At 72.1% G+C, this 115,343-nt stretch carries 103 protein-coding genes, 4 tRNA genes and 1 pseudogene (2 of these 108 running past the window's edge); 58 read left to right on the forward strand and 50 right to left on the reverse strand.

The features are described from left to right. Window positions 1-219: the end of a hypothetical protein gene (locus tag DQ244_RS00540; RefSeq protein ID WP_113809547.1), read on the forward strand. Its footprint begins 615 nt before the window's first position; the window shows 219 of its 834 coding nt (coding positions 616-834); the start codon falls outside the window, past its left edge; its stop codon occupies window positions 217-219. Window positions 220-303: 84 nt separating this feature from the next. Continuing rightward, window positions 304-1,338: a GGDEF domain-containing protein gene (locus DQ244_RS00545; protein WP_233491082.1), complete on the forward strand. Its 1,035-nt coding sequence runs from the start codon at window positions 304-306 to the stop codon at window positions 1,336-1,338. Between the two features lies 1 nt (window position 1,339). Here the strand turns inward: DQ244_RS00545 and DQ244_RS00550 are convergent, their stop codons facing one another. From DQ244_RS00550 to DQ244_RS00565, 4 genes are read right to left on the reverse strand one after another with little or no spacing between them, the layout of a single operon-like run. Continuing rightward, entirely contained in the window at window positions 1,340-2,455 is a 1,116-nt protein-coding gene (locus tag DQ244_RS00550; RefSeq protein WP_113809548.1) for an NAD(P)/FAD-dependent oxidoreductase, read from the reverse strand. 27 nt (window positions 2,456-2,482) lie between these two features. Then, window positions 2,483-3,418, reverse strand: a complete 936-nt coding sequence (locus DQ244_RS00555) for an alpha/beta fold hydrolase (protein WP_113809549.1) — start codon at window positions 3,416-3,418, stop codon at window positions 2,483-2,485. 52 nt (window positions 3,419-3,470) lie between these two features. After that, complete coding sequence (locus tag DQ244_RS00560; RefSeq protein WP_113809550.1) at window positions 3,471-4,043, reverse strand: TIGR00730 family Rossman fold protein; 573 nt, start codon at window positions 4,041-4,043, stop codon at window positions 3,471-3,473. Between the two features lie 3 nt (window positions 4,044-4,046). Further along, window positions 4,047-4,505 carry a MaoC family dehydratase gene (locus DQ244_RS00565; protein WP_233491083.1) on the reverse strand — a complete coding sequence of 153 codons (459 nt, stop codon included), beginning with the start codon at window positions 4,503-4,505 and terminating at the stop codon, window positions 4,047-4,049. 138 nt (window positions 4,506-4,643) lie between these two features. Here DQ244_RS00565 and DQ244_RS00570 point away from each other — a divergent pair, with 138 nt between their 5' ends. From DQ244_RS00570 to DQ244_RS00590, 5 genes are all read left to right on the forward strand, one after another. Then, window positions 4,644-5,126: an NUDIX domain-containing protein gene (locus tag DQ244_RS00570; RefSeq protein WP_113809551.1), complete on the forward strand. Its 483-nt coding sequence runs from the start codon at window positions 4,644-4,646 to the stop codon at window positions 5,124-5,126. 212 nt (window positions 5,127-5,338) lie between these two features. Then, window positions 5,339-5,923 carry a hypothetical protein gene (locus tag DQ244_RS00575; protein WP_113809552.1) on the forward strand — a complete coding sequence of 195 codons (585 nt, stop codon included), beginning with the start codon at window positions 5,339-5,341 and terminating at the stop codon, window positions 5,921-5,923. A gap of 43 nt (window positions 5,924-5,966) precedes the next feature. Then, window positions 5,967-6,857, forward strand: coding sequence for a 1,4-dihydroxy-2-naphthoyl-CoA synthase (locus tag DQ244_RS00580; RefSeq protein ID WP_113809553.1), 891 nt, complete (start codon window positions 5,967-5,969; stop codon window positions 6,855-6,857). 42 nt (window positions 6,858-6,899) lie between these two features. Then, a complete protein-coding gene (locus DQ244_RS00585) occupies window positions 6,900-7,232 on the forward strand; it encodes a hypothetical protein (protein ID WP_113809554.1) in 333 nt (110 codons plus the stop codon). Window positions 7,233-7,333: 101 nt separating this feature from the next. Beyond that, on the forward strand, window positions 7,334-7,924 hold the full coding sequence (locus DQ244_RS00590) for a TetR-like C-terminal domain-containing protein (protein ID WP_113809555.1): 591 nt from the start codon (window positions 7,334-7,336) through the stop codon (window positions 7,922-7,924). Between the two features lie 9 nt (window positions 7,925-7,933). Here the strand turns inward: DQ244_RS00590 and DQ244_RS00595 are convergent, their stop codons facing one another. Then, the gene (locus tag DQ244_RS00595) at window positions 7,934-8,650 is read right to left on the reverse strand and encodes a TetR/AcrR family transcriptional regulator (RefSeq protein ID WP_158544427.1); all 717 of its coding nucleotides are present in this window, start codon (window positions 8,648-8,650) and stop codon (window positions 7,934-7,936) included. Between the two features lie 159 nt (window positions 8,651-8,809). On the opposite strand from DQ244_RS00595, the gene DQ244_RS00600 reads away from it, so the two are divergent. Further along, window positions 8,810-9,925, forward strand: a complete 1,116-nt coding sequence (locus DQ244_RS00600; protein WP_113809557.1) for an NDMA-dependent alcohol dehydrogenase — start codon at window positions 8,810-8,812, stop codon at window positions 9,923-9,925. Between the two features lie 68 nt (window positions 9,926-9,993). Next, window positions 9,994-10,662, forward strand: a complete 669-nt coding sequence (locus tag DQ244_RS00605) for an HAD family hydrolase (RefSeq protein WP_113809558.1) — start codon at window positions 9,994-9,996, stop codon at window positions 10,660-10,662. A gap of 4 nt (window positions 10,663-10,666) precedes the next feature. Here DQ244_RS00605 and DQ244_RS00610 read toward each other — a convergent pair whose 3' ends face one another. The 4 genes from DQ244_RS00610 to DQ244_RS00625 all read right to left on the reverse strand — a co-directional run bounded on the left by DQ244_RS00610 (window position 10,667) and on the right by DQ244_RS00625 (window position 17,065). After that, window positions 10,667-11,491, reverse strand: coding sequence for a glycerophosphodiester phosphodiesterase family protein (locus DQ244_RS00610; RefSeq protein ID WP_113809559.1), 825 nt, complete (start codon window positions 11,489-11,491; stop codon window positions 10,667-10,669). 70 nt (window positions 11,492-11,561) lie between these two features. Further along, complete coding sequence (locus DQ244_RS00615; RefSeq protein WP_113809560.1) at window positions 11,562-12,527, reverse strand: glucosyl-3-phosphoglycerate synthase; 966 nt, start codon at window positions 12,525-12,527, stop codon at window positions 11,562-11,564. An 84-nt stretch (window positions 12,528-12,611) separates the two neighbouring features. Next, window positions 12,612-15,173, reverse strand: coding sequence for a diguanylate cyclase domain-containing protein (locus tag DQ244_RS00620; protein ID WP_113809561.1), 2,562 nt, complete (start codon window positions 15,171-15,173; stop codon window positions 12,612-12,614). Continuing rightward, window positions 15,170-17,065: a bifunctional diguanylate cyclase/phosphodiesterase gene (locus tag DQ244_RS00625; protein WP_113809562.1), complete on the reverse strand. Its 1,896-nt coding sequence runs from the start codon at window positions 17,063-17,065 to the stop codon at window positions 15,170-15,172. The genes DQ244_RS00620 and DQ244_RS00625 overlap by 4 nt, the downstream gene beginning before the upstream one ends. A gap of 158 nt (window positions 17,066-17,223) precedes the next feature. Here DQ244_RS00625 and DQ244_RS00630 point away from each other — a divergent pair, with 158 nt between their 5' ends. The 4 genes and pseudogenes from DQ244_RS00630 to nrfD all read left to right on the forward strand — a co-directional run bounded on the left by DQ244_RS00630 (window position 17,224) and on the right by nrfD (window position 23,012). Beyond that, window positions 17,224-17,487 (forward strand): hypothetical protein, encoded by a 264-nt coding sequence (locus tag DQ244_RS00630; protein WP_147251431.1) that lies wholly within the window; start codon window positions 17,224-17,226, stop codon window positions 17,485-17,487. Between the two features lie 87 nt (window positions 17,488-17,574). Beyond that, window positions 17,575-20,874: pseudogene (gene fdh / locus DQ244_RS00640) on the forward strand (formate dehydrogenase). 25 nt (window positions 20,875-20,899) lie between these two features. Beyond that, entirely contained in the window at window positions 20,900-21,967 is a 1,068-nt protein-coding gene (locus DQ244_RS00645; protein ID WP_113809565.1) for a 4Fe-4S dicluster domain-containing protein, read from the forward strand. A gap of 1 nt (window position 21,968) precedes the next feature. Continuing rightward, window positions 21,969-23,012: an NrfD/PsrC family molybdoenzyme membrane anchor subunit gene (gene nrfD, locus DQ244_RS00650; protein WP_113809566.1), complete on the forward strand. Its 1,044-nt coding sequence runs from the start codon at window positions 21,969-21,971 to the stop codon at window positions 23,010-23,012. Between the two features lie 38 nt (window positions 23,013-23,050). On the opposite strand, the gene DQ244_RS00655 is transcribed toward nrfD, so the two are convergent. The 9 genes from DQ244_RS00655 to DQ244_RS00695 all read right to left on the reverse strand — a co-directional run bounded on the left by DQ244_RS00655 (window position 23,051) and on the right by DQ244_RS00695 (window position 34,567). Beyond that, complete coding sequence (locus DQ244_RS00655) at window positions 23,051-23,845, reverse strand: hypothetical protein (RefSeq protein ID WP_113809567.1); 795 nt, start codon at window positions 23,843-23,845, stop codon at window positions 23,051-23,053. Window positions 23,846-24,230: 385 nt separating this feature from the next. Continuing rightward, on the reverse strand, window positions 24,231-24,704 hold the full coding sequence (locus tag DQ244_RS00660; protein WP_113809568.1) for a DapH/DapD/GlmU-related protein: 474 nt from the start codon (window positions 24,702-24,704) through the stop codon (window positions 24,231-24,233). Between the two features lie 100 nt (window positions 24,705-24,804). Continuing rightward, on the reverse strand, window positions 24,805-26,085 hold the full coding sequence (locus DQ244_RS00665; RefSeq protein WP_147251432.1) for an O-antigen ligase family protein: 1,281 nt from the start codon (window positions 26,083-26,085) through the stop codon (window positions 24,805-24,807). Window positions 26,086-26,195: 110 nt separating this feature from the next. Next, window positions 26,196-26,954, reverse strand: a complete 759-nt coding sequence (locus DQ244_RS00670) for a hypothetical protein (protein ID WP_113809570.1) — start codon at window positions 26,952-26,954, stop codon at window positions 26,196-26,198. A 1,477-nt stretch (window positions 26,955-28,431) separates the two neighbouring features. Next, entirely contained in the window at window positions 28,432-29,685 is a 1,254-nt protein-coding gene (locus tag DQ244_RS00675; protein WP_113809571.1) for a polysaccharide pyruvyl transferase family protein, read from the reverse strand. After that, window positions 29,673-30,887, reverse strand: coding sequence for a glycosyltransferase family 4 protein (locus DQ244_RS00680; protein ID WP_113809572.1), 1,215 nt, complete (start codon window positions 30,885-30,887; stop codon window positions 29,673-29,675). Before DQ244_RS00680 ends, DQ244_RS00675 begins: the two co-directional genes overlap by 13 nt. Continuing rightward, window positions 30,884-32,353 (reverse strand): lipopolysaccharide biosynthesis protein, encoded by a 1,470-nt coding sequence (locus tag DQ244_RS00685; protein ID WP_158544428.1) that lies wholly within the window; start codon window positions 32,351-32,353, stop codon window positions 30,884-30,886. The genes DQ244_RS00680 and DQ244_RS00685 overlap by 4 nt, the downstream gene beginning before the upstream one ends. A 13-nt stretch (window positions 32,354-32,366) precedes the next feature. Further along, complete coding sequence (locus tag DQ244_RS00690; protein WP_158544429.1) at window positions 32,367-33,170, reverse strand: glycosyltransferase; 804 nt, start codon at window positions 33,168-33,170, stop codon at window positions 32,367-32,369. A 458-nt stretch (window positions 33,171-33,628) separates the two neighbouring features. Continuing rightward, the gene (locus tag DQ244_RS00695) at window positions 33,629-34,567 is read right to left on the reverse strand and encodes a glycosyltransferase (protein ID WP_158544430.1); all 939 of its coding nucleotides are present in this window, start codon (window positions 34,565-34,567) and stop codon (window positions 33,629-33,631) included. Window positions 34,568-34,734: 167 nt separating this feature from the next. Here DQ244_RS00695 and DQ244_RS00700 point away from each other — a divergent pair, with 167 nt between their 5' ends. The 8 genes from DQ244_RS00700 to DQ244_RS19245 all read left to right on the forward strand — a co-directional run bounded on the left by DQ244_RS00700 (window position 34,735) and on the right by DQ244_RS19245 (window position 41,649). Beyond that, window positions 34,735-35,583, forward strand: a complete 849-nt coding sequence (locus DQ244_RS00700) for a glycosyltransferase family 2 protein (RefSeq protein ID WP_158544431.1) — start codon at window positions 34,735-34,737, stop codon at window positions 35,581-35,583. Further along, window positions 35,580-36,536 carry a glycosyltransferase family 2 protein gene (locus DQ244_RS00705; protein ID WP_147251434.1) on the forward strand — a complete coding sequence of 319 codons (957 nt, stop codon included), beginning with the start codon at window positions 35,580-35,582 and terminating at the stop codon, window positions 36,534-36,536. Before DQ244_RS00700 ends, DQ244_RS00705 begins: the two co-directional genes overlap by 4 nt. A gap of 123 nt (window positions 36,537-36,659) precedes the next feature. Beyond that, window positions 36,660-37,868 (forward strand): nucleotidyltransferase family protein, encoded by a 1,209-nt coding sequence (locus DQ244_RS00710; protein ID WP_113809577.1) that lies wholly within the window; start codon window positions 36,660-36,662, stop codon window positions 37,866-37,868. 98 nt (window positions 37,869-37,966) lie between these two features. Further along, window positions 37,967-38,680 carry a hypothetical protein gene (locus tag DQ244_RS00715; protein WP_113809578.1) on the forward strand — a complete coding sequence of 238 codons (714 nt, stop codon included), beginning with the start codon at window positions 37,967-37,969 and terminating at the stop codon, window positions 38,678-38,680. Beyond that, window positions 38,673-38,951, forward strand: coding sequence for a PqqD family protein (locus tag DQ244_RS00720; RefSeq protein ID WP_233491084.1), 279 nt, complete (start codon window positions 38,673-38,675; stop codon window positions 38,949-38,951). The genes DQ244_RS00715 and DQ244_RS00720 overlap by 8 nt, the downstream gene beginning before the upstream one ends. 104 nt (window positions 38,952-39,055) lie before the next feature. Beyond that, window positions 39,056-39,376, forward strand: a complete 321-nt coding sequence (locus tag DQ244_RS00725) for a lasso peptide biosynthesis B2 protein (protein ID WP_233491204.1) — start codon at window positions 39,056-39,058, stop codon at window positions 39,374-39,376. After that, entirely contained in the window at window positions 39,304-40,551 is a 1,248-nt protein-coding gene (locus DQ244_RS00730; protein WP_113809580.1) for an asparagine synthase-related protein, read from the forward strand. The genes DQ244_RS00725 and DQ244_RS00730 overlap by 73 nt, the downstream gene beginning before the upstream one ends. A 927-nt stretch (window positions 40,552-41,478) precedes the next feature. Beyond that, window positions 41,479-41,649, forward strand: coding sequence for a hypothetical protein (locus DQ244_RS19245; RefSeq protein ID WP_158544435.1), 171 nt, complete (start codon window positions 41,479-41,481; stop codon window positions 41,647-41,649). 70 nt (window positions 41,650-41,719) lie between these two features. On the opposite strand, the gene DQ244_RS00740 is transcribed toward DQ244_RS19245, so the two are convergent. Together DQ244_RS00740 and DQ244_RS00745 are read right to left on the reverse strand one after the other, a co-directional pair. Beyond that, on the reverse strand, window positions 41,720-42,334 hold the full coding sequence (locus DQ244_RS00740) for a response regulator transcription factor (RefSeq protein WP_158544436.1): 615 nt from the start codon (window positions 42,332-42,334) through the stop codon (window positions 41,720-41,722). A gap of 50 nt (window positions 42,335-42,384) precedes the next feature. Next, window positions 42,385-42,945: a response regulator transcription factor gene (locus tag DQ244_RS00745; protein ID WP_113809583.1), complete on the reverse strand. Its 561-nt coding sequence runs from the start codon at window positions 42,943-42,945 to the stop codon at window positions 42,385-42,387. A gap of 109 nt (window positions 42,946-43,054) precedes the next feature. On the opposite strand from DQ244_RS00745, the gene DQ244_RS00750 reads away from it, so the two are divergent. Then, window positions 43,055-44,773 (forward strand): ABC transporter ATP-binding protein, encoded by a 1,719-nt coding sequence (locus DQ244_RS00750; RefSeq protein ID WP_233491085.1) that lies wholly within the window; start codon window positions 43,055-43,057, stop codon window positions 44,771-44,773. A gap of 320 nt (window positions 44,774-45,093) precedes the next feature. Further along, window positions 45,094-46,476: a sugar transferase gene (locus DQ244_RS00755; RefSeq protein WP_233491086.1), complete on the forward strand. Its 1,383-nt coding sequence runs from the start codon at window positions 45,094-45,096 to the stop codon at window positions 46,474-46,476. Here DQ244_RS00755 and DQ244_RS20025 read toward each other — a convergent pair. The 3 genes from DQ244_RS20025 to DQ244_RS00765 form a co-directional block, all read right to left on the reverse strand. Next, complete coding sequence (locus tag DQ244_RS20025; protein WP_255411575.1) at window positions 46,470-46,595, reverse strand: hypothetical protein; 126 nt, start codon at window positions 46,593-46,595, stop codon at window positions 46,470-46,472. The genes DQ244_RS00755 and DQ244_RS20025 overlap by 7 nt on opposite strands. A 116-nt stretch (window positions 46,596-46,711) precedes the next feature. Continuing rightward, window positions 46,712-47,668 (reverse strand): LCP family protein, encoded by a 957-nt coding sequence (locus DQ244_RS00760; protein ID WP_233491087.1) that lies wholly within the window; start codon window positions 47,666-47,668, stop codon window positions 46,712-46,714. Window positions 47,669-48,011: 343 nt separating this feature from the next. Then, window positions 48,012-48,212 (reverse strand): hypothetical protein, encoded by a 201-nt coding sequence (locus DQ244_RS00765; RefSeq protein WP_147251435.1) that lies wholly within the window; start codon window positions 48,210-48,212, stop codon window positions 48,012-48,014. A 227-nt stretch (window positions 48,213-48,439) separates the two neighbouring features. Between DQ244_RS00765 and DQ244_RS00770 the strand changes: the two genes are divergently transcribed. From DQ244_RS00770 to DQ244_RS00785, 4 genes are all read left to right on the forward strand, one after another. Then, window positions 48,440-49,759: a UDP-glucose/GDP-mannose dehydrogenase family protein gene (locus tag DQ244_RS00770; RefSeq protein ID WP_113810563.1), complete on the forward strand. Its 1,320-nt coding sequence runs from the start codon at window positions 48,440-48,442 to the stop codon at window positions 49,757-49,759. A gap of 200 nt (window positions 49,760-49,959) precedes the next feature. Beyond that, complete coding sequence (locus tag DQ244_RS00775; RefSeq protein WP_113809588.1) at window positions 49,960-50,637, forward strand: class I SAM-dependent methyltransferase; 678 nt, start codon at window positions 49,960-49,962, stop codon at window positions 50,635-50,637. 221 nt (window positions 50,638-50,858) lie between these two features. Next, window positions 50,859-51,854 (forward strand): dTDP-glucose 4,6-dehydratase, encoded by a 996-nt coding sequence (gene rfbB / locus DQ244_RS00780; protein WP_113809589.1) that lies wholly within the window; start codon window positions 50,859-50,861, stop codon window positions 51,852-51,854. Further along, complete coding sequence (locus tag DQ244_RS00785; RefSeq protein ID WP_158544437.1) at window positions 51,851-52,690, forward strand: NAD(P)-dependent oxidoreductase; 840 nt, start codon at window positions 51,851-51,853, stop codon at window positions 52,688-52,690. The genes rfbB and DQ244_RS00785 overlap by 4 nt, the downstream gene beginning before the upstream one ends. Window positions 52,691-53,031: 341 nt before the next feature. Here DQ244_RS00785 and DQ244_RS00790 read toward each other — a convergent pair whose 3' ends face one another. Next, window positions 53,032-54,159, reverse strand: a complete 1,128-nt coding sequence (locus DQ244_RS00790) for an LCP family protein (RefSeq protein WP_113809591.1) — start codon at window positions 54,157-54,159, stop codon at window positions 53,032-53,034. An 87-nt stretch (window positions 54,160-54,246) separates the two neighbouring features. After that, entirely contained in the window at window positions 54,247-54,459 is a 213-nt protein-coding gene (locus DQ244_RS19165; RefSeq protein WP_147251436.1) for a hypothetical protein, read from the reverse strand. 214 nt (window positions 54,460-54,673) lie between these two features. Between DQ244_RS19165 and DQ244_RS00795 the strand changes: the two genes are divergently transcribed. Continuing rightward, window positions 54,674-55,522, forward strand: a complete 849-nt coding sequence (locus tag DQ244_RS00795) for a hypothetical protein (RefSeq protein ID WP_233491088.1) — start codon at window positions 54,674-54,676, stop codon at window positions 55,520-55,522. Between the two features lie 277 nt (window positions 55,523-55,799). Here the strand turns inward: DQ244_RS00795 and DQ244_RS00800 are convergent, their stop codons facing one another. Further along, on the reverse strand, window positions 55,800-56,915 hold the full coding sequence (locus tag DQ244_RS00800) for an LCP family protein (protein ID WP_233491089.1): 1,116 nt from the start codon (window positions 56,913-56,915) through the stop codon (window positions 55,800-55,802). Window positions 56,916-57,165: 250 nt separating this feature from the next. On the opposite strand from DQ244_RS00800, the gene DQ244_RS00805 reads away from it, so the two are divergent. From DQ244_RS00805 to DQ244_RS00830, 6 genes are all read left to right on the forward strand, one after another. Next, complete coding sequence (locus DQ244_RS00805) at window positions 57,166-58,485, forward strand: UDP-glucose/GDP-mannose dehydrogenase family protein (protein WP_113810564.1); 1,320 nt, start codon at window positions 57,166-57,168, stop codon at window positions 58,483-58,485. 351 nt (window positions 58,486-58,836) lie between these two features. Further along, window positions 58,837-59,811: an NAD-dependent epimerase/dehydratase family protein gene (locus tag DQ244_RS00810; protein ID WP_113809594.1), complete on the forward strand. Its 975-nt coding sequence runs from the start codon at window positions 58,837-58,839 to the stop codon at window positions 59,809-59,811. A gap of 64 nt (window positions 59,812-59,875) precedes the next feature. After that, window positions 59,876-61,390 (forward strand): sugar transferase, encoded by a 1,515-nt coding sequence (locus DQ244_RS00815; RefSeq protein ID WP_113809595.1) that lies wholly within the window; start codon window positions 59,876-59,878, stop codon window positions 61,388-61,390. Window positions 61,391-61,573: 183 nt separating this feature from the next. Next, the gene (locus DQ244_RS00820) at window positions 61,574-62,962 is read left to right on the forward strand and encodes a hypothetical protein (RefSeq protein WP_113809596.1); all 1,389 of its coding nucleotides are present in this window, start codon (window positions 61,574-61,576) and stop codon (window positions 62,960-62,962) included. A gap of 45 nt (window positions 62,963-63,007) precedes the next feature. Then, complete coding sequence (locus tag DQ244_RS00825) at window positions 63,008-64,402, forward strand: O-antigen ligase (protein ID WP_147251437.1); 1,395 nt, start codon at window positions 63,008-63,010, stop codon at window positions 64,400-64,402. Next, on the forward strand, window positions 64,392-65,909 hold the full coding sequence (locus DQ244_RS00830) for a flippase (protein WP_113809598.1): 1,518 nt from the start codon (window positions 64,392-64,394) through the stop codon (window positions 65,907-65,909). The genes DQ244_RS00825 and DQ244_RS00830 overlap by 11 nt, the downstream gene beginning before the upstream one ends. On the opposite strand, the gene DQ244_RS00835 is transcribed toward DQ244_RS00830, so the two are convergent. Continuing rightward, the gene (locus tag DQ244_RS00835) at window positions 65,878-67,059 is read right to left on the reverse strand and encodes a glycosyltransferase (protein ID WP_158544438.1); all 1,182 of its coding nucleotides are present in this window, start codon (window positions 67,057-67,059) and stop codon (window positions 65,878-65,880) included. The two genes, DQ244_RS00830 and DQ244_RS00835, sit on opposite strands and share 32 nt — an antisense overlap. A gap of 178 nt (window positions 67,060-67,237) precedes the next feature. Here DQ244_RS00835 and DQ244_RS00840 point away from each other — a divergent pair, with 178 nt between their 5' ends. Together DQ244_RS00840 and DQ244_RS00845 are read left to right on the forward strand one after the other, a co-directional pair. Continuing rightward, a complete protein-coding gene (locus tag DQ244_RS00840; RefSeq protein ID WP_158544439.1) occupies window positions 67,238-70,537 on the forward strand; it encodes a PKD domain-containing protein in 3,300 nt (1,099 codons plus the stop codon). A 119-nt stretch (window positions 70,538-70,656) separates the two neighbouring features. Continuing rightward, window positions 70,657-73,083 (forward strand): PKD domain-containing protein, encoded by a 2,427-nt coding sequence (locus DQ244_RS00845; RefSeq protein WP_147251440.1) that lies wholly within the window; start codon window positions 70,657-70,659, stop codon window positions 73,081-73,083. 31 nt (window positions 73,084-73,114) lie between these two features. Here DQ244_RS00845 and DQ244_RS00850 read toward each other — a convergent pair whose 3' ends face one another. Further along, window positions 73,115-73,831, reverse strand: a complete 717-nt coding sequence (locus tag DQ244_RS00850; protein WP_113809602.1) for an AAA family ATPase — start codon at window positions 73,829-73,831, stop codon at window positions 73,115-73,117. Then, window positions 73,828-75,270 carry a hypothetical protein gene (locus DQ244_RS00855; RefSeq protein ID WP_113809603.1) on the reverse strand — a complete coding sequence of 481 codons (1,443 nt, stop codon included), beginning with the start codon at window positions 75,268-75,270 and terminating at the stop codon, window positions 73,828-73,830. Before DQ244_RS00855 ends, DQ244_RS00850 begins: the two co-directional genes overlap by 4 nt. A 392-nt stretch (window positions 75,271-75,662) precedes the next feature. Here DQ244_RS00855 and DQ244_RS00860 point away from each other — a divergent pair, with 392 nt between their 5' ends. Together DQ244_RS00860 and DQ244_RS00870 are read left to right on the forward strand one after the other, a co-directional pair. Next, a complete protein-coding gene (locus DQ244_RS00860; protein WP_147251441.1) occupies window positions 75,663-76,691 on the forward strand; it encodes a hypothetical protein in 1,029 nt (342 codons plus the stop codon). A gap of 534 nt (window positions 76,692-77,225) precedes the next feature. After that, window positions 77,226-78,161: a hypothetical protein gene (locus DQ244_RS00870; RefSeq protein ID WP_147251442.1), complete on the forward strand. Its 936-nt coding sequence runs from the start codon at window positions 77,226-77,228 to the stop codon at window positions 78,159-78,161. Window positions 78,162-78,213: 52 nt separating this feature from the next. On the opposite strand, the gene DQ244_RS00875 is transcribed toward DQ244_RS00870, so the two are convergent. Then, on the reverse strand, window positions 78,214-79,263 hold the full coding sequence (locus DQ244_RS00875; protein ID WP_113810565.1) for a PHP domain-containing protein: 1,050 nt from the start codon (window positions 79,261-79,263) through the stop codon (window positions 78,214-78,216). Beyond that, a complete protein-coding gene (locus DQ244_RS00880; RefSeq protein ID WP_113809607.1) occupies window positions 79,260-79,808 on the reverse strand; it encodes a DoxX family protein in 549 nt (182 codons plus the stop codon). The genes DQ244_RS00875 and DQ244_RS00880 overlap by 4 nt, the downstream gene beginning before the upstream one ends. Window positions 79,809-79,938: 130 nt before the next feature. Here DQ244_RS00880 and DQ244_RS00885 point away from each other — a divergent pair, with 130 nt between their 5' ends. Further along, window positions 79,939-80,373 (forward strand): VanZ family protein, encoded by a 435-nt coding sequence (locus DQ244_RS00885; protein ID WP_158544440.1) that lies wholly within the window; start codon window positions 79,939-79,941, stop codon window positions 80,371-80,373. Here DQ244_RS00885 and DQ244_RS00890 read toward each other — a convergent pair. The 3 genes from DQ244_RS00890 to DQ244_RS00900 all read right to left on the reverse strand — a co-directional run bounded on the left by DQ244_RS00890 (window position 80,352) and on the right by DQ244_RS00900 (window position 83,179). Then, window positions 80,352-81,785 (reverse strand): phosphatase PAP2 family protein, encoded by a 1,434-nt coding sequence (locus DQ244_RS00890; protein ID WP_113809609.1) that lies wholly within the window; start codon window positions 81,783-81,785, stop codon window positions 80,352-80,354. The two genes, DQ244_RS00885 and DQ244_RS00890, sit on opposite strands and share 22 nt — an antisense overlap. A gap of 128 nt (window positions 81,786-81,913) precedes the next feature. Beyond that, window positions 81,914-82,534 (reverse strand): hypothetical protein, encoded by a 621-nt coding sequence (locus tag DQ244_RS00895; RefSeq protein ID WP_113809610.1) that lies wholly within the window; start codon window positions 82,532-82,534, stop codon window positions 81,914-81,916. A gap of 114 nt (window positions 82,535-82,648) precedes the next feature. Next, a complete protein-coding gene (locus DQ244_RS00900; RefSeq protein ID WP_113809611.1) occupies window positions 82,649-83,179 on the reverse strand; it encodes a CGNR zinc finger domain-containing protein in 531 nt (176 codons plus the stop codon). Window positions 83,180-83,281: 102 nt separating this feature from the next. On the opposite strand from DQ244_RS00900, the gene DQ244_RS00905 reads away from it, so the two are divergent. From DQ244_RS00905 to DQ244_RS00915, 3 genes are all read left to right on the forward strand, one after another. Next, window positions 83,282-84,481, forward strand: coding sequence for an MFS transporter (locus DQ244_RS00905; protein WP_113809612.1), 1,200 nt, complete (start codon window positions 83,282-83,284; stop codon window positions 84,479-84,481). 149 nt (window positions 84,482-84,630) lie between these two features. Next, window positions 84,631-84,719, forward strand: a tRNA-Ser gene (locus DQ244_RS00910). A 20-nt stretch (window positions 84,720-84,739) separates the two neighbouring features. Beyond that, window positions 84,740-84,812: transfer RNA gene (locus tag DQ244_RS00915), tRNA-Arg, on the forward strand. Between the two features lie 161 nt (window positions 84,813-84,973). Here DQ244_RS00915 and DQ244_RS00920 read toward each other — a convergent pair. The 4 genes from DQ244_RS00920 to DQ244_RS00935 all read right to left on the reverse strand — a co-directional run bounded on the left by DQ244_RS00920 (window position 84,974) and on the right by DQ244_RS00935 (window position 89,852). Then, window positions 84,974-85,402, reverse strand: a complete 429-nt coding sequence (locus DQ244_RS00920; protein ID WP_113809613.1) for a hypothetical protein — start codon at window positions 85,400-85,402, stop codon at window positions 84,974-84,976. A 213-nt stretch (window positions 85,403-85,615) separates the two neighbouring features. Then, window positions 85,616-87,040, reverse strand: a complete 1,425-nt coding sequence (locus DQ244_RS00925; RefSeq protein WP_113809614.1) for an amino acid permease — start codon at window positions 87,038-87,040, stop codon at window positions 85,616-85,618. Window positions 87,041-87,099: 59 nt separating this feature from the next. Then, on the reverse strand, window positions 87,100-88,536 hold the full coding sequence (locus tag DQ244_RS00930; RefSeq protein ID WP_113809615.1) for an NAD(P)/FAD-dependent oxidoreductase: 1,437 nt from the start codon (window positions 88,534-88,536) through the stop codon (window positions 87,100-87,102). 35 nt (window positions 88,537-88,571) lie between these two features. Further along, window positions 88,572-89,852, reverse strand: a complete 1,281-nt coding sequence (locus DQ244_RS00935) for an alpha-hydroxy-acid oxidizing protein (RefSeq protein WP_113809616.1) — start codon at window positions 89,850-89,852, stop codon at window positions 88,572-88,574. 235 nt (window positions 89,853-90,087) lie between these two features. Here DQ244_RS00935 and DQ244_RS00940 point away from each other — a divergent pair, with 235 nt between their 5' ends. The 9 genes from DQ244_RS00940 to DQ244_RS00980 all read left to right on the forward strand — a co-directional run bounded on the left by DQ244_RS00940 (window position 90,088) and on the right by DQ244_RS00980 (window position 99,453). Further along, window positions 90,088-91,131: a hypothetical protein gene (locus DQ244_RS00940; protein ID WP_113809617.1), complete on the forward strand. Its 1,044-nt coding sequence runs from the start codon at window positions 90,088-90,090 to the stop codon at window positions 91,129-91,131. 64 nt (window positions 91,132-91,195) lie between these two features. Then, window positions 91,196-91,696 carry a MarR family winged helix-turn-helix transcriptional regulator gene (locus DQ244_RS00945; protein WP_113809618.1) on the forward strand — a complete coding sequence of 167 codons (501 nt, stop codon included), beginning with the start codon at window positions 91,196-91,198 and terminating at the stop codon, window positions 91,694-91,696. Window positions 91,697-91,792: 96 nt separating this feature from the next. Continuing rightward, entirely contained in the window at window positions 91,793-93,283 is a 1,491-nt protein-coding gene (locus tag DQ244_RS00950; protein ID WP_113809619.1) for an HAD-IIIA family hydrolase, read from the forward strand. Then, window positions 93,280-94,281 carry a glycosyltransferase family 9 protein gene (locus DQ244_RS00955; protein ID WP_113809620.1) on the forward strand — a complete coding sequence of 334 codons (1,002 nt, stop codon included), beginning with the start codon at window positions 93,280-93,282 and terminating at the stop codon, window positions 94,279-94,281. The genes DQ244_RS00950 and DQ244_RS00955 overlap by 4 nt, the downstream gene beginning before the upstream one ends. After that, on the forward strand, window positions 94,278-95,258 hold the full coding sequence (locus tag DQ244_RS00960; protein WP_113809621.1) for a glycosyltransferase: 981 nt from the start codon (window positions 94,278-94,280) through the stop codon (window positions 95,256-95,258). Before DQ244_RS00955 ends, DQ244_RS00960 begins: the two co-directional genes overlap by 4 nt. After that, window positions 95,255-96,469 carry a glycosyltransferase gene (locus DQ244_RS00965; RefSeq protein WP_113809622.1) on the forward strand — a complete coding sequence of 405 codons (1,215 nt, stop codon included), beginning with the start codon at window positions 95,255-95,257 and terminating at the stop codon, window positions 96,467-96,469. Before DQ244_RS00960 ends, DQ244_RS00965 begins: the two co-directional genes overlap by 4 nt. Then, window positions 96,466-97,149 carry an SIS domain-containing protein gene (locus DQ244_RS00970; protein WP_113809623.1) on the forward strand — a complete coding sequence of 228 codons (684 nt, stop codon included), beginning with the start codon at window positions 96,466-96,468 and terminating at the stop codon, window positions 97,147-97,149. The genes DQ244_RS00965 and DQ244_RS00970 overlap by 4 nt, the downstream gene beginning before the upstream one ends. Further along, complete coding sequence (gene rfaE2, locus DQ244_RS00975) at window positions 97,146-98,504, forward strand: D-glycero-beta-D-manno-heptose 1-phosphate adenylyltransferase (protein ID WP_113809624.1); 1,359 nt, start codon at window positions 97,146-97,148, stop codon at window positions 98,502-98,504. Before DQ244_RS00970 ends, rfaE2 begins: the two co-directional genes overlap by 4 nt. 40 nt (window positions 98,505-98,544) lie before the next feature. After that, window positions 98,545-99,453 (forward strand): glycosyltransferase family 9 protein, encoded by a 909-nt coding sequence (locus tag DQ244_RS00980; protein WP_233491090.1) that lies wholly within the window; start codon window positions 98,545-98,547, stop codon window positions 99,451-99,453. Here DQ244_RS00980 and DQ244_RS00985 read toward each other — a convergent pair. The 7 genes from DQ244_RS00985 to DQ244_RS01015 form a co-directional block, all read right to left on the reverse strand. After that, window positions 99,441-101,087: a substrate-binding domain-containing protein gene (locus tag DQ244_RS00985; RefSeq protein ID WP_113809626.1), complete on the reverse strand. Its 1,647-nt coding sequence runs from the start codon at window positions 101,085-101,087 to the stop codon at window positions 99,441-99,443. The two genes, DQ244_RS00980 and DQ244_RS00985, sit on opposite strands and share 13 nt — an antisense overlap. Window positions 101,088-101,218: 131 nt before the next feature. After that, window positions 101,219-102,208, reverse strand: a complete 990-nt coding sequence (locus DQ244_RS00990) for a UDP-glucuronic acid decarboxylase family protein (protein WP_113809627.1) — start codon at window positions 102,206-102,208, stop codon at window positions 101,219-101,221. A gap of 321 nt (window positions 102,209-102,529) precedes the next feature. Next, the gene (locus DQ244_RS00995) at window positions 102,530-103,879 is read right to left on the reverse strand and encodes an ABC transporter substrate-binding protein (RefSeq protein WP_233491091.1); all 1,350 of its coding nucleotides are present in this window, start codon (window positions 103,877-103,879) and stop codon (window positions 102,530-102,532) included. Between the two features lie 92 nt (window positions 103,880-103,971). Further along, the gene (locus DQ244_RS01000; RefSeq protein ID WP_113809629.1) at window positions 103,972-105,150 is read right to left on the reverse strand and encodes a branched-chain amino acid ABC transporter permease; all 1,179 of its coding nucleotides are present in this window, start codon (window positions 105,148-105,150) and stop codon (window positions 103,972-103,974) included. 2 nt (window positions 105,151-105,152) lie between these two features. Continuing rightward, window positions 105,153-106,037 (reverse strand): branched-chain amino acid ABC transporter permease, encoded by an 885-nt coding sequence (locus DQ244_RS01005; protein ID WP_113809630.1) that lies wholly within the window; start codon window positions 106,035-106,037, stop codon window positions 105,153-105,155. Between the two features lie 36 nt (window positions 106,038-106,073). Beyond that, entirely contained in the window at window positions 106,074-106,844 is a 771-nt protein-coding gene (locus tag DQ244_RS01010; RefSeq protein WP_113809631.1) for an ABC transporter ATP-binding protein, read from the reverse strand. After that, entirely contained in the window at window positions 106,837-107,637 is an 801-nt protein-coding gene (locus tag DQ244_RS01015; RefSeq protein ID WP_233491092.1) for an ABC transporter ATP-binding protein, read from the reverse strand. The genes DQ244_RS01010 and DQ244_RS01015 overlap by 8 nt, the downstream gene beginning before the upstream one ends. Before the next feature lie 242 nt (window positions 107,638-107,879). On the opposite strand from DQ244_RS01015, the gene DQ244_RS01020 reads away from it, so the two are divergent. Then, complete coding sequence (locus DQ244_RS01020; protein ID WP_113809633.1) at window positions 107,880-109,097, forward strand: CdaR family transcriptional regulator; 1,218 nt, start codon at window positions 107,880-107,882, stop codon at window positions 109,095-109,097. 16 nt (window positions 109,098-109,113) lie between these two features. On the opposite strand, the gene DQ244_RS01025 is transcribed toward DQ244_RS01020, so the two are convergent. Continuing rightward, window positions 109,114-109,347 carry a DUF2630 family protein gene (locus tag DQ244_RS01025; RefSeq protein WP_113809634.1) on the reverse strand — a complete coding sequence of 78 codons (234 nt, stop codon included), beginning with the start codon at window positions 109,345-109,347 and terminating at the stop codon, window positions 109,114-109,116. A 39-nt stretch (window positions 109,348-109,386) separates the two neighbouring features. Further along, the gene (locus DQ244_RS01030; protein WP_113809635.1) at window positions 109,387-110,307 is read right to left on the reverse strand and encodes a prephenate dehydrogenase/arogenate dehydrogenase family protein; all 921 of its coding nucleotides are present in this window, start codon (window positions 110,305-110,307) and stop codon (window positions 109,387-109,389) included. Window positions 110,308-110,318: 11 nt separating this feature from the next. Between DQ244_RS01030 and DQ244_RS01035 the strand changes: the two genes are divergently transcribed. The 5 genes from DQ244_RS01035 (at window position 110,319) to DQ244_RS01055 (ending at window position 112,768) form a co-directional block, all read left to right on the forward strand. Continuing rightward, the gene (locus DQ244_RS01035; protein ID WP_113809636.1) at window positions 110,319-110,981 is read left to right on the forward strand and encodes an O-methyltransferase; all 663 of its coding nucleotides are present in this window, start codon (window positions 110,319-110,321) and stop codon (window positions 110,979-110,981) included. Continuing rightward, window positions 110,978-111,481, forward strand: coding sequence for a tRNA adenosine deaminase-associated protein (locus tag DQ244_RS01040; protein ID WP_113809637.1), 504 nt, complete (start codon window positions 110,978-110,980; stop codon window positions 111,479-111,481). Before DQ244_RS01035 ends, DQ244_RS01040 begins: the two co-directional genes overlap by 4 nt. Beyond that, on the forward strand, window positions 111,478-112,125 hold the full coding sequence (locus tag DQ244_RS01045) for an HAD-IA family hydrolase (RefSeq protein WP_113809638.1): 648 nt from the start codon (window positions 111,478-111,480) through the stop codon (window positions 112,123-112,125). Before DQ244_RS01040 ends, DQ244_RS01045 begins: the two co-directional genes overlap by 4 nt. Window positions 112,126-112,207: 82 nt before the next feature. Then, window positions 112,208-112,672 carry a nucleoside deaminase gene (locus DQ244_RS01050; RefSeq protein WP_233491093.1) on the forward strand — a complete coding sequence of 155 codons (465 nt, stop codon included), beginning with the start codon at window positions 112,208-112,210 and terminating at the stop codon, window positions 112,670-112,672. Window positions 112,673-112,682: 10 nt separating this feature from the next. Further along, window positions 112,683-112,768 (forward strand) — tRNA-Ser (locus tag DQ244_RS01055). Between the two features lie 78 nt (window positions 112,769-112,846). Here the strand turns inward: DQ244_RS01055 and DQ244_RS20030 are convergent. From DQ244_RS20030 to DQ244_RS01065, 3 genes are all read right to left on the reverse strand, one after another. Continuing rightward, window positions 112,847-112,981, reverse strand: coding sequence for a hypothetical protein (locus DQ244_RS20030; RefSeq protein ID WP_255411576.1), 135 nt, complete (start codon window positions 112,979-112,981; stop codon window positions 112,847-112,849). 137 nt (window positions 112,982-113,118) lie between these two features. Next, a complete protein-coding gene (locus DQ244_RS01060; protein WP_199580092.1) occupies window positions 113,119-114,774 on the reverse strand; it encodes a serine/threonine-protein kinase in 1,656 nt (551 codons plus the stop codon). Window positions 114,775-114,793: 19 nt separating this feature from the next. Further along, a complete protein-coding gene (locus DQ244_RS01065; protein WP_113809639.1) occupies window positions 114,794-115,141 on the reverse strand; it encodes a hypothetical protein in 348 nt (115 codons plus the stop codon). A 162-nt stretch (window positions 115,142-115,303) separates the two neighbouring features. Here DQ244_RS01065 and DQ244_RS01070 point away from each other — a divergent pair. Beyond that, window positions 115,304-115,343, forward strand: a tRNA-Ser gene (locus DQ244_RS01070); it runs 45 nt beyond the window's last position.

Below are 115,343 nucleotides of genomic sequence, written 5' to 3' on the forward strand. Positions count from 1 at the left end.
GGCGGGGTCTGGCTGGCTCCCGACACCAGCAACTGCAGCGTCCTGGTCAGCTGGCGCACGCACTCCCGGATGAGCGCCCAGGGGTCCCGCGGGCCGGAGGCGGAGAGCGCCGTCCTGGAGCTGATGAACGCCACGGTCGCCGACGTGCTCGCCCAGCTCGGCTTCGTGGTGCAGGTGACGGGGCCCGTCGGCTGCTCGATGGTGACGGCGCTGCGCTGACCCGATCGGTCACGACTCGGTCGTGATCTGCGCCGGACCGCTGTTCCGACGTCCGATCCGTGCCGATGGGAGGGGGTGAGGACCATGCACCCGTCGCTGCGAGCGCGCGAGCCGCGCGCCGCCGCGCGCACCGCAGTGATCGTGCTGCTCGTCTGCAGCGCGATGATGGCGCTCGTCGGTGTGCTCGGGCCCAGCGCCGAGGGCGACGCGAGCCGGCCGGTGGTGTGGGCGTGCGTGGTCGGCCTCCTCGTCGTCGCCGGGATCTACTCCCGGGTCCCGCCGCAGCGGCTCGACCGCGCCGGGGGCTTCCTCGGGCTGGCCCTCGTCGGGGTGACGGTGCTCTGCGCGCTGGCCGTGTCGGCGGGCGGCACCTCGACCCGCTCCCAGGCGTTCCTCGTCTTCGTCGTCCTCTACGCGGGGTTCCACCTGCGCACGGCCGGCGCGCTGCTGGTCACGGCCCAGACGGTGGTGGCCGGCGGGATCATGCTGTTCACCAGCTCGAAGGTGGACTCCGCGCTCACCGACTTCGTCTTCTTCGGCACCATGCTGGGCGTCACCGGGATGCTGCTGGCCCGCTCGGCGAACTCCCAGGAGCGGCTCGTCGCGGCGCTCCAGCGGCAGGCCGACGTCGACGCGCTGACCGGGCTGGTCACCCGGCGGGTGCTCGACCAGGCGCTCAGCACGGCCCTGGCCCGCGCCGGCTCCGAGGACGGAACGGCGCTGCTGCTCATGGACGTCGACGAGTTCAAGTCCATCAACGACGTGCACGGGCACCTCGCCGGTGACGACGCCCTGGTCCACCTGGCCCGGATCATCCGGCAGCAGACCCGCGCGGGTGACGCCGTCGTCAGCCGCATGGGCGGGGACGAGATCGCGGTCCTGCTGCAGAGCTGCTCGCGGGAGGACGCCGTGCGCCGCGCCGAGCAGCTCCTGGACGCCGTCCGCGGCGAGCCGCTGGTGCTGCCCGACGGCACGCTCTACGGCCTCTCCATCAGCCTCGGCGTCGCGCACGCCGCGCGCGGGACCGAGGAGCTGCGCACCCTGTACGCCGCGGCCGACGACGCCCTCTACGCCGCCAAGCGCGGGGGGCGCGGCCGGGTCGAGGCCGCGTTCGGCTGAGCTACCGCAGCCGGCGCACCGCCGCGGCCAGCGTGCGCTGGGTGAGCCGGCCGTCGGCCAGCCCCAGCGCGACGACGTCGTCGAACACCCGCTGGTCCTGCCCGGCCCCGCGGACGACGGCGTCCATGAGCACCGGCCACCGGCTCAGCCGCGACGCCGTCGACGAGGAGCGCAGGTGCCGGCCGAGCCGCCGGGCCAGCGCGCGGCGGTAGGCGGCCCCGGCTCCTCCGCCGAGCAGCGCCGCCTGCCCGGCCAGGGCGCCGGAGAGCACCGCGTAGAAGATCCCCTCGCCGGTGAGGGGGTTGATCAGCGACGCCGCATCACCGGCCAGCAGCACCCGCCCGTCGGGCTGACGGGGGACCCCGGTGCTGAGCGGCAGCCGGTGCGCCCGCAGTTCGGCCGGCTCGACCCCGGGCAGCAGCCGGGTCAGGCCCTGGAGCAGGCCGGCGCGGGTGGCGCCGCCCGAGACCAGCTCGCCGTAGCCGACGTTGGCCCGCCCGTCGCCGATCGGGAACGACCACGCGTAGGCCGGCCAGCGCTGCTCGGTGGTGGTGATGACCTGCACGCCCGCCTGGCCCGGCGGCTCGGGCGCGTACCCGCGGATCGCCACCGCGAGCTGGTCGTCCCGGTTGCGCGGCACGCCGAGCGCGCGGCGGACCACCGACTCGGCGCCGTCCGCGCCCACCAGCACCCCTGCGGTGAGGGCGCCGTCGATCTCGACGGCGTCGGGCCGGAAGGTCACGGCACGCACGGTGCGCCGGCGCAGCTCGGCGCCGGCGTCCTGCGCCGCCGTGATCAGCCGGGCATCGAGGACGGCGCGCGGCACGACGTACGAGGGGCGTTCGGTGGCCCGCTCCACGGTGCTCCCGCGGGGCGAGCGCAGCCGCAGCCGCGGAACGGCGGGGTACCCGGCGGTGACGTCGGCGGGATCCACGCCGAGGCCCGCCAGCACGTCGAGCGCGTCGGGCGCGATGCCGTCGCCGCAGACCTTGTCGCGGGGGAAGTCCGCGCGGTCGAGCACCAGCACGCGGGCGCCGGGAGCGGCCTGCCGCACCGCCAGGGCGCACGCCGCCCCGGCCGGCCCACCTCCGACGACGACGACGTCCCAGTGCTCCACGACGGGAACGCTAGGCAGCCGGAGCACTCACTGCCCGACGGGGCGCGGGACGCCGTCCCAGTTCTGGGCCAGCAGGCGCCGCCAGCTGTCCAGGTCGTGCGCCGCGGGCTCGGTCGAGGCGATGAAGTCCAGCAGCACGTCGCAGAAGCGCTCGGGCTCGTCGAGGTGCGGCCAGTGGCCGGCCTCCTCGAACACCTCGACCCGGGCGCTGGGCACCAGCGAGCGCACGGACTCGGCGTGCTGCGAGGGCACGATCGGGTCGCGGGCGCCCCAGACGACGAGCATCGGCACCGAGTCGGCGAGGTAGAGCCGGTCCAGCGCGGTCACCGCCTGGCCGCGCGCGTCCACGACACCTCGCAGGGTGCGCAGGAAGGCGCGCCGGGCCTCGATGTCCTTGAGCGCCAGCAGTGCGTCCACCGCCTGGGCCAGGTCACCGACCCGCCGCCAGCCGGTCACCCGGCCCACCTTCTCCACCGCCTGCAGCCCGGTGCGGAGCGGCCCGGACACCTGGGCGAGCGCGGTGACGACGACCTCGGCGCCGGGCAGCGTCGCGGCGCGCAGACCGGCGGACAGTTCCGGGCCCAGGCCACCGCTGCCGACCAGCGCCAGCCGCTGGCAGCGCTCCGGGAACTGGTAGGCGAACTGCAGGGCGATGCCCCCGCCGAGCGAGTGGCCGACGACCGTCGCGTGCTCGATGTCGAGCACCGAGAGCAGGTCGCGCATGCCGTTGGCGTAGGCGGCCAGGGAGTAGTCGCCGCGGGGCTTGTCCGAGTTGCCGTGGCCGAGCAGGTCCGGCGCGATGACCGTGTGGGTCTCGGCGAGCCGGTCGATCACCTTCGACCAGGTCTGGCAGTTGTTCCCGATGCCGTGCAGCAGCAGCAGCGGTGGGCCCTCGCCCGCCCGGACGAAGGCGCGCTTGTGCCCGTGGACGACTCGGGTCTCGGCGACCTGCGGCGACGGCATCGCCCCAGTCCACCACGTTTCGTGTTGCCGTGGGGTTACATCTACTCCGTCGTCAGGACGACGACGGCGCCTGCCACTTGCGCGGCGGGTGCTCGTAGCCCTCCACGAAGGCCAGCAGACCCGCGGCGTCCGGCACCACGCCGAGGGCGTCGAGCCGGCCCGCGTCGAGGTAGCCGTCGTCGACCATCCGGCGCAGCTGGTCGAGCAGCGGCTGCCAGAACCCGTCGACGTCGAGCAGCACGGTGGGCTTGGCGTGCAGGCCGAGCATCCCCCAGGTCCAGGCCTCGAAGAGCTCCTCGAGCGTGCCGGCGGCCCCGGGCAGGGCGATGAAGACGTCGGCGAGGTCGGCCATCCGCGCCTTGCGCTCGTGCATGGTCTGCACGACGTCCAGGCGGGGCAGCCCCGGGTGCGCGACCTCGTCGTCGACCAGGTGCTGGGGCATGACCCCGATGACCTCGCCGCCGGCCGCGAGCGCGGCGTCGGCGACGACGCCCATCATCCCGACCTTGCCGCCGCCGTAGACGATGCCGACGCCGGCCTCCGCCAGCGCCGTGGCGAAGGCCGCGGCGGCCGCGGCGTGGTCGGGAGGGCCGGCGTGCGACCCGGTGAAGACGGCGACCCGCACGCGTCAGCCGCCGTAGAAGCGGTAGACCGGCGCGGCGATGCAGACCGGCTTGTCGCCGCCCTCGCGCTCGATGACGCAGGAGAAGGTCAGCTGCTTGCCGCCCGTGATCTCCTCGACGGCGGCCAGGCTCGCGGTGAGCCGCACCCGGGCGCCCACCGGCACGGGGGAGGGGAAGCGCACCTTGTTCAGGCCGTAGTTCACGCCCATGACGGCGTCGGTGACCGTGAGCACCTGCGCGAAGAGCGGGACGAGCAGCGACAGGGTCAGGTAGCCGTGGGCGATGGGACCGCCGAAGGGGCTCTCCTTCGTCGCCCGCTCGACGTCGACGTGGATCCACTGGTGGTCGCCGGTGGCGTCGGCGAACAGGTTCACGTGCTCCTGGGCGACGTCGTACCAGTCGCTGGTGCCGAGCTCGGAGCCGATCAGCCCGTCCAGCTCGGCCATGGTCGTCGTGGTGCTCACGTCGTGTCCCTCCCAGGAGCCTGCGATGTGGTCCGCGGACGCTCGGTCTCTGCCCACACACGGGGGCAGAGACCGACTCCGCCGGGAACACCTTGCCGCGCTGGCTGGAACGGCGCGCGACCGGGTTCACTGGGCGGCGTGCTGAGCTCGACCGACGGCTGGACCGTGTGCGCCGCCGGACACCGTCACTGGGGCCGTGCGGGCGCGGCCGGCCTGCTGATCCACCGCGACGGCGTGGACGGCCCCGAGCTGCTCCTGCAGCACCGGGCGCGGTGGTCCCACCACGGCGGCACCTGGGGCACGCCGGGTGGGGCGCTGCACGCGGGGGAGGCGGCGACGGCGGGCGCGCTGCGGGAGGCCGGTGAGGAGCTGGGGCTGACGGCGGCCGATCTGGTGCTGGGCGCGCAGTCGGTCGACGACCACGGCGGCTGGGCCTACACGACGGTGCTGGCGACCCCGGCCCGCCCGTTCGAGGCCGCCGACCTGCGGCTGGACGGCGAGAGCGACGGCGTCGCCTGGGTGCCGAAGGCCCGGCTGGCCGAGGTCGAGCTGCACCCGGGGCTCGCCGCGACGCTGGGACGCCTGTGGCTCCTGATGCGACGCGCCGGATCCGAGGCATGAACGGGCGGTGACCGGGGCACGGCACTCCTGATCTGTCCGTCGGTCTCCGACGGCGCACCACCACGAAGGAGCCGGTCCTGTCCCGCCACGCCGCCACCCCCGCCGGACGCCACGGTTCGACCGTCACCGGCAAGGGACGCCACGAGCGCCGCACCAGCCGCAAAGGGCTGTGGCTGGCGTTCGCCCTGATCTGCGCGGGCCTGCTCGTCGCCGTGCCGGTGGCCCTGATGCTCATCGGCGGCGGCACCGACAGCGCGGACAGCGGCTCCTCGCGGGACTCCGACGGGGTCTTCGCCGGCAACGGCCCGGGCAGCACGCCGCCGAGTGGCCCCGCGGGGCTCACCACGGAGGCGTCGCGCACGCCGGCCCCCGGTGAGACGCCGGTAGACCCGGCCGGCGACGCGCAGCCCGGTTCCGCCGGCGCCGCGGGTGCTGCCGGTGGCGGCGCCGCGGGCGGGGGTGCCGCCGGGGGCGGCACGTCGGGCAACGGCGGCCCGGGGTCGACCGGCGGCGCCGCTCCGGCGAACCCGGGTGGCTCGGGCTGGACCGCCGGTGGCTCCCAGGCCCCCGCGCCCGCCCCGGCCCCTGCCCCCGCTCCGGCCCAGCAGCCGCCGGCGCAGCAGCCGCCTGCCCAGCAGCCCCAGCAGCCGCCGGCGCAGCAGCCGCCCGCCCAGCAGCCACCGCCGAGGACCTGCGGCTGCGACAAGGACCAGGACGGGATCGACGACCTGCTCGACCCGGTCGTCGAGGTCATCCCGAAGGTCACCGAGCCGCTCGGCGGCCTGCTCGGTAAGTGACGCGCCCGCCCGGACCCGCGAGAGCCCGGGCTAGGTTCGGCGCATGACCGCGCGCGACGACGTCTCCGAGATCTTCGACAGCTCCGCCTGGGCGGAGGTCGAGGGCTTCGACTTCGAGGACATCACGTACCACCGCGCCGTCGACGCCGGCGTCGTGCGGATCGCCTTCGACCGCCCGGAGGTGCGCAACGCCTTCCGGCCGCAGACCGTCGACGAGCTGATCACCGCGCTCGAGCACGCCCGCCTGGCCACCGACGTCGGCTGCGTGATCCTCACCGGCAACGGCCCGAGCCCCAGGGACGGCGGCTGGGCGTTCTGCTCCGGCGGCGACCAGCGGGTGCGCGGCAAGTACGGCTACGAGCACGACAAGGGCCGGTCCAGCGGGCGGCTGCACATCCTCGAGGCGCAGCGCCTGATCCGGTTCATGCCCAAGGTCGTGCTCTGCGTCGTCCCCGGCTGGGCCGCCGGCGGCGGGCACAGCCTGCACGTCGTCGCCGATCTCACGCTCGCCAGCGCCGAGCACGCCCGGTTCAAGCAGACCGACGCCGACGTCGGCAGCTTCGACGGCGGCTTCGGCTCGGCCTACCTCGCCCGCCAGGTGGGCCAGAAGTTCGCCCGCGAGATCTTCTTCCTGGGCGACGAGTACACCGCCGCCGACGCGCACGCGATGGGCATGGTGAACCGCGTCGTCCCGCACGCGGACCTCGAGGCGACCGCGCTCGAGTGGGGGAAGAAGATCGTGGCCAAGAGCCCGACCGCCCAGCGGATGCTCAAGTACTCGTTCAACCTGATCGACGACGGCCTGGTGGGCCAGCAGCTGTTCGCCGGCGAGACGACGCGGCTGGCGTACATGGCCGAGGAGGCCGTCGAGGGCCGCGACGCGTTCCTGGAGAAGCGCGATCCCGACTTCTCCCAGTTCCCGTGGCATGTCTGAGGGCCGAAATGGCCATTAAGGCCCTATGACGAGGAGGACGAGATGATCGTCGAGGTGGTGACCGGCGCCGACGAGCGCCCCGAGGCGCGGGTGGTCGACGTCGACGACCTCGGTCGGCTGCACCTGGCGCTGGGCGTGGTCACCGACGAGGAGGCCGCGCAGGCCCTGGAGCGGGCAGGCCTGGGCCGCCTCCAGGACGCCGACACCGCGTTCCTGGACGTCGCCGCGCTGCGGGCCGCCGCCGAGCCCCGCGCGACCGCGCCGGACTGGGTCACGCGGTGGGACGCGATGGTCGCCGCGGCGCGTGCGAAGGGCTGGCTGTCGGCGGACGGATCAGCGCTGCAGGTGCACGTCGAGAGCGCTGCCGGAGCCTGACCGGGGCACGTCGCCGACACGAGTACGACGAAGATCATTGTGGTCACTCCACCGAGCGGCCACTATGTGCGGGTGCAGATGATCCTTGGCGGAGCCGCGTCGTGACCGGGGCCCCCGGCCGGCCGCTGAGCTCCGAGCTGTCGGAGCAGTTGCTCACCGTCGCCGTCGACATCCTGGCCGACGAGGGGTGGGGTCGGCTCAACAGCGACCGGATCGCCGCCCGCGCCCGCGCGGGCAAGGCGGGCATCTACCGCCGCTGGCCCACGATGGCCGCCCTCGCCCGGGCCGCCGTCGGCAGGTTCCGGCTCGTCGTCGTCCCCGAGGACCGCGGTTCCCTGCGGGAGGACCTGCTGGGCCTGCTGGAGCGGTGGACCCTGCCGCTGGACCGCGAGGAGCGGGCGGTCGCCAGCCTCGCGGGGGCGGCCTGCCACGACGAGGAGCTGCGCGCAGGGCTGGACGAGGCCGTGGTGCGCCCGCTCGGGGAGGCCGTGCGCGAGCTGGCCGCCCGGGCCGATGCCCGCGGCGAGGCGCTGCGCCCCGACCGCGAGCGACTGCTGGCCACGGTGCTCGAGGCGTTCTGGTGGCAGCGCTACCGGCTCGCCGAGCCGCTGACGCCGGAGAACCTGGCGCTGGTGGTGGACGAGCTGCTCATGCCGATGGTGCGCGGCGTCGGGGAGCCGGTCGCCGCCTGACCGTGCCGGTCAGCTGGCGCGAGGGGTGCGCCGGTCCGCGGGAGGCAGCGTCACGTCGCCGATCCGGGCCTCGAGCTCGGGGATGGCCGCCACCATGGCGTCGAACAGCCGCTCGGCCAGCTGGCCCAGCGCCTCGCCGATCTCCCGCGGGCAGGCGCCCTGGTGGATGCGGCTCCGCTGGCCGACGATCAGCGAGCGCACGGCCGCCAGCCAGGTCGCGGCGGTGAGCGTCGCGGCGGTCGCGGGGTCGTGCGGAGCGGGAGCGGCGTCGGAGCGGTCGGCGGCGGTCCACGCCTCGTGCAGGGCGGAGGCGAGCAGCCGCTCGCTCTCGTGGACCAGTTCGCGCTCCCGCACCAGCAGCGCCCCCGACGTCTCGATGGTGCCGAGGTAGGTCTGCGCGTCGCTGCCCGCGAGCTCGACGAACCGGCGGCGGACCAGGCCGACGAGGTAGTCGCGCAGCGCGGTCAACGGGGGGACGCCCGGTTCGCGGGATCGGACGGCGTCCGCCGGCCCGTGCACCCACGGCACGCGGCCGTCGAAGAAGAGCTCCTCCTTGGTGGAGAAGTGGTTGAACACCGTCTGGGCGGCGACGTCGGCCCGCCGGGCGATGTCGGTGATCGTGACGGCGTCGAAGCCCTGCTCGGCGAACATCTGCTGCGCCACGCTGCGGACGTGCGCACGCGTCTGCGCCTTCTTCTGCGCTCGCCGGTCCTTCAGGTCACCCACGGTGCCAGCATAACCACGCTGGGTATGCATCTGCGACCTGACCGGCCGGTCGGTACGCCCGTCTGCGGCCCGCGTCCGGGGGCTGCCCGGTCACCAGGCAGCATGTCGTCCCGGTGCGGTGACCGTCGCACCTCCGACCAGCCCTCAGGAGGACCCCCGGTGCTCACCAGAGCCGCCGTGCTGCGCGAGCCGGAGACCGAGTACGAGATCGTCGAGCTCGAGGTCCGCGATCCCGGCCCGGGCGAGGTGCTGGTCGAGATGGCGTACTCCGGCCTGTGCCACTCGGACGAGCACCTGCGGCACTCGAACCCGGGCGGCCGGTACCCGATCGTCGGCGGCCACGAGGGCTCCGGCGTGGTCCAGGCCGTCGGCCCGGGTGTGACCGGCGTGGCGCCGGGCGACCACATCGTCACGAGCTTCCTCCCCGCGTGCGGGCACTGCCGCTTCTGCGCCTCCGGTCGCTCCAACATCTGCGACAAGGGCGCGACGATCGCCACCGGCCTCCTCCCGGGCGGCCGGTACCCGTACCGGCTGGACGGCGAGGAGCTGGGCGGGTTCTGCATGGTCGGGGCGTTCGCCCGCCACACCCTGCTCAGCGAGTTCTCCTGCGTGAAGATCGACCCCTGGCTGCCGCTGGACACCGCCGCCCTAACCGCCTGCAGCGTGCCCACCGGCTGGGGCTCGGCCGTCTACGCCGGCGGCACGCGGCCCGGCGACGTCGTCGTCGTGGTCGGGCTCGGCGGGGTCGGCGTGAACGCGGTGCAGGGCGCGGTGCACGCCGGCGCGATGCACGTGATCGGCGTGGACCCGGTTGCGATGAAGCGGGAGTTCGCCGAGTCGGTGGGCGCCACCCGCACCGTGGTGAGCACCGACGAGGCCGTCGGCCTGGCCCGCGAGCTGTCCCGCGGTACGGGCGCCGACGTCGTCGTCGTGACCGTGGGGAAGATGTCGGCCGAGGTGTACCAGGGCGCGGCGGCCTGCCTGGGCAAGGGCGGCACGCTGGTGCTCACCGCGCTGGGCGACCGGCCCTCGGACGGGTCCGTCACGGTCAACGGCCAGCTCGCCACGGTGTTCGAGCACCGCATCCAGGGCTCGATGTTCGGCTCGTGCAACCCGTTCACCGACATCCCGCGGCTGCTGCGCATGCACGAGGAGGGCCGGCTCGAGCTGGACCGGCTGATCACCCGCCGCTACTCGCTCGACGAGGTCAACCAGGGCTACCGCGACCAGGCGGCCGGCGAGACCGTGCGAGGGCTCCTGGTCCACGCCGACTGAGGGGCCAATATGGCCATATTGGCCCGGGGTGGGGTTGGTGACCGCGTAGCGCGGGGAGTAGGCGGCCCATGAGCTCTCCGCGCATCGCCGTCCTCGACGTCGACGGCACCCTCGTCGACACCAACTACCAGCACGCCCTGGCCTGGTACCGGGCGTTCCGGTCGCTGGGGGAGACCTTCCCGGTGTGGCGGATCCACCGGCTGATCGGCATGGGCGGCGACCAGCTCGTGGCCGCCCTCGGTGGCGACGACGTCGAGGAGCGCATCGGGGAGGAGGCGCGCGAGCGCTGGGTGACCGAGGCCGACCCGCTGATGGAGGAGGTCGCGGTGCTGCCCGGCGCGCGCGAGCTGCTGCTGGCGTTCAAGGAGCGCGGGCACCGGGTCGTGCTGGCCAGCTCCGGCAAGCCGCACCACGTCGACCACGCCCTCGACCTGCTCGACGCCCGCGACATCGCCGAGGCGTGGACCACCAGCGAGGACGTCGAGTCCACCAAGCCGGCGCCGGACCTGCTGCAGGTGGCGCTGAAGAAGCTCGGCGAGCCGATCGACGCGCCGAGCATCCTCGTCGGTGACTCGGTCTACGACGTCGAGGCGGGCAAGAACGCCGGGATGCCGTCGATCGTCGTCCGCTCCGGCGGGTTCGGCGACGACGAGCTGCGCGACGCCGGCGCCCTGGAGATCTTCGACACCCCCGCCGACATCGCCGCCGCGCTGGACCGCCTCGACCTCACCGCCTGAGCCGTCAGCGCCGCCCGAGCCGGCGGAGCACCGCGTCGGGGCGGTCGGTGATGAGCGCGTCGACACCGAGGTCGAGCAGGAAGTCGATGTCCTCGGGCTCGTTCGCCGTCCAGACGTGCATCTCCTTGCCCGCCGCGTGGGTCTGGGCCACGTAGTCGGGGTCGGCGCGCAGCAGCGCCAGCCCCGGGCCGACGGCGCTCATGGATCCGGTCAGCAGCTCGCTGCGGACCGGCCGCAGCCGCTTGCCGATCAGCTGCACGGTCGGCACCCCGGGGGCGAGCGTGCGGGCCCGGCGCACGGCCAGCTGGGAGAAGCTCATGACCCGGAACGCGGGCTTGCCGCCCCACTCGACCGGGGCGTCGCCGTCGAGCAGGCCGTAGCGGCGCAGGCAGCGCACCAGCTCCTGCTCCACCCGGCGGGCGTGCCGGGTCGGGTGCTTGGTCTCGATCGCCAGCCGCACGGTCCCCGGCGTCGCGGTGGCGTACTCGAGCAGCCGCTCGAGGGTGAGCACCTGCCCGTCCTCCACGTCCGGCTCGTCGGCGACGGCGAGGATCTCGTCGTCCTTCCACCTGCTGAACCGGCTGCGGCGGGCGCCGAACTGGAGCTGCTCGAGCTCGGCGAGGCGCAGGGTGGAGACGACGCCGCGGCCGTTGGAGGTGCGGTGCACCTTGCGGTCGTGGACGCAGACGAGCACGCCGTCGCGCGTCATCCGGACGTCGCACTCGACGGCGTCGGCGCCGATGTCGACGGCGTGCCGGTAGGCGGCCAGGGTGTGCTCGGGCGCCTCGGCGGTGGCGCCGCGGTGGGCGACGACCTCGGGGCCGCTCACCGGAGGGCGGGGCGCGGACGGGGGAGCGGCACGGGAGAGATCTTCCCCGCCCCGCTCGGTGAGCGCGCGGCTACCCCGCGAGGCGGGCGCGGTACTCCGGGACGGTGACCATCGGCGGCCGCTCGTCGACGGCGACGTCGCTGGTCCGGGGCACGAAGCCGGTGCCGTCGTGCCGGAACTGGGTGAGCGCGCCGCTGCGCGGGTGCGCGGCGGCCGCCCGTGACAGCACGGTGGCCACGACCTGCCCGGCCATCTCGCCGAGGGCCTCGACGCCCTGCGAGGTGTGCCGGCGGCTGCCGAGGTCGACCTGGGCCAGCGAGGAGAGCCCGCCGGCGCGCAGCAGGTCGATGAGCAGGCCGACCTCCACGCCGTAGGCGGAGACGAACGGCACCCGCTCCAGCGCGGAGCGGCGGCCCGCGTACTCGCCGCCCAGGGGCTGGACGACGCCGGCGAGCTCGGGCCACAGCGCGTTGAGCAGCGGCCGGGCGGTCAGCTCGGTCACCCGGCCACCGCCGGCGGGGACGACCGCGCCGTCGACCTCCAGCGGCCGGGTGTAGCAGCCCTTCACGTACCGCACCTGCGGATCGGTGAGCAGCGGGCGCAGCAGCGCGGGCACGTAGTGGGCCACGTCGCCGAGCAGGTCGGCGTCCAGGAAGACGACGAGGTCGCCGGTGGTGGCGGCCAGCGACTTCCACAGCGCCTCGCCCTTGCCGGGACGGGTGCCGTGCGCGGGCAGCACGTCGGTGGTGGCGACGACGTCGGCACCGGCCGCCCGGGCCACCGCGGCGGTGGCGTCGGTGGAGTCCGAGTCCACGACCACCAGCTCGTCGACGAGCGGCACGCGGTGGACCCAGTGCTCGCGCAGGTCCGCGACGAGCCGGCCGACGGTGGCCTCCTCGTTGCGCGCGGGCAGCACCACGCTCACTCGGTGCCCGCCCCGGCGCTTCGCGCGCAGCAGGGCGCCGGGATCCAGGTCGGCCAGGGAGGTCGCGGTGGTGGTGCGCTCGGCGAACCAGGCTCGGGCGTCGGGTCTCACGGCTCCACTGTCGTCCACCGCGCGGGGAGGCCACCAGTCACCTCCCCCGCTGTTCACCGGTTCGTCACGGCGACGACCCCGGGGTCAGCGCGAGACGGTCGCCCGTCCGGCGGCCAGCTGGACGGCCAGGTCCTCGATGCCGAGGTTGTGGGGGAGCGCGCGGCCGTGCAGGAGATCGATGCCGGCGGCGACGGCGCCGTCGCGCTGCTCGTCGGTGGCGATGCCGCCGGCGACGGAGACCAGGCCCACCGCGGCGCTGGTGCGGGCGATGGACGCCAGCACGGTCAGCGCCCGGCCGGTGTCGTCGCGGGTGGCCAGGGTCGCCAGCTCCACCCGGAGCATGTCCAGCGGCACGCGCGCCAGCAGCGCCCAGATGCTGTGGCCCATGCCGTAGCCGTCCAGGCACAGCCGCACGCCGGTGCGCCGCACGGCCTCGAGCTCGGGGACGAGCGCCGCCGAGGAGGTCACCAGGGTCTCCTCGGTGAAGGAGAGCACCAGCCGCGACGCCGGGAGGCCGGCGTCCTGCAGCGCCGAGGCGACTTCGCAGGCGAGCCCCTCGGCCGGGAAAGCGCCCGGCGGCAGGCTGACCGCCAGGTCGAGCGACTCGTCGTCGAGCGTGGCCACCTGCGCGCACGCCTCCCGCAGCAGCCAGCGGTGCAGCGCCGCCGTCTGCCCGTACCGCTCCGCGGCGGTCCACAGCTCCAGACCCCGGGAGGTGCCGCGCACGGGGTGCTCGTACACCGGGGTGGCGTGCACCAGGTCGATGCGGCCGTCGGGGGCGCAGGCGACGTCGAGGCGGATGCTCGTCGTCCCCTCGACCTGCGCGGCCTCGAGGGTGATCTCCCCCGAGCTGAGCGGGTCGTCGTCCTGCGCGACGCGCACGCAGCCCTTGCCGGCGCGCTTGGCCTCGCGCAGCGCGGCGTCGGCGGCGCGGAAGGCGGCCTGCCCGCTGCGGGGGGTGAGGACGGCGACGCCGACGCTGGCGCCGACGGCGAACGTCTGCCCGTCGGCGCGGAAGGGGTGCGCCATGACGTCGACGATGCGGGCGGCCACGTCCTCGCCGTCGGCCAGGGAGCCGTTGAGCAGGACGGCGAACTCGTCGCCGCCGAGGCGGGCGATCAGGTCGTCGTCGCGGACGACGGTGCGGAGCCGGCGGGTGACCTCGACCAGCAGCTGGTCCCCGGCCTCGTGGCCGGAGAGGTCGTTGACCGCCTTGAAGCCGTCGAGGTCGAGCACCAGCAGGGCCCGCGGCTGCTCGGAGGCGGCGCCCAGCTCGGCGAAGAGCTGGATGCGGTTGGGCACCCCGGTGAGGTGGTCGGTGTAGGCCATGCGCTCGAGCTCACGCTCGCGCAGGCGGCGGGTGGTGACGTCGCGCAGGTACAGGACGCGGCGGGCGCCGCCGGGGCGCTCGGAGGTGGAGACCTCCAGCTCGCGGGGTGCCGCGCCCTCGACCGGCACGCGGAAGTGCCGCGCGGCGTCGCCGCCGGCGCGCACGACCTCGCGGTCCTCGGGGAGCAGGAGCTCGAGCAGCGAGACCTCGCGGTCGGTCCGCCCGTCGATGCCCAGCAGGTCGCGGGCGGCGGGGGAGGTGAAGAGCAGGTGGAACTTCTCGTCGATGATCGCGATGCCGTCGGAGCTGGACTCCACGAGCTCGCGGAAGTCCTCCTCGCTGCGCACCAGGTCCTCGGTGACGCGGCTGTCCTCGCGGATGCGCAGCACCAGGCGCACGGCCATGAGCACGAGGACGACGGCGATGCCGAGCTCGGCGCCGGTGCTGACCGGCTCGCCCTGCAGGACGCCGATGACGAGCGCCGTCGGCACGCCCAGCACGGCGGCCGCGACGAGCGCGAGGCCCACCGGGCTGACCTGCGGGGCGGCGTCGCGGGCGGTGTGCCCGACGGCCCGCAGCGGGGCGCGGTAGGTGGCGAGGCTGGCCGCGAGCAGGGCGGCGGCGACGGCGCCGTCGGAGACCGCGGTCCACGTCCAGGACGGCGCGACGATGGCCATGGCCTCGGCCCCCGCGGCGCAGGCCTGCAGCGAGACGCCCACGAGCAGCGTGGTGGCCGCGCGGCGCATCGCCGCCGTCGACACGGTGCACATCACGCCGGCGCCACCGAGCATCAGCGCCGCGTAGGCGCCGTAGGTGAGCACCAGCGAGCGCAGGTCCTCCGGCGCGTTCGCCGGGCTGACCAGCGGAGTGCGCAGCACCTCGGTGACCACGAGGATCGAGGCGACGACGACCGCGCCGTCGACGGCGAGGGCGCTCCACCGGGTGCGGATGACGCGGCGGGCGAGGAGCGCGCAGGTGATCAGCGGCGAGGTGGCGCCGGCCAGCAGGATCACGTCGTCGGCGCCGAAGCCGTCGAACTCCGGGCCGGGGAAGGAGCCGGCGAGGAACTGGGCGACGGCGAAGGCGAACGCGCCGATGGTGGGCGGCCACCACGGCCGGGCCGCGGTGCGGTCCATGGACACCAGCCGCCGCAGCATCAGCACGCCGCAGCTGGTGGCGACCGAGCCGAGGACGAGCTCGTCCCACTGCATGCCGGTGCCGTCGGGCGCGCTGAACGGCACCGCGGCGGTCAGGCCGGCGATGCCGAGGAGGACGGTCCAGCGGAGCTGCACGGGGAGCTCGCGGAGCCAGCTCACGCAGGCACCTCCGGAGCGGCCCCCAGTTCGGGAACGGTCCGCCACACGCCGGCGGCGAGCTGCTCGGCCTCCAGCGGGCGGGAGAAGGCATAGCCCTGCACGAAGCGGTGGCCCATGTCGCTGAGCAGCGTGAGCACGGCGGGGGTGGCGACGCCCTCGACGATGACCGGCAGGCCCAGGCTGGTGCCCAGCTGCAGGATCGCGCGGCACAGCGCCCGGCGCTGCGGGTCGGTCTCGACGTCGGCGAGGAAGTGCTGGTCCATCTTGAGCAGGTCGACGGGCATCCCGACGAGGTAGGCGAGCGACGACCAGCCGGTGCCGAAGTCGTCGACGGCGATGCGCACGCCGAGACCGCGCAGGGCCTCGAGGTCGGCGGCGACGTGCTCGTCGAGCAGCATCGACTCGGTGATCTCGACGATCAGCCGGGAGGCGGGCAGGCCGCTGCTCTCCAGGGCGGCGACGACGTCGGAGACCAGCTCGCCGCTGCGGACCTGGCGGGCGGAGACGTTGACGGCGACGGACAGCTCGTCGTCGGTGGTGCGGGCGACGGTCTCGCAGGCCTCGGAGAGCACCCAGCGACCGAGCTCGGTGATCAGCGGGGACTCCTCGGCCAGCGGCACGAACTCCTGGGGGGAGACGTCGCCGAGCTCGGGGTGCCGCCAGCGCAGCAGCGCCTCCACCGACACGGTGCGGTGCAGGACGACGTCGACCACGGGCTGGAAGGCCAGCCGTAGCTCGCCGCGGGCCAGCGCGCCGGCGAGGTCGACGGCGAGGGTGCTGCGGCGGTCCTGGGCGTTGCGCTGGGCGTCGTCGTAGCGGTGCACGGAGCCCACGCCGGCGGTGCGGGCGCTGTAGAGGGCGAGGTCGGCGCGGCGCAGGGTCTCGCCGGGGTCGACGTTGGCCGCCAGGCCGATGACGCCCGCGGTGGCGCTGAGCGGGCCGGCCGGGGTGGCCACGTAGCCGAGCGTGGTGATCAGGCGGGTGGCGACGACCTCGGCGTCGGAGACGGTGCCGTCGACGAGGACGACGAAGTCGCCGTTCTTGCCGCGGGCCAGCCAGTCCTCGCCGCGCAGCTCGCGGGCCAGCCGCGCGGTGAGCACGCGGAGCACGGTCTCCTCGGTGCCGGGGCGCGAGGTGACCGAGGGCAGGTCGTCGATGGAGAGCAGGACGAGGGCGACCGGGGAGGTGGCCACGTGGCGCTGGACGGTGGCCAGCCGGCGGCTGAGCGCCGTGCGGTTGGGCAGGCCGGTGACGGGGTCGGTGAGCGAGAGCTCGAGCAGCTCGGGGTCGGTGCCCCGGCCGCGGGAGGTGACGTCGCGGCAGTAGAGGACCAGCGCGCCGACGTCGGGGTCGGTGCGCAGGTCGCGGACGGTCGCCTGCACGAGGCGCCACTGCCCGTCGGCGGTGCGCACCCGGGCGGTGCGGACGGCGAACTCGCCGTTCTCGCCGCGGGAGGTGGCGGTGCCGAAGAGGTTGCCGCGGTCGTCGGGGTGGATGGCCGGCTCGAGCGGCCGGCCGATCAGGTCGTCGGGCTCGCGGCCCAGCAGCGGGGCGATGCCCGGGGAGGCGAAGGTGACGCGCAGCCGGTCGTCGAGGATGACGACGGGGTCGACGCTGCTCCGCACGAGCGTGCGGAACGCGGCCTGGCTGGCGCGCAGGTCGGAGCTCAGCCGGTGCTGGCGGCGGCAGACGGCGGTGAGGGCCGCGGTGATCGGCACCAGGCAGAGCAGCGCGACGAGCGCCCGGAGCAGGGGGTGGCCGGGCAGGACGGCGGGGACGACGGCGGTCAGCGCGATCCCGAACGACAGGACGGCGAGGAGCCCGGTGCGCCCTCGTGCGGGCGGAGCCGGGACTGCAGCCGCTGGCTGCCCCAGGTCGGGCGCGGTCGTCACCTGGTGGTTGTCGGGAGGTACGGGCCGTTGCTGCAGCCGCCGTTATGGATCCGTCACCCGGATGGGTGGCGGACCGGCACCGCCCGACAGAGGGGGCGCTCCCGCGGGCTGCGCGACGTTGAGTCGCGGATCGCGTGGCCCCGGAGCAGGATCTCGCCATGCCCTCGACGCAGAGGCCCGACCGCATCCCGGCCCCCCGGGAGGGATCGTCCGACCGCCGACGGCGGGTCGCCCTGCTGCTGGAGACCGCCGACGTGCTCGCCGAGCGGGCCCGGCGCAGCTCGGACGCCGCGCAGGCGGCGGTGCTGGCGCGCCGGTCGGCCCAGCGGCGCGCGCAGGCCGTCCGGCTGGCCGCCTCCGAGTCGGTGCCGCAGCCGCGACGGCTGGGTGGGGCGTGGCCCGGACGCCTCGCGCCGTCCTGATCGGCCGCCCGAGCAACCCGGTTGTGGGCGATCAGGACACGCACGACGCCACCCGCCGCGCCACCGCGACGATCGAGTGGCAGAGTGCTGGGGGTGAAGACCTGGCTCGATAGCTGGCCGGTGTACCGCCAGCTCACCGGCTCGGACCCGCTGGGGCGCGGCAAGGCCGCCCGCAGCAAGGGCACCGAGGCCACCGTGTCGCGCACCGCGACCGCTGATCGCGTCGTCAAGAGCGTCTGCCCCTTCTGCGCCGTGGGCTGCGGCCAGAACGTGTACGTCCAGGACGAGAAGATCACGCAGATCGAGGGCGACCCCGATTCGCCGATCAGCCGCGGCCGGCTCTGCCCCAAGGGCAGCGCCAGCAAGCAGCTGGTCACCAGCCCCACCCGTGTCACCACGGTCAAGTACCGCCGTCCCTTCGGGACGGACTGGGAGGACCTGGACCTCGACACGGCGATGGAGATGATCGCCGACCGCGTGCTGGAAGCCCGTCGCAAGGGGTGGCAGCAGGTCGACGGCGGCAAGCGGGTCAACCGCACCATGGGGCTCGCCAGCCTCGGAGGGGCCACCCTCGACAACGAGGAGAACTACCTCATGAAGAAGCTGTACAGCGCCCTGGGCGCTGTACAGATCGAGAACCAAGCACGCATATAGCACTCTGCGACGGTGCCCGGTCTGGGTGCCTCGTTCGGTCGTGGCGGTGCCACGAACTTCCTGGAAGACCTCGCGAACTCCGACTGCATCGTCATAGAGGGTTCGAACATGGCCGAGTGCCACCCGGTGGGCTTCCAGTGGGTCGGTGAGGCCAAGGCGCGCGGCGCCAAGATCATCCACATCGATCCGCGCTTCACGCGGACCAGCGCGATCGCCGACCTGCACGTGCCGCTGCGCATGGGCACCGACATCGCGTTCCTCGGCGGCCTGATCAACTACGTGCTGAGCAACGACCTGTACTTCAAGGAGTACGTCGCGGCCTACACCAACGCCGCCGCCCTGGTCAGCGAGGAGTTCGTCGACTCCGAGGACCTCGACGGCCTGTTCTCCGGCTTCGACGCGGAGAACCGCGTGTACGACCAGAAGAGCTGGCAGTACCAGCCGGAGGAGCCGCCGAACTCGGGCTCGGACGACCCGGGCGAGGCCGCCGAGCAGGAGCGCACCGACCAGCACCCGGACGTCAAGCACTCCGACCGGGCGCAGGCGGCCGGGAGCGGCGGGCCGACGATCGCCTCGAAGCCCAAGCGCGACGACACCCTGCAGCACCCCCGCTCGGTGTTCCAGATCCTCAAGCGGCACTACGCCCGCTACACGCCGGAGATGGTGGCCGAGGTCTGCGGCATCGAGCCCGCGGTCTTCGAGCAGGTCGCGAAGTGGGTCACGAGCAACAGCAACCGCGACCGGACGACGGCGTGGGTGTACTCCGTGGGCTGGACGCAGCACAGCGTGGGCGCGCAGTACATCCGCACCTGCTCGATCCTGCAGACGCTGCTGGGCAACATCGGCCGCCCCGGCGGCGGGATCCTCGCGCTGCGCGGGCACGCCAGCATCCAGGGCTCGACCGACATCCCGACGCTGTTCAACCTGCTGCCCGGCTACCTGCCGATGCCGCACGCGCGCCAGCACGGCACGCTCGAGGAGTACGTCGCCGACGCCGCCGGCAAGGCCGGGTTCTGGGGCAACAAGCGGGCGTACATGACGAGCCTGCTCAAGGCCTGGTGGGGCGAGCACGCGACGCCCGAGAACGACTACTGCTTCGACTACCTGCCCAAGATCAACGGCGACCACAGCTCCTACCGCACGATCGCCGACATGATCGAGGGCAAGGTCTCGGGCTACTTCCTGGTCGGTGAGAACCCGACCGTGGGGCACCCGAACGGCCGGATGAACCGGTTCGGCCTGGCCAACCTCGACTGGCTGGTGGTCCGCGACCTGCAGATGATCGAGTCGGCGACCTTCTGGAAGGAGTCGCCGGAGATCGAGACCGGCGAGCTCGCGCCGGAGACGATCGCCACCGAGGTCTTCTTCATGCCCGCGGCCACGCACGTGGAGAAGGAAGGCACCTTCACCCAGACCCAGCGGGTGCTGCAGTGGCGGCACAAGGCGGTCGAGCCGCCGAACGACGCCCGCAGCGACCTGTGGTTCTACTACCACCTCGGCCGGATCCTGCGGGAGCGGCTGAAGGACTCCACCGACCCGCGGGACCGCCCGCTGCTCCAGCTCACCTGGGACTACCCGGTGGAGGGCGAGACCGCCGACCCCAGCGCCGACGCCGTGCTGCGCGAGATCAACGGCTTCGGTCCGGACGGCGAGTTGCTGAACTCCTACATGCAGATGAAGGACGACGGCTCGACCAGCGGCGGGTGCTGGATCTACTGCGGTGTCTACGCCGACGGCGTGAACCAGGCCGACCGCCGCAAGCCGGGCAAGGAGCAGGGACCCGTCGCCTCGGAGTGGGGCTGGGCCTGGCCGCTCAACCGCCGGATGCTCTACAACCGCGCGTCGGCCGACCCCGACGGCAAGCCGTGGAGCGAGCGCAAGAAGTACGTGTGGTGGGACGAGGCCGCCGGTGAGTGGACCGGCCTGGACATCCCGGACTTCGAGAAGAACAAGCGCCCGGACTACGTGCCGCCCGACGGCGCCAAGGCGCAGGCCGCGCTGGCCGGCAGCGACCCGTTCGTCATGCAGGGCGACGGCAAGGCGTGGCTGTTCGCGCCCGGGGGCGTGGTCGACGGGCCGCTGCCGACGCACTACGAGCCGGTCGAGTCCGTCGTCGAGAACGCCCTGTACAAGCAGCAGGCGAACCCGACGGTGGAGCGCATCCCCGGCCCGTGGAACCGGGAGAACCCCTCGATGAGCGAGGTCTTCCCGTTCCAGGTGACCACCTACCGGCTGACCGAGCACCACACCGCCGGCGGGATGAGCCGCACGCTGCCCTACCTCGCCGAGCTCCAGCCGGAGTTCTTCGTCGAGGTGAGCCCGGAGCTGGCCGAGCTGCGGGGGCTGACCAACGGCGAGTTCGCCACCCTGGTCAGCGCTCGGACGGCGATCGAGGCGAAGGTGCTGGTCACCGAGCGGATGCGGCCCATCCGGCTGCGCAACGGGCAGGTCGTGCACCAGATCGGCATGCCCTACCACTGGTCCTACGCCGGCATCTCCACCGGGGACTCGGCCAACGACCTGCTGGGCATCTCGCTCGACCCGAACACCCACATCCAGGAGGACAAGGTCAGCACCGCCGACATCGTGGCCGGCCGCCGGCCGCGCGGGCCGGGGCTGATCGACTTCGTGGAGGAGTACCGCCGCCGGGCCGGGGTGGAGTCCGGGAGGGTCGGCAAGAACGGCCGCGACCCGGTCGCCGCCGACGCCGGAGAGGGCTCGACCATCACATGACGCACCAGATGAGGAGGGCCGCCGCGTGACCTCGGTCAGCTCCGCCAGCCCGGGCCTCCGTGGCCTCCGCGACGTCAAGAACCGGCTCTTCGGGCCGCTGCCCGACGTCGCGCAGGAGGCCGGGTACGAGCCCGACCACCCCAAGCGGGTCGGCTTCTTCACCGACACCTCGGTCTGCATCGGCTGCAAGGCCTGCGAGGTGGCCTGCAAGGAGTGGAACACGCTCCCGATGGACGACTCGCACGGCCAGCGGGACGCCCTGGGCCTGTCGGGCATGTCCTACGACAACACCGGGCAGCTCGGCGCCAACTCGTGGCGGCACGTGGCGTTCATCGAGCAGTCCCGCGCCGTGGACCTGCCGATGCCGACCTTCGGCCGCCCCGGCGACGACCGGCACGACCACGGCCCCTCGCCCGCGAACGCCGGCGACCCGATCAGCCTGGCCAACGCGCAGCAGAGCGTGCTCAACGCCGAGGCGCTCTCGGAGTTCGACCCGCAGACCGGCCAGACGGGCGCGGACAAGCAGATCCGCTGGCTGATGAGCTCCGACGTGTGCAAGCACTGCACGCACGCCGGTTGCCTCGACGTGTGCCCCACCGGTGCGCTGTTCCGCAGCGAGTTCGGAACCGTCGTCGTGCAGGGCGACATCTGCAACGGCTGCGGCTACTGCGTCGCGGCCTGCCCCTACGGCGTCATCGACCAGCGCAAGGACGACGGCCGGGTCTTCAAGTGCACGATGTGCTACGACCGGCTGACCGACGGCCTGCAGCCGGCGTGCGCCACCGCGTGCCCGACGACGTCGATCCAGTTCGGCGACCTCGACGAGCTGCAGGCGCGGGCCGACGCCCGCCTGGCGACGCTCAAGGCGCAGGGCGTGGAGACCGCGCGGCTGTACGGGCGCGATGAGAACGACGGCGTCGGCGGCGACGGGGCCTTCTTCCTGCTGCTCGACGAGCCGGAGGTCTACGGCCTGCCGCCGGACCCGATCGTGACCACCCGGGACCTGCCGGCGATGTGGAAGGCGGCCGGCAAGGCTGCGGTGATGATGATCGGGGTCGCGGCCACCGCCGTCCTCGGTTCGCGGAGGCGCTGACATGACCGGCGGGATCACCAGCCCGGATGCGGGGTGGCGCCAGGCCGACCGCGGCCCTTCGACGCAGCACTCGACCAAGAAGCGCCGCAAGCGCGGCGGCGGTCGGGGTCGCGGCGAGGTCGCGATGGTCGACGACGTCGAGTTCACCTCGTACTACGGCCGGCAGATCGTCAAGACGCCGGTGTGGAAGTCGCCGGACGTGCCGCTCTACCTGTTCCTGGGCGGCGCGGCCGGGTCCTCGTCGATCCTCGCGGCCATCGCCGACCTGACCGACCGGCCGAAGCTGACCAGGGTGGGCCGCTACACCGCGGGCGTCGGCTCGATGCTCTCGGTGGTCGCCCTGGTGCACGACCTCGGCCGCCCGGAGCGGTTCCTGCACATGCTGCGGGTGTTCAAGCTGACGTCCCCGCTGTCGGTGGGCACCTACATCCTGTCGCCGTTCAGCGCGGCGGCCGGAGCGACGGCGGCCGTGGAGCTGCTGGGCTGGTTCCCCCGGCTCAAGCGCTTCGGGGGAGTGGTGTCGGCGATCTTCGGCGGACCGCTGGCCACCTACACCGGCGTGCTGCTGGCCAACACCGCCGTGCCGTCGTGGCACGCGGCCTACAAGCAGCTGCCCTACGTCTTCGGTGGCTCCGCGATGGCGGCCGGCGGCGGCATCTCGATGATCTTCGTGCCGGTCGACGAGGCCGGGCCGGCCCGCAAGATGGCCGTCGCCGGAGCGGCGATCGAGCTCGCCGTCGTGCACAAGGTGGAGCACGACCACGGCATCCTCAGCGAGCCGTTCCACGAGGGCCGGCCGGGGAAGCTCATGCAGGCGGCGAAGACGGCGACCGCCGCGGGCGCCGGACTCACCGTCCTGGCCGGGCGCACCCGCATCGGCGCCATTGCGTCAGGAACGCTTCTCGCCGCGGGATCGCTGCTCACCCGCTTCGGCGTCTTCGAGGCCGGCATCGCCAGCACCAAGGATCCGAAGTACGTCGTCGTCCCGCAGCGCGAGCGGCTCGAGGCCGGCACGAACGAGCACGCCTCCACGGTCACCCGCTGACCGGTCCGGCGCCTGCGGGCGCCGGACCGGCGGGTCGGTCAGATGAGTGCGCTGTCGACTCTCTGCTGCCAGGCGAGCTCGTCGATGACAGCGCGCTTCTCGACGTCGTCGAAGCGCACCTTCTTCCAGCGGCCCTCCGAGGCTGATGCACCGTAGGCGCCGCTGCGGTGCCACTCGCCCTTGCGGGTCAGGAACCACGACCGACCGTGGTAGTCGGCACCCTCGAATGCCCAGCCGGCGAGCTTGCCCATCCCGGCGCGCCGCTTCTCGACCTCGCGGGCGTAGGGGAGCAGGTAGAGGCAGGTGTCGGTGAACTCGGCGGCGTTCAGGCCGCGCAGGACGTGCACCGCGGAGCGGACCTCCTGCTCGGTGCGCTTCTCGTCGCGGGCGTAGAGGATCCAGACGGCGTCTTCGGCGGCCAGGTCGAGCAGCTCGGTGCGCTGCCGGTGGCGCTCGGCCTCGGCGGCGGCCTTCTCCTCCGCGCGGCGGCGCTCCTCGGCGAGGGCGGCGGCGCGGGAGCGCATGCGGGCGTTGGCCAGGTCGCGGTCGCAGACCCGCCAGCCCTGCCAGAGGGCGGAGTGGTCAGCGCAGACGGCGCGGGTGCACTCGGTGCACTCGCCGATGGCCGGGTCGCCGCAGCGGCAGAGCGCGGCCTCGTCGTCGGCACGGGTCTGGATGTAGATGGTGCTGCAGCGCTTCGTCTCGGCCGGCTCTGCCGTCGGAACGGCCGGTCCGCCGACGAGTTCGCCGACACGGACGACGGCGTCGCAGCGCCAGTAACCGGGAAGGATCTGCGTGCGTGCGTCCGTCGCCCCGCAGGTGGGACAAGGCATGGCCGAAGGGTAGGAGCGGAGCGGCGCGGCCCGATCGATGCCGTGGAACGTGTCGCTAACGCCGCAGCACGTGCGCCACAGGCGTCACGCCCGTTGTGCAGATGTCGCCTCCGCGGCGGTCGAGGGCCAGACTCTGGAAGTACTGGTTGGCGGCCAAGAGTCCGCTCGCTGCCAGACGATGTGGAATCCTAGCCGCCATGGAGCAGGAGCAGGATCGCGGCCAGTCATCAGCGCTGAGGTCCGGCGGCTGGACCTTCGCTACCTGGGCCTACCTTTCCGCGATAGCCGTAGTAGCCATAACGGTATACGTCTTCGTTCTCCCCTGAGCTGTCATCGGCTCGGGTTCAGCGGTGAGAGCTCACCCTTCTGCGGAATGTAGCTGACGTTAGCCGCGGTAGATGCCGGAAGCTTTCAGCTTCAAAGTCGTAGCATCGGCTCCTCGAAGTCTTCCGTAGTGGACCACGTCGATCTCGCTTTGAATTATGGTGGCGGGATTTCCTGCCACGATTGTTCTCGGCGGCACGTCCTTAGTCACCACGGCGCCTGCGCCCACGATACTGTTGTTCCCGACCCTTACGCCGGGAAGAATGAGGCTGCGCGCGCCGATAAAGCAGTTGGCTCCCACGACCGTATTCAGGTAGAGCCCACGCGTGCGATCGTGAGCGAGCACTACGGCGCCAAAGGCGATGTACGAGTACTCGCCGATGTGCACGCCGGCCGGATGAGTCTTGTCCAAGTGCGCCTTGAGCGACACGATCGCCGTGGGATGTACATGCATGCCCCATATTTGATTATGAGCGAATCGGCGCAGGAGCATGATGCTGCGTCGTAGAAACTCAAGTCTGTGAAGGGTGAGCACCTAGCTTGTCCTCTCAATTGCGCGGGGTGCGAGTTAAGTGTCGCGCCAGGGACACGTCGGGCTTCGGTCGACTAACCCATCGGCTGGCGAGAGCTGCGCTTCATCGAAGTCCTCTCGTCATCTCGGCCGCGCCTCGTACGCGGCTGAACTGTGTAGGGGCAGTGCTGCCATCGGCGTCGATCGTCCGCCGAAGCGCGGCTACCAAACCCAGGAGTAGGAAGAAGAGGCCGGCGAACGTCGGAAAGGTCAGTGAGTCGAAAGTGAACGAAGCGAGGAGGGCCACGGCTGCGGTAGCGGCCATGGCTTGACCCAGATGTACGTCGAATTCGTCCCTGCCCAGCTTCCGCACCTGGCGCCCCAGGCCGAACATCCCTGTGAACAGGGCACACAATGCAATGGTCCCGATCACTCCCAGTTCCAAGAGGGAGACTAGAAGTTGGTTGTCGAGTACGCGGTAGATCTCCGGAACGAATGTCCCCGGGCCTCGGCCGAACCACGGCCTGTCCCAGAAGTACATGGCCACCGCCTCATAGTCTTCGCGGCGGCCAGCGATACTGGGATCGTTGTCAAAGTTCAGGAAGCTCGACCGAATCGTCCCCAGTACGCCGGGATTCACTAGGCGGAAGGCGGCGAGACCCACGACTGCTACGACCGCTGCCCGGCGAAGCACACGGCCCCGCCAGATGGAAGCGAGGACGAGGAGGCCGACAACCAAACCCAGGAAGCCTGCACGTGAGATGGAGAAGGGGATCGCACTGGCGACGAGCGCAAGTAGCACCCATCGGCGTCTAGCCGACGCTTTAGACCTGGCGAAAAGTGCTCGGTGAAGGGCGAGGGGCAGCACCATGGCGAGGACTACGCCGAACTCGATGTAGTGCTGCTGCGTACCGTAAACTCTGCTGAAACCCGGGCCGCCACGTTGGCCGAGGCCGACGAGTTGAAGGTTGTACTGCAGGCCCGGGAGGCGCAGGTACGGCACAAGGTCGAGGCCGTAGAACTGCAGTACGCCTAGCGCCGCGCTGAAGCCGGCGAGCAGGGTGACGGCCTTGACGACCTTGTACACCTCCGCGCGATGGCGCAAACCGTCGGCGGCGACGAGCGCGACGCCGAGCCACGAGCCAAGGCTCAGCAGGAAGCGATCCGTGCTTCGCGCCTCAAGAGGAAGTAAGCCGCGATCGAAGCCCAGCGCGTATGCCAGGAACAGCACGAGGGTGAAGACGAGCAGAAGCGCGTGTACGGGTTGTGTGCGTGGCCTGCTGAGGCCCGGCGCCAGACGCCAGAAGATCCACCAGGCGAGCAAGCCCAGGCCAGCGATGACCGCTGGTCGGCCGGCTCCACCCAAGCCGGTGACGACGAGTCGCGCAGGCAGAAGGAAGAGCAAGCAGAGGTAGACGATTAGCAGATTTGATGCCGTGAGGCGTGGGGGACGCCTCAGAGCATGACGCGCTTGGGAGCGGTACCTCTCCAGCGTTGACAGCGGAACCACAAATCTTAGTTGGCAGGGGTGAAGCCGGGTGGCTGTCCGACGCCCACGACCTGCTCTCCTGCGCGAGGTCCGTCGTCCGCACCATCAGGCGTTTCCGTGAGTTGGCTGCCCGACTCGCGGGCGCCGTGAGCGCCGCCGTATCCACGACCCCCACGCCGTGCTGCAGAAATGAGCAGGGCATCCACCAAGAACGTGATGCCGGCGCTCGCGACGATGCCCACCCCCAACGCAACCACGAACGCACGAAGCTTGGAATTGTCGACGGCTGCAACGGACGGGGGCGACAATGTCTGCGTTAGCAACTTCTGCGAGGGTGGGAATGGTCCCTGCTGCCTGTCCAGCTCGGACCCCAACTCGGCTATGACCGCGTTCGCGGTGTTCACGGCCTCATTCAAGTCCTTGGATTCCACGGCGATGCGAAGGATGGGCTGCCGCTCCGAAGCGATGATCGAGTAGGCCGCCAGCTCGCTCGGCTCGCTGACGCGCTCCTGAAACTCTGGCGCGTTCGCGATGATCGTTAGGGCTTGTGTTGTGATCAGCGTCGAGCTGTTGAAGCCGAGCAGGGGATTGACCGACGACGTCTCAGTTCCTGTCGCGGCGTCCACCCGTGCGCTGGGAGGCAAGACGATCACGGCGGCTGTCACGGTATATCCCGGAGAAACGCCCGCGCGGACGACGAAGGAGCCAGCGAGGGTCAGCAACAGCAGCGGGACTGCGACGTACCACCGGCGCACGAACGGCCGGAGCGTGTCGGGCAGGTTCATCCTCGTCCTCTGGTCGGCGCCGAACGACTGCCCGGAGCGGAAGCGGGATCATGCTACGACGCCGTCGCGCCACCAGGTAAGCGCTCCGTCGATTAGTGAGCCCAGACAGCCCGAAGGTATGAAGAGGTGGGCCTAGGACTTATCAAATCGAAGTAGGCCTTCGACGGGTTCAGGAGAGTCGGTTCCACCGACCAGGCTCCGTTGAGGACGCGGGCCCCCGGGCGGGGAGCCGGAATCTGCGTCGCGGTCACGGACGACCAGGTCGAGGGGTACACGGTCCCGGCGAAGATGCTGTCTCGCGCGGCCATGCCGAGCGGGGCACCCGACCCGTTGATCGCTTGGTTGAGTTGGGGTGCCCCAGCACCCACCGGGAGCGGATACCGGGTGGCTGCTGAGGTCTTCGGTCCCACCAAGAGGCAGTGCTCCAAGACCGTAGGGGCAGCGTCTAGCGGCAGGTGCGGTGCGTAAGCGTCCGGAAGCCCCCCCACCTGCAGCGCGCAGTTGTTTGAACCCCATATTGCAGAGTCGACGAAGGCGAAGCCGTAGTAGATTCCGGCTCCGTACAGCTGGCATGTGTCCAGATGGGCCGTGCTGCCTCGCGGCCGCCATCGCGGCCCCGTGTAGCAGCCCACGATCCGGCAGTTCCGGAGCCAGCCATTGCCATCGGCTGGGCCGCCACTCTCCTTGGTATAGCCGCTCCCTAGTCCGGTCGCGTCGGCCGTGCTCACGTGGGGGGCGTCCACGACCACTTCATAGAGGTCGCAGGCCTCTGTGACACTCCCTGGCCCTCTGGCCAGGCCGTAGATTATCCAGCCCCTCAGCGTGGACCAACAAACCGCTGACCCGGTACATGCGGACAACGTCAGCTCGTCAGCTAGCAATTGGGCGAAGCAGACACGCTGTACAGCCTCGATCTTCGCGGACCCCTCGATGCGCACGGAGCCGTATCCGTCACGCGGCACTACGAGTACGCGCTGTTCCCAGCTCGCTGACCCGACGTCCTTCAGGACCGGGCGTCCGCGGCCTCCGCCTCCGAGGCCGATCAGCTGTCCCGGCGCTAGGCGGATGCGGACGCCGTTCGCTGCATCGGCTGGTGTGATGGACTTCAAAGCCTGAGTGAGAGCCGCCCATGAGCATTCGACGTCGATCTGCCGACCGACTGCGTCGTTGAGCCACGGTGTGTCCTGCGGCCAGTGGGTGCCGTTCGGACCGAACGACGGTGTCGCGTTCGGGCGTGGGCGACCGAAAGATGCCTGCGCCGGCCAGTCCGCCTGATCCGACGCTGGCGTCGGGAGCATCGGCGAAATGCTCGTGTCGCTGCCTGCAAGCGCGACGGAGAGTGCGGCGGTTGCCCCGCCCAAGAGGAAGCCACGCCTCGTCGGCATGTGTGTACTTGGCAGCAGGCCGCGTGACGCTTCGTCTGTCGGTGGCCTGCGCTCCCACATGAGTCCCCCTGGCTGGCGCGCCCTGATCAGGGCTATTCGCTGGGTCGGCGCCGCGCGCTGGCGACGACATGCTGGCCGAGTTCGTTGGCGCGCGGGCGCAAGTTCGCAACGGCATCCGCCACCAACCCGCGCGCCCGAGCGGTGTCGTCGAGCACGGAGGCGAGGCTGCGACGCAGATTACATCCGGTGACGGCGTCGATCTCGTGCACGAGACTCGACATGCCGAGGCGGCTGAAGAGTTCCTGGGTCTTGAATTCGTAAGCGACGGCCACGACCGGGGTGCCCGCGTTCAAGGCGAGGATGGCTGCGTGCATGCGGGTGGCCAGTACGACGTCGAACTCGGCGAACCGCCGCTGCAGCCTTTCAGGAGGGATGTGCTCACGGATCACCGTGACACGCTCTCGCACATCGCTGCCGAGCCCCGCCGCGATGTGGGCTGCGATCGCCGAATCGTCCGTCCAGTATCCAGGAACCCCCTGGCAGGTCGAGATGAACGTGACCTCAGCGTTGTGTTCCTTGACCAACCATGTAACGGCGTCCCGGACGGCCTCCTCGTACTTCTGCTGCCCAGCTCGGCTACCAAGCCGTTGATACTTCGTCCACGACCGCACCGAAACGGCGACGCGAGGCGGCTTCGCGGACACCGTCGGCCGGAGGACGGGTTCACCTGACGCGAAGACCACGTCGGGAAGAACGTGCACGTGATCGCAGCGGGCGTCGATGGCGCGAAGGTTCTGCAGCGACTTTTCGTCACGCAGCAAGACTGCTGAGGCTTCAGCGGTGATGGCCCGCATGGCGGCGGCATGAGCATCGACCGCGAACGGGCCGAGGCTCTGTGTCCCGAGGACGAGAGGTTTCCCCATCAAGAGGGCCGTTCGCATGAGCGCCAACTTCGGTCCAAGGGGGTAGTGCTCCACCAAGGACGTCCCGCCCGTGTACAACACCACGTCGGCCTCGGCGATCAGCTGGAGAATCTCCTCCGACGGAAGTGGGAAGACCGGCTCCGACGTTGGCTGGGCCTGCGACACGGTCAGGCGGCGCAGCTTCCGCAAGGCGCGCACCACTAACGGCGGGGTGTTCCGCTCGGCGGAGGGGGATGGCGCGGCCGAGCCCACGACCCTGTCGGCCTGAGGCACTGCGGTACGCGTCAGCGCTGGGTGGGAGTCCACCACATCGACGTAGACCGCCTCAGGTGCGGCAGCTTCCCGGATGGAGTCGACTTCGGCCCTCAGGATGGCCGCATCCCCCCCATTACCCGACACCGCACCGATTATCAGGATCCGCATGGGCCAGACTTTCTGTCGTCGACATCGAGACCGAACACTCGCAGCATGCCGGTTACGGTGTGGTCAAGGGTGTACTGCTGCATCGTCCGCTGTCTGGCCGCCGCCCCCATCTCATGCGCGCGTTCCTGGTTCAGCAAGGCGGCGAGAAGTGCCTCTGCGAGCAGTCCGGGCTCATCCCTGGGCACGACCCAGCCGACGCCGGTAAGCGTCTCCGGAATCCCGGCTACGTCCGTCGACACCACCGGGCGCGCCCGCGCCATGGCCTCCCTGATTACAACAGGCAGCGCATCGCTGCGGCCCTCGTCGTCGACAGTGCAGGCCAGGCAGAAGACCGCGCAGTGATCTAGTTTCTCTAGCACAGCGTCGTTCGTCATCGCGCCCAAGAACTCGATGTGGCCTGAGTCGATGAGCGCGCTTGCCTTCCGCTCGAGGCCCTCGCGCAACTCCCCGTCGCCGATTATCTGCAGCCGGCAGTTAGGCAGGACTTCGACGACGTGCGCCATGGCTTCAATGAGAAGGTGGAACCCCTTCTTGGGCACTAAACGCCCGACAGACAAGATCGTCCGCTCGGTCAGTGCGGGGGAGGGGGGCTCGGGGACGTCCACCCCGCAGGGAATGACCGAGATCGGCACATTGGACGATAGAAGGCTCCGAATGACCTTGACGTTGAATTCGCATACCGTCACCAGGTGGTCGAAATGGTTCAGGACGCGACCGACATCGTAGGCAGGGGTGTAGATGTCGTCCGCGTGCAGCGTGATGGATGCGCGGGTGTCGAGCAGTGCTGCGGCGTACGCCGTCGGGGCGGCTGCCGCCCACCCGAAGTGGCTGTGGACGGCGACCACGCTGCGATCCTCGGCCATAGTCCTCAGGGGCGGCAGCAGCCTCAGGAAAAGCTTCAAGCCGAGCCCCCGAACGATGATCGAGCGTCGGAGCACCCGAGCGAGCCTCACGGGATGGTGTCCCACCCACCAGAGAAGGTTGCAGAGCAGTGGGAGGACGCCTGGCTGCTCCAGTTCTTGCGCCTGTGAATTCGAGGCGTCTAGTCGGACGCTGCCGGTTTTAAATGTGAGCACGCGCACGTTCACCCCCCGCGCGCGCAGCCCTTCTATCTCGTTCCGCACGAAGGTCTGGGACAGGACGGGATACTCGGCCAGCAGGTAGACGACAGTGGGTCCACAGTGGCCAGCACTTGCAATCATGTGGCGCTCCGTCCCCGCACTCGGCGGATGAAGGGTCGCTCAAGCAGCAGGAGCGCCACCGCATAGGTCGATGCGCCGGCGACCACTTGGGCAAGAAGTGTCATGGGCGCTGCCATGAAGGCCGAGGCGTGGCCCGCAATCCATGCGACCCCAGCAGCAGCGATTGAGGCAGCGGCGCCACCAGCAAGACTGCGCAAAAATGTGACAAGCGGGACCGCGGCACATCTGAGCGCCGGCAGGACCACGATCCAAACGGTAAGCCAGCTCTTGATGGCTATAGCGGCAGCTACCGCGACCACCCCGAAAGGCACCGCGACCCCCACCGCCAGCACAGTGAGAAGGCTGGAGATCACCCCGAGCTTGAACTGTAGTGCGGTTCGGCCGGTCGCCTGGAACAGGGGTCCGGCGCTCTGGCCAAGCAGTTGGCAAGGAACAGAGAGAGCCAGTAGCGAGAGGATCGGAGCGACGGGCAGCCATCGAGCCCCGAAGAGCGTCTCCACGAGAGGACCTGCAGCAACGCAAACCCCCAGACCTAACGGTGCGCCTACGATCCACGAAGCCTTTGTGCTGACCAACCACGCCTCGCCAAGTCGGCGTGCGTCGGACTGCAGGCGGGCGAGAGCGGGAAACATGACCGTGGAGATGGTGGTGCTCACCTGGGACAAGGGGAGAAGCATTGCATTATAGGCGCGACTGTAAAAGCCCAGCGCAGTAGTCCCGATAAACTTCCCTACCAATAAATTGTCCGCATTGCGGGACCAGTAGTTGACCGCGTTGAAGCCGATGAGTCCTCGGCTGTATCGCCAGATCTCCCTCGTCATACCGAGGGTGGGCCAGCCCGTCGGGCGCATTGGACTGAGCATCCAATAGGCGACCGTTGTGGTAGCAGTACCGACCAACGTTCCGGAAACTAGCGCCCAGGGTCCGAGGCCAGCTGCGGCCAGGGATATGGCGGACGCGGCGTTTGCTACGCCTCCCAGAACCTCGGCCACGCCGACCCTGGCGAAATTCATCTTTCGGCGCAGCACGGCCCCGTGCACGACGCCGAGCGACAACGCCATGGACAAGCCAGCGACGGGTAGGAGTTGGGCCAGATCAGGCGCCTCGAGGACGATGGCTGCAAGAGGGGAAATTGCCCAAATGGCCAGGGCCCCCACGCAGCCCAGCAATGCGTTCAGCCAGAACGCAGACGTGAGGTATTCGCGGTCAGGTTCAGGTCGCTGAATCACGGCCGCAGCGATACCGAACTCGGCGAACAAGGTAGCAAAGCCTGTAATGGTCGCCGCGAGAGCGACGAGCCCGAAGTCGGAGGGCGCGAGCAGCCTTGCGAGCGCGATCGACGTGCCCAGCTGGAGGATCTGAAGAGCTATGCGCCACAACGCGGTCCAGGCCAGTCCTCTTCGGATGGCCCTCCCCGTCGTCGCATGCCGGTGGGCGGTTGCTTGCCCAGCCGGCAAGGCGCTCACGTCCGTATCCGGATCAGTCATGGCTGAGCGCCAGATCCAGAAGTGCGTCGCAACGCTGGGCCCAGCTGTTCTCGTCGATGAAGCGCTGCCGTTCGTCCTCATCGAGCGGTCCGCGCGCCAGCGCGTGGGCGGAGTTTTGACCGAACTGTTCGACGGAACTCAGGACGATCGAGGGGTGGATGTGGCGAATAGGCGGAAGGTCGGTAGCGACGACGGGTCGGCCGGCGGCTAGGTACTCGTAAACCTTGAGCGGCGACATGGCTTCCGTGAGTGCGGAGACGACGTGAGGGACGAGGCAGACGTCGGCCGCCATGACGGTCGCTGCCAAGCGGGTCTGGTCCATCGACGGGAGCATGTGGACGTTCGACAAGGTTGTAGCCAGTCGACGGCCCGTGTCGTCGCCTTCGGGTCCGACGAGCAAGATGCTGCCGAAGTGGGGAGCAGCGTTGGCGAGTGCTGTCGCGGACAAACGCTCATCGACGGTCCCGGTGTACACGCCGATCGGACGCAAAAAGGCCTCGAGGGGGTCCTGGGCCGGTGGGGGACCGCCCCAGACTTGGGGGTCCACGCCGTTGGGGACTACTCGGGATGGCCCCCGGGGGGAGATGCGATCGATGATCTGCTGGCTTACGGCCGCAACGCGGAGTCCGCGATCGCTGATGGAATCGTAGGCTGCCTGGTATACCTCCGCGAACGCCGAGTGGCCGTGGTGCGCCGACCAGTCATCACGCCCCACGTAGGTAACTGAGCGAAATCCGCCGTGGTCGCCGAAGGCGGCATGCAATGGGTTGTAGGTCAGGAGCGCTGGCGCTTGCATGCCGGCACGAAGTGCCTCGCGGGTGAGTCGGCGACCGTAAGCGCGGTAGGAGACGCGAAGGGAGTCGAGTCGAGGCGGGTCGGATCTGCGCAATCTCATCGGTCGGACGAGCCGCGCGGTGTCGTTGGTGGGGAAGGGCGCGCTTCTCCGTCCGAGGGTCCTCCGTCCCGCGGCTCGCGGAAGACTTCTCCAGGGATTGGCCACGAGCACTCGACGAAGTCGGCCCGAGCTGAGTGCATGTCGAATGAGGCGGTCCGGAGGGCGCACATGCTCGCGCCGGACAATGTCGTCCCAGGTCTCGAAGCTCAAGGCGATCACCAGGTCCGACGCAGCAGGGGCGGGTCCCTGGTCAGTAGCCGGATGGTTCTTCACCACGAGGTGCCTTCCTTAGGAGGGATGATGCTCAACCCGTGACCGTTGGTCGATGCGTGCTGCCATGTCAAGTGGGCGTGGAGTTCTCATCTTGGCTCCAGGTGAGGCGGCGTCTGGATGCGCCACGTCGAAACTTCTTGCACATCCAGCCACGTCAACGCCGGCACCTCGCGGTGGATCGCTAGATTGCGCCCATGTAACTCACGCGCGATTTGGCTTTGGTGGTCATCGACGTGCTCGTCAAATGAGGACCGGCGAGGCACCAGAATCGGCCGCCGACCGGCATTGAGCGCTCCTAGAGCACTACCAATCCCGGCGTGCGCGACGACCGCATCAGCCTCTGCCATCGCCGCGTGGAGTTCGTGCTGAGGCATCGATGGGCGGCCGGTGATAGGAAGCCCAGCGATATCGGTGACACCTGTTTGCCAGAGCACGTCGACATCGGGCGGGATGATCGTCACTAATCGCTCAAGTAGGCGACGAAAGCCGTACTTCTCGATGGTGCCTAGTGTGACGACGACGGAACGGATCGGTTGCGGGGTCAGCGCCTCTTCCATGTGTGCCACGAAGTCATCGAAGACTGAGACGCTCAACCCCCACGGCGCCCGTGCCCAGGATCGGTACTGCGCCGAGAGCTGGATGCCGGGGACCTTCTCGAGGAGCTTCCCGGTCTGGGAAGGGCCGTCGCTTCGGGCGGCGCTTTCGATGTAATGGGCCTTCTTGCCCATGGCTCTTGCCACGGGCAAGAAGGAAAGCGCTATCCCTGACCCAGTGCTGATCACAGTGTCAACGCGGTACTTGCGGAGGATGCTGAGCGCCCGGGAGGCGTTCGCCACCACCGTTCGGTAATCCCGGGGAGCGGTGTATGGGACGTACTCGACGATCTCTTCGGCCAGCATCGAGCGGCTCTGCGGTGAGTCGAAGGTGGCCCATACGACAGGGGTGCCCGGTTCAACCAGCCGGGGCCTCAGTTGGTAGAGCTGCGCGAGGTGTCCACCGGTCGCGGCGACGAGCAATGTGGTCACGGAAAAGCTCCTGGCCTGCTGAGGGGGTGGCCCCACCCTAGGTGATGGGCAAGGTGGCTCCGCCGCGGCGGCGGAACCTTCACAGCACCAGGTGGCACACCCTGTGCCCATCGGTTCTGCGAGCCCGGTCCACGCTCGCCCGTGGAGCGCCATGGTCGAATGTGGCCGTGTCCACGGCCCGCACTCCTACGGCGTCGGTATTGATTCCGGCGCACCAAGAAGAATCCGTGATCGGCCGATGTCTCGACGGGCTGCTCACCGGTGCGAGACCTGGTGAGTTCGAAGTCGTCGTCGTAGCGAACGGCTGCACGGACGGGACCGGCCGTGTGGTGAAGGGCTATGGCGCGGAGGTGCGGCTGATCGAGCTCGAAGCAGGGTCGAAGACAGCTGCACTCAACGCCGGCGACGAGGTGCTGCGCACCTTTCCGCGCGTATACCTCGACGCCGACGTTGTGGTCACGGCGGAGTCGTTGCGAGCAGTCGCCGCCTGCCTCGATTCCGAACACCCGTTGATCGCGACGCCCGTCCGGGATCTTCAGTTGGAGCACTCGACGGTTCCTGTCGCGTGGTTCCTGCGGACGTGGGAGGCGCTGCAGCGGGCGCGCCAGGAAACAATCGGCACCGGGGTGTACGCGCTGAACGAGGCAGGGCGCGGCCGTTTCGACACCTTTCCCGACGTTGTAGGCGATGATCGATTCGTCCACGGTCTCTTTCAGGCGAGGGAGAGGCGCGCGGTGACGCCTTCAGTGAAGGTCTGGCCGCCTGCCACCCTGCGCGAGTTGATCGGAGTCCGTACCCGAGTCGTCGTCGGCAACATGACTGCGGGAGCACGGGTGAGACAGGCGTCGGAGCGGCCCTCCCCCTACGAGCAGGTTGGTTCGCTGCTTCGCGATCCGCTCGCCGTGAGCGGTCTGCCGCTGTACCTGGCTGTGACGCTTCTGGTTCGGTGGCGCGCTCGTCAGCGGGTTCGGAGGGGGGACCTGTCGTGGTCTCGCGCGCAGAGGAGGGCAGCATGACGCTGGATGTCTCGGTCTTGATCGTGACGTACAACAGCGATCGGTACATCGCTGACTGCTTGACCTCTCTCGCGACCGCCCTCAAGGGAGTCGATGCCGAGATCCTCGTGTATGACAACGCGTCGAATGATGACACGCTGCGGACGGTCGCCGATTTCCCGGGTGTGAGAGTCATCGCCGGAGATGCGAATATTGGATTCGCGGCGGCATGCAACAGGTTGGCTGCCCAGAGCCATGGCCGGTACCTCTGGTTCCTCAACCCTGACACGCGTGTGCGCGCGGAAGCGGTCAGGGAACTGCTCAAGGCTGCTGATCACTTCCCGAGCGCGAAGTTGTACGGCGCCAGAACCGTTGCCCCGGACGGCCGGACGGTGATGGGTAGCGCCCAGGGGGAGATGACCTTGTGGTCGTTGACCTGTTTCGCCACGGGGGTGTCGACAGTCTTCCCCGGCCGACGGTGGGCCGACCCAGAGAGCATTCCAGGCTGGGATCGAGCGACCACCCGTCACGTCCCGATGCTCAGCGGGGGTGCGCTTATGGTCAGCCGCGCCGCCTGGGACCGGCTCGGCGGCTTCGACGAGCGCTACTTCATGTACGCAGAGGATGCCGATCTCTGCGCTCGGGCACGGAGGCTGAGATACGCCCCGTTGTTCGTGGCACCGGCAATCGTGGAGCACGAGGTGGGGGGGTCGTCTTCGGCAGGCGGAAAAGTCGTGCTTCTCCACAGGGGGAAAGTCACGTACGCGCGTGCCCTGTGGTCGCCCCTGCGGGCAGCCTTGGGTGTCCGCCTGCTGCTCGTTGGAGTGGCTCTGCGTGCCTATGCCTCACGCCTTGGGGTGTTTCCCGACCGTCCGGGCCGTTCCGCCGGTCACGCTTGGGCGGAAGCGTGGAATCGTCGTCGCGAGTGGCGGCACGGGTGGGAGGGCGAGAAGGCGCTCCGGCGTGCCCCGTGACTTAGCATCACGCCTCCGCTTCGGGGTGCAGAGCAGCGGGAGGGTCGTGACCGTGAGAGGCGTTGCGTCAAGGTTCCATGCCATCCGCCCCGGAGTGGCGCGGCTGCGCTCGGATGGCCGCTGATGACGGCCCAATATGGCCCGCACGACACGCCCCCTCGGCGAGGAGATGCGCGTGCCTTCGAGTCGGTGCTGGTCGCGTGCGTTCGTGAGCACGACTGGGGGCAGCCACCGCCGGACGCGGTGCGTCTTTTGCTGGGGTTGGACCAGCGCCGCTTGGTTGCATTAGCGGAACGACACCGAGTCGTCTCAGCTGTCTTGCTCAGTGCCGGAGATGCGCTGCTTCCGCCGATCCGTCAACGTCTTCGACTCCTGAGTCGGGCAGACCACCTGAGGACCTTGCAGGTCGAGAACGAATGCCGGCACCTCGCTTCAGCGCTCGAGAGCACCGCATGGCTCGTCGTGAAAGGTCCGGCACTGGCGCGTGGTTATTACCGCCGCGCAGAGCTGCGGAGCTACGGGGACCTGGATGTTCTCGTCCGGCCGCAGGACTTTTCCGAGGCGGTGGCACGGCTGGAGGGTGCCGGCTACACACTCCTGGACCGGAACTGGCTCCTCCTGAGACGCCGGATGTCCGGCGAGCTCCATGTCATGTCGCCGCGAGGAGTTTTGGTGGATCTGCACTGGGATCTCACCAATGATGCCGCCACGCGGAAGAGTTACGCGATGTCGGCGCAGGCGTTCTTCGAACGCGCCGAACGGTTGACCATCGCTGGGATCGAGGCTCTCGTCCTCGATCCGCTCGACACGGTGGTGCACACCGCCGTGCATGCGGCGCGCTCCGGCGGAGATCGCCTGGTCTGGCTCAAAGATCTCGAGCAGTTGATCCTCTCGGGACGCTTCACCTGGCCGGATCTGGCCAAGCGAAGCGCTGAGCTCCACGCTCAGCTCGCGGTGTCCGTGATGTTGCACCGCATGCGCGCGGTGCTGGGAACGGAGAACATCACGGATGCTGACCTTCACCTCCTAGGTGGGTCCCGGCCCTGGCTAGCGGTCGGACGGTTGGTCGACCGCCTCTCTCCGATCCTCCGAGCAGGGGCCGATGGCTCCCTGGCTCGGATCTTCGCCCGCTCCACTCGATCCGACAGCGGGGCTGCCGCTGTGGAGCTGGGGCGACGGATCGTCGCGCGTGCACGTCGCGGAACCTGGCCACAGGAGGACCACACCTGGGATCCCGCGCATCCGGACTCCCCGCTCTACGAATCGGGAGGCCGGGAAGGAAGAGTTGCCTTCCTGGCGGCGGTCAGCGCGATTCAAGGTGAACGGAGGTGAGGCCGCCGGCGTGGCTCGCCCTATACCTCTGGGGAGAAAAGCGGATCGAGCGACTCGTCCGAGTTCTGCCTGGTGCTTGGAGTGGCCTGTGGTTGGGCGTGCTCACGACGCCGCAGCTGTCCCGGCTCGACGAGGCGTACTACCGGGGCGAAGACATGTACCGCAGTGCGGCCTACAACCGGCGCGGACTCTTCGACTGGGAAGCCCGCATCGTCGAGAGCCACGTCCGTCCCCGGAGTCGCATCGCTGTTCTGGGGGCCGGGGGTGGCCGGGAAGTGCTGGCCCTGCTCGCTCTCGGCCATGATGCCTGGGGGTTCGAGCCATACCACGCGCTGGCTGCGGTGGGCTCCGATCTGACCGCGGCAGACGGGTACGGGCGGCGTGTGGCCGTGATGGCGCGGGATGGATGGGCATGCGAGAGGGACTCGTTCGACGCCGTGGTCTTCGGGTGGGGCGCGTACATGCTTCTGCCGTCGAGGCAGGACCGGGTCGAGCGGCTACGCGAGGCGGCTGCGGCAACGGGCCGTCCGGGCGTGATCGTGACGTCCTTCTTCACGATGCCCCTCGACCGACGGCAGCTCCACGTCACATTCCGGGTGGCCCGGCGCCTTCGCCAACTGCTTGGTCGGCCCGCGCCGCTCCTCGGAGACGCCCTCGTCCCGAACTTCGCGCATCACTTCACACGTTCTCAGATCGTTGAAGAGCTCGTAGAGGCGGAGCTCGAATTGGTCGAGTGGGGCACCGCCCCTGGTGGATACGGTTGGGCGGTCGCCCGTAGGGCGGGCGCGGCAGAGGGAGCAGCTGGTGAATGAAACAAAGGGCGAGTCCATCCGGCTGCGTCCGGGCGCGGTGACGTGGCACGAGGCTGACGGTGAGGTCATCGCGCTCGACCTCCGGTCTTCTGAGTATCTCGGGGTGAATCCGGCCGGTGCGGCGCTCTGGCAGCGGCTTGCCGAAGGCGCGACAGAGGATGACCTCGTGGAGGTTCTCACCGAGACCTACGGCATCGACCCGGGGCGCGCCAGAACCGACGTGCGGGCGTTCCTGCAGGAGGCTCGAACACGGGGGCTGCTCGAGGAATGACGGTGTACGCGTATCCGTCCCGGTTGCACAGCCCGGATGAACTGCGGGCCTACCGGCGGGAGCAGCTCGTAAGCCGCTACAACCCCGCGTGCGCGCGGGCGGCCATGTGGGCGTGGACCAACGTCCGCCGGGCCTCTCGCGCGCTGGCTCGGGACGGGATCCAGGCGACAATCCCGCCGCCGCCGGCTCTCCCCGCGGGAGCTCGTCGGGGAGTCGAGGCGGTGCTTCGCAGGGCCTCGCCCACATGCTTGGAACGGTCCCTCGTCCTGCAGACTTGGCTTGCGGCCCACGGGGTGCCTTGCGAGATCATCATCGGCGTCGCGAAGGAAGGCGCCGAGGTCAAAGCACACGCATGGCTGGACATCGAGGCCGGCGATCACGTCGCCCGCAAGTACACCGAACTGCACCGCCTGGCGCCTCGGTGAGCACGGCCGTGCGGCCCTGGCGTCCGTGGCAGCTGTCCGGGTTGGAGCTAGCCTCTGGCTACGCTCTTGGACTTGACGTCACTCAACGCATCCCACGAGCGCGCCTCACCGGGACGACAGCCAGGCAGGCCTTCGAGGAGGTTCTCCTCGAGGCGCTAGCCCAGCCGCCGTGCGTGGTCAGCTTCTCGGGTGGACGCGACTCTTCGGCAGTCCTAGCGGTTGCGGCATCCGTCGCTCGGCGAGAAGGCCTTCCCGCGCCCATCGCAGTGAGCCTGAGATTCGCCGGAGTGGCGACGGCCGAAGAGTCGCGTTGGCAAGAAATGGTCATCGCGCAGGCGGGCATCTCGGATTGGGAGCGTGTCGAGGTGACCACAGAGCTGGACCTTTTGGGTCCGTTGGCGCGCGACCTTGTTCGCCGGCACGGAGTTCTCTGGCCGGCGAACACCATGTTCCACGCGCCGATCGCGGCACTGGCCCGCGGGGGCACCTTGGTCACCGGGTTCGGTGGCGACGAGTTCATGTCCTCTGGGTGGACGTGGGACCGGCTCAACAGGGTGCTGAGCCGTCAGGCGCGACCGCGGCGGGCAGACCTGGTAGAGCTCGCAGGGGCCCTCGGGCCGCGACGCCTCAGAAGGAAGGTGTTGGCGCGGCGCCCGGAACCCAGCGCTCCGAGTCCTTGGCTTCAGCCGCACGCTGAGCAGGCGCTCCAGCGCTCGTGGGAAGACATGCGTGTTGGGGAGCCAGTGCGTTACGACGAGGCGGTCCAGTACTGGGGAGCGTCGCGGTACATCACGAAGACGCTGGAAAGCCTGGAACTGCTTGCGGGTGGGTTCGGGGCGTCGATTAAGCACCCGTTCGCCGACGTCCGGTTCTTCACAGCAGCAGCACGAGAACGAGGTCGAAACTGCCCACGTAGCCGGGCCGAGGCCATGGTGGCGCTCTTCGCTGACGTCCTTCCCGAGCCAACTTTGGTGCGGGTCAGCAAGGCCTCGTTCAATGCGCCCTTTCTGGGACCCGAGACTCGCGAGTTCGCTGCGCAGTGGGACGGGTCCGGTGTGGACCCGTCGCTCGTGAACGTACGGGCGCTGATGAAGATGTGGCGATCCCCGGACCCGGACGCGCGAAGCTACCCGGTGTTCCAAGCAGCCTGGGCGGCAACAGTCGGACCTCAGTAGGTTCCGGCTGCTAGCTCGCTCAGCAAGTCGCGGGTCGAGGCCTCCATCCGAGGCCACTCCCGTGGGCGGCTCCAGACGATGACCGGCACGCCGGCCAGGGCGAAGAAATCGGCTGGCGCGACGGGCGGCAGGGGAACTGCCCGATTGGCGGCGAGCAGCGGGACGCGCATGCGCAGCGGTAGAGCGGTGATGGCTGGTTCGCCCCATGTCGGCAGGATCCAGCCTCTGAGGGGGGCTGGTCCAGCCGGCGGAACAGGGACGCGCCAGCGGGCCCGCCGGCCGACTACGCCCAAGGGCACCCCCAGGCCGAAATGCTGCGCCGCGCCTTCACGGAGGTCGACGATTCCTGGACCGGGGACAACCATCCCTTCCTGCACTACTGCGACGTCGTCTGTGATGATCGGGAGTCCTAGGACGTGCAACTGCGCCATGAGTGAGCTCTTGCCTGCGTTGCGCTCTCCGAGCACCCCCCAAGCTCCTCCGGCGTACTCGAACGCACCCGCGTGTAGGGCCTGCCAGCCCAACCAGCGGGCGGCGACGGCCGCCACTCGGGCCATGTGGGGATGGACAAGATGGTCGTGGGGCAAGGGGGTAGGGCTGGTGAAGCGAGCCGTAAGCGTCGCGCGGTCTACGTGCACATCGCCGAGCGCCTGAGGCAACGGGTAGCTGGTCTGCTCGTCGGTCAGCGTGTCTTGCAGCACGACCGATGCCCCGCGCTGCTGAGTCATCCGTAGAACAGGGGACGAGTCGGCCACCTGTCGAAGTAGTCCTGGCACCTCAACCAGATCGGGTGTGGCAAATCCATAGCACCCCGTCGGCACGTCTCGGCCCTCCGTGTGGGGAGCAAACCCTAGGGGAAGTTGCCCGGTGTGTTTCGGTCGTCAGCAATCTAACGTCACCTCACCTACTAGTAACGGGGAGTGCCCGATGGAGAACTACGAAGCGCCGTCGATCACCACGATCGGTTCTCTGCACGACATGACGCTGCAGATTCCCAAGGCTGGTGGCGCCAACGACGGGGTGAGCTACACCATCCCCGGCGTCGGGACCATCACGCTCGGCGACGACCCGAACGAGAACGGCTACCCGATCAGCTGACTGCACGCTCCGCCGTTGCCGTCGCCTTTTGGCAGGCAACGGCGGAGTGTTCGGCGGGGCAGTGCCCGGATCAAGCGAGCCCCAGCTCGAAGGCCTTCTGTACGGCCTGAGCATGACTGCGGACGCCCAGCTTCGTGAAAATCTTCGAGCGGTGCGTCTCGATGGTCTTCACGGAAAGCCCGAGATCGCGCGCGATGGCCTTCGCCGGTGCCCCAGTCATCATGGCCCGCAGCACCTCCATCTCCTTTGCCGTCAGCTGAGGTTGCTGCTGGCTCCGGGTCGCCCTCCATTGCTCCAGAACGAGCATCGCAACTGCCGGGTGCAGCGTCGCACCACCGGATGCCGCGTCGCGCACGGCGTCCCACAGCTGCTGCGGGCCAGATGCCTCCAACGACAGGAAGCCCGTTGCTCCTCGGAGGAGTAGCTCGGGCAGCAAGGAAACGGATTCCTGACTGCTCACGACCACGACTCGTGCGCTCGCGAGCAGCAGTTGTGGAAGGACGGCCACCAAAGGCGTCCCGCCGATTTCCAAGGCTGACAGCACCACGTGCGGCTGACGGCTGCACATGCTCAGCAGCTTCTCCGCGCTGTCGACGTCCGAGATGGTCGCCGCACCCTCGGCGGACGCCTGCAGCGATGCCCGGAGGGCCGAGCGGACCAGCGGCGATCCACCCGCGACGACCACGGCGAGGCTGTTCTGTGGGCGCGGTGGTCCCTGCCCGGAGGGCGGAGCCGTCATCGACCCCCCTCGGGCTGCGCTCCCCGGCTGACGAGAGCTCCGCTGCCGCGGATCTCGTGAGCGACTCGCACCGCCTCCGGACCGGAGGTTGCGCCCAGTTTCTCCATCGCCCGTCGACGTGCGGTCTCCACCGAGCGCACGGACACACCCAGCCTCTGCGCGGTCTGCGTTGCGGAGAGGCCGGCGGCCGTGGACTCGAGGACTGCGTACTCGTGCGGCGACAGCAGTCGCCGGACCTTCTCTGCCTCGCCGTGTGCCATTTCTCGTGTGCCGGTCGCTGCGTGGACGGCGTTGCAGAGAACGTCCACTTCGCCAAGGTCGTAACTCTCTGCGCTGAAGCGGGGCTGGGTTCCGCCGCCATCCGGCTCGGAGGTAACCCACAGATCCACCTCGAGACGGCGGCCGATCGCTGCCCGCCAGTCGGCGAAGCTGCCCATGACTGCGAGCCGGCTGTCGGCCGAAAGCGCCTTCTGCAACTGGTCTCTGACGATGACCCGTCGGTCCACGACTCCGACCCGGAGCACGGTCGAAACCGCTGATGGGGACTCGGGCCGCATGACGGCAGGCTAGGCGAAAGCCCTATAGTCCCGACCTATGCCGCCCTCCCGAAGTCGGCAATCCGCGGCGAAATTCCCCCTCCTGAGTGCCTTTGCAACTGTCTTCACCGTGGATCGTCGAGGGACGTCAGCCGCAGCACTTCTGACCGTCCTCGGTGCGTTCTCCTCTCTCGGGCTGGTACTGGCCAGCCACCTCGCCCTGACGACGGTGCTCGTCGAGCGAGCTCCGGTAACCGCCCTCGCACTTCCGCTCGCGCTGCTCGCCGTGACCACCGCGGTGTCGGCGGCCGTTCCCGTCCTGCTTTCGCTGCAACAGCGAGTGCTCGGAGAACGCGTCATGCAGGACATCTGGCGGCGCTTGCTGGATGCCTGTGCCTCGGCCGATCTGGTCACGTACGAGTCTCATGCGTTTCTCAACCGGCTGGAGCGGGTTCGCTCCAATGCCCTCAGCCGCCCGGCCGCCGTGGTGTCCGGCCTGCTGGGGCTGGGGGGCAGCGCCATCGGCGTTATCGCCATGGGTGGCGCCTTGGTGGCCATCGCACCGCTGATGCTCCCGGTGCTGCTGCTCGGGGGGATTCCGACAATTCTCCTCGCTCGCCGCACCAGCGCGCTCGAGTTCGGATTCGCCCGCCGTGTGACGGTCCTTGCTCAACGCCGGGGGTATCTGAAACTGCTGCTGAGCCACCGCGCCACTGCCGCCGAGCTGCGTGCTTTCGATGCGACGAGGGAACTCCTGCGGCGGCATGCGCAGGAGGACGATAGATACCTCGGGATGCTGACAGGGCACGTCGTTACACGTCGGCGGTACGCCCTCGCTGGCCTCCTCGCCTCGGCGCTCACTCTGGGAGGCGCACTGGCGGTGGTCGTCTGGCTCACGGCCGCGGGCCGCTTGAGCCTTCCCGACGCGGGCGCTGCTGCCATCGCCGCCCGGATCCTGGGGGGCCAGCTGAGCACGGTGTTCCGCTCGTTCGGCTCGCTCATGGAGGCATCGCCGTTCCTGGTGGATCTCGCGGAGTTCCACCAGGACTACCCGCCGGGCCGCAGCATCGGGCAGCGGCACGACCTGTCGGCTGCACTCCTCGTCGAGGACGTGTCCTTCTCGTACCCGGGGCAGGAGCGGCCGGCGCTGGAGGGAGTGAGCGTCGTCGTGCCCAAGGGGCAGGTCGTGGCGCTCGTCGGCGAGAACGGCTCTGGCAAGACCACGCTCGCCAAAATCATGGCGGGCCTCTACGAGCCGGATTCTGGTCATCTCCTGTGGGACGGGACAGAGCTGAAGGGCGATGACCGGAGAGCGAGCAGCAGCGTCCTCTTCCAGGACTTCCTGAGGTACCAGATGAGCGTCGTGGACAACGTCGCCATCTCCGACACTTCCGTGCCGCTCGACAGGGCCAGGGTCGAGGGCACGGTCGCCCGCATAGGTATCACTGACGCGGTGGAGCGGCTCCCGCACGGCTTCGACACGGTGCTGGGGATCGAGCTGGAGGAAGGCGCCGACCTCTCCGGCGGGCAGTGGCAGCGCCTGGCGCTCGCCCGTGCGCTCTACCGCGACCGCTCGTTGGTCGTGCTCGACGAGCCGAGTGCGGCGCTGGACCCGCGAGCAGAGCACGAATTGTTCGCCGATGTCCGTGGTGTGCTCGACGGGCGCGCGGCGGTGCTCATCTCGCACCGGTACTCGAGCGTGAGGCTGGCGGACCTCATCTACGTGATGCACGCCGGCCGGGTGGTCGAGCGAGGGACGCACCAGGAACTCATGGCTGCCGGCGGTCGCTACGCGGAGCTGTACGTCCTTCAGGCGGAGGCCTACATGACGCCGGAATCGTCACCGTAGAGGCGTCGCCAAGACGCACAGTGTGAAGGCGTGCGGAGTCCGCATGTCTCTCGTCACAGCAGTTGTTGCGGGGGTTCCGTATGCCCTGGTCATGCCTGTACGTTGCGCGTCATTGAACGCTGAAGTTCCGGAGCTGCACACGCTCGGAGCTGCAGGTTCGTGTCACGGGGGCGGCACGGGGGTGCGCTATTTCGATCAGTGAGGTCCGCGAGGGCTCGGTCCGCGGCGACGGGCGGGCGGTCGGCCGCGGGTGGTCCACCTACGCCTCGCGCTTCCGCGGGGAAGGCACGCTGGCGCGGCGGGCCTGGCGGGGGCAGTACGTGCGCCGCATCGCGCTGGGTGACGCGCTCGCCGCGGCCCTGGCCGGGGCCTTCGGCTACCTGGCCCGGTTCGGCTCCGAGCGGAGCGCGAGCGAGAGCATCTACCTGTGGGCGGTCCTGCTCCTCCCGCTGGTCTGGGTGGCCTCGATGCTCGTGGCCCGCAGCTACGAGGAGCGGTTCCTCTGGGTCGGGCCGGACGAGTTCCGGCGCGTCTTCTTCGCCGCCGTGATGCTCCTGGCCGGCGTGGGCACGCTGTCCTGGGCGCTGCAGCTGGAGGTGGCGCGGGGCTTCGTCGTCATCACCCTGCCGCTGGCCACGGTGCTCACCCTCGCCCTGCGGTACGGGAACCGGCAGCGGCTGCACCGCGAGCGTGGTCAGGGTCGCTATCAGCAGACGACGCTGCTGGTCGGCCACCGCAACGCGGTTGCCGCCCTGGACGAGCAGATGGACCGGGAGAAGTACCACGGCTACCGCGTCGTCGGTGTCTGCCTCCCGACCGACCAGCAGAACCCGGGCGCCGACGCGTTCAACGGCCTGCCCGTGCTCGGTGGTCTGACCGAAGTCGCCGACGTCGTGGCCCGCTACGAGGTGGACACCGTCGCCGTCCTGCCCTGCCCCGAGCTCGACGGTCCCGCGCTGCGGCGGCTGGGCTGGGAGCTGGAGAAGACGCGGGCCGAGCTCCTCCTGGCGCCGGCGGTGACCGAGATCGTCGGGCCGCGGGTGCGCATCCGGCCGGTGTGCGGGCTGCCGCTGCTGCACATGGAGCGGCCGGAGCTCAAGGGCGTCCGCCGGCTCACCAAGGTCGCGTTCGACCGGACGGCCGCAGGGCTCGGCGTCCTCTTCCTGCTCCCGGTCCTCCTCGGCCTGGCCCTGGCGATCAAGCTGACGAGCTCCGGCCCGGTCTTCTTCCGGCAGGAGCGGGTGGGCCGCGGCGGCCGCACCTTCTCGATGCTCAAGTTCCGCAGCATGGTCGTCGGCGCCGACCGGATGGTCGACGCGCTGGCGGCGCAGAGCGACGGCAACGAGGTGCTGTTCAAGCACAAGAGCGACCCGCGGGTCACGCGGATCGGCCGGGTCATCCGCCGCTACTCGCTCGACGAGCTGCCGCAGCTGTTCAACGTGCTGCGCGGCGACATGTCCCTCGTCGGCCCGCGTCCCCCGCTGCCCAGCGAGGTGGAGCGGTACGGCTTCGACATGCACCGGCGGTTCCTGGTGAAGCCGGGCCTCACCGGCCTTTGGCAGGTCAGCGGTCGCTCGGACCTGTCCTGGGACGACTCGGTGCGCATCGACGTGCGCTACGTCGAGAACTGGTCGCTGACGTTCGACTTCATGATCCTGTGGAAGACCGTCGGTGCGGTCCTCCGCGGATCTGGCGCCTACTGAAGCTGGCGAACCCGCGGGCGGAAGGTCACGCCTGCGACGAGGACGGTCGCCAGCAGCGCGGCGTGCTCGGTCACCCAGACGTGGAGGGCCAGCCAGGTCGACGCCAGGAGGAAGGACACGCCCGCAGCTTGGTCGCGTCCGCGGTGTCGCGGGTCAGGCTCGCCGGGTCCCGCGCTCATCTGTGACGGGTGAGCCCGGTGGTGCGCCCCGGCTCGACTCCGGTCCCGCCGCCGGCTCAGCGCGGGACGTCCGGGAGGGCGTCCTCGGCGAACTCCTCCGCGTTCTGCCCCAGCGAGTCGCTGCGCAGGTAGGACCACATCCGGTCGGCGGCGGTCCGGTCCAGGTAGACGACGCTGGCGGGACCTTCCATCCCGGTGCCCAGGACGGGCGCCGTGAAGAACTCGATCCGGTCGGGCTGCACCCCGCGCGCGGAGTAGGCGAGCGACAGGAGGTCGCCGTTGCTCAGGGTGTCGTCGACGGACACCGCGCTGGTGACCGCGAGGAGCGCGGCGTCGAGCCGGCCCGGGTCGGTGAACGTGTTGGTGCTGAACAGCTTCCCGAACATCGACTGCAGGTACTGCTGCTGCCGGCGGACGCGGTCGAAGTCGCCTCCGGGCAGGCCGTAGCGCTGACCCAGGTACCAGCGGGCCTGGTCGCCGTTGAGGTGGTTGGTCCCGGCCGGGAACGTGTACGGACCCCATTCCGTCGTCTCGGCGACCACGACGTCGACGCCGCCGAGGTCGTCGGTCACCTGGATGAGCCCTTCGAAGTCGATCGCCACGTAGTGGTCGATGCGCACCTGCGTCAGCTGCTCGACGGTCTGGATCAGCAGCGTCGGGCCGCCGAAGGCGTAGGCGGCGTTGATCTTGTTCATGCCGCGGCCGGGGATGTCGACCCACGAGTCGCGCGGGATGGAGATGACCTGGGCGTGCTGCCTGTCGCCGGATACACGGGCCAGCATGATCGCGTCGGAGCGGCCGCCGGGGTCTTCGCCCTCATCGGCGGACACCCGGCTGTCCGAGCCGACCAGCAGGAACGTCACGGGTTCGGCCGCGGCCGCCTCGGCGGCGGTGGCCGGTGCCGGCCGTGCGTCCTCGTCGAGCCCGGCGAAGACGTCGGGCACGCGGTCGATGTTGCCGCCGTACCGGTCGGCGAGGTACCACAGGCCGCCGCCCACCAGGAGCACGAGCACCAGGAGGAGCGCGCCCAGGGCGTACAGGACCTTCCGGCCGCGGCTGCGATGTGGCGCGGTCTCGACGGGTGGGGTCTCGGAGGGGGTCGCTTCGTCATCGGGAGCGACGACCCGAATGGCGGCGCCCGATGACGGCGATGCGCTCAAGGGCGAGATGTCATCGCCGGCCATGGGGTTCTCCTCGTCCGCTCAGTGGTGCATGCGCCGACGGTACGGAGGGTCGCGGGACCGGGGGAGGCGTCGTCACCCCATGGGGGTGCGGCTACCGGGAGGCATCACAGCAGGTCAGGAGCGTGTGCCCGGCAGTAGCCGGATGCCGTCCGGGAGGACCGGACGGTGCGTGTCAGCTGCTGGGGCGGCGGGGCGACGGCGCAGCGGTTGCCAGCGGCCGCTGCCCGGCCGCTCGCACGTAGGCGTCGACCTCTGCCGTCCAGGTGGCCACGTGCTCGCGCTGGTCCGCCTGACGGATCCCTCGCCCCATGACCACGGCCAGGCCCAGGGCGAGCGCCACCCACACGAGTCCGCTGATGGCCAACCACGTCATGTGCGTTCCCCGGGCGTACGAGTAGTCGTGCGTCACTGGTCGTTCACCCTGTTGCCCACGCGAGGACACCGCAAACGACGGCTTCGCAGCAGATCGCGCTGACAGCGGCGCGTCGCGTGTCACCCCGATGCGGGAGTTGGCACTGGTCCTCGGTCACGCCCAGGCCTTACGGTCGGCTTCGCCAGCGGGGGCGCCGTCCTCGCTGCTGTCCGGAGAACGGAGTGCTCGTGAAGATCTCGGTCATCGGTTGCGGCTACCTCGGCGCGGTCCACGCCGCCTCGATGGCCGAGCTGGGCCACGACGTCGTCGGGATCGACGTCGACCAGCAGAAGATCGAGTCGCTGTCGAACGCCCGCACCCCGTTCTACGAGCCGGACTTCGAGGAGCTGCTGGCCCGGACCCTGGCGTCCGGCCGGCTCCGCTTCTCCTCGGACTTCGCCGACGCGAAGGGCGCGCAGATCCACTTCCTCTGCGTGGGGACCCCGCAGAAGCGCAGCGAGTACGCCGCCGACCTCCGGTACGTCGAGGCCGCCACCGAGTCGCTCGTCGACGTCATCGCACCCGGCGAGCTGGTCGTGGGCAAGTCCACCGTGCCCGTCGGCACGGCGGCCCGCCTGGCCGAGCTCGTGAGCGGCAAGGTCCCCGGTGCGCTGCTGGCGTGGAACCCGGAGTTCCTGCGGGAGGGCTTCGCGGTCCAGGACACCCTGCACCCCGACCGCCTCGTCTACGGCCTCCCGCCGGGGCAGGACGGCGACACCGCCCGCGCGCTCCTCGACGAGGTCTACTCGAGCATCGTCGAGCGCGGCACGCCGAAGGTGGAGAGCGACTACGCCACCGCCGAGATGGTGAAGACCGCGGCAAACTCCTTCCTCGCCACGAAGATCTCCTTCATCAACGCCATGGCCGAGCTCTGCGAGGCCACGGGTGCAGACGTCAAGCTCCTCGCCGATGCCATCGGCTACGACGACCGGATCGGTCGCAAGTTCCTCAACGCCGGGCTCGGCTTCGGTGGCGGCTGCCTCCCCAAGGACATACGTGCCTTCATGGCGCGCGCCGGTGAGCTCGGGGCCGACCAGGCGCTGACGTTCCTGCGCGAGGTCGACAACATCAACATGCGCCGGCGGATCCGCATGGTCGAGCTGGCACGCGAGGTCTGCGACGGCTCGCTGCTCGGCAAGCGGGTCGCCGTCCTCGGCGCGGCCTTCAAGCCCAACAGCGACGACATCCGCGACAGCCCTGCGCTGAACGTCGCCGCGCAGCTCCAGCTGCAGGGCGCGGTCGTGCGGGTCACCGACCCGGCAGCCGTCGAGAACAGCCGGCGGCTCTGGCCCCAGCTCGACTACGCCGACACCGCCGAGGAGGCGGCGCAGGGTGCCGACGCCGTGCTCGTGCTCACCGAGTGGCAGCAGTACCGGGAGCTCGACCCGGTGGCCTTCGGCAAGGTCGTCCGCCAGAAGCGGGTGCTCGACGGGCGCAACGCGCTCAGCCGCACCGCGTGGACCGATGCCGGTTGGAGCTACCGGGCGTTGGGCCGCCGCGCGGGGTGACTTCGCGGCAGGGGTGGTAGTTGGGCCGCCTCAGGTGCGTAGCGGCTGGTCCTGCTACAGCTGCGACGTTGGCTTGCGCAGTTCCCTCCTCGGGCATAAGAAGCGAGCTGCGCACGCTGGGCAAAGAGAGTGAAGAAAGCCTTGCGGATCACGGCTGTCTCGGTGAGGGTGCTCCCGTCTACGAGGTGACGGGGGTTCCGATGCTCGCCAACGTGAAGAGGCGGCTGCTCGCGGCACCGCCCAACACATCCAGGCTGCGGCTGCGTGCTTGGGCGGAAGAAGCTGCCCAGTTGGGGGCCGGGCCGGACTTCCGGGTTCTCGACGCGGGCGCCGGGGACGCGCCCTACCGCGACTTGTTTGCGCACGTTCGTTACGAGACGGCGGACTTCGGCGAGATCGACAAAGAGTATGCGCACTTGGACTACGTGTGCGATCTCGCGTCACTTCCCGTGCCGGACGGCACCTACGACCTCGTGTTCTCCTCCCAGGTCCTCGAGCACATGCCGGACCCGCTCGCGGTGCTGCGTGAGTTCAACCGGGTGCTAAAGGCGGGCGGGGAGGCGTGGCTGTCCGCCCCTCTCTTCTACCAAGAGCATGAGCAGCCGTACGACTTTTTCCGGTACACCCAGTTCGCTTGGCGGCACCTCGCGGAGAAAGCCGGCTTCAAGGTCGTCGACATCGACTGGCTCGAGGGCTATTGGGGGACTCTGGCCTATCAGTTGCAGACGGCCAGCACGGCGATGCGGACAAAAGGGCGGTCAGCTGAGGCGGTCGCGTTCGCCGCTATGGCCCGCGTCTTCGCGCGTCGTGAGCTCGCGGAGCGGGTGACCGACGCAGGGATGTGCAAGAACTACCGGGTGCGACTCGCGAAGCCCTGACGCCGGGCATTTTCCAGCTGGGCGGTTCGGGCAAGGCCGCTGACCACGGGCTCCTTCGTAGTCCCGCCGCAGCTTGCGGCGACTCACCCGGCGGAGGTAGCGCAGGCTCCGATTCATTCGCTGGTTGACTACCGTCGTGACCTGCACGACGACCCGCTGCACCGCGGGAGCCGGCGGGGCGCCGCTCCGGCCGGGGGACACGGCTTAGGAGTCAGCAGACGATGCGCATGCTCGTCACCGGGGGTGCCGGTTTCATCGGCGCCAACTTCGTGCACCAGACGCTGCGCGACCACCCCGAGTTCGAGGTGACCGTCCTCGACGCGCTCACCTACGCCGGCAACGAGGCATCGCTCGCGCCCGTCCGCGACGACGTCGAGTTCGTGCACGGGTCCGTGGCCGACGCCGACGTCGTCGACCGGCTGGTCAGCCGCAGCGACGTCGTCGTCCACTTCGCCGCCGAGAGCCACAACGACAACTCGCTGCGCGACCCCTCGCCCTTCCTGCAGACGAACATCGTCGGCACGTTCACGCTGCTCGAGGCCGTGCGCAAGCACGGCGTGCGCTACCACCACATCTCCACCGACGAGGTGTACGGCGACCTCGAGCTCGACGACCCGGCGAAGTTCACCCCCGAGACGCCGTACAACCCGTCGAGCCCGTACTCCTCGACCAAGGCGGGCTCCGACCTGCTGGTGCGGGCCTGGGTGCGCTCGTTCGGCATCCACGCCACGATCAGCAACTGCTCGAACAACTACGGGCCCTACCAGCACGTCGAGAAGTTCATCCCGCGGCAGATCACCAACGTGCTCTCCGGCCTGCGCCCCAAGCTCTACGGCGCGGGGGAGAACGTGCGCGACTGGATCCACGTCGAGGACCACAACTCCGCCGTGCACGCGATCCTCGACCGTGGCCGCTCCGGCGAGACCTACCTGATCGGTGCCGACGGCGAGAAGAACAACCGCGAGGTGCTCGGGCTCATCCTCGAGCTGACCGGTCAGCCCGCCGACGCGTTCGACTCCGTGACCGACCGGGTCGGGCACGACCTGCGCTACGCCATCGACGCCACCAAGCTGCGCACGGAGCTCGGCTGGACGCCGAGGTACACCGAGTTCCGCGACGGCCTGGCCGCCACGATCGACTGGTACCGCGAGAACGAGGGCTGGTGGCGCCCGCTCAAGGACGGCGTCGAGGCGCAGTACGCGGCCCAGGGGCAGTGAAGGCCGTCATCGTCGGCGCCGGCGGCCAGCTCGGCCGGGCGCTGCAGCGCGAGCTCCCCGACGCCGTCGCGCTCGACCGCGCTGGGCTCGACGTCACCGATCCGGGAGCCGTGCGCGCCTACGACTGGGCCGGTGTCGACGTCGTCCTCAACGCCGCCGCCTGGACCGCGGTTGATGCGGCCGAGCACCCGGCGAATCTCGGTGCGGTGCGCGCGGTCAACGTCGACGCGGTCGGTCATCTGGCCGATGCCGCAGAGAAGTACGGCTTCGCGCTCGTGCACCTCTCCAGCGAGTACGTCTTTGACGGAACCCACGACGGGCCCATCCCGGAGGATCTGCCCCCCTCGCCGCTGAGCGTCTACGGGCGCAGTAAGGCCGACGGCGACACCCGCGCCACGGCGATCGAGCGGCACTGGCTGGTGCGCACCACCTGGGTGGTAGGGGAGGGCGGCAACTTCGTCCGCACGATGGCCGGCCTCGCCGACCGCGGAATCTCGCCGTCGGTCGTCGACGACCAGATCGGTCGGCTCACCCTGGCCTCTGGTCTCGCCGCCGGCATCCGGCACCTGGTGGAGAGGCGAGCGCCGTACGGCACCTACAACCTCACCGGCGGCGGGGAACCGGCGAGCTGGGCCGACGTCGCCGCCGCCGTGTTCAGCGCCCGCGGGCGCTCGGCCGACGACGTGACCCGGGTCAGCACCGACGAGTATTTCGCCGACAAGTCCGGCGTTGCGCCGCGACCGCTCAACAGCGTCCTGGACCTGGCCAAGGTCGAGGCCACCGGCCTCCGCCCGCGCGACTGGCGCGGCGCCCTCCGGGCGTACGTGGCCGGCTGACAGCCAGAGCCCTTCGAGGGCGGTGGTGCGACCAGCTCTGGAAATGAGCGGTCAGCGACATCTTCCCGTCACCACGGCGGCGACTACCTGTACCAGGGTGTCAACACATGGAGACCCGGCGACGGCGCACCGTTGGGACCGGCCAGCCATGCGAGATCTGCGGCGGAACGACGACCTTGGTGGAGTCGCGTGCCGTCCGCCGCGGCGCAGCCTGGCTCAACCTGCGATGGCGCCCCCACACGCGCAGGTACGAGTTGTGCGAAGGCTGCGGTACCCGTCGCGTTCTCGAGCAGTGAGCGCCGCACCGAGCCGATGACGCTGCGGCCCGCCGGCTCGGTGGCCTAGCGGGGGACCTCGGGCAGGGCGTCGTCGGCGAACTCGGCGGCGTTCCTGCCCAGGGAATCGTTGCGGAGGTAGCTCCACATCCGGTCGGCGGCGACGTCGTCGAGGTACACGACGCTGGCCGCCCCCTCCCGGCCGGTCCCGAGCACCGGCGCGGTGAAGAAGTCGATGCTCTCGGGCGTGACGCCGCGCAGCGAGTACGCCAGCTGCACCATGTCGGCGTTGCCCAACCCGTCGTCCACCGCCACCGCGTCGGTCACCGCGCGCAGCGCACCGTCGAGCCGGGTCGGGCTGCTGAACGTGTCGGAGCTGATCAGCTTGCCGAACATGGCCTGCAGGTACTGCTGCTGCCGCTTCACGCGGTCGAAGTCACCACCCGGGAGGTCGTAGCGCTGGGCCAGGTAATAGCGGGCCTGCTCGCCGTCCAGGTGGTTCGTGCCCGCTGTGAACGTGTAGGGGCCGTTCGTCGTCGTCTCGGCCACGACCACGTCGACGCCACCCAGATCGTCGGTCACCTGGATCAGTCCGTCGAAGTCGATGGCCACGTAGTGGTCGATCCGCAGCTGGGTGAGCTGCTCCACGGTCTGGATGAGCAAGGTCGGGCCGCCGAACGCGTACGACGCGTTGATCTTGTTCATGCCGCGACCGGGGATCTCGACCCAGCTGTCCCGGGGGATGGAGATCAGCTGGGCGTTCTGCCGGTCCCCAGTGAAGCGGACGAGCATGATCGCGTCCGACCGGCCACCGGGCAGCTCCCCGGGTTCCGGTGCGGCGCGGGTGTCGGAGCCGACCAGCAGGAACGTGAGCGGCGGATCGCCGGCCTCTTCTGCCGGGGTCGCCGGGGCCGGTCGCGCGTCCTCGTCCAGATCGGCGAAGACGTCACCGACGCGCTCTACGTTGCCGGCGTACCGGTCGACGAGGAAGAGAGCCACGCCCCCCAGGACCAGGGCGAGGGCGAGCACCAGGGTGCCGACCACGATCAGCGTTCGACGCAGCCGATGCCGCTCACGAGGGGCGCCGTCGTCGCTCTCGGCGAGGTCGTCGAACCCCAGGTTGGTGTCGTCGCTCGTGCTGGGGTCGAGGCCGAGCTCAGCGGGGCCCTGCGCGTCTTGATCGTCGGTGTTCATGGGCCCCCCTGCTCTGCTCCGGCAGAAGGGTAGGCGCAGACAGCAGGGTTCGGAGGCTCCGTGCCCCTTGCCGGGCAGGCGGAAGGGTCAGGGGGTGCCGCGCGTCGGGAAGCCGTACGAGTCGGCGGCGGTGAAGGCCTGGGAAGTCAGCGCCGGCAGCGGGTGTTCGTCGACGACGAAGTTCAGCTCAGCGGTGAGCGCGGCGTCCTTGTCGGCGATGCGCACGGCACGGCCGATGACCGCGGCCAGCAGCAGCGCGGCCACTATCCAGCAACCTGCAACCAGCCACAGTGCGCTCATGTGTTCTTCCTACGGGAGGACCAGACCCGCGGAGGGCCGACCGATTCGGCGTGCCTTGCCAAAACGGACGACCACTCCAGTGCGCACGGCTTCTACCCGGGGCAGGAGAGATTGAGACATTCGCGAGTGACTCGTGGGAGGAGGGTGCTCCCGCGACGGGGTCATGTTCCCCGCCCGACCTGCCGATGAACTCCCCGTGTGGTGGCTCTGGGTCGTGGGTGGACTGGTCGCGTGGTTCGTCCTCGCCTTCGGGTTGGCGGTCGTCCTCGGCCGGAGCATCCGGACCGCCGACCTCCGCACCTCGGGATCGACGGACCTGCTGACCACCGCGGACCTCGCCCCTCACCCCGCTCCCGCGCCCGTGCGGCGCCGCGCCGTGCCGCTGCCCCCCATCGGCATCGCGCTCGCTGCGGCAGCCGTCGGTCTGATGACCGTCGGCTACGGCTTCCGGTTGTCCGGGAGCACCGGGCCGCTCGCCCGGGCGCTCTCCATGGACGACCCCTTTTCCCTGCCTCGCTTGTTCGTCGCAGCTCTCTTCGCGGCCGCGGCAGTCGCTGCCGTCGCCGGCGCGGGCACCATGCGCCGCACGTGGTGGCTGGCCGTCGGCGTGGTGGCCGCTGGCATCGCCGCGGTCAAGGCCGGCAGCACCGTGCACGTCGACGCCAAGGTGGCGCTGACCGGAGCGGTCGGTACGCAGGGAGCCGTGCTGATCAGCGTGACGGCGGCTGCCGCCGTCGTCTCCGGGCTGTTCGTCCTCAGTCGCACCGAGCGCCGTGACCGCCGCCGGGTCCTCGGCGCGCTTACCGGGTATGCAGTGGCCTCCGTCGGGCTCTCCGCGCTCAGCTCCGCGGTGCCCGGTGGCTGGGCTGCGACGGCCACCTACCTCGAGGAGTCCGGCGAGGCGCTGGCCGGCGTCGCGTTCCTCCTCGCCGTGCTCGTCGGTGTCGCGCCGCGCCTGGTGCTCCCGGCGGAATGGGCGCTGCGCCGTGCTGCCGACGCCGAGACGCTCGACGTGCGCGAGGCCCTTCCGGGTCGACCCGCCGGGGACGGGCTGCGGGGCTGACGCCCGTTCAGAGGCCGGGGCGCACCACGCCGCACCGGCAGGCGTACAGGCTCGACCCGCTGAACGGGTCGGCGCCGGCGTAGCGGAACCAGTGCACGTGGCGGGCGCCCGCCGCGCGGGGCTGTGACCGTCGCTCCGCACTCGAGGCCTGAACCGCTCCGCTGGGCACGCGCATGGTTGCACTGTGCCATCTCCAGCAGTGGTGGAGAAGGGGCGCCGACGTGAATTCAGCGGTGACGCTTCGCGCCGGGTGTGCCCCTCGCCTGGTCCGACCGGGTCAGCGCGGGACGTCGGGAAGCGCGTCGTCCTCGAACTCCGCGGCGTTCTCGGCCAGTGAGTCGTTCTGCAGGTAGCCCCACATGCGCTCGCACGCGCTGTCGTCCAGGTAGACGACGCTGGCAGCCCCCTCGCGGCCGGTGCCGAGCACCGGGGCCGTGAAGTAGTCGATGTCGTCCGGGGTGACGTTGCGCAGGGAGTAGGCCAGGGACAGCAGGTCCCCGTTGCCCAGGGCGTCGTCGATGCGCACCGCACTGGTCACGGCGAGCAGTGCCGCGTCAAGCCGCTGAGGGTCGGTGAACGTCTCCGCGCTGAAGAGCTTCTCGAACATCGCGCGGAGGTACTGCTGCTGGCGCTTGACCCGGTCGAAGTCCCCGCCCGGCAGGTTCTTGCGCTGCTGGAGGTACTGCCGCACCTGGGCGCCGTCGAGGTGGTTGACGCCTTCCTCGAAGGTGTACCCCTGGTGGGTCGTGGTCTCGGCGACCCGCACGTCGACGCCGCCGAGGTCATCGGTCACCTGGATGAGCCCGTCGAAGTCGATCGCCACGTAGTGGTCGATCCGCACCTGCGTCAGCTGCTCGACCGTCTGGATGAGCAGCGTCGGACCGCCTAACGCATAGCTGGCGTTGATCTTGTTCACGCCGTACCCGGGGATGTCGACCCACGAGTCGCGCGGGATCGAGATCAGCTGGGCGTGCTGACGGTCCGCGGTGAACCGCGCGAGCATGATGGCGTCGGAGCGGCCGTCGGGATCCTCACCCTCGGCCACGTCGGCGCGGGTGTCGGAGCCGACCAGCAGGAAGGTGACCGGGTCATCGCCCGCCTCCTGCACCGGCGTCGCGGGAGCGGGCCGGCTGTCGGCGTCCAGGTCGGCGAAGACGTCCGGGACGCGGTCGATGTTGCCCGCCCACCGGTCGGTCAGGTACCAGAGCCCGCCGCCGACGAGGAGCGCGAGGACGAGCCCGAGGACGCCCAGGCTGATCAGCACCCGGCGCAGGGCCCGGCGTCGTCCTGACGTGCGCGGGGTGTCGGCGCCGTCGGGAGCCTTCCCCTCGGAGGTCTCGTCCTCCGGGGCCGGCGCGGGCAGCAGCGCATCCCGCGCCTGCCCGCTTGTCACGTCGTCCCGCATGCCGAGCCCCCGGATGGCCGATGAAGCGTCGAATGTACGGCCGGGCCTCGGCGGGGAGATCCTGAGTGTCCCCCGGTGGAGTGAGGACCCGGCACCCGGGGCGAGCGGATGCCCCGTCCGGGCGGACTTCCCGCAGCGGCTTGGCCCTTCCTGCTGCCCGCGTTCTAGGGTCGAACTCCACCGGTGCGAGCCGGGCGTCGGCCCCGGAAGCCATCTCGCCGGAAAACTTGGAGTGCGCGTGAAGATCTCGGTCATCGGCTGCGGCTATCTCGGTGCCGTGCATGCGGCGTCGATGGCGGAGCTGGGTCATGACGTCGTGGGCATCGATGTCGATCAGCCGAAGATCGACCTGCTGTCGCAGGCCAAGGCGCCCTTCTACGAGCCCGGCTTCGAGGAGCTGCTGGCGCGGACGCTGGCGACGGGGCGGCTGCGGTTCTCGACCGACTTCGCTGACGCGGCCGGTGCTGCGGTGCACTTCGTGTGCGTGGGGACCCCGCAGAAGCGGGGTGAGTACGCCGCCGACATGCGTTACGTGCAGGGCGCGGTCGAGTCGCTGCTGGACGTCCTCTCGGCCGGTGAGCTCGTGGTCGGCAAGTCCACGGTGCCGGTCGGCACCGCGGCTGGCCTCGCGGAGCTGGTGGAGAGCAAGGTGCCGGGTGCGCTGCTGGCGTGGAACCCCGAGTTCCTGCGCGAGGGGTTCGCGGTGCAGGACACGCTGCACCCCGACCGCCTGGTGTACGGGCTCCCGGCCGGCGCCGACGGCGACACGGCCCGTCGCCTGCTGGACGAGGTGTACGCGACGATCGTCGAGCGCGGCACGCCGAAGGTGGAGAGTGACTACGCGACCGCTGAGATGGTGAAGACGGCGGCCAACTCGTTCCTGGCCACGAAGATCTCGTTCATCAACGCGATGGCGGAGCTGTGCGAGGCCACTGGCGCGGACGTGAAGCTGCTGGCCGACGCGATCGGTTACGACGACCGGATCGGGCGCAAGTTCCTCAACGCCGGGCTCGGCTTCGGTGGCGGCTGCCTGCCCAAGGACATCCGGGCGTTCATGGCCCGCGCCGGCGAGCTGGGTGCCGATCAGGCGCTGACGTTCCTGCGCGAGGTCGACAACATCAACATGCGCCGGCGGATCCGCATGGTCGAGCTGGCCCGCGAGGTCTGCGACGGTTCGCTGCTCGGCAAGCGGGTCGCTGTCCTGGGGGCGGCGTTCAAGCCCGACAGCGACGACATCCGCGACTCCCCGGCGCTGAACGTCGCCGCCCAGTTGCAGCTGCAGGGCGCGGTCGTGCGTGTCACCGACCCGGCGGCGGTGGAGAACAGCCGCCGGCTGTGGCCGCAGCTGGACTACGCCGACACGGCGGAGGAGGCGGCCGAGCGCGCCGACGCCGTGCTCGTCCTGACGGAGTGGAAGCAGTACCGGGAGCTCGACCCGGTGGCGTTCGGCAAGGTCGTCAAGCAGAAGCGGGTGCTCGACGGGCGCAACGCTCTGGACCGCGAGGCCTGGACCGCCGCAGGGTGGGCCTACCGCGCACTCGGCCGCCGCGCCGGCTGACCTCGCTGCTCGCGGGCGCCTGCGCCACACCGTGGCGGAGCACCTGCCCGATCAGCACGCCGGCGGGGAGCGCCACCGTCAACCACACGATCACCAATACCAGCATCCGCGTGACCTCTACCTCTTTCGGTTAGACATGCCGGAGGAACAAGTGCTCACTGTGAGTCTCTGAACAGGTGCACAGGTGGAGCACTCGCCGGACGCGCGTCCGGCGGTAACGCTCGTGGCCACCGCGTCGCAGCAGTTGCGAGGCCTTGTCGACCAAGCCAAGGTTCGACGACCTCGATCAAACCGTGATTACCTACGGTCACATGGCGGGCAACTGGCCCGTGAGCAACGCGGAGGTTAAGAGTGAGGTCCGTCGTCACGGGGGCAGCCGGCTTTGTCGGATCCCACCTGTCCGAGCACCTGCTGGCCCGGGGCGACGAGGTGGTAGGCATCGACTGCTTCACCGACTACTACGACACGGCGATCAAGGAGCGCAACCTCGCTCCCGCCCTCGCGGACGAGCGGTTCACCCTCGTGCGCGGCGACCTGCTGACCGAGCCGCTGATCGAGCTCTTCGATGGGGCCGACGTCGTCTACCACCTCGCCGGGCAGCCCGGCGTCCGCCCGTCCTGGGGCTCGGACTTCAGCACGTACGTGTCGCACAACGTGCTGGCCACCCAGGCGGTCCTGGAGGCGGCGCGCACGGTGGAGCTCAAGAAGCTGGTCTACGCCTCGAGCTCCAGCGTGTACGGCGACGCCGAGTCGTACCCGACGTCGGAGCGGGTGCGCCCGCAGCCGATCTCGCCCTACGGCGTCACCAAGCTCGCCGCCGAGCACCTCTGCGAGCTGTACCGCACGGCCTTCGGCGTGCCGACCGCCTCCCTCCGCTTCTTCACCGTCTACGGCCCCCGGCAGCGCCCCGACATGGCGTTCAGCCGGCTGGTGGCCGCCGGCCTCGAAGGCTCGGTCTTCGAGCTCTACGGCACCGGTGAGCAGACCCGCGACTTCACCTACGTCGGCGACATCGTGCGGGCGCTGCACGATGCGGCGACCTCGGACTTCGTGGGCGTCGCCAACATCGGCGGCGGCAGCCGGACCTCGATGAACGAGGTCGTCGAGATCGTCTCCGACCTCGCCGGTGAACCGGATGTCCGCCGGCTCGCGAAGGTCCGAGGTGACGTGAAGGACACAGCCGCCGACACGCAGGTCGCCCGGGACGGGTTCGGCTACGCGCCGCAGGTCTCGCTGCGGGACGGGTTGGCGCTGATGGTCGAGGCGGCACGGAGCACCGGCGGCGGGGGTGCCGCGACGGCGAGCGGAACGGGGAGCGCGACATGAGTGACCGACGGGGTGCGGGGGCGCCGCGGACGGACCACCAGGGTCCGCGTGACGGCGGACCCCGATGACGGCCGACCTGGGCAGCAGCCGCCCCGGTGCCCGGAGCGAGCTCGACGTCGTGCCCACCGTGTTCTCGGAGAACTTCGCCGTCGACGCCCGGGTGGAGGCCCAGCCCTCGCCCGTGCCGGCCGTCGGTGCGACGGAGCTGCCCCCCGCCACCGAGGAGCGCGCCCGGCGCCGGGTCGAGCGGCTCCGGCGGGCCTTCTGGGTGCCGGCGATGCTGCTGCTCGCCGTGGACGTCGCCGCTTTCGCCGCGGCGACCCTGCTGACCGGCACGGCCCAGCCCAAGGGGCTCGTCCTGCTGCTGCTCGTGGTGGCGCTCTACCAGCACGCCGGGCTCTACCGGTCCCGCCTCACCTTCTCGATCCTGAACGACATGCCGACCCTCGTCGGGCGGGGCATCGCCGCGGGCGCCGTCGTGATGGTGCTCGGCGGCCTGGAGGACGGCCGGGCGGGAACTGCCCGGCTGGGCACCGCGGTGATCTTCGTGGTGCTCTCCGTGCTGGGCCGGGCCCTGGTCTACCACGGGATCCGGGTGGCCCGTCATCGTCACCACCTCCAGCAGCGCACCCTGCTGCTGGGGGCGGGCCAGGTCGCCGGCACCCTCGCCGAGAACCTGCTCGAGCACCCCGAGTACGGCCTGCACCCCGCGGGCTTCGTCGAGGACGACCCGCTGCTGGGCGAGGGCGAGCGCCCGGTGCCGGTGCTGGGCAGGTACGAGGACCTCACCCGCGTCCTCGTCGACCACCAGATCGACATGGTCATCGTCACCTACGGTTCCGTGCGCGATCCCTCCATGGTGAGCCTGCTGCGCGCCTGCGACCGGCTCGACTGCGAGATCTACTTCGTGCCCCGGCTCTACGAGCTGCACGTCGCGACGAAGGACACCGAGGTCCTGTGGGGTGTTCCGCTGATCCGCCTGCGCCGGGCACCCTTCCGCACGCGGGCGTGGACGGGCAAGCGGATCTTCGACGCCGCTGTCTCGGGTCTCGCTCTGCTGCTCGTCTCCCCGGCCATGCTCGTCTGCGCGGCCATGGCCAGGTACGAGACCGGCACGGCGATCTTCCGCCAGCAGCGCATCGGCCTGGACGGGCGTCCCTTCGAGATCCTCAAGTTCTGCTCGCTCCGCCCCGCTGCGGCCACCGAGTCGACCACGAAGTGGAACATCGCCGAGGACGGCCGGGTCGGCCCCTTCGGCAGGTTCCTCCGGCGCTCCTCGCTGGACGAGCTGCCCCAGCTGTGGAACGTGCTGCGCGGCGACATGAGCCTGGTCGGCCCCCGACCTGAGCGGCCGTTCTTCGTGGACGAGTTCGCCCGCCGCTACCCCTGGTACACCGCCCGGCACCGGGTGCCTGCCGGTCTGACCGGCTGGGCCCAGGTCCACGGCCTGCGCGGCGACACCTCGATCGCCGACCGCGCCAAGTTCGACAACTTCTACATCGAGAACTGGTCGATGTGGGGTGACATCAAGATCTTGCTGCGTACCGTGGGCAAGGTGCTGGGCGCAGCGGGTCGGTGACGCCCGTTGTGAGGACGTGATGCCGGTGCTGGTTCCCAGCACCGGCGGGGTCGTGTCCAATCGAGGAACACGGCGCGTGCCCCGCACAGGCTCGGAGACACACGGGCGACACCCCAGGACGGGGCGGAACTTCGACATCCGTGCTGCACCAGCAGCATGGCCTGACGTGACAGGACGACATCGGTGGATCTGACCGAGGCAGCACAGCGCATCTTCAAGTACCACTGGGTCCTCATCCTCGTGACCACCCTCGTCGGACTGAGCATCCCGCTCCTGCTCGCGCAGGCGCAGGAGGACGAGTACCGGGCCAGCGCACGCATCGTCATGGGCTCCACCGACCCCCGCGACGGCGAGGAGGCCACCAGCCAGGCCGACGCGGCGCTGGGTGTGGCCACGAGCCCCGGCGTGGTCGGCGACGCGCTGACCGAGACCGGCGTGCAGCGGGACGCCGACGAGGTCGCCGGGCGGGTGCGGGTCGAGCCCGTCGGCACCTCCGGAGTGCTCGAGCTGGCGGTCACCGACCCCGATCCCGCGGCGTCCGCATCCCTCGCCAACGCGCTGGCCGATGCCATCGTGGAGCGGCGCACCGAGGCCGTCCTCGGTGACACCGAGCGGCTCCTCGCAGCCACCGACGAGCAGATCACCGAGCTCACCGCGACGGTCACCGCGATCCAGGAGGAGGCGGCCGCGGCGGCCCGCCAGGAGAGCCTGGCGATCTCGCGGGGGCTGACCCCCGACTCCACGCTCGACGCGATCGAGCTGCGCAACGACCAGGCGGTCGACCAGCTCAACCGCGCCCAGGACCAGCGCCAGCTGCTGGCGCAGACCCTGGCCGAGACGGTGCGGCCCGAGGTGATCGACCGGGCGCCGGAGCAGGGCAGCCTCGTCGACACCTCCCTCCCGGCCCGGCTCGCCGTGGGCGCTCTCCTAGGGCTCCTGCTCGGGATCGCCATCGCGGCGGCGCTGGAGGCGTGGCGTCCGACGCTGAACGGGCACACCCTGGCCCGTCACTTCGGGGTGCCGCTGCTCGGGCACCTGCCGCGCCTGCCCGGCCGCGGGGCCGGCATCGACGACCCCCGGCTCACCACCTACGTCTCGCTCGCGGCCGACAGGGCAGGGGTGCGGTCCTACGAGCTCGTGCAGGTCGGCCCGGCGACCGACGTCTCGCCCCTGGCCGAGGCGCTCGCCCGCGGCGACGGCGACCACGACGTGCTCCCCGCCGAGGAAGGTGCGTCGAACGGGGCGCTGGTGCTCTCCACCAAGTCCCACGGCGGTGCCGGCGTCATCGTGGTGGCGCCGGAGAAGACCAGGTCCACGTGGCTCGAGGACCTCGAGCGGCACGTGCAGCTGACCCGGCAGCCGGTCATCGGCGTCGTCACCTACCGGAAGCGGGCAGCGGACCGATCCGGCACCGCGGGCCAGGACGTGCCCCGGACGGGGGCGAACGGCGGCGCGAAGGCGAACGGCGGCGCGAAGGGGCGCGGTAGCACGAAGGCGGACGGCGGCGGAACCGGACGTCCCGAGCCGGGCACCAAGCCCGACGCGACGTCCTCCGCCGCCACCGGGTCCTAGGACCGGGTCGTGGCTACGCACCGCGCCGCACGAGGGAAGCGGGGGGTGGATACCGCCGACCAGTGGGAGGGCGGTCAGCCGCCCGGCGGTCGTCGGCCCCTGAGGTCGCCGGACACCGAGCCGGGAACCGGTGTGCTCGCCGTCCTGGGGCTGGCGATCGCCTCGATGCCGCTGGTCGCCCCCAAGGCACCGGGCAACGCGGCACCGATCGATGCGCTCATGGCTCTCGCCCTGCTCGCGGTGTTCGCCTGGGCGCTGCGCAACCGGGTGCTCATCCGGGTCCCCTACGTCGTGCCGATGGCGGGTCTGGTGCTGACCGGCTTGACGGCCGCGCTGATGAGCCTGGCGCCGACCAAGGGCGCCATCGCGGTCGCGCAGGAGATCTTCCTGCTGCTCTGGTGCACCGCCATCGTCGCCGTCTGCCGGACGCCGCGGATCCTGTTCCAGCTCATGCGTGTGTGGGTGCTCAGCGCCACCGCGTGGGCCGCGCTGCTCGTGGCCGCGGTCACCGTGGGGTTCGAGCCCATCGTCGGGGCGACCGAGGGCGGCGGGGCGCGGGCCCGGCTCTTCTTCGACCACCCCAACATGGCCGGCAACTTCTTCATGGTCACGGTCTTCATCGCGGTGGCTGCGGGCTATCCGACCCGGCGCTCCGCGCGCGCCGGCGCCGTCGGCGTCCTCCTGCTGGCGCTGCTCATGACCGGGTCCAACGCCGCACTGCTGTCCCTGCTCGGCGGAGCCCTGGTCGCGCTGTTCCTGCACGTGCGCGCGCGGTCCGGCATGGTCGCGGCGACCGCGACAGCGCTCTGCCTGGCCGGCGGGCTGGCCGCCGGCTGGTTCGTCATCGGTCAGCCGCTGCTGGCAGCGGCCCAGCAGAGCGACAACCCGCTGCTGCGCTACTCGCTGGGCCGTGGTGAGGCCAGCGCCGAGGGGCGCGTGGACCTGTTCGCCTCGCAGTTCGAGCTCTACGAGCGCGGCAACCTGTTCGGCATCGGCCCGGCCGGCACCAAGGAGGCGCTCGGCGCATCGGCCGCCCAGACGGTCAAGGAGGCGCACAACGACTACCTGGCCACGCTCGTGGAGCGCGGCCCCCTGGGCCTGCTGGCGCTGATGGCGCTGGTCGCGGTGATCGCCTACCGGTCCGGGGCCATCACCCGGCGTCCGTTGCCGCCCGGGCTGGCCGCCGCGGTGCCGGTCCCGGCGGCGTTGGTCGGGCTGTGCGCGACCTTCGCCCTCACGGCGGTGACGCACGAGATCCTGCACTACCGGTGGTTCTGGACGACCCTCGGTCTCCTCGCCGCCGTCCACCTCCTGAACAGCCGGGCGCCGGGCGCCTTCGCCGACGACGACGTGATCGAGACGCCGGGACCGTCCACCTCGGGCAGCGGGATCGGCGCCCTCGCACGACGTCCGGCGAGCGCTTTCTCCAGTGCCGGCTGAGCCGACCCCCAGCACCGCTCCCGCCGGTCGGCGAACGCAGGGGCTGGTTTCGAACTCGACCTCCCAGCTGCTGACCTTCGGGTTCCGGGCGATCGCCGGCGTCGGCGTCGTCGTCCTCCTCGCCAGGAGCGGCGGCCCCGAGGACCTCGGCGTCGTGCAGTTCGCCCTGACGCTGACGTCGCTGCTCCCCTTCTTCTACGGCGTCCCGACGCTGCTCGCCCGGGAGGTGGCCCGCCGGCCGGACACGGCGCGCCGGTGGGTCGAGGCGGGCACGCTGCTGTCGCTGGGCTTCGGCACGCTGTTCACGGCTCTGCTCTTCGGCGTGCCCCTGGCGATCGGCGCCTCGCAGGCAACGGTGCTCACCATCGGCATCGCCGGCATCGGCATGGCGTTCGACGGCATCGCCCGGGTGCAGTTCGCGGTGTTCTGGGCCTGGGAGCGGCTCAGCACCGAGACCTGGATCACCGGTCTGCAGGAGGCCGCCTACCTCGGGGGGACGGCAGCCGTGCTGGCCTCGGGTGGCGGACCGGTCGCGGCCACCGTCGTCTTCGCCGCATCGCGCGCCGTGGGCGCTCTGATCAGCTGGGGCGTCGTCGGCGTCCGGCTCGGCGGGCTGCCGGTGCCGCGGGTGGAACGCGGCGCGCTGCGCCCGATCCTGCGGCAGAGCACGCCGTTCGCCCTGTCCGACACCCTGACGCTCACCAACGGCCGGTTCGACGCCGTCCTGCTCGGTCTGCTGGCCGGACCTGCGGCGGTCGGCCTCTACCAGGCCGCCACCAACCTCGTCCTGCACTTCAACGTCATCGCCCGCAGCATCAACCGGGCCGTGTTCCCCCGCATGGGACGGGCCTGGCCCGACCGGCCCGACGAGTTCGGCCGGCTGCGCAACCTCTCGTTGCGCGTGCTGGCCTTCATCGCCCTCCCGGTGACCTGCGCATCACTGCTGCTGGCGCCGCGCACGCTCGACTTCCTGTACGGCCCCGAGTTCGCACCGGCCGTGCTCACCTACCAGCTGCTGATCGCGGTCATCGCGGTGCGCATGATGAGTCACACGTTCAGCCTCTCGCTGACGGCCGCCGACCGGCAGAAGGAGCGCACGGTGGCGGTGGCGACCGCGGCGGTGCTCAACATCGGGCTCAACTTCTACTTCATCCCCCGCTTCTCCTACCTGGGTGCGGCCATCACGACCGTGATCTGCGAGACCGCGCTGCTCGTCGCCTACGCGGTGCTGCTGCGCCGGGTGGCCGGCCGCTCGGAGCTGTTCCGCGCCAACGGGTGGCCGCTGCTGGCTGTCGTCCCGATGGCCGGCGCGATCGTGCTCACCGCCGACCTGCACGTGCTGGTCAGCCTGGCAGCCGGGCTGGCCGCCTACGGCGCGGCGGTGGCCCTGATTGCGGCGCTGCGGGGCGGAGGCGTGAGCAGGAAGCGGCCGGCCCGGGCGCTGGCAGCGCTGGTGCAGCCGGCGCTGCCGCCGGTCAGCGGGGCGCCGACCGGCGGCTCGCGGTGAGCACGCCGGTGAGCACCGACCGGTAGGACGCCTCGATGGCGTCGGGGCTCCAGCTGGACACGTCGGCCACGACGTCCGGCTCCGGCGAACCGCCGAGCCAGTGCTCCACGGCGTCGACAGCCAGGTCCACCCGCCCGTGGGGCACCGGGGTGCCCCGGGCGCCGAGGGCCAGGAGCTCGCGGACGCCTTCGACGTCGAAGGCCACGTAGGGGGTGCCGGCGGCGGCAGCCTGGACCAGCACCTGGGGAAGCCCCTCGGCGTCGCTGAGCAGCAGCACGACGTCGACGGCCCGCAGCGCCTCGTGCACGAGCCGCGGTTCGGACAGGTAACCGGTCAGGACGGCGTGGTCGGACAGGCCCAGCCGGGCCAGCTCGGCGAGCAGTTCGCCGCGCTGCGGCCCGTCGCCGATGACCAGCAGGTCCGGCGGCGTGGCCGTGCGGTCGTGCAGGTCCCGCAGCAGCCGGGCCAGGAGCACCGGGTTCTTCCGCGGCTCGAGGCTGCCCACGTAGCAGATCAGCGGCCGGCCGGGCGCGGTGCCGTGCCGGGCGTCCAGGCGCTCTCGAGCCGCTGCCCGGGAGGACAGCTCACCGGGCAGCGGGACGCCGGAGCGCACGACGTGCAGCCGGTCGCGCGGCACGCCCACCGCGGCGAAGCGGTCGGCGAGATCGGCCCCGACGACGGCATAGGCCGCGGTGCGGGGACCCAGGAGGCGTTCCAGCCGGCGGAACACGGCGTTCTCCACCCGCCCGTAGCCGGGCCCGAAGCTCGCCATCGAGAGCGAGTGGACCGCAGGGGGGCCACCGGCGGCCGCTGCCGCGCGGGCCAGCACCCCTGCTTTCGACTGGTGGGTGACCACCACGGAGTAGGCGTCGCGCCGCAGCTGCCGCCACAGGCCGATGAGCGCCCGGACGTCGTCCACCGGGGACACCCGGCGGACCAGGGCGGGCAGCACGGACACTTTCTCGGCGCCGGTCTGCTCGGCCGCGAGCTCGACGTCGGAGTCGGCCCCGACCAGCAGGTGGTGCCGGAGGTCGGGCGTGGCGCGGACGATGTCGCGCACCCGCCGCTCGGAGCCGCCGCGCTGGTACCGGGTGATCACGTGGAGGGCGATCGGTCGCTGCTCGATCCTGTCGGCCTGTTCGTCGTCCACGCACCGGATCCTCCCTGACGGTGCCCGGCCGAGGAGCAGGCAGGCGAAAAGATCAACCTCCCGGGGTCTTCCGGCTACTCGTAGTGACGATCCGGCCCCGACGATGACTCTGCGTTGACATATCCGTCGGCGGCACGGACGCTGACCCGGATCTGTTGCGCACAACACGGGGATTCTCTTGACGCTTCGCTTCCTGCTCCGCCTCGTCGTCGTCTGCGCGCTCGCGGCAGGAGCGCTGACCGTCCTGCCGACGGCGGCCTCGGCCGCGACGCTCGAGGCGACGGTGGTGGCCGCTCGGGACACCTCGGTCTGGGAGCGTCCCAGCCCCGACCCCTCCGGCATCACCTACGACCCCGTCCGCCGCCAGCTGATCATCAGCGACGGCGAGGTCGACGAGATGGCGCTGTACGCGGGGACGAACCTCTTCCTCTCCAGCCTCGACGGGACGCAGGCCCCCGACTTCCCCGGCGGGACGACGCTCCCGCACTCCAACGAGCCCGCGGGTGTCAGCTACCGGTCCGCCGACGGCACGCTGTTCGTCTCCGACGACGACAAGGACCGGATCTTCTCCTTCGAGCCGGGCGGCGACGGCCGGCACGGCACCGGGGACGACACCGTCACCTCGTTCTCGACCCGGGACGTGATCGGCAACAGCGACCCCGAGGACGTCGCCGTCGACATGGACGTGACCGCCAACGGGCACGTCCTGGTCATCGACGGCACCGACAAGGAGGTCTTCGACTACGGCCCGGGCGACAACGGGGTCTTCGACGGGCTCGCCCCGGACGGCGACGACACGGTCACCTCGTTCGACGTCTCCCGGCACGGTGCCCTGGACCCGGAGGGTCTGGTCTACCAGCCGCAGCGCGGCACCATCCTCGTGCTCGACGACGCGAGCGAGAAGATCTACGAGGTCAACCGGCAGGGTGCGCTGCTCAACGTCGTCGACATCGCACCCGTCGGCGCGCGCAAGACGGCGGGGATGACCCTGGCCCCGGCCAGCGACGGATCCGGACGGCAGAACCTCTACGTCGTCGCCCGCGGGTACGACAACGACTTCGACCCGAACGAGAACGACGGCATGTTCTACGAGCTGGCCGTGGACTTCCCGCCGGTACCGGATGCTCCGCCGAACGCGGCACCCACGGCGGACGCCGGCCCCGACGCGACCGTCATCGCGCAGTCCGACGTGACGCTGCAGGGCTCGGTGAGCGACGACGGCCTGCCCAACCCGCCGGGAGCGACGAGCGCGACCTGGCGCACGATGAGCGGTCCGGCCCAGGCGGCCTTCGCCGACCCCTCCGCGGCGACGACCGCCGTCTCCTTCCCCGAGCCCGGCCTCTACGTGCTCCGCCTGACCGCTGACGACGGCCAGCTGGTCGACTCCGACGAGGTCAGGATCGCCGTCCGGCGCAGCGACGGCTCCGGCGTCTTCGACGTGCCGCTGCGAGCCGGCTCGGACGACGCAGAGGGGCGCTTCCGCCAGACGTTCGTCGACGGCAACGACCTGGAGCTGGTGACCGACGGCACGTCGAACCAGCAGGTCGGCCTGCGCTTCGCCGGCGTCCCGGTGCCGCAGGGCGCCACGGTCACCTCCGCCCACGTCCAGTTCAGCGCCGACGAGGTGACCACCGGCGCGGCGGACCTGCTCGTCCAGGGAGAGGCAGCCGACGACACCGAGGGCTTCACCAGCGACGCGGGCTCCGTGTCGTCCCGTCCGCGCACCGAGGCCTCGGTGGCCTGGCAGCCGGCGCCCTGGTCGACGGTCGGGGCCCGCGGGATCGAAGAGCGCACGCCCGACCTGACCTCGATCGTGCAGCAGATCGTGTCGCGCGAGGGCTGGGCAGAGGGCAACGCGATGACGTTCGTCCTCACCGGTACCGGCACGCGGACCGCCGACGCGTACGAGGGCGGCCCGCAGAACGCGGCCGCCCTGCACGTCGAGTTCGCTGCCCCGCTCCCGGCCAACACGGCGCCGACCGCGTCGGCCGGCCCCGACGTCTCCGTGGAGCGGGATCAGCCGGCGACCCTGGCGGGCACGGTGTCCGACGACGGGCTGCCGTCGGGGTCGACGCTCGCCGCCCGGTGGACCCAGCTGAGCGGTCCGGGCACGGCGACCTTCGCCGACGCGTCGGCGGCCTCGACGACCGCCACCTTCTCGGCGGCGGGCACCTACGTCCTCCGGCTGACGGCCGACGACGGGGAGCTCACCGGCACCGACGACCTGACCGTCGACGTGGTCGAGCCGCCGGTCGTCGCCCCGGTCCCGGTGTCCGGATCGGTGGACGTGCCCGTCCGGGCAGGCGCCGACGACGCGGAGGAGCGGGTGAACGGCAGCGTCTACACCAGCAGCGGTGACCTGAACCTGGCCGTCGACGGCACTCGGACGCAGACGATCGGCATGCGGTTCGCCGGTGTCGAGGTGCCGCGAGGCGCCACGATCACCGCCGCCCACGTCCAGTTCCAGGCCGACGAGGTGGACTCCGGCGCGACGACGCTGCGGATCGCCGGGCAGGCCGCGGACGACGCCGCCGCCTTCACCGCCACTCTGGGGAACATCTCGGCACGCCCCCTGACCGGTGCCCGTGTGGAGTGGGCCCCGGCGGAGTGGACGACGCTCAAGGAGCGGGGCCCGGCTCAGCGGACGCCCGATCTCTCGGCCGTCGTCCAGGAGGTCGTCGACCGCACGGGCTGGTCCGACGGGCAGGCGCTGGCCCTGGTGGTCACCGGCTCGGGAACCCGCACCGCGGAGGCGTACGAAGGCGGCGCGGCCAGGGCCCCGGTGCTGCACATCGAGTTCAGCACGGACGGCACGGAACCCGGGAACGGCGGGGACGGCCCGGGCGACGGGGGTGCGGACCCCGGCACCGGAGGCACGGACCCCGGCACCGGAGGCACGGACCCCGGGAACGGAGGCACGGACCCCGGCACGGACGGCGGGGTCGTGACGCTGAGCGTGCCGGTCACGTCGGGCCTGGACGATGCCGAGGAGCGGGCCGGCGGTGCGGTCGGCACCACCAGCGGTGACCTGAACCTCGCGCTGGACGGCACCCGCCAGCAGACGATCGGCATCCGCTTCGCCGGCGTCGCGGTGCCGGCGGGGGCGACGATCCTCGAGGCCCATGTCCAGTTCCAGGCCGACGAGGCCGATTCCGGAGCGAGCAGCCTGACCGTCGCCGGTCAGGCCGCCGACAGCGCGACGTCGTTCAGCACCACCGCGTTCGACGTCTCGTCGCGACCGAGGACGTCCGCCACGGTCGACTGGTCCCCGGCGCCGTGGCCGACGCTCAAGGAGCGCGGGGTGAACCAGCGGACGCCGGATCTGGCCGCGGTCCTCCAGGAGATCGTGGACCGGCCGGGGTGGGCCGAGGGCAACGCGCTGGCGCTCCTGGTCACCGGCTCGGGCACCCGCACGGCCGAGTCCTTCGAGGGCGGGGCGGCCAAGGCTCCCGTCCTGGTGCTGCGCTACACGATGTGACGTCGGCCGGCGCTGCGCCCACAGATTGACCCGCAGCGTCCGTACGTCGAAGGTGGACGGGTTCCATCATCTTTCGTCGGGGGATCTCCATGGCAACCGCTCTCGTCAGGGGATCGTCAGTGACGATCGGTCGTGTACGAGCACTGCTCGTCACCACGTTCGTCGGGGTCGGTGTGGCAGCGCTGCCGGCTGCCCCCGCCTCGGCCGGGGTCGTCGCTGCGACGCTGGTCAAGCAGACCCCGACCGGCCAGGGCTCGACGTGGGACGCGAAGGGGCACCCCAGCCCGGATCCGTCGGGGATCACCTACAACTCGCGCACGGGTCAGCTGCTCATCAGCGACGGCGAGGTGGAGGAGACCGGACCCGCGTACCCGAACAGCGTGTGGCGCGGCACGAACCTCTTCGTCGCCGACCTCCGGGGGAACCTGGTGACCACGGGCCTGGACACGATGGCCTACACCCCCGAGCCCACGGGTGTCGGGTTCCGTCCCCGTTTCACGGCATCGTCCGGGCACACGTTCCCCGAGCGGCTCTTCGTCTCCGATGACGACCGGCACCGGGTGTTCGAGGTGGCCGCCGGCCCCGACGGCGTCTACGGCAACGGCGACGACACGCAGACGTCCTTCGACGTCGCCTTCCTCGGCCACGGGCCCGAGGCCGACGCAGAGGACGTCGCCGTCGACCTCGAGGCCACGCGCAACGGTCAGCTCCTGATCATCGACGGGCTGAACAAGCGGGTCTTCGTCTACAACCCGGGGCCCGACCGCGTCTTCAACGGCCAGTCGCCGGCCGGGGACGACTACGTCGAACGCGTGGTCGACGTCGGGGCCTACGGCGCCGGCGACCCCGAGGGCATCGCCTTCAACGCCTCCCGGAACACCGTGCTCGTGCTGGACGACACGAGCAACAAGCTCTACGAGCTGGCGCTGAACGGCGCTCTGCTGAACACGGTCACGTTGCCGTTCACGATGAAGAGCGGGGCCGGCCTCGCCCTCGCACCGGCGAGCAACGGCTCGGGTGGGCAGAACGCCTACATCGTCGACCGCGGCGTGGACAACGACTCGAGCCAGACGCTCTTCAACGACGGGCAGCTGTACGAGGTGGCCATCCCGGGGATCCTCTCCGGCGGCACCGCCCCTTCGCCGCCCCCGCCCGGCTCCGGCACCCTCGAGATCCCCGTCCGGGCGCAGGCGGACGACGCCGAGCAGAAGGCCAGCGGCAGCATGACGCTGACCAGCGGCGACCTCAACCTCGGCCAGGATGCGACTGCGCCCATGATCGCCGGGATGCGCTTCGCCGGCGTCGGCGTGCCGAAGGGGTCGACCATCACCAATGCCTGGGTGCAGTTCCAGGCCGACGAGGCGCACTCCGGTGCGACCGATCTGACGGTCCGGGCGCAGACCGCCGGCAACGCGGCCGCCTTCACGACGACGACCGGCGACATCACCTCCCGGCCCCTGACGGCCACCAGCGTCGCTTGGCAGCCGGCGGCCTGGCCGCTCGACGCCCGGAGCACGGCTCAGCGCACGCCGAACCTCGCACCCGTGCTGCAACCGGTCGTCAACGGTGCCGCCTGGGCGAGCGGCAACGCGCTGGTCCTGGTCGTCTCCGGCACCGGCGAGCGGACGGCGGAGTCGTTCGACGGTGGTGCCGCCAAGGCCCCGGTCCTGCACATCGAGTACGGCCCGGCGTCGGGCACCGGCACGGCGAATGCCGCACCGACCGTGAGCGCCGGGCCGGATTCCTCCGTGGTGCGCCCGGGCGCGGCGACGCTCAGCGGGTCGGTGACCGACGACGGCACGCCGTCCGGTTCGACGACGTCGGCGTGGAGCAGGCACAGCGGACCGGGCACCGTGACCTTCGCAGATGCACGCTCGGCGTCGACGACGGCGACGTTTTCCGCGGCGGGCACCTACGTGCTGCGACTGACCGGCAGCGACGGGGCGCTCACCTCCACCGACGACGTGACGGTCACGGTGACCGATCCGACGACACCGCCGCCGCCCTCGTCCGGCGTGCTCGACATCCCGGTCCGCACCAGCGCGGACGACGCGGAGGAGCGCTCGTCGGGGGTGACCCTCGGCAGCGGCGACATGAACCTCGTCGTGGACGGATCGACGATGCAGACGGTCGGGCTGCGCTTCGCCGGGGTGCCCTTGCCGCGAGGCGCGACCATCACCAGGGCGTTCGTGCAGTTCCAGGTGGACGAGGTGTCCACGGCTGCAGCGAGCCTCCGCGTCGCGGGGCAGGCGGCGGACGACGCGGCCTCCTTCACGACCGTCGCCGGGAACATCTCCGGTCGGCCGCGGACGGCGGCGAGCGCGGCGTGGGTTCCCGAGTCGTGGCCGACGGCCGGAGCCCGCACGGCGGCGCAGCGGACGACGGACCTGTCGCCGGTGGTGCAGGAGATCGTGAACCGGGGCGGCTGGGTGAGCGGCAACGCCCTCGCCCTGATCGTGACCGGTACGGGGGAACGCGTCGCCGAGTCCTTCGACGGTGGCGCGGCCAGAGCCCCGGTCCTGCACATCGAGTACCGGCTCGGCTGATCCGGAGGCCCGGCCGCCGGATCAGGCGGCGTCAGGCGCGCGGGGGCGCGGCGATCCGGTCGAGCAGCTCGGTGTAGCCGGTTCCTGCGTCCCCGGCTCCGCTGACGTGCAGGGCCTCGCGCGCGCCCGGGGCCGAGGCGGCCCACCACTGCGCGAGCCGGTCCAGCAGGTCAGCGCCACGCTGCAGCTCGGACAGCTGCTCGCCCGCGGGGAGCTGCTGGGTCCGGCTGTGCCGGGACGGCCGCGCCGCGAGGCGGGCGAAGGCGACTTCGGGCGGGACCTCGACCACCACGAGCAGGTCGGGCGACCGCCAGGCGGCCGGATCCTGCAGCGCGGCGAGCACGGGCCCGACGTCGCCGCGGAGCCCCATCGACCAGAGCGCCTGGACCGGCCCCTCGTCGAGCACGCTGACCTCATCGCGGGGAGCGGACGTGAGCACACCCTGGGCGACGAGCCACTGCACCAGTCGGCCGGCCAGGTCGCCGAGGCCGTGCTGGCCGCGGGCGGCGCCGCGCAGCACCCGCGCCGTCGTGACCGGGGAGCCGACCACGGCCGCCCCCGCGACCGATGCCTTTCGGGCCAGCCTGCGGGCCGTGGGCACCGAGGGCCCGAGGGGCGCCTGCGGCTGCCGGGTGACGATGCCCCGTGCGGCGAGGTCGGCGGTGAGGGCCTGGGCGAGCCGGCTCTTGCCGGCCCCCGGGATGCCGACCAGCTCGACCAGCGTGCCCGACGACCGGCCAGCGGTCACAGGTTGGCCCAGACGGCTTCCCGCGCCTCTGCGAGGACCTCTCCGGCCGGGCGGGAGGCGTCGAGCACCTGCGCCGTGGTGTTGCTCCAGTCGGCCGCGTAGACCTCCGCGGACCGCGGCCGCACGAAATCGGCCGGATCGACGCCCTGCTTGCGCGCGACCGCCGTCTCCGGGTCGACGCGGAGCACGAGCAGCAGGTCGGGGTCGGTGATCGCCGCGTACTGGCGCTGCTCGGCCGCGACGAGGCGCCGGGCCAGGGGGGACAGCCCCTCGATCGGCACCCAGCTGGTGCGCGAGCCGTCCATGAGCGTGACCTGGGCGAGCGGGAAGCGATCGCAGACGACGATGTAGCCCTTGGCCGCCAGGCTGCGGGCACGGCGGTGCTGACGCCGGCGGTCCGACGCGGTGACCAGCTGCCACAGCAGCCAGGCGTTGCCGGGGAACTGGCCCTGGTGCTCCGCGGCCGTGGGGTAGTTCGGCAGCCAGCGGCGCACGAGACCGACCCCGCGGGCCAGGCCCAGCGCCCCCTTCACGGCCATGTTCGTCGCGCTGCGCGGCGGCTTGCCCATGTGCAGCACGCGGCTGTCGAGCGGTCCGTTCAGCCAGTCCGCCAGGTTGTCGACGAGGGTCGACTTGCCCGCCCCGTCACCCCCGACGATGGCGATGACGCGGCCCCCGGCCATCAGGCGCTTGGTGTTGCGCTGACCGAGCGCGTAGTGCCGCACGCCCCACTCGACGCGACGGCGGACCCGCGTGAAGGTGTCCAGAGCCGGTCGGCGGCGCATCAGGTCGGAGGCGCCGGAGACGACGCGGCGACCCGTGACGAGGCGGGTCACCAGGCCCCGCTGCTGGTGGAGCGCCTCGAAGTGCGCCGTCCAGGCGTCCCAGCCGATCTGCGAGAGGTGGTCCTCCACGACGCGACGCAGCTCGGCGGGCTCGGAGCGAGCGTGCAGGTACTCGAGCTCGCGGCGCTCGGTGCCCTTCAGCGGTGCCAGCCCGAACGCGGCGGCGTCCCAGGTGCCGTGTTTCAGCGCCAGGCGCAGGACGAGCACGGCGAGCTCGAACTCCGGCGCGGGCACGGGGAAGAGCGGCCCCTGCGTGCAGGAGGCGAGGTAGGCCGGCTCGATCGGCAGGTGCACGTTCTTGCTGGTGTCGTCGCCGAGGACGAGCTGGGCCTGGGCGTCGACATGCACGAAACGGCCCGTCGCCCGGTCCAGGCCGTAGAAGTGCAGCACTCCCGGCACGAACCGCCGGCGCTGGGGACGCGCCTGCTTGAACCCGCACGCAGCGAGCACCTCGACGAAACGTGTCAGGTGCCGCCGGTCGACCAGCAGGTCGAGGTCGTTGTCTCCGGAGGCGGACAGGTGCAGGACGTCGTTGCTCTTCCAGTGGCAGTAGGACACCCCGGCCTCCTGCAGCCGGGCGCAGAACTCGACCACGAGAGCCAGGGGCGCCGGCAGGGCCTCCTCGGAACCGCTCCACCCGGTGCCGTCCGCTGCCGCAGGTGCGAGTCGTTCTGGTGCCGCCACGTGTGTCCTCTCGCCGGTGCCCCGGTGGTGGGATGATCCCTCGGGCGCGCTCATCGCCGTCCTCGTCCCGGATCTGTTGTCCGAACTCCTGGGCAATCGTGCCCGGTCGAGTATGGCTTGCGCACCGACTGCCACCCGTCGTGGTGACGTGCACGTGCCGACGGACCGATCGAGCCGCTGGCCGGCCGGCCGGACGCGGGTACGCTGGCGCTCACGCGGGCCCGCCGAGGGAAGCTCGACGAGGGTCCGAGCACTGACGTCCGCCTGGGCCGCGATCCCGAGAGGAACAGGTGTCGATGTTCTTGACCCGCGCACGCCGCCGGTTCGGGATGGTGCCGCTGGTCGCGGTGGTCGTGGTCGTCGTCGTGGCGATCGCCGGCGTCGTCTTCTTCGTCGTCCGCGACACGGGGTACGAGGCGGCGGACGAGCGTCCGCCGCCCTGCGACGGCGAGGAGCGGATCGTCACCGCACCCTTTCCGCCAGGCACGCAGCTGGACGAGCAGTGGGAGGAGCAGGACCCACCCGACGACGTGACGTACGACCTGACCGGCGTCACCTCGACGGCCTATCCGGCGACCCGCTCGGTGTTCGAGGTGGGGGACGACTTCCCGGCGATGCGGACCTGCGTGGTCGGCGGCACGGTGGTCGGCGACGTCGACGACGACGAGACCTGGCAGTACTACCACGACGAGTGGAACGCCGGCTGCGTCAAGCTCGAGGCGCGGGACTGGCTGCAGGTGCGCGATCTGCGGTGCGACGGCATCGAGGACGGCATCGTGGTCAAGGAGTCGTCGGACAACGCCAACGAGACCAACATCTACATCTCCGGGACGTACCTGACGGGCGTCCGCGACGACTGCCTGGAGAACGACTACACGATCGGTGGCCTGCTCTACGACAACCTCTGGGAGGAGTGCCACACCGGGATCTCCGAGCGCCCCTGGGGCGACCGGGAGTGGGAAACCCCGGAGGACGAGACGCTGACCCTCGACCGCATGCTCATCGGGCTCTGGGAGACGCCCAACCAGGAGGAGGGCGAGAAGCGGATCGAGGGGCACAACTCGATCTTCAAGTGGTCGGACTCCGGCGGTCGTGTGGTCATCAAGTGCTCGATCTTCAAGCTCGAATCGACGTCGATCAACGGGGTGGACTCGATGGAGATGCCGCCGGGCACGGTCGTCGACGACTCCTCGTGCGAGGACGACCCCTCGACCATCGTCTGGCTGGGTCGCGGCGACTACCCGGGGGAGACCGCCGGGATGCGGGTCACCAAGGACGAGAGCGTCTGGGACGACGCGGTGGCGCAGTGGAAGGCCGACCATGGCTACTGAGCCGTGCCCGGACGGTTCGTCCCGGCTCAGGTGACGATCCCGCCCAGGAAGTGACGGGCGGGGCTCGTGTGACTCGGGGGGCGCTGGACTGCCATGACGACTGGTCATGACACAGCTACAGATGGTTAACATCGCTGTGATAACGATTCGTGACGTCGCACACCAGAAGGTCTCCTCATGCTCCGGCGCACCGGACCTCCCCGCCCCTCCCGCACCGAGACCCTCCGCCCGCACTCGGCCGTCGGCCCCGTCCGCGGTCGGCGCCCGCGAGCGCCCCGTGTGCTCGGCCTGGGAGTGCTCACCCTCGCTGTGACGACCGTCCTCGTGTCCGCGCCGGTGGTGTCCGGTGCCGAGGAGGCGTCTGTGTCGCGGTCGGCGGGCCAGCGGACGTCCTACTCGTCGACCGATGTCTTCGGGTCCTCCGCGACCGGCGCACCGGGAATCCCCGAGGGCGCGGGAACGCCCCAGGCGCTCGCTCCAGCCGTTCCCGCACCGGCGCCGGTCCCCGCGGCGGCCCCGCCGCCCTCGCCATCCGTGCCGTCGGCCTCCACGTCGCAGCCCCCGAGGCCGGTCGCGTCGAACGCGGAGTGCTCCGCGGCCGGTCGCACGATCGACAGGCCGGCGCCTGCGGGATCGGTCCTGGCTACCTCCTGGTCGCAGTCGAGGACCGCCGACGACGTCACCTTCGACCTGACCGGTGTCCTCTCCACGGCCTTTCCCTCGAGCAAGCACCCGTTCGTCACCGGCACGACGGTGGCCGGTGCCCGCACCTGCATCCTCGGTGGTGAGCTCCGCGGGACCATCGACCCGGGCCTGTCGTGGGAGGACTTCCACGACGACTACAACGCGGCCTGCGTGAAGGTCGTCGCGCTCGACTGGCTCCAGATCCACGGGACGCGGTGCGACGGCGTCGAGGACGGGTTCCGCCCGCAGGAGGGCGGGGTGAACCTGAACCGGACCTCGTTCCTGATCTCCGGCACCCACCTGTCGAACGTCGCCGACGACTGCCTGGAGAACGACTACACCCTCGGCGGCGTGGTGCACGACAGCCTGTGGGAGTCCTGCTTCACCGGCATCAGCGAGCGTCCGTCGTCGGCGAACGGGTCGTGGACGTCCCCGGAGGGCGAGACCCTGACCCTGGACCACGTGCTCATCGGGCTGCACGCGATGCCGCACGACAGCGACAAGGGCACCGGCACCAATGCGCTGTTCAAGTGGTCGACGTCGGCGAACGACCTGGTCATCAAGTGCTCGACGTTCTTCGTGCCGGAGCGATCGGTCAACGGGACCGACACCATGGCGGTGCCGGCGGGAACGGTCGTCGACGACTCGGCGTGCCCGGACCGTCCGTCGACGATCGTGTGGCTCGGTGGCGGGGAGTACCCGGCCCCCACCGCCGGGCTCCGCGTGGTCGACGACCGAAAGGTGTGGGACGACGCCGTGGCCGCCTGGAAGGCCGCCCACAGCTGATCCGAGCGGGTGCCGGCCGGGCCTGGGAAGCGGTCGGCACCGGCTCTCCGGCTCAGTCCGCCGTCCAGGCCAGCAGCTCGTCGGCGCTCCTGGTGTTGATGACCCGCTCGACCGGGACGCCGCACTCGATGGCCCGCTCGCAGCCGTTGTGCTGCCAGTCGAGCTGCCCCGGGGCGTGGGCGTCGGTGTCGACGGCGAACTCGCAGCCGAGCTCCACGGCCAGGCTCAGCAGCCGCCGCGGGGGGTCGAGCCGCTCGGGCCGGGAGTTGATCTCCACCGCGGTGCCGCTCTCCACGCAGGCGGTGAACACCGCCTCGGCGTCGAACTCGCTCTCCGGCCGCGGCTTCTGCTTGCCGTTGCGCTGCTTGCGGCCGATCACCAGCCGGCCGGTGCAGTGCCCGAGGACGTCGGTGTGCGGGTTGGCGACGGCGATGAGCATCCGCTCGGTCATCTGGGCCTTGGGCGCGCGCAGCTCGGAGTGCACGCTGGCCACGACGACGTCGAGCCGGCCCAGCAGCTCGTCGGTCTGGTCCAGGCTGCCGTCGGGGTTGATGTCGCACTCGATGCCGGTGAGGATCCGGAACGGCGCGAGCTCGGCGTTCAGCTCGGCCACGACGTCCAGCTGCTTCTCCAGCCGCTGCGGGCTCAGCCCGTTGGCGACGGTCAGCCGCGGGGAGTGGTCGGTGAGCGCCAGGTACTGGTGGCCGATCGCCATCGCGGCCTCGGCCATCTCGCGGATCGGGCTGCCGCCGTCGGACCAGTCGGAGTGCGCGTGCAGGTCGCCCTTGAGCGCGGCCCGGAAGGCGGCGACGTCGTCGGCCGCGGGCAGCTGGTCGGCGTAGGCCTCTTCCAGCGTCGTCAGGTACTCGGGGACCTGGCCCTTGTGCGCCTGGACGATCGCCGTCGCCGTCTTCGGGCCGATGCCCTTGAGGTCCTTGAGCGTGTTCGTGCGGATCTTCAGGTCGAGCTGCGCCTCGTCGAGGCCGTCGACCACCGCCGCGGCGGTGCGGTAGGCACTGACGCGGTAGCTGGCCTCGCGGGCGCGCTCCAGGAGGAAGGCGATCCTCCGGAGCGCGGCCGCGGGCGGGAGCGGAGCGCTCAGCGGGAGGCCTTCTTCAGGCGCTTCTCCGCCTGCTTCTGGGCCTTCGCGGCGCGCTTCTGCGCCTTCTCGAAGTTCTTCTCCGTGGCGTTGGCGGCCTTCACGGCTGCGCGCCGCGCGCGGTAGCCCACCGACGGCTTGCCCTCGGTGTCGACGGCGGCCAGCAGCAGCCCGCCGAGCATGCCCAGGTTCTTCACGAAGTGCGCCGTCTTCTCGAAGGAGACCTTCGGGTCGCTCTCCTCCCAGAACCGGTGACCGGCCAGCGTCGTCGGCACGGTCGAGCCGGCCAGCGCCAGGGAGGTCAGCCGCGGGAACTTGCCGAGGGCGAACAGCGCGCCGGCACCGACCTGCAGCGCGGCGTTGGCCTTGACGTACTGCTCGACGTCCCGGGGCACCTCGACCGGCAGCTGCTTGTCGGCGGTCTCGGCGATCTTCTCCACCACGGGGCGGGCGCCGGGCACGCGGTCCTGCGGCTTCCGGAGCGTGCTGATGCCGCCGTAGATGAAGGGCGTGGCGAGCAGGGGCCGAGCGATCCGGCGGACGAGCATGGTGACCTCTTTCCTCGATGTCACTGGGGAGTCCGGGGTGCACTGCCCGGAAGATCCATCTTGCAATCCCCGGTCCGACGCGCGCCCTGGTTCCGGAGGCGCCCCGGCCGGCGCACTACCGTCGGGCGCCATGAGCCGTCGGGTCGCCGTCGTGGGGCTGGTGGCCTACCTCGCGGTGCTCGCGTCGCTCACCCTGGGCGCCTCGCCCGGCGCGGCCTTCACCGCCGTCGCGCAGCAGGCGCGCACGATCGAGGGCCTGGCGTGGGTGCGCGCCGGCGACGTCGAGCGGACGGCGAACGTGCTCGTGTTCATCCCGCTGGGGTTGCTGCTCTGCTACGCGCTGCCGCGCGTTCCCCGGTTCCTGGTGTGGCTGCTGTGCGTGGGGCTCTCGCTCGCCGTGGAGGCCGCGCAGGTGGCGCTCCCGGGGCGGCGGCCGACGCCGATCGACGTCGTCACCAACTCCACCGGCGCGGCGATCGGGGTGATCCTGGCCTTGCTGCTCGGGGGGATCGGCCGGCTGCGGGCGCGGCGCAGAGAGGGACCTCAGCGGGTGCGGGAGCAGTAGACGGTCAGCGGCTCGCGCTTGCGGAACAGGAATTCGGTGTCCGGCTCGCCCATCTCGCCGTCGTAGGCGACCCGCTCGGCGCCCGACCGCACGACGACCCGCACCTGCTCGGCGGAGAAGTGGCCGTAGCTGCGGGCGTGCTCGCTCACCCCGAGCAGGGTGGCCAGCACGGCGCGGGTGCGCCCGAAGCGCAGGTCGGCGCGCAGGTACTGGACGTCGAGCAGCCCGTCCTCCAGCCGCGGCCGGTACGCCGGTGCCAGCCCGCGCGGGGTGTAGGTGCAGTTGCCCACGAACAGGATCCAGGTGCGCAGCCGCCGGCCGTTCACCTCGAGCTCCACCGGCGTCCCGGTGCGCAGCACCTGCGCGGCGGCCAGGCTCAGCGCCAGCCACTTGCCGAGCTTCCCGGCCATGCGGTCCCGGCGGCGGACCATCTCCGGGTACGCGCCGATGCTCGAGGTGTTGAGGAACGGCGTCCCGTTCACCTCGGCGACGTCGACCTTCACCGCCTCCCCGGCCAGCACGGCCTCGACGGCGTCCTGCGGGGTGGTCAGCCCGGCGTCGCGGGCGAAGTGGTTGAGCGTGCCCGCCGGGATGACGGCCAGCGGCAGGGAGTGCTCCAGTGCCACGGCGGCGGCTGCCGCGACGCTGCCGTCGCCGCCGGCCACGCCGAGCGCCGTGGCTCCCGCGCGCGCCGCCGTCCGCAGGATCTCGTCGACGCCGCGCTCCGCGCTGGTCTCCACCACCTCGGCGCGGGGGAGCAGCCGGCGGATGTCGTCGGCGGGGTCGTAGTCGTCGGGACCCGAGCGCGGGTTGACGGCGACCACGAGCCCGGCGCCGTCGGCGAGCGCCGGGGCGGCGGAGGAGGGGCGCACGCGGGCCGGCTGCGTCGGCCGGCGCGCCCACCAGTGCTGGCTGGCTGCGGCCACCGCACCGCCGACCGCCAGCCCGGCGAGCACGTCACCGGGGTAGTGGACGCCGACGTGCACCCGGGAGTAGCCGACACCCAGGGCGAGCGGGGCCAGGGCCGCCCCGGCGGCGGGGCTCTCCAGCGCCAGACCGGTCACGAAGGCCGCCGCCGAGCTGGAGTGCCCGCTCGGGAAGGAGAGGCTGCCGGGCTCGCGCCGCAGCCGCCGGTGGGTCTGCAGGTTCTCCAGGTCCGGCCGCACCCGGCCGAAGACCCGCTTCAGGACGACGTTGACCACCGCGCTGGAGAAGACCATCGAACCGACGCCCCGCACCGCGCCCCGGCGCAGCTGCCCGCGCCGGGCGCCCAGCACGAGCGCGAGGACGAACCAGAGCTTCCCGTGGTCGGCGAACGAGGAGAGGCGGCGCAGCCAGCGGTCGGCCGGCGTCATCGGCAGGGACCCGACGAAGGAGTGGAGCCGCGCATCGAGGTCCCGGGGAGAGCGCACGGGCCGACGCTAGCGGCGGTCGCGCCGCCGGCGCCTCGCCACCGCGCCCGTCCGCGCGACCAGCCAGGGCCGGATGCAGATCAGGGCGAGGACGAGGACGCCGACGACGACGATGACCAGCGTCTCCATCAGCGGGCGGTGCCGCCGCGCTGCGTGGCCGTCAGGCTGAAGGAGAGCTCGGTCGACAGCTGCTTCATCTTGTTGCCGGCACCCCCGGGCAGGGACGCGGTGAACAGCAGGTGGTCGACCTGCCCGGCGCGGAGGCTGGCGCCGCCCGTCGTCAGGGACCTGTCCGTGACGATCGGCCCGGCGTAGAGGTCGGTCGCCTTCCCCCCGCAGGTGTACGCGCCGGGGCCGGACGCCGTCCACGCCTGGGAGCAGGACCGGAGCGTCAGCTGCAGCCCGTTCACCGGGTCGGTGTCCAGCGGGCTGGAGACGGTGGCCCACGACCGGAACGCGACCGAGGACCAGTCCACCGTGCCGGCGTTGCGCACGAGGAACGGGACGCTCGAGGACTGGCCCGGCTGCAGCGCGCCGATCGCGATGGGGCTGGTGACGGGGTTGTTCACCCCGTCGAGGGCGATGGACAGGACGCCGGACTGGACGCTCTGGTCCACGGGCGTGGTGCTGTCGGTGAAGGCGCCGAGGCTGCCCAGGCCGGCGATGGCGGCGGCGCCGCCCACCGCGGCGAGCGAGGCGATGACCTTGACGGCGAGGCCGCTCCTGACGGACTTCTCCTGGTTCGACAACGCGAGATCCTCTCGATGCTGCCGGAGCCTGTGCACCCGGCGTCATCGCGACACTCGCCCCGCAACCGCACGGACCCCTCCAGCGAACCGCAAGAGCTCCGCAAGACCGCGCTGTCAGGACTTCTGGCGGGCCCGGTAGGCGGCGACTGTCGAGCGGCTGGCGCAGGTGTTGGAGCAGTACCGGCGGCTCGCGTTGCGGGAGGTGTCGACGTAGACGTCGTCGCAGCCCTCGGCCGAGCAGACGCCCAGCCGCTGCCAGCCGTGCTGGACGACGACCTGGGAGAGCCCCATCGCCACCGTCGTCGTCAGCTGCTCGAGCGCCGGTGCGTCGGGCCGTGCGAAGTGCAGGTGCAGGTCGCCGTCGTGGTCGGTCGCGTACGGACGCGGCCGGGCCTGCGCCAGCAGCTCGTTGAGCCGGGTGAGGACGTCGGACTGCGACTCGGCCAGGGCCACGGCGCGCACCAGCAGCGCGGTGTCCGCGGCCCTGCGGGCATCGGATGCGCTCAGCTCGAGCGACGTGCCGGGGGTGAACCACTCGTCGTGCGCCGCCAGGAATCGCGAGACGCCCTCGGCGGGTTCGAGGTCGGCGTTGGCCAGGGCGATGGCCAGCTCGACCGCCGTCGACCCGTAGGTGTCGTAGTCCAATTGACTCGCTACCGTCCAATCCCTACTCTGGGGGCTCGTAGGCGGTCAACGTGCTTTGACCCCCTACCGTTCCCTTTCCTGCAGTGTGAAACGAGTTCCAGCGTGCGTGCCTACCTCACCGTCTGGCGGCTTCCCTCCGCCCCGGTGCTCCTCCTCGCCGGCTTCGCCGGGCGTCTGCCGTCGTCCATGGTGCCGCTGGCGCTGCTGCTCATGGTGCAGCAGCAGACCGGTTCCTACGCCGTCGCGGGGCTCGCGGCGGCGAGCCTGGGCATCGCGTCGGCCGGGATGGCGCCGGTCCTCGGCCGCCTCGCCGACCGGAAGGGCCCGCGCCGGATCCTGCTCACCCAGGCGGCCCTCTACCCGCTGCTGCTCGGGCTGCTCGTCGCCGTCACCCTCGGCGGCGCCCCGGACGTCGCGGTCGTCGCGGCCTCCGCCCTCGCCGGCGCGAGCACGCCGCTGGTGTCGGGCACCGTGCGCGCGCTGTGGTCGCGCACCGACCCGCGCTCCCGGTCCACGGCCTACGCGCTGGACGCCACCGCGACCGAGCTCGTCTTCGTCGCCGGCCCGACGATGGTCGCCACCCTGGCGGTGCTCGCCGAGCCGGCGTGGGCGGTCGCGGTGGCGGGCGTGCTGGGCGTCGTCGGCGCCCTCGGCATCGGGGGCGCTGCCCGGTCGTGGGTGTCCGCACCCGCGCCGTCGACCGGCCTGTTCACCACCGTGCTCGCCCCGGGGATGCCGCGGGTGCTGCTCAGCGGCTCGGCCGTGATGCTCGGCTTCGGGGCGCTCGAGGTGGCCATCCCCGCCTTCGCCGACTCCGCCGGCTCGCCGGGCATCTCCGGCGTGCTGCTGGCGGTCTGGTCGCTCGGCTCGGTGGCCGGCGGCCTGTGGTTCGGCGCCCGCGTGATGAGCGCCTCGCTGCCCCGCCAGTACCGGTGGCTGCTGTTCGGCGTCACCATCGGCCTCGCGCCGCTGGCCTGGGTGTCCAGCCCCTGGGCGCTCGGCGTGCTGCTCTTCCTGGGCGGGACGGCGATCGCGCCGACCCTGACCGTGCAGAACTCGCTGGTCGGCTCGCTGGCGCCGGTGCACGCGACCACCGAGGCCTTCACCTGGCTGTCCACCATCACCGTGGGCGCCTCCGCCGTCGGGGCCGCCCTGGGTGGCGCTCTCATCGAGACCGAGGCGGGGATCCCCGGCGCGCTCGTGCTGGCCTGCCTCGGTGCCGCCGCGGCCGTCGTCGTCACGCTGGTGCCGGGCCGCCGCGCCCCGGCCGCCGCTGTCCCGCGGGAGCCGGTGCCCGCCTGAACCGCACGAACTCGTGGTCATCAGCGGCTGACGGCCACGAGTTCGTGCAGTTCGGCGGCCCGGACCGGCGGACGCAGACCCCGGCTGGGAGGCGCTCGGGGGCGCTGGTAGTCTCTTTTCTCGGCGGTTACGAGGGAACTCGGACCCCGGGAGGCTTCGCCTAGTCCGGTCTATGGCGCCGCACTGCTAATGCGGTTTGGGTTAATCCCCATCCCGGGTTCAAATCCCGGAGCCTCCGCGCGACACAACTGAACACACGCACCCGTAGCTCAACGGATAGAGCATCTGACTACGGATCAGAAGGTTAGGGGTTCGAATCCCTTCGGGTGCACGTCTGGTTGAGACACCGAGCGGCCCCGCACTTCGACGGAAGTGCGGGGCCGCTTCGTGTCTCCGAGCCGCTCTACGAGCGCTGTTCGCGCTCTGCCGGTCCTGCACGGCCCGCAGAGCGCGAGTTCGACCAGCAGAGCGGCGGTGCCCCCGCACGTCCCGTCAGCCCGGCAGGTGGTCCGGCCACCACGGCGGCCGGCCGCCGGGGCAGCTGCCCTCCGGGGTCGGGTAGCCGTCGGGCATCGCGGTGAGCACGAGGAAGACGACCGAGGTGAGGCCCAGGACCACGACCGCGGCCACGACCGCCGCCGCGACGCCGGACCAGCCGTGCCTCCGGAAGGCCGCCCAGAGCCCGACGGACACCGCCACGTCCACGACGAGCAGCACGGTCGCGGCCAGCAGCAGCCAGATCCAGCCTCCGCGCTCCAGTACGTCGCAGGCCGCGGCCGCTGCGGCGCGCGCCCGCACCGGAGCCAGGGTCGCGGCCAGGGCGGCCGCGGCCATGAGCGCGCCGAGCACGATCGAGGGCCATGCCGGGCGGAGGGACGTCGGAGGGCCGGGCCGTGCCGTCCGCTCGGTGCCGGTGGTCATGGTGCTCCTCGTCGTCGCCCGTCCGGGAACGCCGGATGATCACACGGCGAGGCCCCGGAGCGGCCGGTTCGGGCGCGCGGAGGAGGAAGAAGAGGGGCGGGGGGCCGGCTCTGACGGTCTGGCCGCGTTGGTCGGTCTACCCAGCAGTGGGTAGCCACTCGTTCCCGGCTACCCCCGCCCGGCTCCTACTGTGACCCAGGCCACACGTGCGCGTCAAGACGAGGCCGGGGAGTCGCGCCGCAGCGTCGAGTTCTTCCGCGCGTACGTCACGTAGAGCACGGCGGCCAGCGCGAGCCAGCCGGCGAAGAGGGCGAACGTGACGCCGGACAGCCCGGTGATCAGGTAGGCGCAGAAGGCGATGGAGAGCACCGGCACGACCGGGTAGCCCGGCACCCGGAATCCCCGAGGCAGGTCGGGTGCGATGCGCCGCAGCACGATCACGCCCACCGAGACGACGGTGAACGCCACGAGCGTGCCCATGCTGGTCAGGTCGATGAGGAAGTCCAGCGGCACGAACCCGGCCAGGGCGCCGACGAAGAGCGCGACCGCGACCGTGCCGCGCACCGGCGTCCGGCGGCGCTCGTCGACCCTGCTGAAGAACGCCGGCACCATGCCGTCGCGGCTCATCGAGAACAGGATCCGCGTCTGGCCGTACATCGTCACCAGCGTCACGGAGAAGATCGAGACGACGGCGCCCGCGGCCAGCAGGATGGCCGGCCAGCTCGACCCGGTGACGTCCTGCAGGATCACCGCGAGCCCGGCCTCCTGGCCCTCGAAGCCCTCGGCCGGCTGCGCGCCGACCGCGGAGAACGCCACCAGCAGGTAGACGACGGTGACGACGACGAGCGCGCCGATGATCGCCAGCGGCAGGTTGCGGCGGGCGTCCTTGACCTCTTCCCCGGCGGTCGAGACGGCGTCCAGGCCGATGAAGGAGAAGAAGATCGACGACGCCGCCATGCTGATCCCCGCGACGCCCATGGGCGCGAACGGCGTGAAGTTGCCCTGCTCGAACGCCGTGAAGGCGATGACGGCGAACAGCAGCAGCACGGCGATCTTCACGACCACCATGACCACGTTCGCCCGCGCGGACTCCCGCACCCCGCGCACCAGCAGCAGGGCGCACATCAGCACGAGGAACAGCGCCGGCAGGTTGACCAGCCCGCCCGCGCCGGGTGCGGCCGAGAGCGCGTCGGGGATGCGGACGCCGAGGGTGTCGTCGAGCAGCTGGTTCAGGTACTCGCTCCAGCCGACGGCCACCGCCGAGGAGCTCACGCCGTACTCGAGCACCAGGCACCAGCCGACGCCGTAGGCCACGACCTCGCCGAGCGTCGCGTACGCGTAGGTGTAGGAGGAGCCGGCCGCCGGGATCGACGACGCCAGCTCCGCGTAGCAGAGCGCGGTCAGCGCCGCGGTGATCGCGGCCAGCACGAACGAGACGACGACGGCGGGGCCGGCCTCGGGCACCGCGGTGCTCAGCACGAAGAAGATGCCCGTCCCGATGGTCGAGCCGATGCCCAGGCACATGAGCGGGATCAGGCCCATGCGGCGGGCCAGCCCGCTGCCCTGCTCGCTCTCGGCGACGAGCGCCGCCACGGGCTTGCGGCGGAACAGCTGGGCGCGCAGGGATGGTGCGGTCACCGGAGCATCATCCGCGCCGGGGGCGCCCACCCCGGGATCGGGGGCCCGGGCGACCGGGCTCAGCGCCGGACGGCGAGCACCGCCCGGCGGGTCAGCGCGAGCACGGTGAGGACCCGCCGGGCCGCCGGCCCGGCCAGGCGCCGGCGCACGTCGCGGATCGCCGCGTTCCACTGCGGATCGGCGAAGGTCGGATAGGCGTGCATCGCCCCGGCCAGGTCGCCGGTCGTCAGCCCCTGGCTCACCGCGAGGACGAGCTCGGCCAGCGCCTCGCCGGCCCGCGGTCCGACGACGTTGGCCCCCCGCACCCGGTGCCCGCTGTCGACCACGAGGCGGGAGAAGCCGGCGTCGTCCTGGTCGGTGACCGAGCGGTCCGCGCTGCGCAGCGGCCGCTCCACCAGCCGGCGGTCGTCGGCCAGGGCACCGGTGGGTTCGCCCACGGCGGCGATCTCCGGGGAGGTGTAGGTCACGCGGGGGACGGCGGAGAGGTCGACCCGGCGGCGCAGGCCCAGCACGGCGTTGGTCGCGGCCAGGCTGCCGTGCACCCCGGCGACGTGCGTGTAGGGCGGATGGCCGGTGACGTCGCCGGCCGCCCGGATCCGCGGGTTGGTGGTGGTCAGCGTCGCGTCGACGACGACGTTCCCCCGCTCGTCGACGTCCACGCCGGCGGCGCCCAGGCCGAGGCCCTCGGTGCGGGGCCGCCGGCCGACCGTGAGCAGCAGGCGGTCGAACCCGACCGTCGTGCCGTCGGCCAGCACGAGCCGGCCCTCGCCGACCCGGTCCACCGTGGCGCCGGTGCGCACGTCGACCCCGTCGGCCCGGAGCGCGGCCAGGAGGACGTCGGAGGCGGCGGGGTCCTCCCCGGGCAGGATGCGGTCCGCGGACTCCACGAGCGCGACCTCGGTGCCCAGCCGCGCGAAGGCCTGGGCCAGCTCGCAGCCGCTGGCGCCGGCCCCGACCACGGCCAGGCGCGCGGGGAGGGTGCCGAGCTCCCACACCGTCTCGGTGGTGAGCACGTCGACCGACTCCAGCCCGGGGATCCGGGGGATGAACGGCCGGGACCCGGTGGCCACCAGCGCCTGGCGGAAGCGGACGGGCCGGCCGTCGATCTCCGCCGTCCGCGGGCCGGTGAACCGGGCCGTGCCGACGGCGACGGTCACCCCGGCCGCCCGCAGCGCGTCGGGGGAGTCGACGGGCTCGATCGTGGTGATCGCCCGCCGGACGGCGGCCATCACCTCCGCGCCGTCGATCCGGACGCCGTCGACGTGCACGCCGAAGCGCGCGGCCCGCCGGGCCCCGGCCGCCGCGGCGCCCGCGGCCAGCAGCGCCTTGGACGGCGCGCAACCGGTCCACAGGCAGTCGCCCCCGAAGCCGCCGGACTCGACGACCAGCACGCGGGCGCCGAGCCCGGCCGCCGTCTGCGCTCCGATCAGCCCGGCCGTACCGGCACCGACGACCAGCAGGTCCCAGGTGCGTCGGCTGGTGGGTTCCCTCGTCATCGCAGCTCCGGGTCCGTCGGGACGGTCAGGGTCGGTCAGCCCACCCGGCGGAGGATGTCGGGGCTGAGCTGGTCGACGGCGGTGTGCCCGGTCAGGCCCAGCGTCAGGTCGAACTCGCCGACGACGTCCTCGATCACCTGGCGCACGCCCTGCTCGCCGGCCAGCGCGAGCCCCCACGCGAAGGGGCGGCCGAGCAGCACCGCCGTCGCCCCGAGGGCCACAGCGGTGAAGACGTCGGCGCCGCTGCGGACGCCGCTGTCCAGCAGCACCGGCACCCGCCCGGCCACCGCGCCGAGCACGTCGGGGAGCGCATCCAGGGCGGAGATCGAGCGGTCCACCTGGCGGCCGCCGTGGGTGCTGACCACCAGGCCGTCCACGCCGGCGTCGAGCGCCTGGCGGGCGTCGTCGGGGTGCAGGACGCCCTTGAGCAGGATCGGCAGCCGCGTCCTCGACCGCAGCCAGACCAGGTCGTCCCAGCTGATCGAGGGGCGGGAGTAGATCGACAGGAAGGTCTCGACGGCGGCGCGCGGCAGCGGCGAGCGCAGGTTGTCGCGGAACGAGCCGGGCCAGGCCTTCGCCATGGAGACCAGCGCCTTCACGGCGGCGGGAGTGGGCCGGGGCTGCGGCTCCCGCGGGCCGGCCGAGGCCGCCCGCTCCTCGACGAGGCGCCGGAACACCGGGTCGGAGGTGTACTGCGCGATGCCCTTGCCCAGCGCGAAGGGCAGGTGGCCGAGGTCGAGGTCGCGGGGGCGCCAGCCGAGCATCGTGGTGTCGAGGGTGACCACCAGCGCCTCGCAGCCGGCTGCCTCGGCCCGGCCGATCAGGCTCTCGACGAGCTCGTCGGAGGTCGACCAGTAGAGCTGGAACCAGCGGGGCGCGTCGCCCATCGCGGCCGCGCACTCCTCCATGGACCGCGAGCCCTGGTTCGAGAAGACCATCGGCACACCGGTCGCGGCGGCGGCCCGGGCGACGGCGAGGTCGGCCTCGGCGTGCACCAGCTCCAGCGCGCCGACCGGCCCGAGCAGGAGGGGGGCGGGCAGTCGCCTGCCGAAGAGCTCCACGGAGGTGTCGCGGACGCTCGCGTCGCGCAGCACCCGGGGCACCACGGCCCACCTGTCGAAGGCGGCGCGGTTCGCCCGCTGCGTCGCCTCGTCCCCGGCGCCACCGGCCACGTAGGCGTACGCGCGGGCGTCCAGCACCCGCTTGGCCCGCTCCTGCAGCCGCCGGATCCCGACCGGCACCGCGGGGGAGTGGCCGAACACCCCGGCCCGGTACACCTCGTTCTGCCGACGCCGTCCCGCACCCGCTCCGTCCACGCGGTCACCGTAGTGACCGCGATCTCACCGACGTCGCCGGGTGCCGCGCGGTGGTTGGGGAACGGCCGATCCGGGAACGAATTCGCGACACGCCGCACGACACGCGCGTAACGGCGTAGCAACGAAGCGTCACTTCCGGCATCATCTGAAACTCCAGTGCACCGAAACGGGGGATGGGCTGAGCACCAGGTCTGCGCCGACTGCCGAGCCGACGAAGAAGACGTCGGACCGGTTCATGCGCCTCGCCCTCCCCGCCGGCGTCGTGACCGGTCTCCTCGTGGCCGCGATGGCGGCCGCGGTCGCCGTGGCCGGCCCCGCGCTCGCCATCGACGACCCCTCGCGCCCCGACGCCCAGGTGACCCGGGGGCCCAGCTGCCAGCCGGGCGGGATCGTCGTCGAGCTGGTGGCCGGCACCGCGGCCTACACGGTCCGGCTGTCCACCACCCGGCAGCCCGCCGGTGAGGACGAGGTCACCCTCGTCCCGCAGGGCACCGGGCTCCTGCAGACCGGCGACGTCGCCCCCGGCGAGACGATCGACCCGCGGCTGGAGTTCACCGCCCGCGACGGTTCCGGCGTCACCTACGTCGACGAGCTCGAGGACTGGACGCTGACCCGGCCCACGACGGAGGACTGTGAGGCGGTGCGCAACCCGGCGCCGACCCCGCCCTCGACGCCCACCGCCACGGTGGAGCCGACCAGCCCGAGCGCCACGCCGTCCGACGGCGGTTCCACCGGGACCAGCTCGCGGCCGAGCGCGCCCTCGAGCTCCTCGCGCCCGACGACGCCCGGGCCCACCCCGGACGCACCGACGCGTACCTCCGACGCCGCCGGTGCGCCGACGGCGGGCGGTCCTCCCGCCGTCAGCAGCTCGGCCGCGCCCGGCAACGCGGTCATCCCGGGCGGCACCGTGACCCTGAGCGGCGCCGGCTTCCTGCCCGGCGAGCGGGTCGACATCCTGCTGCGCGGCACCGAGACCGTGATCGCCACGGCCACGGCCGGTCCCGACGGCGCGGTGCGCGTCGACGTCCGCATCCCGGACGCCGCCGAGGCCGGCCCCGCCACCCTCGACCTGGTCGGTGCCGACTCCGCGGTCTCCACCGGGGTGGACCTGCAGGTGGCCGCCGCGGACCAGCCGGTCGGTGGTGCCGGCGGCGCCCTCGCCCTGGCCTCCCTCGTGGCCGCGGCCGTGGCTCTCGTCGGCACCGTCGGTGCGCTGGTCTCCGTGATCGGGCGGCAGCACGCGGAGCGGCGCGGCCGGGACTCCCCGCACAGCGCCTGACGACAGCCGCGGGCCGGCGATACGGCCTGGTTTCGGCGTTCCCCGATCCGGGGACCTCGGGCCCGTGCAACGGTCCGAGGACGCGCTCGCGCGCGGTGTCCCGCGGGACGCCGCCACTCTTCCCGGAGCAGCTCCCCGGCCCGCCGAGACGTGGTCGCGCATCGTGCAGGTGCACGACCGGATCACCCGGCGGGTCGACTCGGCGCTCCACCGCCACCACGACCTCTCGCTCACCGGCTTCGAGGCGCTGCGCCGTATCGCCGAGTCGCCGGGGGAGCGGGCCTCCATGGGCGACGTCGCCGAGGCCGTGGGGCTCTCCCGGCCGGGGGTGACCAGCACGATCGGCCGGCTGGTCGCGCAGGGCCTGGTCGTGCGCGAGCGCGGCGAGGGTGACCGGCGCCTGCTGCACGCCCGGCTGACGCCGGCCGGGCGGCAGCGGGTCGAGGACGCCGCCGTCACCCACGACGGCATGGTGGCGCACCTGCTGGCCCTGCTCGGCGACGACGTCGGGGTGGTCACCGACGCCCTCGCGCGCGTCTCCGCGGCCACCCGCGACCGCCACTGAGCCGCCTCCCGCGCCGTTTTCGGGAGGTCGCCCGGACTTCGCCGACACTTCGAGCCCGTAGCGTTTCGGCGGAACCGAACCGGGCACGACGCGATCATGCTCGCGCAGGTGACGGTCGTCGTGCCCACGATCGGGCGCCCGTCGCTCGACGTGCTGCTCGACGCGCTCGCCGCCGCCCCGGGTCCGCGCCCGGCCGAGATCGTCCTGGTCGACGACCGCCCGGCCGGGGAGCCGCTGCGGCCCGAGCGGCCCGGTCTCCCCCCGGTCCGCGTCGTCCGCACCGGCGGCGGTGGCCCGGCCCGCGCCCGCAACCTGGGCTGGCGCACCGCGCGCACCGAGTGGATCGCCTTCCTCGACGACGACGTGGTGACCGACCGCGACTGGTACGCCCGGCTCGAGCAGGACCTGACCGGCCTCGCCCCCGACGTCGCCGGCAGCCAGGGTCGGGTCCGCGTGCCGCTGCCGGAGCACCGGCGCCCCACCGACTGGGAGCGGGGCACGGCGGGGCTGGCCACCTCCAGCTGGATCACCGCCGACCTCGCCTACCGACGCGCCGCCCTGGCCGCGGTGGGCGGGTTCGACGAGCGCTACCCCCGCGCCTTCCGCGAGGACTCCGACCTCGCGCTGCGGGTGATGGACACCGGCGCGCGGCTGGTGCGCGGCGAGCGCTGGATCACCCACCCGGTCCGCCCGGCCGACCGCTGGATCAGCGTCCGCGTGCAGGCCGGCAACGCCGACGACGTCCTGATGCGCCGGCTGCACGGCCCCGCCTGGCGCGAGCGCGCCGACGCCGCGCTCGGCCGCCGTCCGCAGCACACGGCGGTCACCGCCGCCGCGCTGGCCGCCCTCGGTCTGGCGCTCGCGCGGCGTCCGCGTGCCGCGCTGGCCGCCACCGGGCTGTGGGCAGCGGGCACCGCGGAGTTCGCCTGGGCGCGCATCGCCCCCGGCCCGCGGACCGGCACCGAGGTGGCCACCATGGCCATCACCAGCGCGCTCATCCCCCCGCTGGCCACCTGGCACTGGCTGCGCGGGGTCGTCCGGCACGTGGGCGTGCCGCGGTGGCGCGGGCTGCCCGACCTGGTCCTCTTCGACCGCGACGGCACGCTCGTGCACGATTTCCCCTACAACGGCGACCCCGCGTGGGTCCGGCCGGTCGAGGGCGCGAAGGAGGCGCTGGACCGGCTGCGCGCCCGCGGGGTGCGGATCGGCGTGGTCAGCAACCAGTCCGGCGTCGCCCGCGGCCTCATCACGCGGGAGCAGGTCGACGCCTGCATGGCGCGCCTGGCGGAGCTGCTCGGCCCGTTCGACACCGTCCAGGTGTGCCCGCACGGGCCCGAGGACGGCTGCGCCTGCCGCAAGCCCGCGCCCGGGATGGTCAAGGCGGCCTGCGCCGAGCTCGACGTCGACTCCGCCCGCTGCGTCGTGGTGGGTGACATCGGCGCCGACGTGGAGGCGGCCGCGGCGGCGGGCGCGCGCGGGATCCTCGTGCCCACCCCGGTCACCCGCCGCGAGGAGGTCTCGGCCGCGCCGCACGTCGTCGCCACCCTCCCGGCCGCGGTCGACGAGGTGCTGGGCGGGCACTGGTGAGCCGCACGGTGCTCGTCGCCCGGCTGGACAACGCCGGCGACGTGCTCCTCCAGGGGCCGCTGGCGCGGGCCGTGGCGCACGGCGCCGACCGGGTGGTCTTCCTCGCCGGCCCGGCGGGCGCCGCGGCCGCCGAGCTGCTCCCGGGCGTCGACGAGGTCTGGACCTGGGCGTGCCCCTGGATCCTCGGCGACCCGCCACCGGTGGACGCCGGCGACCTCGCCGCGTTCACCGAGCGGGTGCGCTCGCTGGCGCCCGACGAGGCGGTGGTCTCCACGTCGTTTCACCAGTCGCCGCTGCCCCTGGCCCTGCTGCTCCGCGCCGCGGGGGTGCCGCGGATCTCGGCGATCAGCGTCGACTACCCCGGCTCGCTGCTCGACGTGCGGCACCGGGTGGACGACGACCTCCCCGAGCCCGAGCGGGCGCTCTCGCTCGCCCGGGCAGCGGGGTTCGAGCTGCCCGACGGCGACGACGGCCGGCTGGCGGTCCGCCGTCCGCTGTCCGCGGTCGGGCACGAGCCGGGCTACGTGGTGCTGCACCCCGGCGCCTCGGTGCCCGCCCGCGCCTGGCCGGCGGAGCGCTGCGCCGAGGCCGTGGAGGCGCTGGCCGACACCGGGTACCGCGTGCTGGTCACCGGCGGACCCGGCGAGCGGGAGCTCACCGCCGCCGTCGCCGGCACCCGCGGCGTCGACCTCGGCGGGGCCACCTCGCTGGCGGAGATGGCCGCGCTGCTCGACGGCGCCGCGGCCGTGGTCGTCGGCAACACCGGCCCGGCGCACCTCGCCGCCGCCGTCGGGACACCGGTCGTCTCGCTCTTCTCGCCGGTGGTGCCGGCCGCCCGCTGGGCGCCCTACGGCGTGCCGACCGTGCTGCTGGGCGACCAGGCGGCGCCCTGCCGCGACAGCCGGGCCCGCGAGTGCCCGGTGCCCGGCCACCCCTGCCTGACCTCGGTGAGCGCAGCAGACGTCGTCGCGGCGGTGGAGAAGCTGGTGAGCGCGTGAAGGTCCTGGTCTGGCACGTGCACGGGTCGTGGACGACGGCGTTCGTCCAGGGCCGGCACGAGTACCTCGTGCCGGTCGTCGCCGACCGCGGCCCCGACGGGCTGGGGCGGGCCCGCACGTGGGACTGGCCGGCGTCGGTGCGCGAGGTGAGCCCCGAGCAGCTGCGGGCCGAGGACGCCGACGTCGTCGTCCTGCAGCGCCCGCGCGACCTCGAGCTGGTCCGCGAGTGGCTGGGGCGGGAGCCCGGGCGCGACCTGCCCGCCGTCTTCCTCGAGCACAACGCGCCGGGGCTGGAACCGGGTGACGGGCCGGTCCCGCACACCCGGCACCCGTTGGCCGACCGGTCCGACATCCCGATCGCGCACGTCACCTACTTCAACCAGCTCTTCTACGACAACGGCCGGGCGCCGACGACGGTCATCGAGCACGGCATCGTCGACCCGGGGGAGCGCTACACCGGGGAGCTGCCGCACGCCGCCGTCGTCACCAACGAGCCCGTGCGCCGCGGCCGCACCGTGGGCGCCGACCTGCTGCCGGGCCTGGCGCAGGCCGCGCCGGTCGACGTCTTCGGCATGGGCCTGACCGGACTGCACGAGCAGTACGGCCTGGACCCCGCCCGCGTCACGCTGTACGACGACCCGCCGCAGGCCGCCATGCACACCGAGCTCGCCCGCCGCCGGGTGTACGTGCACCCGGTGCGCTGGACCTCGCTCGGGCTGTCGCTGCTGGAGGCCATGCACCTGGGCCTGCCGGTCGTCGGCCTGGCCACCACGGAGGCGGTGGAGGCCGTGCCCGCCGACGCCGGCGTGCTCTCCACCCGGCCCGAACGGCTGTGGGCCGCCGTCCGCGAGTTCGTGCACGACGAGGACGCGGCGAGGCTGGCGGGGAAGGCCGCCCGCGCGGCGGCCCTGGAGCGCTACGGGCTGGGCCGTTTCCTGCGCGACTGGGACGCCCTCCTCGAGGAGGTGATCCGATGAGGATCGACCTGGTCAGCGAGCACGCCAGCCCGCTCGCCGCCATCGGCGGCGTGGACGCCGGCGGGCAGAACGTGCACGTCGCCGCCCTGGCCGCCGGCCTCGCCCACCGCGGGCACGAGGTCACCGTGCACACCCGCCGGGACGACGCGTCGCTGCCGGAGCGGGTCGTGGTGCAGGACGGCTACAACGTCGTCCACGTGACCGCCGGCCCCGCCGAGCCGCTGCCCAAGGACGAGCTGCTCCAGCACATGCCCGCCTTCGCCCGCGTGCTCCGGCACGGCTGGGCCGCCGCGAGGCCGGATGTCGTGCACGCCCACTTCTGGATGAGCGGGCTGGCGGCGGTCGAGGCCTCGGCCAGCCTGCTGCGGCCGGTCCCGGTGCTGCAGACCTTCCATGCGCTGGGTTCGGTGAAGCGGCGCCACCAGGGCGACGCCGACACCTCGCCCGCCGAGCGGATCGACCTCGAGCGCGGGCTGTGCCGCGACGTCAGTCACGTGGTGGCCACCTGCTCCGACGAGGTGTTCGAGCTGCGCCGGCTGGGCCTGACCAGCGACCGCGTCTCGATCGTGCCGTGCGGCGTCGACACCTCGGAGTTCACCCCGCGGGGACCTGTCGCGCCGCGCTCGGACCGGCAGCGGCTGCTGGTGCTCGGCCGGATCGTCGAGCGCAAGGGTCAGGACGACGCGGTGCGCGCCCTGCGGGCGCTTCCCGACGCGGAGCTCGTCGTCGTCGGCGGACCGCCGGAGGCCGAGCTGGACGGCGATCCGGAGATCCGGCGGCTGCGCGCCGTCGCAGCCGAGGCCGGGGTGGCCGACCGGCTGGTGTTCACCGGCGCCGTGGCCCGCGCCGAGGTGCCGGCGTGGATCCGCTCGGCCGACGTCGTGCTCGCGGTGCCCTGGTACGAGCCCTTCGGCATCACCCCGCTGGAGGCCATGGCCTGCGGACGGCCCGTCGTCGCCACCGCCGTCGGCGGGCTGCAGGACTCGGTCGCCGACGGCGTCACCGGCGACCTCGTGCCCCCGCGGGACCCCGCGCGGCTCGGCGAGGTCCTCGCCGCGCTGCTGTCCGACGACGACCGGCGCGCCGCCTACGGCGCCGCCGGCGTGCAGCGGGCCCGCGCCCGCTACCGCTGGAGCCGGGTCGTCGCCGACACCGAGACCGTCTACCGGCAGGTCCTCGCCCGCCGTCGCCCCGTGGAGGTCGCCCGATGAGCATCCCCCCGCACTCCTTCTTCGAGAACGTGGCTGCCTCGGTGCCGGCGCCTGACACGTGCACCCACCTGACCGGTGCCGACCACGTCGCCTCGCTGACCGCCGCCCTCGGCTCCCTCAACGGCCAGCTCGACGCCCTCGACCGCTGGGGGAAGCTGCTGGCCGACGTGCTCTGCTCCGAGTCGCGCGGCCGGCTGCTGGCCGCGGGCAACGGGGGCAGCGCCGCCCAGGCGCAGCACCTCACCGCCGAGCTCGTGGGCCGCTACCGCGCCGACCGGCCGCCGTTCTCCGCGATCTGCCTCACCGCGGAGACGTCCTCGCTCACCGCGATCGCCAACGACTACCCGGCCGACGAGCTGTTCGCCCGGCAGGTCGAGGCGCACGGCCGTCCCGGCGACGTCCTGGTCCTGCTGTCGACGTCGGGCCGCTCGCCCAACGCCGTCGCCGCCGCCCGGCGCGCCCGCGAGTGCGGCATCACCGTGCTGGCGATGACCGGCCCCGCGCCGAACCCGCTGGCCGGCGCCGCCGACGACGCCGTCTGCATCGACTCCCCGTGGACGGCGACGGTGCAGGAGTGCCACCTGGTCGCGCTGCACCTGGTCTGCGCCGCCTTCGACGAGGCGGTGCTCGCCGAGCCCGCGCGGGTGCCGTCCGGGCCGAGGCTCGGGACCGCCCGATGAGGCCGCTGGTCGTCGTCGGCGACGCGTTGCTCGACGTCGACCTCGTGGGGTCGGCCTCGCGCCTGACCCCCGACGCCCCGGTGCCCGTGGTCGAGGACATCGAGCGCCGGGAGCGCCCGGGAGGTGCGGCGCTCGCCGCCGTCATCGCCGCCGCTGCCGGCTCGCGCGAGGTGGTGCTCGTGGCGCCGTTCGACTCCGACGACGACGCCGATCGGCTGCGGTCCCTGCTGGCCGGCCGCGTGCGGGTCATCGAGGTCCCGGCGGCCGGCGGCACCGCGGTCAAGCAGCGGGTGCGGGTGGGCGACCACTCCGTGGCCCGGCTGGACAGCGGCGCCCCGATGGCCCGGCTGGGCGCGCTGCCGGCCGAGGCGGTCACCGCGATCCGTGAGGCCGCGGCGGTGCTCGTGGCCGACTACGGCCGGGGCACGACGGCGGCGGCGGACGTCCGGGCGGCACTGGCGGAGGCCCGCGGGCCGGTGGTCTGGGACCCGCACCCGCGCGGGGCCGACCCGGTGCGCGGCGTCCGGCTGGTCACGCCGAACGCCGCCGAGGCCGCCCGCGTGGTGCCCGACGTGCCGGGCGAGGGGCTGGCCGCGGTCGGGGCGCGGGCGGAGGCGCTCATCGCGCGGTGGGGCGTCGGCGGGGTCGCGGTGACCATGGGCGCCCGCGGCGCGCTCCTCTCCTACGGCTCCGGCGCGCCCATGGTCGTGCCCGCGGTGGCGGTGAGCGGGGGTGACCCGTGCGGCGCCGGCGACTCGTTCGCGGCGTCGGCGGCCCTCGCGCTCGCCGACGGTGCGGTCACCGGCGAGGCGGTCGCGGCCGCCGTCGCCTCCGCCTCGGCGTTCGTCGCGCGCGGGGGCGCCACCTCCTGGGACGCCGTCGACGACGCGCCGGACGCGGTCGCCGAGCCCGGCGCGGACGGCGTGATCGCGCGGGTGCGCGCCGCCGGCGGCACCGTCGTCGCCACCGGGGGTTGCTTCGACCTGCTGCACCCGGGCCACGTCGCGACGCTGCGCGCCGCCCGCGGGCTGGGCGACTGCCTGGTGGTCTGCATCAACTCCGACGACTCGGTCCGCCGGCTCAAGGGGCCCTCGCGGCCGCTGGTCAGCGCGCCGGACCGGGCGCGGGTGCTCGAGGCGCTGGAGTTCGTCGACGCCGTCGTCGTCTTCGACGAGGACACCCCGTCGGCGGTGCTCGAGCGGCTGCGCCCCGACGTGTGGGCCAAGGGCGGCGACTACGCGGGTGCGGACCTGCCCGAGGCCGAGGTGCTGCGGAGCTGGGGCGGGCAGGCCGTCGTGCTGCCCTATCTCGACGGGCACTCGACGACCGCGCTGGTCGAGCGCTCCCGCGTCTAACGTGGGCCGAAATGGCCATTTTGGCCCCCCGCGGGCGGTGGTGCTGCGGCCGCTCGGGCTCGGGGACCTGCTCACCGGCGTGCCCGCGATCCGCGCGGTGCGGGCCGCCGTGCCCGACCACCGGCTGGTGCTCGCCACCACCGAGTCGCTGCGCCCGCTCGCCGAGCTGATCGACGCCGTCGACGAGGTGCTGCCCGCCCGCGAGCTGGAACCCCTGGACTGGACCGGTCCGCCACCCGAGCTCGCGGTCGACCTGCACGGCAAGGGGCCCGCCTCGCACGTCGTCGTGGCCGACCTGGCGCCCGGCCGGCTGCTCACCTTCGACAGCCCCGGCTATCCCGGGCCGACCTGGTACCCCGACGAGCACGAGGTGCGGCGCTGGTGCCGGCTGGTCTCCGAAGGGCTGGGTGTCGCCGCCGACCCCGACGCGCTCGACCTCGCCGTCCCGGGCGTGCCCCCGCCGGTCCGTGACGTCGCCGTCGTCCACCCCGGGGCCGCCTTTCCCGGGCGTCGCTGGCCGCCGGACCGGTTCGCCGCCGTGGCCCGGCACCTCGCCGATGCCGGCCACGACGTGCGGATCACCGGCGGTCCGGCGGAGGTGGAGCTGGCGCGGTCGGTCGCCGCGGCCGCCGGGCTGGGCGAGGACGCGGTGCTCGCCGGCCGGACGACGTCGATGGAGCTCGCCGCCGTGGTCGCCGCGGCGCGTGTGGTGGTCTGCGGCGACACCGGCGTCGCGCACCTGGCCACGGCCTACCGGCGACCCTCGGTGGTGCTGTTCGGGCCGGTGTCGCCGGCGCTGTGGGGGCCGCCGCCGCGCCCCCAGCACGTGGTGCTGTGGCACGGCGACGGCACGGGCGATCCGTGGGGCACCGAGCTCGACCCCGCGCTGGCGAGGATTCCCGTCGCCGAGGTCGTGGCCGCCCTCGACCGGCTGCTTCAGCCGCGCTGACGGAGGGCGTCGAAGAGCACCGTCTGCAGGTCGGCGGGGTCGACGGCGGAGTAGGCCTCGCCACCGGTCGCCTCCGCGATCTGCTCCAGCGCGGCCAGGTCCGCGTCCGGGCCGAGGGCGACCCCGATGACCTTGATCGGCCGCTCGGGGTCGGAGATCTCGGTCAGCCGGCTCAGGAGGTCGCTCAGCGAGAGGCCGTCGCCGTCGTCCTCGTTCGTGCCGTCGGTGAGCACCAGGACGCTGTTGACGGCGGTCGGGTCGTAGTCCTCCCGCGCGGCCTGCACGGCAGCCAGCGTCGTGTCGTACAGCCCTGTGCCGCCGCGGCTCAGCCGCTCCGGGACGGTGTCGAGCTGCGCGTCGAGGATGTCGCGCTGCGACCGGCCCTCGACGTCGGCGTCCAGCTCGCGGGTGGGGACGAGCTCCGTCCAGTCCTGCCCGTCCTCCAGCCGGTAGGCGAACGCCCAGAGCCCCAGGGCGTACTCGCCGGGCACCAGGGAGAGCGTGGCCTTCGCGGCGTCACGGGCCAGCGTGGCACGGGTGCCGTCGCCGACCGGGGCCTCCATGGACGTCGAGACGTCGAAGGCAGCCAGGATGCGCGACGGCGACGCCAGGCTGGACAGCCGCCCGAGCAGCGCCTGCACGGCCGCGGGGTCCAGCGCCAGGGCCGGGGGAGCCTCCTGCCGGATGCCTGCGTCGCCGGCGTTCCCGGGCGCGGAGCCGTCGGCGTCGCGGAATCCGGCCTCCAGGGCGGCGTCGCGGGCGGTGTCCGACGTCAGCCGGTCCACGATCGCCCCGACCGCGGTCGCCGCGTCGCCCGTCGGAGCGCCGATCCGCAGCACCGGGTAGTCCAGCGCCGGACTGCCCTCGGTGGGGTAGACGGCCACGAGCGAGGAGCCCTGGTCCTGCTGGGCCGCGGCGGAGTTGGTGCTGTAGACCTCCTGCTCGCTCACGGGGACGAGGGGGGCGTCCACGCCGCCGCTCCGGCCGGCGTCCAGTCCTTCGGCGGCCGAGGTCGCCGGCCCGCGCTGAGCGGCCAGGACGGCCTGCACGACGGCGTTGTCGGCGTCCTCGCCACCGCCCAGGGCCCCTCGGACGGCCGCCAGCGCCGCCAGACCCTCGGCGCTGGTCGCCAGGTCCGGGACGGCGAGCGGCTGCTCGCCGGCGAGGGCCTGGGCCCAGCCGGGGGCGCCGTCGCTCCAGCCGAGCGCGTCGACCGCGTCCTGGCTGGTGGCCAGCACCACGGGGGAGGAGGCGAAGGACCCCACCGGCTCGAGGGGGGCGCTCCCGGCACGCGCGGCCCACAGGGAGGAGTCGGGCACCCACACGTCGGGCAGCGCGTCGGCCTCGAGCGCGGCCAGGTCACCCACCGTCTGCAGGGGCTGCTGCGCCGTCACCTCCGCGACCGCGCACAGCCCGTCGTCGAGCTCCACCGGCTCGGCCAGCAGGTCCTCGGCGAGCGATCCGAGCTCGGGGGCGACGGTGACCCCGACGGTCTGCCGGGTGTCGCAGGACCCGGAGCCCGACAGGAACCAGGTCACCCCGCCGGCGACCAGCAGGACCGCGACGACGGCGGCGACGACGACGGGCAGGGAGGCCCTGCGACGCGCAGGGGTGGGATCGGCGTGGCGGCCCATGCTCGCTCTCTGGTTCGACTCGGGGGGTGGTGCGGCTCCCCCCGAGCCTGCGCCGACCAGATTAGTTGGACGGGCCCCGCTACCGGTGTGACACCGACCACTCGCCGACGTCGGAGCTGGTCACAGCCGGTTCAGACCGCGAGCGCCCGGCTGGCCGCGCGCTGGGCGGCGAACCACTCCACCGTGCGGCGGAGACCGTCCTCGGAGCGCACCTGCGGCCGCCAGCCGAGCAGCTCCTCGGCGCGCGTGGTGTCGGGGCGGCGGACCTTCGGGTCGTCGACGGGCAGGTCGATGTAGTCGATCGGGGACGACGAGCCGGTGAGCTCCACGATCCACTCGGCGAGCCGCAGCATCGACAGCTCGTCGGGGTTGCCGATGTTGATCGGTCCTGGCTGGTCGGAGAAGGCCATCGCCAGGATGCCCGCGACGGTGTCGTCGACGTAGCAGATGGAGCGGGTCTGGGACCCGTCGCCGGCGACGGTGAGCGGGCGGCCCTCGAGCGCCTGACCCACGAAGGCGGGGATCGCGCGGCCGTCGTCGGCGCGCATCCGCGGGCCGTAGGTGTTGAAGATCCGCACGATGCCGGTGTCGCTGCCCTTCGACGTCCGGTACGCGGTGGTCATGGCCTCGCTGAACCGCTTGGCCTCGTCGTACACGCCCCGGGGACCGACCGGGTTGACGTTGCCCCAGTACTCCTCGGTCTGCGGGTGCTGCAGCGGGTCGCCGTAGACCTCGGAGGTGGAGGCGAGCACGTAGCGGGCGCCCTTCTCGTGGGCGAGGCCCAGGGTGTGCAGGGTGCCCAGGCTGCCCACCTTGAGCGTCTCGATCGGCATCTTCAGGTAGTCGATCGGGCTGGCCGGCGAGGCGAAGTGCAGGACGAGGTCGACCTCGCCCGGGACGTGCACGAAGTCGGTGACGTCGCAGCGGACCAGCCGGAAGCCGGGGTGCTCCATCAGGTGCCGGACGTTCTCGGGTGAGCCGGTGAGGAAGTTGTCGAGGCAGATCACCTCGACCCCGCGCTCCAGCAGCTGCTCGCAGAGGTGGGAGCCGAGGAAGCCGGCGCCACCGGTGACGACCGCGCGGCGGATGGTGCGTGCATCGCGTCCCGGACCGCCGACCATGTCGCTCCCTTCTGGGGTGCGCCCCGCCCGGGCGCCCACGGCGGCGCTCCTACCCGGCTCTCCTGGGCACACACTTCGGCGGTGAAGCGTCGGCACGGCGGCCGGCTCTGCGGGTGCTCCTCGCGCTCTGCCGGTCCTGCCGGGCCACCAGGGCACGAGCAGCACCATCAGAGCGCAGGGGCTCTCGAGGCCTGGGCGGACGACAGCGGGCCGCCGGCTCCCGGAGGAGACCGACGGCCCGCTGCCGAAGGTGCTGGAACGGCTCCCTCGCAGGGTCCCGCCGCGAGCGTGCGAGCGGTGGGGGGCGAGGGAGTCCTTCAATCAGCCCTCGTACGCCTCCTCCTCGGGGATCCCGTTCTCCGGCGGGGTGGTCGCCTCGCCGTCGAACTCGGAGATGTCCTCGCCCAGGTCGGTGATGCGCACCGGCTGGACCTCCTCGGAACCGTTGCCCGAGATCCGCTCGATCGTCATGCCGCTGGTGCCCATGTGGCTCTCCTCGGAGTACCGGAAGGGCGCGAACAGCGGGCCCTCCCAGTCGGCACCGACCTGCTCGATGGCCTCGACCAGACCATCACGGGTCGGGTTCTGGCCGGCGGCCTGCAGGGCCTGGACGGTCGTGTAGGCCATCGCCATGCCGTAGACCCGGTAGTTGGTGAGCTCACCCTCCTGGCCGGACGCGTCCCAGATCTCCTGGAACTGCTGGATCCACGGGTTGTCGGTCATGTCCACCGTGGGCAGGTAGCCCGTGGTCAGCGCGCCGTCGAGCAGGCTGGCGTCGCTCACCGCGCCCTGGGAGAAGCGGCCGAGCAGCGAACCGACCAGGTTCGGGTCCGAACCCACGTTGGAGTAGAACCACTGCGGCTTGTAGCCGAGCTGCAGGGCGGTCAGCTGCGAGAGCGCCGTGTAGCTGGGCACGTTGAAGCCGACGACGAAGTCGGCACCGGCGGCCTGCAGCGCGGCGATCTGCGGGCCCACGTTGGTGTTGCCCGGGGTGTAGCGCTCGGCGGCCACGATCTGGTCGTCGATGTACTCCCGGATGCCGGCCTCGCCGTCCTCGCCGAAGTCGTCGTCCTGGAGGAAGAGCCCGACCTTGGCGTCCGGGAACTCGTTGGCGATGTACTCGCCGATGATCTTCCCCTCGCTCTCGTAGTCGGTCTGCCAGCCGAAGGTGTACGGGTTGGTCTCCGGGTCCTCGCCCCACAGGAGGGAGCCGGACGAGACGAAGAGGTCCGGCACGCCCTCGGCGTTGAGGAAGTCGAGGACGGCGCTGTGGGTCGGCGTGCCGAGGCCGCCGACGATCGCGAAGACCTCGTCCTCGAGCACCAGCTGGTTGACCACCGTGCTGGTGTTCGTCGGGTTGTAGGCGTCGTCGCGGTAGATGTACTCGATCTGGCGGTCGTAGATGCCGCCGTTCTCGTTCACGTAGTCGAAGTACGCCTGGACGCCGGTCGGGATCTCGCTGTAGCCGGGAGCGGCCACGCCGGTGAGCGGGAAGTGCGCACCGAGCTTGATCGAGTCCTCGGTGACGCCGATGTCGGAGGCCTCGTTCTCGCCACCGCCACCGCCACCACCGCCGCCGCCGCCGCTGTCACCGCCGCCACAGGCGGCGATGGTGGAGACGACGGTGGCTGCGGCCAGGACGGACACGAGGCGCCGGGAGGATCTGGACAACAGTTCTCCTCTGATGCTGCCCGGGCGCTGGTGCCCGGGGGTCTGGGTGGGGGTGGAGAGCGGGGGGAGCGGGCCGGAGGATCGGGTCGTCCTCACCCCCCGCTCGAGCCGGCCGCGGCGCGGGCTGCCGCGGCGCGCTTGGCCTTCTGGGTCATCCAGCGCAGCCGGACGGTGCCGACGAAGCCGCCCGGGGCGAAGATCATCGCCACGATGAGCACGACGCCGTAGACGAACGGGGCGAGCTGGGCGGCCTCGGTGTTGTTCAGGCCGAAGTCGATGCCGCGGTCGGTCACCCACGGCGGCAGGAACACCAGCAGCGCCGAGCCCAGCAGCGCGCCGAGCAGGCTGCCGAGGCCGCCGATCACGATCGCGGTGAGCAGCGACAGCGAGAGGACCAGCGTGAACCCGCTGGGCGCGGCGAGCCGGACGACGAGGGCGAGCACGGAACCCGCGAGACCCGCGGCCGCGGCGCTGACGACGAAGGCCAGCACGCGCCAGGCGCCGAGGTTGATGCCGGCCAGCTCGGCGGCGACGTCCTGGTCGCGGATCGCCCGCCAGGTGCGCCCGATCCGGCTACGCACCAGGTTGGCGAGCAGGAAGTAGGTGATCAGCAGGCAGATCGCGCCGACGTAGGCCAGCCACTTCGTGCTCGTCGCGTTGGCGCCGGAGACCAGGCCGATGAAGCTCTCGAAGGATTCCGGGGCGCGAGGCGCGCGCACCCGGAGGCCCTGCTCGCCGCCCAGGAAGTCGTGGAAGTAGATGGCCAGGCCCGGGAGACCGACGGCGAGCGCGAGCGTCGCACCGGCGAGGTAGGGCCCGTGCAGCCGGGCCGCGGCCACGCCCACCAGCGCGCCGACGACGGTGGCCATGACCACCGAGATCAGCAGGATCAGCGGCAGGGGCAGCGCCCCGTCGGGCTCCTGGAGCAGCAGCGCGGTGGTGTAGGCGCCGACCGCCATCAGGGCACCGTGGCCCAGGGAGATCTGGCCGTTCATGCCGGTGAGCACGGTCAGGCCACCGGCGGCGATGGCGTAGAAGCTCAGCGTCGCCAGCTGGGAGTTGGTGAAGGGGTCGGTGATCTCCAGGATCACCACGGCGGCGACGGCGCCCAGGAGCAGCAGCACCAGGTGCCGGAGCAGCGTGGACTGCGGCAGGAGGGTGCGGCCGGTCGTGGCGGCGGCGGACGGGGCGTTCGCCGCCGCGGTGGCGGCGACGGGTGCCTCGTCGGTGACCTGACCGGCGGTGGAGGGGGAGTTCTGCAGATCGCTCATCGTCATGCCCTCCGGGCCGTCGTGCTGCTGAACAGACCGCCGGGCCGCACGAGCAGCACGACCATGAGGATGACCAGGGCGGAGATGGTGACCAGCGCGCTGCCCCGCGGGGCGTAGCCGCTGATGTAGCTCAGCGCCAGGCCGAGGATCAGCCCGCCGACGATGGCGCCGATCGGGGAGTCCAGGCCGCCGATGATCGCGGCGACGAAGCCGAACACGATCAGGCTGTCCATGTAGGCGGGGTAGACGAAGCCACCGCCGGCGATCAGCAGGCCGGAGAGCGAGCCGACGACCGCGGCCAGGCCCCAGCCGAGGGTCAGCATGCCGCCGACCTTCACGCCGAGCAGCCGGGAGACCTCCTGGCTGAAGGCCGAGGCGCGCATCGCCAGCCCGACGCGGGTGAACCGGAACAGCGCCACCAGCAGCAGCATCGTCACGACGACGGCGCCGAAGATGTAGAGGCTGTTCGGGGTGAACGCGACCCGGTTGCCGCCGATTTGGAAGCCCTCGAGCCCGAACGGCGCCGGGAAGGACTGGAACGACGACCCGAAGATGATCGCGATCAGGGCCTGGAGCGCCACGAAGAGACCGAGGGCGACGATGACGGCGTTGAGCTCGTTGCCGCCCTCGACCGGTCGGATGATGACCCGCTCGATGATGGCCCCGAGGACGAAGCCCGAGGCGAGGGAGACGACGAGGGCGAGCCAGTAGGAGTAGCCGGCCTGGATGAGGGCCAGGGCGATGAACGTGGTCGCAGCGGCCATGGAGCCCTGCGCGAAGTTGACGATGCGGGTGGAGCGCCAGATGAGCACCAGGGCCAGCGCGAAAGCCGCGTAGATCAGGCCCTGGGTCAACCCGGTGAGGGTCACGTTCACGAACTGCTGCACGAAGTGTGCCTTCCTTGACCGGAGGGGAGGGCGGGGTCAGAAACCGAGGTAGGCGTGCCGGAGGTCCTCGTCGCCCATCAGCGCGCTCGCTGAATCGGTGACGACCACGCGGCCGAGGTTGAGGACGACGCCGACGTCGGCGACCGACAGGGCGCTGCGGGCGTTCTGCTCGACCAGCAGGACCGAGAGGCCCTCGCTGTCGACCAGCTGGCGCAGCAGCCCGAAGATCTGCGCGACGATCCGCGGCGCGAGACCCAGGGACGGCTCGTCCAGCAGCAGGATGCGCGGCTTGGCCAGCAGGGCCCGGCCGATGACCAGCATCTGCCGCTCACCGCCGGAGAGCGTGTGGGCGTGGTTGTTGCGGCGCTCGGCGATCCGCGGGAAGAGGTCGTAGATCCGGTCGTACTCGGACTTGGCGACCTTGCCGCGGAACAGCGCGCCGACCCGCAGGTTCTCGTCCACGGTCAGCTCGGCGATGACGCCACGGCCCTCGGGGACGTGCGCCATGCCTTTGGCCACCATGGCCTCGACGGGGGCCTTGGTGATGTCGGCGCCGTCGAGCAGGACCCGGCCGGCGACCGGGCGGACCAGGCCGCTGATCGTGCGCAGCAGCGTCGTCTTGCCCGCGCCGTTGGCGCCGAGGACGGCGGTGATGCGCCCGGCCTCGGCCGACAGCGAGACGCCGTCGAGCGCGCGGACCGGTCCGTAGGCCGACGTCAGGCCCTCGACCTCGAGCAGGCGGGTGCCGGTCGCGGTGCCGCCGCCGGTGGTGGCGGAGACCGCCGTGGCGCCGTGTGCCTCAGCCATGGTGGCGTCCTCCGTCCGTGTGGGTCAGCTCCGCCGCGTCGGCCTCGACGTCGACGGCGTCGCCGAGGTAGGCCTCGGTGACCGCGGGGTCGGCCTGCACCTCGGCCGGGGTGCCGGCGGCGATCTGCTTGCCGGAGTCCAGGACGGTGATCCGGTCGCAGACCCGCATGACCAGGTCCATGTGGTGCTCGACCAGCAGCACGCTCATCCGGCCGACGACGGAGCGGATGAGCTCGCCGAGCTCGTGCATCTCGTCCTCGGACAGACCGCTGGCGGGCTCGTCGAGCAGCAGCAGGTCGGGCTCGGCCACGAGCGCGCGGGCCAGGGCGACGCGCTTCTGCACCGGGTACGGGAGGCTGCCCGGGTAGCGGCCGGCGTAGCTCTCGGCGCCGAGCTCAGTGAGGGCCTGCATGGCCCGCTCGCGGAGGCGCTTCTCGTCCTTGTCCGACATCGGCAGCGCCAGCAGGGCCGACAGGAAGCCGGCCTTCGCGTGGCGGTGCGCGCCGACCATCACGTTCTCCAGCACGGTCATGCCGGCGAACAGGCCGACACCCTGGAGCGTGCGGGCGATGCCGAGCGAGGTGAGCTGGCTGGGGCGCAGCCGGGTCAGCTCGCGGTCGCGCCACACGATGCGGCCGGAGGTCGGCCGGACGAGGCCGCAGGCGACGTTGAACAACGTCGTCTTGCCTGCGCCGTTGGGGCCGATGAGCCCGTGCACCTGACCGGGCTCGACGGTGAGCGAGACGTCGGTCAGGGCGAGCACGCCGCCGAAGGCGACGTTGATCCCGGTCATCTCGAGCCGGGCTGTGGGCGCTGTGTCGGTCTTTCGCTGGCTGCCGGTCGGCTGCGCCAAGGGGCCCACTGCTCCTCTGCGTCGGGGAGATCGCCGTTTCCGGAACTACCGGGACGGCGACGATTGGGTCACGAGTACGTCCCGCTGAGACTGCCTGCCCGTGTCAGCGGTCACAATGGGCGCAATGCACAGCGATCGGGCCGCTGTGTTGTGCTGTGCGTCACGAACGGGGAGGTGAGCGCGTGCATCCGTTCCGACCGGAGGTCGCGGCTCGTCTGGCCGAGCTCGCACCCTTGCTGATGTCCGAGCTCGAGGACATGACCGACCGCATGCTCGACGTCCTGCTGCGGAGCGAGCCCGCCTACCGCGAGCTGCTGGTGCCGGAGGAGGAGCTGCGGGCCTCCACCCGCCGCAACCTGGAGCACGGGCTGCAGACGCTGCTCGCGGGCTGGACCGACCACGCCGACGGCACGCGGGCGGGAGCCCGCGCGGTGGGGCGCCGGCGGGCGGCCCAGGGCGTGCCGCTGGAGGCGGTGCTGCGCGCCTACCGGCTGGGCGGCCAGGTCACCTGGGAGGGGCTGCTGTCGGTGTCCCAGCGCAGCCCGCACGGCCACGACGTCCTGCTGCTGGAGGTCGCCGGCTCGGTGTGGCGGACGAACGACGCCGACTGCGCCGCCGTCGCCGAGGGCTACCGGGAGGAGCAGCGGCGGCTGGCCGGCGTGGACGAGGTGGCCCGGCAGCAGGTGTTGGACGGGCTCATCGACGGCCGCGGGGGCGACCCCGCCTTCGTGCGCAGCGCGTCGGAGCTGCTGGCGATGCCGCTCGACGGCCGGCTCATGGCCGTGGTGGCGCTGCCCGGCCCCGACGGCTGCCCGGCCCTGGACGCGCCGACCGACGGGCTGCTCAAGCGCGGGGTGCGGTCGGTGTGGGGCGGTCGCGGCGACGCGCAGGTCGGCTTCGTGGTGCTGGGCGCCGTCCGGCCCGCGGACGTGGTGGCCCTCCTGACCGGGGTGGCCCGCGGTCCCGTCGGCGTCTCGGACGTGGTGGCCGACGCCGCCGGCGCGGGTGCGGCGTACCGCCTGGCCGAGACCGCCGCACGGACCCTGCCGGCGGGGGTGCGGCGCGTGGTGAGCATCGACGAACGGCTCCCCGAGGCGCTGCTGAGCAACTCGCCCGAGATCAGCTCCCGGCTCGTGGGCCAGTCGCTCGGCGGTCTGCTGGAGCTGCCCGAGGACGAGCAGGGCGTCCTGCTGGACACCCTCGAGGCGTTCCTCGCCGCCGACGGGTCGCCGACGCGGGCGGCGGACGCGCTCTACTGCCACCGGAACACCGTCATGCACCGGCTGCGGCGGATCGAGTCGGTGACCGGGCGCAAGCTCACCGACCCGCGGTCGCGCCTGCTGTGGCAGCTGGCGCTGCTCGGCACCGGCCGCCGGCAGCCGACCACGCGGTCGGCGTGACGGCGGCCCGCCGGCGCTACTGCAGGTAGCTCTCCACCTGGGGCTCGGGGCGAGCCTGGGCCTCGTCGGGGTCCTCGCCGTACTGGCGCTTGGCTCGGCGCTGGCGGAGCAGGTCCCAGCACTGGTCGAGGTCGGCCTCGAGCTTGCTCATCCGGGCACGGGTCTCGTCGGTGTGCTCGCTGCTGTCGCGGAGCTTGTGCTCCTCGTCGACCAGCGTGTGGATGCGGGAGAGGATGTCGTTCTCGTCCATGCCCCCGTCCCTGCCCGTCGGCGCGGGCGCGAAACGGACCTAGGCGGGGAGCCAGCCCTCCACGAACGCCGCGAGCCGCCGGTGCACCGCCCCGCCCGCGCGCCCCAGCGCCAGCAGCGCCGAGCGGTCCAGCGGCACCCGCACGGTGCGCCGGTCGGGAGAGCGCCGGGCGACCGCGGAACCCGCGCCCACCAGCTCCGGCCACGGCCGGTCCAGCTGGGCCCGGACCCGGTCGAGGGCCGCGGCAGTCGGTCCGGCGTTGCCCTCGACCATGGCCGTCACGAAGGCGGGGTCGCTGCCCATGACCCGGGTGCCGTCGCGGAAGCTGCCCGCGGCCAGCGCGAGGGCGAGCGGTCCGGCGTCGGCCGCGGCGGCGGCGAGCGCGGCGGCCAGCAGGTGCGGGACGTGGCTGATGGCAGCGACGGCGTCGTCGTGCTCGGCGGCGGTCACCGGCACCACCTCCGCGCCCACCGCCAGCGCCACCTCGGCGACGCGCAGCCAGCGCGGCAGCTCGGTGCCCGGCTCCAGGCACAGCGCCCAGCGGGCGCCGGCGAACAGCCCGGGGTCGGTCGCCTCGTGGCCGGAGCGCTCGGTGCCGCACATCGGGTGCCCGCCCACGAACCGGCCGCCGAACGCCGCGCCCAGCGACTCGACGACCGGCACCTTGACCGAGCCCAGGTCGGTGACGGTGGCGGCCGGGTCGACGGCCAGCCCCTCGAGCGCCGTCGTCATGGCCGGCAGCGGGACGGCGAGGACGACGACGCCGCTGAACTCCCGGGTGATCCGCACCCCGCGCGCGGCCGCGGCCTCGCGCGCGGCGGGATCGACGTCCCAGCCGCTCACCTCGCGGCCCGCGGCGACCAGGGCGGCGGCCAGCGAGCCGCCCAGCTGGCCCAGCCCGACGACGCCCACCGGCGGGGCGGGCATGGTCGGGACCGGGAACGCGGGGGCATCGGCCATGATCAGAGGCTATGACGCCCCGCTCGTTCCTCCTCACCGCCGAGCTGGCGGACTACGTGCAGGCATCCTCGGAACCCGTCGACGCCGTCATGGCCGACCTGATCCGGGAGACCGCCGAGATGGCCGAGCGCGGCGAGGCCTCGCCCACCATGCAGATCGCGCCCGAGCAGGGCGTGCTGATGCGGCTGCTCACCCGCGCGCTGGGCGCCCGGCGGGCCATCGAGATCGGCACGTTCACCGGGTTCTCCGCGCTGTGCATCGCCGAGGGGCTGCCCGAGGACGGGTCGCTGCTCTGCCTGGACCGCAGCGAGGAGTGGACCGCCGTCGCCCGCCGGTACTGGGAGCGGGCGGGCGTGGCCGACCGGATCGAGCTGCGCCTCGGCGACGCGCTGGCCACGCTCCGGGAGCTGCCGGCGGAGGAGACCTTCGACCTGGCCTTCGTCGACGCGGACAAGACCGGCTACGCCGCGTACGTCGAGGAGCTGCACCCGCGGCTGACCGGCAACGGCGTCGTCCTGCTGGACAACACGCTGCGCGGGGGGCAGGTGCTCGATCCCGAGGACGAGTCCGACTCCGCCCTCGCGTCGCTGAACGCGGCGCTGGCCACCGACCCCCGCTGGGAGACCGTGCTGCTGCCGCTGGCCGACGGCCTGACCCTGCTCCGCAAGCGATGACCGACGGGAGCGTCTACGGCCGGTCCGCGTTCGCCGTCCGGGTCGCGCGCGAGGGCGGGCGCTGGCAGGTGCGGTTGCTCGCCCAGGACGCCGGTGACGAGCTGCCGGTGCTGGAGCGGGCACTGGGGGAGCCGGGTGCCGGGGGCTGGCCGCCGCCGTTCGTCCTCGTCCTCGACTCGCGGCTGTACTTCGTGGCGCTGCGGCACGGCCCGGGCGGCATGGTGCGGGCGCTGATCTCCGACGCCACGATGCTGGAGTGGGTGCTCGCCGCCGAGGTGGTCGAGCGCTACGGCATCGGCGTCGACACCGAGGGGGCCTTCGACGACGACGAGACCGGCTGGCCCGGTGGTGACCTCGACCTGTTCGCCGACGACGGCCTGCCCGCCGACGAGCTGCGCCCGATCGTGACCGCCGACGACCTGTGGGCCGACGAGATGGTGGAGCGGATCGCCACCCGGCTCGGGTTCGCCGAGGAGCTCGCCGCGGCGGTGACCGCGTGACCGTCTCCGCCGTCGTCTTCGACCTGGGCGGCGTGATCACCGAGAGCCCGATGACCGCCTTCGCCGCGTACGAGCGCGAGGCCGGGCTGCCGGAGGGGCTGATCAGGCAGCTGAACTCGACCGACCCCGACACGAACGCCTGGGCCCGCTACGAGCGCAACGAGCTCGACGTCGCCGGTTTCTCCGCGGCGTTCGAGGCCGAGGCCGCGGCGCGAGGGCACCGGATCGACGCCGCCCGCGTGCTGGCCGCGCTGCACGGCGACGTCCGCCCGGCGATGGTGGCCGCGGTGCGCCGGCTCCGCGGGGCCGGGCTGCCCCTGGCGGTGCTGTCGAACAACGTCGCGCCGATGGAGCGCACCGGCCGGCTCGGGGAGCTGCTGGAGCTGTTCGACGCGGTGGTGGAGTCCTCGGTCGAGGGCGTGCGCAAGCCCGAGCCGGAGATCTACCGCCGCGCGCTGGAGCGGCTCTCGGACGCCGTGGGCCGGCCGATCGGGGCGGCCGACTGCGCCTACCTGGACGACCTGGGCATCAACCTGAAGCCGGCGCGGGCGCTGGGGTTCTCGACGATCAAGGTCGTCGACCCCGCGGTGGCGCTGGCCGAGCTGTCCGAGCTGGTCGGCTTCCCCCTGGACGCTGCGTCGTGACCCCGGGGATGCCTCTGTTCCTCGGGCAGTCGGGCTCTGCCCACCACGGTGGGCAGAGCCCGACTGGCCGAGGGAGCACCTGGTGACCGCCGACCTGGGCGCCGTGATGGGGCGGGCGCTGGAGCTGGCGGCCGCGGCCGAGGAGTGGGGGGACACCCCGATCGGCGCCGTCGTCCTCGGCCCGGACGGCACGGTGCTGGCCGAGGCCGCCAACGAGCGGGAGAAGCGCGGCGACCCGACCGCGCACGCCGAGGTGCTCGCGCTGCGAGCGGCAGCGCAGGTGCACGGCGACGGCTGGCGGCTGTCCGGCTGCACGCTCGTCGTCACCCTCGAGCCCTGCACGATGTGCGCCGGCGCGAGCGTCCTGTCGCGGGTGGACGCCGTGGTCTACGGCGCCGACGACCCGAAGGCGGGGGCCGCCGGATCGCTCTGGGACGTCGTCCGCGACCGCCGGCTCAACCACCGGCCACAGGTCACCGGGGGCATCCGGGCCGAGGAGTGCGGCGCGCTGCTACGTGCCTTCTTCCGGCGTCAACGGGGCCTGTAGTCTCTTCGGCGGTGGCGTGTCCGAGCGGCCGAAGGAGCACGCCTCGAAAGCGTGTGAGGGCAACCCCCTCCGTGGGTTCAAATCCCACCGCCACCGCTCGTGGACGGCGACGTCCGTCAGGTCAGCGACCTGGTGGACGTCGCCGTTCCTGCATCCGGGGCCGAGCGCGTCCGGCTACCGGTCGGCGGACGACGTGCGGGTGATGCCGGCGTTCTCGGTCGTGATCTCCCCGAGGCTGCCGAAGGCCATCAGGCCGGCAGCGGCGGCGATCGTCGCCAGCGAGGCGAGGAGCTTCCGGGCCGTGGTCACGCCGTGCATCCTCCCCGCCGCCGTCACGGTGAGTAGTGCGCCCTGCGGGCCACCGCCCGGCCGGGTGAGGGCGTTCACCCGGTCGTGCCGACGCCCGTCACGATCCGTGCGCGGTCCGGCCTGCACCGCGGGCCCGGTCAGGGGTCGAGTTCGCTGTCCAGGATCAGCTGGCCGTCCCGCTCGATGACCGTGAACGCGCGGACCGCGGACTCCACCTCGCCGTTGGTGTAGGTCCACTCGAGCCGGCCGGTGGCCCGGGTCTGCCCGTCGGTCGCCTGCACCTCGCTGAGCGTCACGCCGGAGAACTGGTTCCAGTACTCGATGTAGTTCTCGCGGCTGATGTTCGCGCGCAGCGTCGGCCCGGTGCGGTCGTACGCGGCGGCCGGATCCGCGATGACCTGCTGGTGGTAGTCCTCGAGGAACGCGGTGATGTTGGCCGCGCTGAGCGGGTCGCCGGCGGGTTCCTCGACGACCTCCGACGTCGTGGGCTCGGTCTCCTCCGTCGGCGCCTCGGGCTCCGTCGTCGGGGGCTCGGACTCGCTGGTGGGCGCGGGCTCGGAGCTGGACGGCGACGGGTCGGCGGAGCTCTCGTCCGGGTCGTCGGGGGAGAGGTTGAGCAGCAGCACCAGCAGACCGGCGAGCAGCGCCACGCCGAGGACGGCGGCGACCAGCGGCCACCGCCGTCGGCGGCGCGGTCCGGCCGCCTCGGCAGCCGGTCCGGTCGTCGTGGGCGGCGGGGCAGCCACGACCGGCGGGGTCCCCTTCGCGGGTGCCGTGGCGGGAACGGGCGTGCGCGCGGCCGGCGGGATGGGGGTCGGCTCCTCCGCGGCAGCCGGAGCCGGAGTGCTCTCGACGGCGACGGCGGGGAAGACGGCGGTGCCCGGGCGCCCCGGGGAGGTGGCGACGTCGGTGCGGGCCAGCAGCACCGTGGTCGTGTCCCCGTCCCGCCCGGCCGCCAGTTTCGCCAGCTGGTCGCGCACCTCGGTCATGCTGGGGCGCTCGGCTGGATCGGCGGCCAGCATGCGCATCAGCGGCGCGGTGAGCGACCCGGCCCGCTGCGGCGGGTTGACCTGCCCGCCGGCCACGCGGTGCAGCATGCCCAGCGCGTTGTCGTCCGTGCCGAAGGGCGGCGCGCCCTCCAGGCAGGTGTAGAGCGTGGCGCCGAGGGAGAAGACGTCGCTGGCCTCGGTCATCTCGCGCCCCTGCGCCACCTCGGGCGCGAGGTAGGCGGGGGTGCCGGTGATCTGGCCGGTCTGGGTGAGCGTGACGTCGCCGCGGGCGTGCGAGATGCCGAAGTCGGTGATCTTGACCAGCCCGGCGATCCGGCCGCCCTGGCCGATGAGGATGTTCCCGGGCTTCACGTCGCGGTGCACGATGCCGGCGGCGTGCGTGGCGGCCAGCGCGTCGGCGACCTGGGCGCCGATCTGCGCCACCTGGTCCACCCGCAGGAGCCCGTCCTCGGTGAGTACCGCCGACAGGCTGCGGGAGGGCAGGTACTCCATGACCAGCCACGGCGCGCCGCTCTCCACGGCGACGTCGTAGACCGAGATGGCGTGCGGGTGGCTGAGCCGGGCGGCGATCCGGCCCTCGCGCAGGGCGCGCTGCCGCTGCTCGTCGATCTGCCGCTCGTCGGCTCCCAGGGGGGAGAGCACCTGCTTGATCGCCACCTGGCGGCCCAGCAGCTCGTCGCGGGCGAGCCACACCGCGCCCATCCCGCCGCCACCGATCTGCGACTCGAGCCGGTAGCGACCGGCGATGAGGCGACCGGGAGCGGTGACGACAGGACGGGTCATCGACGGGGGACGGCCGCGCTCAGACGGTGGAGGGCACGCCGTACCGGCGCGCGTACTCCTCCTGCGCGCCGGCGGGGAGGGCGTCGTAGAGGTCGCCGAGCTCGGTGTGCACGCCCGGGTCGAGGTCGTCGAAGATGCGCTCCCAGGTGGGTGCCTCGTCGTAGCTGCGGGTCAGCAGCAGCTCCCACGCCTGCGCCTGCCGGTCGCGCTTGCTGCGCTCGGCGACGAACTCGGACAGGTAGCGGTCCTTCGCGGCCGTCTTCTCCTCAGCCGTGGCGCCGGCCGGGAGCTCTCCGGCGTCGCCGCCCTTGAGCACACCGACGATCGCCTCGACGACGTCCGGTCGTACCTCGCTGTGCTCGCTCATGGTCTGCCTCCTCGTCGGTGCCCCGCAGTTCAGGAGCCTTCCCCAGTGGCCACCCGGCGAACCGCCCTGCGGTGCAGGATGCCGCACGGGGCGCCGCTCGGCCTCTCCGGTGGTGTCCCGGCGGATCGGCGGAAGGCGCCCGGTACGATCCTCGCCGTACCTGGAGGATTCGCCTAGTGGCCTATGGCGCTCGCTTGGAAAG

It is taken from the genome of Blastococcus sp. TBT05-19 (assembly GCF_003319095.1).
Classification (GTDB): domain Bacteria; phylum Actinomycetota; class Actinomycetes; order Mycobacteriales; family Geodermatophilaceae; genus Blastococcus.

What these genes read in the sequence shown, in the direction of transcription:
- DQ244_RS00545 (WP_233491082.1), top strand. Translation starts at nt 304, where the DNA reads ATGCACCCGTCGCTGCGAGCGCGCGAGCCGCGCGCCGCCGCGCGCACC.
- DQ244_RS00555 (WP_113809549.1), bottom strand. Translation starts at nt 3,418, where the DNA reads ATGCCGTCGCCGCAGGTCGCCGAGACCCGAGTCGTCCACGGGCACAAG.
- DQ244_RS00580 (WP_113809553.1), top strand. Translation starts at nt 5,967, where the DNA reads ATGACCGCGCGCGACGACGTCTCCGAGATCTTCGACAGCTCCGCCTGG.
- DQ244_RS00585 (WP_113809554.1), top strand. Translation starts at nt 6,900, where the DNA reads ATGATCGTCGAGGTGGTGACCGGCGCCGACGAGCGCCCCGAGGCGCGG.
- DQ244_RS00605 (WP_113809558.1), top strand. Translation starts at nt 9,994, where the DNA reads ATGAGCTCTCCGCGCATCGCCGTCCTCGACGTCGACGGCACCCTCGTC.
- DQ244_RS00630 (WP_147251431.1), top strand. Translation starts at nt 17,224, where the DNA reads ATGCCCTCGACGCAGAGGCCCGACCGCATCCCGGCCCCCCGGGAGGGA.
- nrfD (WP_113809566.1), top strand. Translation starts at nt 21,969, where the DNA reads ATGACCGGCGGGATCACCAGCCCGGATGCGGGGTGGCGCCAGGCCGAC.
- DQ244_RS00655 (WP_113809567.1), bottom strand. Translation starts at nt 23,845, where the DNA reads ATGCCTTGTCCCACCTGCGGGGCGACGGACGCACGCACGCAGATCCTT.
- DQ244_RS00670 (WP_113809570.1), bottom strand. Translation starts at nt 26,954, where the DNA reads ATGAACCTGCCCGACACGCTCCGGCCGTTCGTGCGCCGGTGGTACGTC.
- DQ244_RS00675 (WP_113809571.1), bottom strand. Translation starts at nt 29,685, where the DNA reads ATGCGGATCCTGATAATCGGTGCGGTGTCGGGTAATGGGGGGGATGCG.
- DQ244_RS00680 (WP_113809572.1), bottom strand. Translation starts at nt 30,887, where the DNA reads ATGATTGCAAGTGCTGGCCACTGTGGACCCACTGTCGTCTACCTGCTG.
- DQ244_RS00690 (WP_158544429.1), bottom strand. Translation starts at nt 33,170, where the DNA reads ATGCAAGCGCCAGCGCTCCTGACCTACAACCCATTGCATGCCGCCTTC.
- DQ244_RS00705 (WP_147251434.1), top strand. Translation starts at nt 35,580, where the DNA reads ATGACGCTGGATGTCTCGGTCTTGATCGTGACGTACAACAGCGATCGG.
- DQ244_RS00710 (WP_113809577.1), top strand. Translation starts at nt 36,660, where the DNA reads ATGACGGCCCAATATGGCCCGCACGACACGCCCCCTCGGCGAGGAGAT.
- DQ244_RS00725 (WP_233491204.1), top strand. Translation starts at nt 39,056, where the DNA reads ATGTGGGCGTGGACCAACGTCCGCCGGGCCTCTCGCGCGCTGGCTCGG.
- DQ244_RS00730 (WP_113809580.1), top strand. Translation starts at nt 39,304, where the DNA reads ATGGCTGGACATCGAGGCCGGCGATCACGTCGCCCGCAAGTACACCGA.
- DQ244_RS19245 (WP_158544435.1), top strand. Translation starts at nt 41,479, where the DNA reads ATGGAGAACTACGAAGCGCCGTCGATCACCACGATCGGTTCTCTGCAC.
- DQ244_RS00745 (WP_113809583.1), bottom strand. Translation starts at nt 42,945, where the DNA reads ATGCGGCCCGAGTCCCCATCAGCGGTTTCGACCGTGCTCCGGGTCGGA.
- DQ244_RS00765 (WP_147251435.1), bottom strand. Translation starts at nt 48,212, where the DNA reads ATGACGTGGTTGGCCATCAGCGGACTCGTGTGGGTGGCGCTCGCCCTG.
- DQ244_RS00775 (WP_113809588.1), top strand. Translation starts at nt 49,960, where the DNA reads ATGCTCGCCAACGTGAAGAGGCGGCTGCTCGCGGCACCGCCCAACACA.
- rfbB (WP_113809589.1), top strand. Translation starts at nt 50,859, where the DNA reads ATGCGCATGCTCGTCACCGGGGGTGCCGGTTTCATCGGCGCCAACTTC.
- DQ244_RS00790 (WP_113809591.1), bottom strand. Translation starts at nt 54,159, where the DNA reads ATGAACACCGACGATCAAGACGCGCAGGGCCCCGCTGAGCTCGGCCTC.
- DQ244_RS19165 (WP_147251436.1), bottom strand. Translation starts at nt 54,459, where the DNA reads ATGAGCGCACTGTGGCTGGTTGCAGGTTGCTGGATAGTGGCCGCGCTG.
- DQ244_RS00815 (WP_113809595.1), top strand. Translation starts at nt 59,876, where the DNA reads ATGACGGCCGACCTGGGCAGCAGCCGCCCCGGTGCCCGGAGCGAGCTC.
- DQ244_RS00880 (WP_113809607.1), bottom strand. Translation starts at nt 79,808, where the DNA reads ATGCTCGTCCGCCGGATCGCTCGGCCCCTGCTCGCCACGCCCTTCATC.
- DQ244_RS00885 (WP_158544440.1), top strand. Translation starts at nt 79,939, where the DNA reads ATGAGCCGTCGGGTCGCCGTCGTGGGGCTGGTGGCCTACCTCGCGGTG.
- DQ244_RS00920 (WP_113809613.1), bottom strand. Translation starts at nt 85,402, where the DNA reads ATGACCACCGGCACCGAGCGGACGGCACGGCCCGGCCCTCCGACGTCC.
- DQ244_RS00930 (WP_113809615.1), bottom strand. Translation starts at nt 88,536, where the DNA reads ATGACGAGGGAACCCACCAGCCGACGCACCTGGGACCTGCTGGTCGTC.
- DQ244_RS00940 (WP_113809617.1), top strand. Translation starts at nt 90,088, where the DNA reads ATGCGCCTCGCCCTCCCCGCCGGCGTCGTGACCGGTCTCCTCGTGGCC.
- DQ244_RS00950 (WP_113809619.1), top strand. Translation starts at nt 91,793, where the DNA reads ATGCTCGCGCAGGTGACGGTCGTCGTGCCCACGATCGGGCGCCCGTCG.
- DQ244_RS00965 (WP_113809622.1), top strand. Translation starts at nt 95,255, where the DNA reads ATGAGGATCGACCTGGTCAGCGAGCACGCCAGCCCGCTCGCCGCCATC.
- DQ244_RS00970 (WP_113809623.1), top strand. Translation starts at nt 96,466, where the DNA reads ATGAGCATCCCCCCGCACTCCTTCTTCGAGAACGTGGCTGCCTCGGTG.
- rfaE2 (WP_113809624.1), top strand. Translation starts at nt 97,146, where the DNA reads ATGAGGCCGCTGGTCGTCGTCGGCGACGCGTTGCTCGACGTCGACCTC.
- DQ244_RS00985 (WP_113809626.1), bottom strand. Translation starts at nt 101,087, where the DNA reads ATGGGCCGCCACGCCGATCCCACCCCTGCGCGTCGCAGGGCCTCCCTG.
- DQ244_RS00990 (WP_113809627.1), bottom strand. Translation starts at nt 102,208, where the DNA reads ATGGTCGGCGGTCCGGGACGCGATGCACGCACCATCCGCCGCGCGGTC.
- DQ244_RS01000 (WP_113809629.1), bottom strand. Translation starts at nt 105,150, where the DNA reads ATGAGCGATCTGCAGAACTCCCCCTCCACCGCCGGTCAGGTCACCGAC.
- DQ244_RS01010 (WP_113809631.1), bottom strand. Translation starts at nt 106,844, where the DNA reads ATGGCTGAGGCACACGGCGCCACGGCGGTCTCCGCCACCACCGGCGGC.
- DQ244_RS01015 (WP_233491092.1), bottom strand. Translation starts at nt 107,637, where the DNA reads ATGACCGGGATCAACGTCGCCTTCGGCGGCGTGCTCGCCCTGACCGAC.
- DQ244_RS01025 (WP_113809634.1), bottom strand. Translation starts at nt 109,347, where the DNA reads ATGGACGAGAACGACATCCTCTCCCGCATCCACACGCTGGTCGACGAG.
- DQ244_RS01030 (WP_113809635.1), bottom strand. Translation starts at nt 110,307, where the DNA reads ATGGCCGATGCCCCCGCGTTCCCGGTCCCGACCATGCCCGCCCCGCCG.
- DQ244_RS01035 (WP_113809636.1), top strand. Translation starts at nt 110,319, where the DNA reads ATGACGCCCCGCTCGTTCCTCCTCACCGCCGAGCTGGCGGACTACGTG.
- DQ244_RS01040 (WP_113809637.1), top strand. Translation starts at nt 110,978, where the DNA reads ATGACCGACGGGAGCGTCTACGGCCGGTCCGCGTTCGCCGTCCGGGTC.
- DQ244_RS01060 (WP_199580092.1), bottom strand. Translation starts at nt 114,774, where the DNA reads ATGACCCGTCCTGTCGTCACCGCTCCCGGTCGCCTCATCGCCGGTCGC.
- DQ244_RS01065 (WP_113809639.1), bottom strand. Translation starts at nt 115,141, where the DNA reads ATGAGCGAGCACAGCGAGGTACGACCGGACGTCGTCGAGGCGATCGTC.